91 protein-coding genes and 3 pseudogenes (2 of these 94 cut by a window edge) are annotated in these 114344 nt (G+C 64.5%); 45 read left to right on the forward strand and 49 right to left on the reverse strand.

Annotation, left to right across the window (positions count from 1 at the left end):
- The 9 genes from CCOS191_RS27920 to CCOS191_RS12450 form a co-directional block, all read left to right on the forward strand.
- Window positions 1-2863, forward strand: the end of a protein-coding gene (locus CCOS191_RS27920) for a two-partner secretion domain-containing protein (RefSeq protein WP_052752603.1). The gene continues 12098 nt to the left of window position 1, outside the view; the window shows 2863 of its 14961 coding nt (coding positions 12099-14961); the start codon falls outside the window, past its left edge; it ends in the stop codon at window positions 2861-2863.
- Window positions 2844-3113 (forward strand): hypothetical protein, encoded by a 270-nt coding sequence (locus tag CCOS191_RS27380; RefSeq protein ID WP_082120412.1) that lies wholly within the window; start codon window positions 2844-2846, stop codon window positions 3111-3113. Before CCOS191_RS27920 ends, CCOS191_RS27380 begins: the two co-directional genes overlap by 20 nt.
- 75 nt (window positions 3114-3188) lie before the next feature.
- Window positions 3189-3791 (forward strand): hypothetical protein, encoded by a 603-nt coding sequence (locus CCOS191_RS12430; RefSeq protein WP_046855465.1) that lies wholly within the window; start codon window positions 3189-3191, stop codon window positions 3789-3791.
- An 89-nt stretch (window positions 3792-3880) separates the two neighbouring features.
- Window positions 3881-4213: a hypothetical protein gene (locus CCOS191_RS27925; RefSeq protein ID WP_156177552.1), complete on the forward strand. Its 333-nt coding sequence runs from the start codon at window positions 3881-3883 to the stop codon at window positions 4211-4213.
- A complete protein-coding gene (locus tag CCOS191_RS12435) occupies window positions 4210-4806 on the forward strand; it encodes a hypothetical protein (RefSeq protein ID WP_046855466.1) in 597 nt (198 codons plus the stop codon). The genes CCOS191_RS27925 and CCOS191_RS12435 overlap by 4 nt, the downstream gene beginning before the upstream one ends.
- 245 nt (window positions 4807-5051) lie before the next feature.
- The gene (locus tag CCOS191_RS12440) at window positions 5052-5687 is read left to right on the forward strand and encodes a hypothetical protein (RefSeq protein WP_052752604.1); all 636 of its coding nucleotides are present in this window, start codon (window positions 5052-5054) and stop codon (window positions 5685-5687) included.
- Between the two features lie 144 nt (window positions 5688-5831).
- On the forward strand, window positions 5832-5987 hold the full coding sequence (locus CCOS191_RS27930) for a hypothetical protein (protein WP_156177554.1): 156 nt from the start codon (window positions 5832-5834) through the stop codon (window positions 5985-5987).
- 627 nt (window positions 5988-6614) lie between these two features.
- On the forward strand, window positions 6615-6917 hold the full coding sequence (locus CCOS191_RS27935; RefSeq protein ID WP_156177556.1) for a contact-dependent growth inhibition system immunity protein: 303 nt from the start codon (window positions 6615-6617) through the stop codon (window positions 6915-6917).
- A gap of 94 nt (window positions 6918-7011) precedes the next feature.
- Window positions 7012-7302: a hypothetical protein gene (locus tag CCOS191_RS12450; RefSeq protein WP_046855468.1), complete on the forward strand. Its 291-nt coding sequence runs from the start codon at window positions 7012-7014 to the stop codon at window positions 7300-7302.
- Window positions 7303-7354: 52 nt separating this feature from the next.
- Here the strand turns inward: CCOS191_RS12450 and CCOS191_RS12455 are convergent, their stop codons facing one another.
- From CCOS191_RS12455 to CCOS191_RS12465, 3 genes are all read right to left on the reverse strand, one after another.
- Entirely contained in the window at window positions 7355-7909 is a 555-nt protein-coding gene (locus CCOS191_RS12455; protein WP_046855469.1) for an RNA 2'-phosphotransferase, read from the reverse strand.
- Window positions 7910-8033: 124 nt separating this feature from the next.
- Window positions 8034-8924 (reverse strand): dihydrodipicolinate synthase family protein, encoded by an 891-nt coding sequence (locus CCOS191_RS12460; RefSeq protein WP_046855470.1) that lies wholly within the window; start codon window positions 8922-8924, stop codon window positions 8034-8036.
- Between the two features lie 33 nt (window positions 8925-8957).
- The gene (locus CCOS191_RS12465) at window positions 8958-9740 is read right to left on the reverse strand and encodes an aldolase (RefSeq protein WP_046855471.1); all 783 of its coding nucleotides are present in this window, start codon (window positions 9738-9740) and stop codon (window positions 8958-8960) included.
- A gap of 154 nt (window positions 9741-9894) precedes the next feature.
- On the opposite strand from CCOS191_RS12465, the gene CCOS191_RS12470 reads away from it, so the two are divergent.
- Both CCOS191_RS12470 and CCOS191_RS12475 read left to right on the forward strand, forming a co-directional pair.
- Complete coding sequence (locus CCOS191_RS12470) at window positions 9895-10437, forward strand: helix-turn-helix domain-containing protein (protein WP_038706211.1); 543 nt, start codon at window positions 9895-9897, stop codon at window positions 10435-10437.
- Window positions 10438-10447: 10 nt separating this feature from the next.
- A complete protein-coding gene (locus CCOS191_RS12475; RefSeq protein ID WP_046855472.1) occupies window positions 10448-11224 on the forward strand; it encodes a helix-turn-helix transcriptional regulator in 777 nt (258 codons plus the stop codon).
- 44 nt (window positions 11225-11268) lie between these two features.
- Here the strand turns inward: CCOS191_RS12475 and CCOS191_RS12480 are convergent, their stop codons facing one another.
- The 3 genes from CCOS191_RS12480 to CCOS191_RS12490 form a co-directional block, all read right to left on the reverse strand.
- Window positions 11269-11856, reverse strand: coding sequence for a LysE family translocator (locus CCOS191_RS12480; RefSeq protein ID WP_046855473.1), 588 nt, complete (start codon window positions 11854-11856; stop codon window positions 11269-11271).
- Window positions 11857-11942: 86 nt separating this feature from the next.
- Entirely contained in the window at window positions 11943-12155 is a 213-nt protein-coding gene (locus CCOS191_RS12485) for a hypothetical protein (RefSeq protein ID WP_046855474.1), read from the reverse strand.
- Window positions 12156-12253: 98 nt separating this feature from the next.
- Window positions 12254-12886: a hypothetical protein gene (locus tag CCOS191_RS12490; protein WP_046855475.1), complete on the reverse strand. Its 633-nt coding sequence runs from the start codon at window positions 12884-12886 to the stop codon at window positions 12254-12256.
- Between the two features lie 241 nt (window positions 12887-13127).
- On the opposite strand from CCOS191_RS12490, the gene ppk2 reads away from it, so the two are divergent.
- The gene (gene ppk2, locus CCOS191_RS12495; RefSeq protein WP_046855476.1) at window positions 13128-13937 is read left to right on the forward strand and encodes a polyphosphate kinase 2; all 810 of its coding nucleotides are present in this window, start codon (window positions 13128-13130) and stop codon (window positions 13935-13937) included.
- A 9-nt stretch (window positions 13938-13946) separates the two neighbouring features.
- Here ppk2 and CCOS191_RS12500 read toward each other — a convergent pair whose 3' ends face one another.
- The 3 genes from CCOS191_RS12500 to CCOS191_RS12510 all read right to left on the reverse strand — a co-directional run bounded on the left by CCOS191_RS12500 (window position 13947) and on the right by CCOS191_RS12510 (window position 17279).
- Window positions 13947-15080: an HlyD family secretion protein gene (locus CCOS191_RS12500; RefSeq protein ID WP_046855477.1), complete on the reverse strand. Its 1134-nt coding sequence runs from the start codon at window positions 15078-15080 to the stop codon at window positions 13947-13949.
- Entirely contained in the window at window positions 15077-16705 is a 1629-nt protein-coding gene (locus CCOS191_RS12505) for an MFS transporter (RefSeq protein ID WP_046855478.1), read from the reverse strand. The genes CCOS191_RS12500 and CCOS191_RS12505 overlap by 4 nt, the downstream gene beginning before the upstream one ends.
- A 64-nt stretch (window positions 16706-16769) precedes the next feature.
- On the reverse strand, window positions 16770-17279 hold the full coding sequence (locus tag CCOS191_RS12510; RefSeq protein WP_046855479.1) for a GNAT family N-acetyltransferase: 510 nt from the start codon (window positions 17277-17279) through the stop codon (window positions 16770-16772).
- A 135-nt stretch (window positions 17280-17414) separates the two neighbouring features.
- On the opposite strand from CCOS191_RS12510, the gene CCOS191_RS12515 reads away from it, so the two are divergent.
- The 3 genes from CCOS191_RS12515 to dksA all read left to right on the forward strand — a co-directional run bounded on the left by CCOS191_RS12515 (window position 17415) and on the right by dksA (window position 19812).
- On the forward strand, window positions 17415-17975 hold the full coding sequence (locus CCOS191_RS12515) for a gamma carbonic anhydrase family protein (RefSeq protein WP_046855480.1): 561 nt from the start codon (window positions 17415-17417) through the stop codon (window positions 17973-17975).
- 2 nt (window positions 17976-17977) lie between these two features.
- The gene (locus CCOS191_RS12520) at window positions 17978-19315 is read left to right on the forward strand and encodes a dihydroorotase (RefSeq protein ID WP_046855481.1); all 1338 of its coding nucleotides are present in this window, start codon (window positions 17978-17980) and stop codon (window positions 19313-19315) included.
- Between the two features lie 89 nt (window positions 19316-19404).
- Entirely contained in the window at window positions 19405-19812 is a 408-nt protein-coding gene (dksA, locus tag CCOS191_RS12525) for an RNA polymerase-binding protein DksA (RefSeq protein ID WP_046855482.1), read from the forward strand.
- Here the strand turns inward: dksA and CCOS191_RS12530 are convergent.
- Both CCOS191_RS12530 and CCOS191_RS12535 read right to left on the reverse strand, forming a co-directional pair.
- Window positions 19809-20528, reverse strand: coding sequence for an MgtC/SapB family protein (locus tag CCOS191_RS12530; RefSeq protein WP_046855483.1), 720 nt, complete (start codon window positions 20526-20528; stop codon window positions 19809-19811). The genes dksA and CCOS191_RS12530 overlap by 4 nt on opposite strands.
- A gap of 337 nt (window positions 20529-20865) precedes the next feature.
- Entirely contained in the window at window positions 20866-21636 is a 771-nt protein-coding gene (locus CCOS191_RS12535; RefSeq protein ID WP_046855484.1) for a class I SAM-dependent methyltransferase, read from the reverse strand.
- A 74-nt stretch (window positions 21637-21710) separates the two neighbouring features.
- Here CCOS191_RS12535 and CCOS191_RS12540 point away from each other — a divergent pair, with 74 nt between their 5' ends.
- Window positions 21711-22172, forward strand: a complete 462-nt coding sequence (locus tag CCOS191_RS12540; RefSeq protein WP_023631094.1) for a sterol desaturase family protein — start codon at window positions 21711-21713, stop codon at window positions 22170-22172.
- Window positions 22173-22217: 45 nt separating this feature from the next.
- Here the strand turns inward: CCOS191_RS12540 and CCOS191_RS12545 are convergent, their stop codons facing one another.
- The gene (locus tag CCOS191_RS12545; protein WP_231867490.1) at window positions 22218-22910 is read right to left on the reverse strand and encodes a hypothetical protein; all 693 of its coding nucleotides are present in this window, start codon (window positions 22908-22910) and stop codon (window positions 22218-22220) included.
- A 159-nt stretch (window positions 22911-23069) separates the two neighbouring features.
- A complete protein-coding gene (locus CCOS191_RS12550) occupies window positions 23070-23768 on the reverse strand; it encodes a pirin family protein (protein WP_023631092.1) in 699 nt (232 codons plus the stop codon).
- A 187-nt stretch (window positions 23769-23955) separates the two neighbouring features.
- On the opposite strand from CCOS191_RS12550, the gene CCOS191_RS12555 reads away from it, so the two are divergent.
- Window positions 23956-26460 carry a UvrD-helicase domain-containing protein gene (locus CCOS191_RS12555; protein ID WP_046855486.1) on the forward strand — a complete coding sequence of 835 codons (2505 nt, stop codon included), beginning with the start codon at window positions 23956-23958 and terminating at the stop codon, window positions 26458-26460.
- A 2-nt stretch (window positions 26461-26462) separates the two neighbouring features.
- On the opposite strand, the gene CCOS191_RS12560 is transcribed toward CCOS191_RS12555, so the two are convergent.
- Window positions 26463-31100: a dermonecrotic toxin domain-containing protein gene (locus tag CCOS191_RS12560; protein WP_046855487.1), complete on the reverse strand. Its 4638-nt coding sequence runs from the start codon at window positions 31098-31100 to the stop codon at window positions 26463-26465.
- Window positions 31101-31323: 223 nt separating this feature from the next.
- Between CCOS191_RS12560 and CCOS191_RS12565 the strand changes: the two genes are divergently transcribed.
- On the forward strand, window positions 31324-31740 hold the full coding sequence (locus tag CCOS191_RS12565) for a VOC family protein (protein WP_046855488.1): 417 nt from the start codon (window positions 31324-31326) through the stop codon (window positions 31738-31740).
- A gap of 3 nt (window positions 31741-31743) precedes the next feature.
- Here the strand turns inward: CCOS191_RS12565 and CCOS191_RS12570 are convergent, their stop codons facing one another.
- Both CCOS191_RS12570 and CCOS191_RS12575 read right to left on the reverse strand, forming a co-directional pair.
- Entirely contained in the window at window positions 31744-32118 is a 375-nt protein-coding gene (locus tag CCOS191_RS12570) for an MmcQ/YjbR family DNA-binding protein (protein ID WP_046855489.1), read from the reverse strand.
- Window positions 32111-33013 carry a LysR substrate-binding domain-containing protein gene (locus tag CCOS191_RS12575; protein ID WP_046855490.1) on the reverse strand — a complete coding sequence of 301 codons (903 nt, stop codon included), beginning with the start codon at window positions 33011-33013 and terminating at the stop codon, window positions 32111-32113. Before CCOS191_RS12575 ends, CCOS191_RS12570 begins: the two co-directional genes overlap by 8 nt.
- Before the next feature lie 133 nt (window positions 33014-33146).
- Between CCOS191_RS12575 and CCOS191_RS12580 the strand changes: the two genes are divergently transcribed.
- The gene (locus CCOS191_RS12580) at window positions 33147-33758 is read left to right on the forward strand and encodes an FMN-dependent NADH-azoreductase (RefSeq protein ID WP_046855491.1); all 612 of its coding nucleotides are present in this window, start codon (window positions 33147-33149) and stop codon (window positions 33756-33758) included.
- Between the two features lie 148 nt (window positions 33759-33906).
- Window positions 33907-34956, forward strand: coding sequence for an alpha/beta hydrolase family protein (locus CCOS191_RS12585; RefSeq protein WP_046855492.1), 1050 nt, complete (start codon window positions 33907-33909; stop codon window positions 34954-34956).
- Here the strand turns inward: CCOS191_RS12585 and CCOS191_RS12590 are convergent.
- The 3 genes and pseudogenes from CCOS191_RS12590 to CCOS191_RS28580 form a co-directional block, all read right to left on the reverse strand.
- Window positions 34915-36081 carry an MFS transporter gene (locus CCOS191_RS12590; protein ID WP_046855493.1) on the reverse strand — a complete coding sequence of 389 codons (1167 nt, stop codon included), beginning with the start codon at window positions 36079-36081 and terminating at the stop codon, window positions 34915-34917. The two genes, CCOS191_RS12585 and CCOS191_RS12590, sit on opposite strands and share 42 nt — an antisense overlap.
- A gap of 171 nt (window positions 36082-36252) precedes the next feature.
- Window positions 36253-37839, reverse strand: a complete 1587-nt coding sequence (locus CCOS191_RS12595; RefSeq protein WP_046855494.1) for an ABC-F family ATPase — start codon at window positions 37837-37839, stop codon at window positions 36253-36255.
- 71 nt (window positions 37840-37910) lie between these two features.
- A pseudogene (locus tag CCOS191_RS28580) lies at window positions 37911-38223 on the reverse strand (integrase).
- Window positions 38224-38335: 112 nt separating this feature from the next.
- Here CCOS191_RS28580 and CCOS191_RS12600 point away from each other — a divergent pair.
- Window positions 38336-38521 (forward strand): hypothetical protein, encoded by a 186-nt coding sequence (locus CCOS191_RS12600; RefSeq protein WP_046855495.1) that lies wholly within the window; start codon window positions 38336-38338, stop codon window positions 38519-38521.
- Window positions 38522-38700: 179 nt separating this feature from the next.
- Here CCOS191_RS12600 and CCOS191_RS12605 read toward each other — a convergent pair whose 3' ends face one another.
- On the reverse strand, window positions 38701-39012 hold the full coding sequence (locus CCOS191_RS12605; RefSeq protein WP_052752605.1) for a hypothetical protein: 312 nt from the start codon (window positions 39010-39012) through the stop codon (window positions 38701-38703).
- Between the two features lie 196 nt (window positions 39013-39208).
- On the opposite strand from CCOS191_RS12605, the pseudogene CCOS191_RS28415 reads away from it, so the two are divergent.
- Window positions 39209-39511 (forward strand): annotated as a pseudogene (locus CCOS191_RS28415) (putative metallopeptidase); the annotation flags it as partial.
- A gap of 223 nt (window positions 39512-39734) precedes the next feature.
- Here CCOS191_RS28415 and CCOS191_RS12610 read toward each other — a convergent pair.
- Together CCOS191_RS12610 and CCOS191_RS12615 are read right to left on the reverse strand one after the other, a co-directional pair.
- A complete protein-coding gene (locus tag CCOS191_RS12610) occupies window positions 39735-40160 on the reverse strand; it encodes a GNAT family N-acetyltransferase (protein WP_046855496.1) in 426 nt (141 codons plus the stop codon).
- Window positions 40161-40511: 351 nt separating this feature from the next.
- Complete coding sequence (locus CCOS191_RS12615; protein WP_046855497.1) at window positions 40512-41249, reverse strand: NUDIX hydrolase; 738 nt, start codon at window positions 41247-41249, stop codon at window positions 40512-40514.
- Between the two features lie 149 nt (window positions 41250-41398).
- On the opposite strand from CCOS191_RS12615, the gene CCOS191_RS12620 reads away from it, so the two are divergent.
- Window positions 41399-41755, forward strand: a complete 357-nt coding sequence (locus CCOS191_RS12620; protein ID WP_046855498.1) for a VOC family protein — start codon at window positions 41399-41401, stop codon at window positions 41753-41755.
- Window positions 41756-41973: 218 nt separating this feature from the next.
- Here CCOS191_RS12620 and CCOS191_RS12625 read toward each other — a convergent pair whose 3' ends face one another.
- Window positions 41974-42249 (reverse strand): hypothetical protein, encoded by a 276-nt coding sequence (locus CCOS191_RS12625; protein WP_052752606.1) that lies wholly within the window; start codon window positions 42247-42249, stop codon window positions 41974-41976.
- A gap of 433 nt (window positions 42250-42682) precedes the next feature.
- On the opposite strand from CCOS191_RS12625, the gene CCOS191_RS12630 reads away from it, so the two are divergent.
- Entirely contained in the window at window positions 42683-42889 is a 207-nt protein-coding gene (locus CCOS191_RS12630) for a hypothetical protein (protein WP_102684281.1), read from the forward strand.
- A gap of 95 nt (window positions 42890-42984) precedes the next feature.
- Here CCOS191_RS12630 and CCOS191_RS12635 read toward each other — a convergent pair whose 3' ends face one another.
- Together CCOS191_RS12635 and CCOS191_RS27940 are read right to left on the reverse strand one after the other, a co-directional pair.
- Entirely contained in the window at window positions 42985-43191 is a 207-nt protein-coding gene (locus tag CCOS191_RS12635) for a DUF6434 domain-containing protein (RefSeq protein ID WP_046857775.1), read from the reverse strand.
- A 552-nt stretch (window positions 43192-43743) separates the two neighbouring features.
- The gene (locus CCOS191_RS27940) at window positions 43744-44253 is read right to left on the reverse strand and encodes a hypothetical protein (protein WP_156177560.1); all 510 of its coding nucleotides are present in this window, start codon (window positions 44251-44253) and stop codon (window positions 43744-43746) included.
- A gap of 25 nt (window positions 44254-44278) precedes the next feature.
- On the opposite strand from CCOS191_RS27940, the gene CCOS191_RS12645 reads away from it, so the two are divergent.
- The 4 genes from CCOS191_RS12645 (at window position 44279) to fos (ending at window position 46304) form a co-directional block, all read left to right on the forward strand.
- Complete coding sequence (locus tag CCOS191_RS12645; RefSeq protein WP_046855500.1) at window positions 44279-44656, forward strand: hypothetical protein; 378 nt, start codon at window positions 44279-44281, stop codon at window positions 44654-44656.
- Window positions 44657-44798: 142 nt separating this feature from the next.
- On the forward strand, window positions 44799-45347 hold the full coding sequence (locus tag CCOS191_RS12650) for a GNAT family N-acetyltransferase (protein ID WP_046855501.1): 549 nt from the start codon (window positions 44799-44801) through the stop codon (window positions 45345-45347).
- A gap of 122 nt (window positions 45348-45469) precedes the next feature.
- Window positions 45470-45817 (forward strand): hypothetical protein, encoded by a 348-nt coding sequence (locus CCOS191_RS12655; protein ID WP_023629951.1) that lies wholly within the window; start codon window positions 45470-45472, stop codon window positions 45815-45817.
- 76 nt (window positions 45818-45893) lie between these two features.
- Complete coding sequence (gene fos / locus CCOS191_RS12660) at window positions 45894-46304, forward strand: fosfomycin resistance glutathione transferase (RefSeq protein ID WP_046855502.1); 411 nt, start codon at window positions 45894-45896, stop codon at window positions 46302-46304.
- Here the strand turns inward: fos and CCOS191_RS12665 are convergent.
- Entirely contained in the window at window positions 46295-46804 is a 510-nt protein-coding gene (locus tag CCOS191_RS12665; protein ID WP_046855503.1) for a GNAT family N-acetyltransferase, read from the reverse strand. The two genes, fos and CCOS191_RS12665, sit on opposite strands and share 10 nt — an antisense overlap.
- Window positions 46805-46954: 150 nt before the next feature.
- Between CCOS191_RS12665 and CCOS191_RS12670 the strand changes: the two genes are divergently transcribed.
- Window positions 46955-47455, forward strand: a complete 501-nt coding sequence (locus CCOS191_RS12670) for a methylated-DNA--[protein]-cysteine S-methyltransferase (RefSeq protein WP_046855504.1) — start codon at window positions 46955-46957, stop codon at window positions 47453-47455.
- A 3-nt stretch (window positions 47456-47458) separates the two neighbouring features.
- Here the strand turns inward: CCOS191_RS12670 and CCOS191_RS12675 are convergent, their stop codons facing one another.
- Complete coding sequence (locus CCOS191_RS12675) at window positions 47459-47701, reverse strand: hypothetical protein (RefSeq protein ID WP_046855505.1); 243 nt, start codon at window positions 47699-47701, stop codon at window positions 47459-47461.
- Window positions 47698-48438: a carbon-nitrogen hydrolase family protein gene (locus CCOS191_RS12680; protein WP_046855506.1), complete on the reverse strand. Its 741-nt coding sequence runs from the start codon at window positions 48436-48438 to the stop codon at window positions 47698-47700. The genes CCOS191_RS12675 and CCOS191_RS12680 overlap by 4 nt, the downstream gene beginning before the upstream one ends.
- An 82-nt stretch (window positions 48439-48520) precedes the next feature.
- Between CCOS191_RS12680 and CCOS191_RS12685 the strand changes: the two genes are divergently transcribed.
- Window positions 48521-49045: a DUF2867 domain-containing protein gene (locus CCOS191_RS12685; RefSeq protein ID WP_231867491.1), complete on the forward strand. Its 525-nt coding sequence runs from the start codon at window positions 48521-48523 to the stop codon at window positions 49043-49045.
- A 3-nt stretch (window positions 49046-49048) separates the two neighbouring features.
- On the opposite strand, the gene CCOS191_RS12690 is transcribed toward CCOS191_RS12685, so the two are convergent.
- Window positions 49049-49558, reverse strand: a complete 510-nt coding sequence (locus tag CCOS191_RS12690; protein ID WP_046855508.1) for a DUF3016 domain-containing protein — start codon at window positions 49556-49558, stop codon at window positions 49049-49051.
- Between the two features lie 74 nt (window positions 49559-49632).
- On the opposite strand from CCOS191_RS12690, the gene CCOS191_RS12695 reads away from it, so the two are divergent.
- The gene (locus CCOS191_RS12695; RefSeq protein ID WP_046855509.1) at window positions 49633-50328 is read left to right on the forward strand and encodes a metallophosphoesterase; all 696 of its coding nucleotides are present in this window, start codon (window positions 49633-49635) and stop codon (window positions 50326-50328) included.
- On the opposite strand, the gene CCOS191_RS12700 is transcribed toward CCOS191_RS12695, so the two are convergent.
- Entirely contained in the window at window positions 50306-50926 is a 621-nt protein-coding gene (locus CCOS191_RS12700; protein WP_046855510.1) for a LysE family translocator, read from the reverse strand. The genes CCOS191_RS12695 and CCOS191_RS12700 overlap by 23 nt on opposite strands.
- A 145-nt stretch (window positions 50927-51071) precedes the next feature.
- Here CCOS191_RS12700 and CCOS191_RS12705 point away from each other — a divergent pair, with 145 nt between their 5' ends.
- Window positions 51072-51488 carry an RDD family protein gene (locus CCOS191_RS12705; RefSeq protein ID WP_046855511.1) on the forward strand — a complete coding sequence of 139 codons (417 nt, stop codon included), beginning with the start codon at window positions 51072-51074 and terminating at the stop codon, window positions 51486-51488.
- On the opposite strand, the gene CCOS191_RS12710 is transcribed toward CCOS191_RS12705, so the two are convergent.
- Window positions 51478-52335, reverse strand: a complete 858-nt coding sequence (locus tag CCOS191_RS12710; protein WP_046855512.1) for a helix-turn-helix transcriptional regulator — start codon at window positions 52333-52335, stop codon at window positions 51478-51480. The genes CCOS191_RS12705 and CCOS191_RS12710 overlap by 11 nt on opposite strands.
- A gap of 132 nt (window positions 52336-52467) precedes the next feature.
- On the opposite strand from CCOS191_RS12710, the gene CCOS191_RS12715 reads away from it, so the two are divergent.
- A complete protein-coding gene (locus CCOS191_RS12715) occupies window positions 52468-53091 on the forward strand; it encodes a LysE family translocator (protein WP_046855513.1) in 624 nt (207 codons plus the stop codon).
- On the opposite strand, the gene CCOS191_RS12720 is transcribed toward CCOS191_RS12715, so the two are convergent.
- On the reverse strand, window positions 53088-55328 hold the full coding sequence (locus tag CCOS191_RS12720) for an autotransporter family protein (RefSeq protein WP_231867492.1): 2241 nt from the start codon (window positions 55326-55328) through the stop codon (window positions 53088-53090). The two genes, CCOS191_RS12715 and CCOS191_RS12720, sit on opposite strands and share 4 nt — an antisense overlap.
- Window positions 55329-56107: 779 nt before the next feature.
- On the opposite strand from CCOS191_RS12720, the pseudogene CCOS191_RS28730 reads away from it, so the two are divergent.
- A pseudogene (locus CCOS191_RS28730) lies at window positions 56108-56347 on the forward strand (methyl-accepting chemotaxis protein); the annotation flags it as partial.
- Between the two features lie 54 nt (window positions 56348-56401).
- Window positions 56402-56842, forward strand: coding sequence for a CZB domain-containing protein (locus CCOS191_RS28425; RefSeq protein ID WP_231867511.1), 441 nt, complete (start codon window positions 56402-56404; stop codon window positions 56840-56842).
- Here the strand turns inward: CCOS191_RS28425 and CCOS191_RS12730 are convergent.
- The 10 genes from CCOS191_RS12730 to CCOS191_RS12775 form a co-directional block, all read right to left on the reverse strand.
- Window positions 56830-57105 (reverse strand): peptidylprolyl isomerase, encoded by a 276-nt coding sequence (locus tag CCOS191_RS12730; RefSeq protein ID WP_013972552.1) that lies wholly within the window; start codon window positions 57103-57105, stop codon window positions 56830-56832. The two genes, CCOS191_RS28425 and CCOS191_RS12730, sit on opposite strands and share 13 nt — an antisense overlap.
- A 52-nt stretch (window positions 57106-57157) precedes the next feature.
- Window positions 57158-59107: an acetoacetate--CoA ligase gene (locus CCOS191_RS12735; protein WP_046855516.1), complete on the reverse strand. Its 1950-nt coding sequence runs from the start codon at window positions 59105-59107 to the stop codon at window positions 57158-57160.
- An 89-nt stretch (window positions 59108-59196) separates the two neighbouring features.
- Window positions 59197-59967 (reverse strand): 3-hydroxybutyrate dehydrogenase, encoded by a 771-nt coding sequence (hbdH, locus tag CCOS191_RS12740; protein WP_046855517.1) that lies wholly within the window; start codon window positions 59965-59967, stop codon window positions 59197-59199.
- Between the two features lie 11 nt (window positions 59968-59978).
- Window positions 59979-61370, reverse strand: a complete 1392-nt coding sequence (locus tag CCOS191_RS12745; RefSeq protein ID WP_046855518.1) for a GntP family permease — start codon at window positions 61368-61370, stop codon at window positions 59979-59981.
- Between the two features lie 468 nt (window positions 61371-61838).
- The gene (locus CCOS191_RS12750; RefSeq protein WP_046855519.1) at window positions 61839-63224 is read right to left on the reverse strand and encodes a sigma-54 interaction domain-containing protein; all 1386 of its coding nucleotides are present in this window, start codon (window positions 63222-63224) and stop codon (window positions 61839-61841) included.
- A 112-nt stretch (window positions 63225-63336) separates the two neighbouring features.
- Window positions 63337-64353, reverse strand: a complete 1017-nt coding sequence (locus tag CCOS191_RS12755) for an ABC transporter permease (RefSeq protein WP_046855520.1) — start codon at window positions 64351-64353, stop codon at window positions 63337-63339.
- Window positions 64353-65411, reverse strand: coding sequence for a microcin C ABC transporter permease YejB (locus CCOS191_RS12760; RefSeq protein ID WP_038706175.1), 1059 nt, complete (start codon window positions 65409-65411; stop codon window positions 64353-64355). The genes CCOS191_RS12755 and CCOS191_RS12760 overlap by 1 nt, the downstream gene beginning before the upstream one ends.
- Complete coding sequence (locus CCOS191_RS12765) at window positions 65408-67249, reverse strand: extracellular solute-binding protein (RefSeq protein WP_082120516.1); 1842 nt, start codon at window positions 67247-67249, stop codon at window positions 65408-65410. Before CCOS191_RS12765 ends, CCOS191_RS12760 begins: the two co-directional genes overlap by 4 nt.
- 81 nt (window positions 67250-67330) lie before the next feature.
- Window positions 67331-67612: a peptidylprolyl isomerase gene (locus tag CCOS191_RS12770; RefSeq protein ID WP_046855521.1), complete on the reverse strand. Its 282-nt coding sequence runs from the start codon at window positions 67610-67612 to the stop codon at window positions 67331-67333.
- 79 nt (window positions 67613-67691) lie between these two features.
- Window positions 67692-68753, reverse strand: a complete 1062-nt coding sequence (locus tag CCOS191_RS12775; RefSeq protein WP_046855522.1) for a 3-deoxy-7-phosphoheptulonate synthase — start codon at window positions 68751-68753, stop codon at window positions 67692-67694.
- Between the two features lie 698 nt (window positions 68754-69451).
- Between CCOS191_RS12775 and mnxG the strand changes: the two genes are divergently transcribed.
- From mnxG to CCOS191_RS12805, 6 genes are all read left to right on the forward strand, one after another.
- Entirely contained in the window at window positions 69452-75298 is a 5847-nt protein-coding gene (gene mnxG / locus CCOS191_RS12780; protein ID WP_046855523.1) for a manganese-oxidizing multicopper oxidase MnxG, read from the forward strand.
- Window positions 75299-75767: 469 nt separating this feature from the next.
- Window positions 75768-84743, forward strand: coding sequence for a non-ribosomal peptide synthetase (locus CCOS191_RS12785; RefSeq protein ID WP_046855524.1), 8976 nt, complete (start codon window positions 75768-75770; stop codon window positions 84741-84743).
- Window positions 84740-88855: a non-ribosomal peptide synthetase gene (locus tag CCOS191_RS12790; protein WP_046855525.1), complete on the forward strand. Its 4116-nt coding sequence runs from the start codon at window positions 84740-84742 to the stop codon at window positions 88853-88855. Before CCOS191_RS12785 ends, CCOS191_RS12790 begins: the two co-directional genes overlap by 4 nt.
- Window positions 88852-97878: a non-ribosomal peptide synthetase gene (locus tag CCOS191_RS12795; RefSeq protein ID WP_046855526.1), complete on the forward strand. Its 9027-nt coding sequence runs from the start codon at window positions 88852-88854 to the stop codon at window positions 97876-97878. Before CCOS191_RS12790 ends, CCOS191_RS12795 begins: the two co-directional genes overlap by 4 nt.
- Entirely contained in the window at window positions 97868-98551 is a 684-nt protein-coding gene (locus CCOS191_RS12800) for a hypothetical protein (protein WP_046855527.1), read from the forward strand. Before CCOS191_RS12795 ends, CCOS191_RS12800 begins: the two co-directional genes overlap by 11 nt.
- Window positions 98533-99402, forward strand: coding sequence for a TauD/TfdA dioxygenase family protein (locus CCOS191_RS12805; RefSeq protein ID WP_046855528.1), 870 nt, complete (start codon window positions 98533-98535; stop codon window positions 99400-99402). Before CCOS191_RS12800 ends, CCOS191_RS12805 begins: the two co-directional genes overlap by 19 nt.
- 287 nt (window positions 99403-99689) lie before the next feature.
- Here CCOS191_RS12805 and CCOS191_RS12810 read toward each other — a convergent pair whose 3' ends face one another.
- The 5 genes from CCOS191_RS12810 to CCOS191_RS12830 all read right to left on the reverse strand — a co-directional run bounded on the left by CCOS191_RS12810 (window position 99690) and on the right by CCOS191_RS12830 (window position 105439).
- Window positions 99690-100379 carry a hypothetical protein gene (locus CCOS191_RS12810; RefSeq protein ID WP_046855529.1) on the reverse strand — a complete coding sequence of 230 codons (690 nt, stop codon included), beginning with the start codon at window positions 100377-100379 and terminating at the stop codon, window positions 99690-99692.
- A complete protein-coding gene (locus CCOS191_RS12815) occupies window positions 100348-101382 on the reverse strand; it encodes a GSCFA domain-containing protein (protein ID WP_046855530.1) in 1035 nt (344 codons plus the stop codon). The genes CCOS191_RS12810 and CCOS191_RS12815 overlap by 32 nt, the downstream gene beginning before the upstream one ends.
- Window positions 101383-101385: 3 nt before the next feature.
- The gene (locus CCOS191_RS12820) at window positions 101386-101904 is read right to left on the reverse strand and encodes a GNAT family N-acetyltransferase (protein WP_046855531.1); all 519 of its coding nucleotides are present in this window, start codon (window positions 101902-101904) and stop codon (window positions 101386-101388) included.
- Between the two features lie 167 nt (window positions 101905-102071).
- Window positions 102072-104339: an nSTAND1 domain-containing NTPase gene (locus tag CCOS191_RS26830; protein WP_331711974.1), complete on the reverse strand. Its 2268-nt coding sequence runs from the start codon at window positions 104337-104339 to the stop codon at window positions 102072-102074.
- Window positions 104336-105439 (reverse strand): toll/interleukin-1 receptor domain-containing protein, encoded by a 1104-nt coding sequence (locus CCOS191_RS12830; protein ID WP_046855532.1) that lies wholly within the window; start codon window positions 105437-105439, stop codon window positions 104336-104338. Before CCOS191_RS12830 ends, CCOS191_RS26830 begins: the two co-directional genes overlap by 4 nt.
- 317 nt (window positions 105440-105756) lie before the next feature.
- Here CCOS191_RS12830 and CCOS191_RS12835 point away from each other — a divergent pair, with 317 nt between their 5' ends.
- From CCOS191_RS12835 to CCOS191_RS12850, 4 genes are all read left to right on the forward strand, one after another.
- Complete coding sequence (locus tag CCOS191_RS12835; protein ID WP_156177564.1) at window positions 105757-106347, forward strand: hypothetical protein; 591 nt, start codon at window positions 105757-105759, stop codon at window positions 106345-106347.
- On the forward strand, window positions 106344-107336 hold the full coding sequence (locus tag CCOS191_RS12840) for a PGAP1-like alpha/beta domain-containing protein (protein WP_046855534.1): 993 nt from the start codon (window positions 106344-106346) through the stop codon (window positions 107334-107336). Before CCOS191_RS12835 ends, CCOS191_RS12840 begins: the two co-directional genes overlap by 4 nt.
- Window positions 107333-108985 carry a serine protease gene (locus CCOS191_RS12845; RefSeq protein ID WP_046855535.1) on the forward strand — a complete coding sequence of 551 codons (1653 nt, stop codon included), beginning with the start codon at window positions 107333-107335 and terminating at the stop codon, window positions 108983-108985. The genes CCOS191_RS12840 and CCOS191_RS12845 overlap by 4 nt, the downstream gene beginning before the upstream one ends.
- 68 nt (window positions 108986-109053) lie before the next feature.
- Complete coding sequence (locus CCOS191_RS12850; RefSeq protein WP_082120414.1) at window positions 109054-111453, forward strand: toll/interleukin-1 receptor domain-containing protein; 2400 nt, start codon at window positions 109054-109056, stop codon at window positions 111451-111453.
- A gap of 163 nt (window positions 111454-111616) precedes the next feature.
- On the opposite strand, the gene CCOS191_RS12855 is transcribed toward CCOS191_RS12850, so the two are convergent.
- Both CCOS191_RS12855 and CCOS191_RS12860 read right to left on the reverse strand, forming a co-directional pair.
- A complete protein-coding gene (locus CCOS191_RS12855; protein ID WP_046855537.1) occupies window positions 111617-112672 on the reverse strand; it encodes a hypothetical protein in 1056 nt (351 codons plus the stop codon).
- Window positions 112673-112705: 33 nt separating this feature from the next.
- A protein-coding gene (locus CCOS191_RS12860; RefSeq protein WP_046855538.1) for a hypothetical protein crosses the window boundary here: on the reverse strand, window positions 112706-114344 show its 3' portion. It continues 173 nt past the right edge of the window; only the last 1639 of its 1812 coding nucleotides appear in the window; the start codon falls outside the window, past its right edge — the gene reads right to left on this strand; it ends in the stop codon at window positions 112706-112708.

Below are 114344 nucleotides of genomic sequence, written 5' to 3' on the forward strand. Positions count from 1 at the left end.
ACTGCTGGCCGAGACCGACAGCGACTACTCGCTGTACGACAAGAAGAGCAAGGGTAGTTGGGGCAAGAAGAAGACCCGCCGCGACGAGGTCACCGACGTGCGCAATGTCGGCAGCGAGATCACCACCGGTGGCGACCTTACCCTCGAGAGTGGCGGCGACCAGCGTTACCAGGTTGCCAAGCTTACCAGCGGCGATGACCTGACCCTGGACAGCGGGGGTGACATCACCTTCGAAGGGGTCAAGGACCTGCACGACGAGAGCCACGAGAAGAGCAAGTCCAACGCGGCCTGGTTCAGCACGAAGGGCAAGGGGCGTACCGACGAAACCTTGCGTCAGAGCGAACTGGTGGCCCAGGGCGAAGTGCTGATCAACGCCGTGGGCAAGATTCATGCGGATGTGCGGCAGGTCAACCAGCAGTCGGTACACGAGTCCATCGACGCGATGGTCAAGGCCGATCCGAAGCTGGCCTGGCTCAAGGATCTGGAGGCGCGAGGTGACATCGACTGGCGCCAGGTGCAGGAGATCCATACCAGCTTCAAGTACAACAACTCAGGGCTTGGCCCGGCCGCCCAGCTGGCCATCGCCATCCTGATGGCCGTGGCCATGGGCCCAGCCGGCCTGGGGCTGTCGGGCATGGAACTGGCTGGCGCCGCCAGCCTTGCCACTACCGGTGCCGTCAGCACTATCAACAACAAAGGCAACCTGGGCAAGGCGCTCAAGGAGACGTTCAGCAAGGACAGCCTGAAGAATGCCGCGATCTCCATGGCGGTCGCCGGGCTGGCGCAGAAGTTCATCACCCCGGCGTTGCGCGGCACTGATGCGGTGTTCAACAAAACCAATGGCTTCAACCTGAGCACCCTGGAAGGTATCGGCGGCTTCAGCCTGCATGCCGGCGCCATCGGCCTGACGTCCGGACTGGTCAAGACGGCGGTCAATGGCGGCAGCCTCAGCGACAACCTGCTCCAGGGGCTGGTCTCGCAAGCGGCCAACGTCGCGGCTGCCGTGGCCTTCAACAACATCGGGACCTATGCCGACAAGCAGGTCAGCCTGGCGGAGTCAGCCAAGGACAACAGTACGGCGGCGATCTGGAAAGAGGGTGGGATTGGCCGCACGGCGCTGCACGCACTGGCCGGTGGTGCGATCTCTTCGGCGACGGGAGGCGATTTCACCACGGGTGCCGTGGCGGCGGGGGCCAGCCAGGCCATGGCTGGTGTGCTCAAAGAGCGTTTCACATCCAAGCCTGAGTTACGCGAAGCGTTTGCCCAACTGATCGGCATGACCTCGGCTGGCTTGGCCGGGGGCGATATGGATAAGGGTTCGTGGGTCGCGCAGATGGCCGACCAGTACAACCGTCAGGCGCACCCGGACGAAATGCGCCTGATCAAGGGCCAGGCCGAGGCGTTGGCCAAGGCGCAGGGCATCAGCCCCGCAGAGGCCGAGCAACGCATGGCCCGGGCATTCGCCTACCTCACCGACAAACAATGGCAGCAGATGTTGACCAAGGAAGGCCTGGTCATCGAACCCGTCACCATGAGGTATCTGGCCCAGGCACTGACGCCACTGGCCAAGCGCTACGACGTGCCCGAGTCCATGGGTGACGTACCGGTAGTCGTGAGCCCGGACAAGCATTACACCATGGAGCAGACACTCGGCTTGCTCAATGCCTACGCGATCAACCACAGCGCCGACTTCAATGATGCCACGTTGTATGGCAAGTTCATGCTGAAGGGTAAGGGGGCCGACTATTACCAGAAGAACCTGAACTTCGAAAAAGTCGACTTGGGCGGGGACGCCGTAGGTGCAGGCAAAGGGATTGGCGATGCCCTGAGTGGCGTCGTCAAGGACCTTGCCGGGCTGGCCGAGGGACTGGTCAAGCAACCTGAGCGTACTACGACGGGAATACTGAATGAGCTGATGAACTCGGCCCGCGACCCGCAGGCAGTCGTCAAGTCGTTCCTGCAGGCCAAGCAGGATGCGCAAGTGCAATCACGGCTGCTGCGCCTGCAGGGCAAGCCCGAGGAAGCGGCAAGGGTCGAGATGGACTGGCAGATGCAGTTCTACATGAACTTCGTCGCGGTCAATCGGGTGGCCAAACTGGGGCAGGTTGCCAGAGCACTGGCCGCCAGCGAGGAGGCGGCGAGAGCGGGCACCGTGGCCGGTGCGGGCGCCGCAAGTCGAAAGGTAGCCGGGCTACCTGCTTGGTATTACGATGCCAGTGGGGTTGGTGCCAATGTGGCCAAGCTGGATGGATACCAGACCGTATTCAACAGCAAGACGGGCAGCTTTGAATACCTTGCTTCGGATGGAAAGCTGTACTTCTATACGGAGTCAGGGCTCAAGCCAAAAGTAGGTGGTAATCTTGCGGAACTGGTGACCGCTGAAAAAAATGTGGTCATTTCAAGGCCAGGGTCAAGCAGGGTTGAACTACCTATTCCAAAAGTTGATGTTACCGACGACTTTATGCTAAATGTTACTAAAGATGGAACTATGCTCAGATATGGAAATCCTGATGGCGTAGCAGGACTGGTTGTTAATGTGAACAAGGACGGACTGCTGGGGTTCGACATCCGTGCGGCAGTTGATCATCCCTTTTATGATGCATCGGGGACAGATATGTTTGCTAGCGCAATGCAGCGCCTAAGTAAAGAAGGCATTCAGGTGAATCAAATTCGCGGTACCTGGATGGAGGGTACCGGTAGTGTCAATACTGCTCAGTATTTACAGAATATCGCGAGTGGAATGACAAAAGAAAACGCTGCTTTGAATACGTGGACTGGTCGGATGTCTCAGAAGTACGGATATACCAAGGTCTTAAAGGTTGAAGATGTTAATGGGGTAATTCATGCCACTTTCGGAAAGTGACGATTTGCTATCGAAAATTCTTGGCGGAATGCTGCCAAGCTATGTGCTAAACAAAGTGCTGGAGGAGAATCCGGGTTTAGACAAATATGACTTGGCAAATATTTTTCTTGGGGAGTGTGAACTTCTGGATAGTAAAATTCTTCCGATTGTTTGGAATTGGAAGAGTGTTAGATCAATGAGGGGAGTATCTGATGAGGTGTTTGATGAAATGGTGCTTGCACACATGAGGCTTGCGGGCTATAGGCTATAAAAGAAGAGAAAAGGGGGCTAGAGAAAAGGGGACAGATTTATTTTCCTAGGTGCAGGCAAAGGGATAGGCGATGCCTTGAGTGGCGTCCTCAAGGACCTTGCCGGGCTGGCTGAGGGACTGGTCAAGCAGCCTGAGCGTACTACGACAGGAATACTGAATGAGCTGATGACCTCGGCCCGCGACCCGCAGGTGGTCGTCAAGTCGTTCCTGCAGGCCAAGCAGGATGCGCAAGTGCAATCACGGCTGCTGCGCCTGCAGGGCAAGCCCGAGGAAGCGGCAAGGTTCGAGATGCACTGGAAGATGCAGTTCTACATGAACTGCGTCGCGGTCAATCGGGTGGCCAAACTGGGGCAGGTTGCCAGGGCACTGGCGGCCAGCGAGGAGTCGGCGAAGGCGGGCACCATGGTCGGTGCGGGCGCTGCAGGTCGAGAGGTAGCCGGGCTACCTGCCTGGTATTACGATGCCAGTGGTGGTGGCGCCAATGTGGCCAAGCGGGATGGGTACCAGACCGTATTCAACAGCAGGACGGGCAGCTTTGAATACCTTGCTTTGGATGGGAAGCTGTACTTCGACACGGGGTCAGGGCTCAAGCCGAAGGTGGGGGGGATCTTGCTGAGCTGGCGGCGTCGGAAAGGGACATTATTATATCCAGGCCAAGCGTCGAAGGAACCGAAGTAGAGGCGCAGGAAAAGAGAAATACTTTAGAGTTTAGGGGGGCGGGCACAGCGACAAGCCAGTAGCGTACTACCGCAAACTCTGATGGAATCATGAGTATAAATCCAGGCTGTGCTGGCGAGCTTTGTGTCAGCGTCGGGAATGCAGATTATGCAACTTATTATTTGACAAATAAACGCCCTGATAGTTCTGTGGTGGTGTTTGATGTGGACGCTAAGCTTCATAAAGAAATAATAGAAAAGGCAGTTCCTCAAAGGCCGGTGCCAGGTATCCCACGGGACCCGTCAGCACCTAAGGTTGTGGACCCAAGTAAGCCGGGTACTGCGCTGGAACTACCGAGGATGTGGGAGGTGCTGCTTGAGAAGGGTTCAAGTAATGCCAGGGTCTACACACAGTCGGAGTTCTTGAAGGAGTTTAACAAATGATTTTTAGCCCGGAATTGTTAGAAGATCTCTGGAATGGTGAAAAAAGCATATGCTTATTCATTTTTGATGGGCGATTTTATTGGGTTCTGGATTATAAGTATAATTTTACTCTTGATGCCGAAAAAGATTATGCGGCTTATCTCAAGCGGGGTGATATAACTAAAGAGCAATATGTGCAGGCGTGTAGGGACTTTAGGGGAGGGGTGCTGAGGCTGACGTCAGATAATTTTTTGCAATATGTGAGTTGGCTTGAGACTGGCGTTTTGTTACGTGAGGATTTCGATGGAATTTTCGATATAGAGGGCTGTGATGTAAAAGTTTTGTTCGAAAAAATTGAGGATTACTATGTGTCAGGTGAAGGGCTGGAATCGGAGTCATACTATTATGCAGGGCAGGTAGTTGCAAGGCTGCCAATGTTTTATGTCAATTTTGACAGAAAGATCTACCTGCACATGGATGCGGGGAGATTTCATGAGGATCTTGTGTATCCTGGTTGGCATGCGAAGTGTTTGGATTTTAGCTTTTTGATACCGGACGCAGAGCGATACTGGATGAAGTTTGGCGATTTTTGGAAATTCAGGTTTTTGCAGTGAGGGTTAGAGAGAAAGAGGATGCAAGGGGCGATTTTTTATTCTGCTCTAATTTTTGGTGGCGTATGGCCAAGATGACGGCGAAGTCTAGTGCATAAGGCATTGGTGAGGGCGTCGAGCGCTGAAGGGGGCGTTGAAGTCAATTTTATTTGGCTCGGTGTTTAAATATTTAAAAGTTACCAAGTTGGTATTTTAGTGCAGTCCTCGAGTATGTTGAGTGCTACTAATAAGGTGGGCAAGGATTTTCCATGACGCGCGGAACTCTGTTTTCGTTGACCTGTTTACTCGCTGGCTGCTCCGGCTTCGATTCTGTCCCCTATCTTGAACCGACCCCGCCTGTCGACATGGCGTTGGTACGTGTAACCACTAACACTGATGTGCATGGCGACTCCGTCGCAGGTCAGTGCGTACCCAAGGCGAGGCACCTGATGGCCATGGCGGGGCGTGGGTTCGATGAGGTCAGCCCGGCTTATCCGGCATTTCCCAGACAGAGCACTTCGGTTGGCATGTCGCCCCCTGTGATGCCGTCGTTACCGGCTATCAGTGGTGTCCGGCAGGCGGCAGCCGGGCCTTACCAGCCCGTGATCACTGAGTATCGCGTCCCTGTATCGGTGCCGTTCATGTTCTCCACCAACCGGTCCGTTGCTGCTGACAGCAATATCAGCTCAGTGAGCTGCCCGGAACAGAGCAAGGTCTATCGACTGGAGGCAGGGCAGCAGTATGAGGTGACGGTGGGTATCGACACACCTTGGAACAGCAAGGGCACAGGGCAGTGGCGGTGTGTCTTCGAAGTACGCAAGCTGGTGCGCCTGGCAAACGTCGAACAGACCTTGCCGGTGCCTGTGCAAGGGAGCACTGCACCCGAGGAGAATTGTCGTGAATGACGTTCCCAGGCACCAGTGAGGACGTCGAGCATTGGAAGACGGTGTGTCGACACTAGAGTACGGAAAATAAATCTGTCCCCTTTTTCGACGAGTTGGTGCAAAAGGCGCAGCTGAGGTTGCTTCTATAGGCGGAAAAACCTGTGCATGCGCCAGAGCGAACTGGTGTCCCAGGGCGAAGTGCTGATCAACGCCATGGGCAAGATTCACGCGGATGACTGGATATCATGCTGGGCTGGCCTGCAGCGCAACAATGTAAGGTATGGTTTCGATGCCCGGCTAACGAAATTTCATGTGAGATGATAAGTGGCTAAATTTCTATGCAGGTGCACTCATGTAATTAGTCTGGTCAGATCTCCTGTTCCAGAGGAATTTACGCTGGTTCCAAATAAGCTTTTGTATGAGCTGGCGGAAAAGGCTGATAAAGGAAAGATTTCTTTTGAAGAGTTTTTCGAGCGTATAGATGCGGTGGCCAGAGGTGTTATTGTTTGCCCAGCTTGTGGGCGTGTTTGGATGACGAAGGATGGGGGAGGAGAGTATTGGCCCTATCTTGAGGAAAGGGAGTGACAGTGTTGCGCTGTTGGAGTGTCTGGCGACAAATGTAGGCTCAGAGTTATCGGGTTCTGGAGCTGCCAAGTTGCACGCGGCGCGACTTGAGAGGGTAGAGGATTTGAAAGTGGTATAAAAGGGAGGATCTATTTGTATTGTGTTGGTTTTGCTATCGTGCGTAAAGTTGTACGAAAAAAGGGATGGATTTAATTGTTTTGGTCTAAATCCTGATGTTGTATGGCCAAGACGGCGGCGAAGCCTAGTGCTTAGGCACCAGCGAGGACGGCAAACGTTGGAAACGGGACGCGTCAAAATTAGGGTGTGGAAAATAAATCTTTCCCATTTTGGGTCTGTCTTTCACCTCTTCGAGTTAAGGTATTTATGAAGCTGCCCGTGCTCTCTCACTTGCTGGGCTGTTACTTTCATCAGGACTGGCCAGAAGAATATTTCGACAGCGCTGAAGCGTTGCGCAACATGCTTGTGGATGAACCAAGGGAAATGCATGTAGCAGGCGTGCGAGAGATTGATGAGGTGCTGGGCTTCAATTTTTCTGAAAAGGCGCTTGAACATCTCTTGGTACAGGAGATAGGTTGCTTCTTTGCGCCAGATTCAGAAGGTCTAGATTATGCTGGTTGGCTGCGCAAGATACGGGAGGTGCTGGCTGATGGGCTCCCACAGTGCTGAGGACGGGAAGTTGGGGCGCAGCACGCCCGCTTTCACAGCGGTAATCCTGCCTTGCGAAACGGTTATGGATTAATTCTGTCGAACCCCTTTGTTTATGCTGGTGAAGATGGATAAGACAATATTGCCTTATATGATTCTGATCAAAGGGTGTTTGGATAGGGGATATTCGCTTGAGCACTTATCCGAATTATATTTTGAACGCTTCAAGCGCGAGCAGTCTCCTCTTTTAGAGGAGACCTATGGCGTGCTGGATAAGCTGTTCGGCGATCTTGATGCTTTTACGAAGAGTGAGCGTTTGCTTCAGAGCGATCCAGATTACTATCTTGGCGCAGAGCAAGTTCGCGATTGCATCTGGTGTGCATATGAAGCACTGAAGGGTTGTTGATGTTCATCTCGCCGGGGCCGCTTCGCAGCCCTTTCGCGGCACAAGGCCGCTCCTACAGGGCTTGGCGTGACAGGTGTGCCGGGGGCACCTGGTCTACCAGCCAGACACCGTTGTCCGCTTGATAGAACACTGCTCCCGCTGCGCACATGGCCTCGGTATCGACCGTGAGCAGCACCGGCTGACCATAGCGCTTGCCTACCGTCAACGCAGTCTGCGGATCCTCGCTCAGGTGCACATGATGACGGCTGCCCGGAATCAGGCCCTGTGCTTCGATGGAGGCCAGGAAGCGGCTGGCGGTGCCGTGATAGAGCAGGGCGGGTGGCGTCTTGGCGACATGGCGCACTTCGACCTGGTTGCTGCTGTGGCCCTGGGCGGCGCGGATGCGGCGGCCATCGTCGGAGAGGGTGAAACGGCGCTTGTCATTGGTCTCGACCACTTCACGCAGGGCGTGCAGGTCGAAGGCGTGACCTTGCCTGCCGGCGCCGTGGATCAGCGCATCGACATCGGCCCAGCCGTCGCGGTCGAGGGACAGGTCGATGGATTCGGGGGCGTGGCGCAGTACATAGCTGAGGAATTTGCTGAGGGCGTCGCGTTGTTTCTGGTTCACTGGAAAGGTCCTTTTCCATGGCTTCTGGTCGTTTGGGTCGGGGGCATTCTCCGGGTTTGGGGTGGGCTTCTCAAGTGTGTGCAATGACCTGTGGAAGCGAACTCCCACAGGTGCGTTTGTTACATCAACCCTGACGCAAAGCGTCGAGCAGCGTCTTCAGTTTGTCGCGGCCCTCGGCATCCAGCCCGAACACCGGCCGCCGTGGCTCGCCTACCGGCAACCCGGTCATCTCAAGGCCAGCCTTGATGGTCGCCGGCAAGCCGCCCTTGAGAATGAAGTCGAGCAACGGCAGCTGGCGGTAGAACAGCGCCTTGGCCTGTTCCAGCTCACCGCTCTGCACCGCCTGGTACAGCCGCAGGTTCAGTTCGGGAATCAGGTTGGCCGCCGCCGTGCACCAGCCCGTGGCACCGGCAACGAAGGCTTCCAGTGCCAGCGGGTTGCAGCCGTTGTAGAACGGCACTTGGCCCTCACCGAGCAGTTGCAGCTTGTGCATGCGCTGGATGTCGCCGGTGCTCTCCTTGACCATGGTCACGTTGTCGACTTCGCGCACGATTCGCAGGATCAGCTCCACCGGCATGTCGGTGCCGCTGGTGGCCGGGTTGTTGTAGAGCATGATCGGCAAATCGATGGCCGCGCCGATGGCGCGGTAGTGCTGGACGATCTCGGCTTCGCTGAGTTTCCAGTAGGCCGCCGGCAGCACCATCACCGCGTCGGCGCCGTGCTGCTGGGCGAAGCGGGCGCGGCGCACGGCGCCGGCGGTGGTCAGGTCGGAGACGCTGACGATGCTCGGCACGCGCTTGGCAATGCGCTCCAGGCTGTACTGGGCGACCTGCTGCCATTCGCTGTCGCTCAGATAAGCGCCTTCGCCAGTGCTGCCCAGCGGGGCGATGGCGTGGACGCCGCCTGCGATCAGGCGGTCGATGGACTGGCCCAGCGCGGGCAGGTCGAGCTGCTCGCCGTCGGCGCTGAACGGGGTGATGGTGTAGCCGATGATGCCGTGGAATTGATTAGTCATTGTGCAAGGCTCCGCAAGCAAGGCGTAAAGGGATCAGTTCAGGCAATCGGCGTGGCTGCGCAGGGCCTGCCGGGCGTAGTAGTTGAAGGCGGCGCCGTGGCGCTTGGGCCGGTCGATCCAGTCGTGGGCGTCGCGGCCCAGCTCCGGGGCGATTGGCTTGATTGTGCCGGCGGCCATCGCCAGCAGTTGCAGGCGCGCGGCGCGCTCGATCAGCTGGGCGTAGACGCAGGCCTGCTCGATGCTGGTGCCGGTGGACAGCTGGCCGTGGTGCGAGAGCAGGATGGCGCGCTTGTCGCCCAGGGCGGCGCTGATGATCTCGCCTTCTTCGTTACCCACTGGCACGCCCGGCCAGGCTTCGAGGAATGCGCAGTCTTCGTACAGCGGGCACAGGTCCATGTGCGAGACCTGCAGCGGCACTTCGAGCATCGACAGCGCGGCGACGTGGGTAGGGTGGGTGTGGATGATGCAGTTGACGTCGGGGCGGGCGCGGTACACCCAGCTGTGGAAGCGGTTGGCCGGGTTGGGCATGCCTTCGCCTTCCAGCACTTCGAGGTCTTCGTTGACCAGCAGCAGGTTGCTGGCGGTGATTTCGTCGAAGCCCAGGCCCAGTTGCTGGGTGTAGAAGGTGCCCGGTTGCGCGCCACGGGCGCTGATCTGCCCGGCCAGGCCCGAGTCGTGGCCGTTATCGAAGAGAATTCGGCAGGTCAGGGCCAGCTTTTCGCGCACAGTCCACGTATTATCGGCAAGCGAGCCTTGCATCTGTGTCAGTGCCTTTTGCACCAGCTGGTCTTTGCTGAGGGTAAGGGTATTGGCCATGGGGATCTTTCCTCTGTGGCGTGATGACGGATGTCAGGGCTGGCTCGCCCCCGAGCTTTGGACGGTGAGGGGGCGAACCATCAGATGACACAAATAATCCTATATGACACAAAGTGTCATGCGCAAGTGCGTTTGTTCGGGAAACCCGCTTCACATGTCTATCCGACTGAAACTGCTGAGAAAGAAACTGGGCATCACCCTTGAGCAGCTGGCCGAGAAATCCGGCATGACCAAGAGCTACCTGTCCAAGGTCGAGCGTGGCCTCAACACGCCGTCGATCGCTGCGGCGCTGAAGCTGGCGCGGGCGTTGAACGTCAATGTCGAGGAACTGTTCGATGGCGAGCATGATGGCCAGGCGCGCTACAGCCTGGTGCGCCGCGGCGAGCGCCAGGCGCTGGTGGGCGGTGGCGAGGGGCCGGGCTATGCGGTGCTGACCTCGCAAGTTGGCCAGCGCAGCCTGTTGCCGTTTCTGATCCAGCCGCCGACCGAGTTCAGCGACCCGACCTTCAAGGAACACGAGGGCGAGGAGTTCCTGTTCGTCCACGAAGGGCAGGTGGAGGTCGACTTCATGAGCGAGCGGGTGTTGCTGGAGGCCGGCGACGCCTTGCATTTCAATGCCCAGACCCCGCACCGCCTGCGTTCGGTCGGCGAGCGCCAGGCGCAGTTGCTGGTGGTGGTGCAGGGCGGCGAAGGGTAAGGGTGGGGCAATGATCGAGGTCTCGCGGTTCTGGCGTGATCCGGCATTGCCCTTCGTCGAGGCTCGTCTGGTCGGGGATGGCCGCCAGGTGTGCTACACCGCGCATTCCCACGCGAGCTTTTCCATCGGCGTGATCACCGGCGGGCGCAGCACTTACCTGACCGGTGATGCACGGCATGAGGTGGCCGTGGGGACCACGGTGCTCATGAATCCAGGGGTGGTGCACACCTGCAACCCCATCCAGGGCGAACCTTGGTCCTACCTGATGCTGTTCGTTGATTTGCCGTGGTTGCAGGCCCGAGGGTTCGAACTGCCGGCGGCGACATTGAGCACGTCGCCTGCGCTGTACGGGCGGTTGCTCGACCTGTTCGCCGGGCTGCTCGACAGCGAGGCGCTGGACAAGGCCGAGCGGCTGGCGACGTTCTTCGCAGAGCTGCCAGGTTATCTCGAGGGCGGCGCGGCGCGTCACCCACAGTCGCATCCACGCCTGGAAATGGCCGCCGCGTTCATTCGCGCCCACCGTCTGGATCCGCTGACACTTGAGGACATCTGCGCTGCGGCGGGCTTGTCACGGGCCTACCTGACCCGCGCATTCGGCAAGCGCTTCGGGCTATCGCCGCACGCCTACCTGCTCGACCAGCGGGTGCAGCATGCCCGGGCGCAGTTGCGCGCAGGCAGGGCCATCGCCGAGGTGGCGCTGGAAGCTGGCTTTGCCGACCAGGCGCATCTGCAGCGGGCTTTCAAGCGGCACCTGGCGACCACGCCGGGGCACTATCGCAATGCCTGAAAAGCACGTGGGAGCGGGCTTGCCCCGCGATAGGGCACGAACCGTCAACCTCCTACCATCAGGTACACCGCGCTCGCCACCAGCAACCCCGCCAGCACCCGATTGAGCAGACGCATCCGCCAAGGCTCGGCCAGGTACTGGCGGATCACGCTGCCGGCCCAGGCCCAACTGGCCACGGAGACGCAGCAGATCGGCCCGTAGATCCAGGTGAACAGCCACAACAGCTGCTGCTCGCCGCTGGTATAGGCGCCGATGCCGGCCACGGCCGCCAGCCAGGCCTTGGGGCTCAGCCACTGCATGGCCGCGCCGTGCCAGGCGCTTGGCGCCCGCTTGCCATCCTCGGCGCCCAGCGCGCCGTCGTCGCTGGCCAGCTTCCATGCCATGTACAGCAAAAACAGCACCCCGCCCCAATGCAACAGCTGCCCCAGCAACGACCAGCGCAGCAGCAGCTCATGCACGCCCAGCCCCACCAGCACCAGCAGCAGGCAGAAGCCCAGGGTGGCGCCGGCCGCATGCCCGATGCTGGCCCGCAGGCCATGGCGCGCGCCGCTGCCGAGGGCGACGATGTTGACCGGGCCGGGGGAGATGGAGGCGGCCAGGGCGAAGGCCGCCATGGACAGTGTCAGGCTCATCGGGCGTTTCCTTGTGGCGAGGATAGTGCGGCTATCCTGCCCGAGGCCGCGGCGCGGGTATTGAACAAAAATGCCCAAGGGGCCTATCAGCTGGAGGGTGTGCTGGCGTTGTCCTGGGTTTGCCGGGCTTGCTGCTGGGCGGGCGACTGGGCGTCACCCTTGGCGATCTGCTCGGCCTGCTGGCGTTGCAGCGCCCATTGGTCGCTGCGTTCCTTGAGGCGGTCGGCGCCGCCTTCGGCAAAGGCCGAGGTGGCCGAGATCGTTGCCAGCAGAGCGAGGGCACAGGTTAGGGTTTTCATCACTGGGGTCTCCATCGATTGACCTGAAAAACGGCCGCCAGGCGGCCGGGTTAAGGCAAGGATGGCCTGTGTGGATTTTCCCAGGATTAACACCCTGATCAGTTGGCCAGCAGTTGCTCGTGCACCCATCCGTGGTCCGTGAGCACCATGGCGCGGGTTTCCTCCAGCGGCTTGGCGGCACTGGCGGCCGCCTGGCCGAGACCGGCGATGCCGGCCTGGACCGCCGCGTCGCTGGCCCAGGTCGGCAGTTCGTTCACCTGGTAGCTGTAGCTCACCTGCGACTGCTTGCGCCCATCATGTTCGGTAGGCTTGCCGACGCTGTTGATGGCGGTGACCTGGGCCTTGCCGAAGCACAGCCCGCCGGTGCTGGCGCCGTTCGCTTTGCGCCCTGCATCGGCCTTGTAGTAGCGGCGGCCCTCGTCGGTGAGGTCGTAGGCGTAGTAGATGTCGGTGCGTGCCGGCTGCCACAGGCGCTCAGGGACTTCGGTACGGGCAACTTCCCGTTCGCTGACCACGCCGACCCGGGCCAGGGCGTGCAGGGCCTGGTTGGTTCCTTCGACATCGAAGTCACGGGTGCGGGTGGGGAAGGCGCTGATCACGAAACAGTGCGGGTACTGGCTGTCGAGGTAGGCTTGGGCAGCCTGGCGCAGGTCGGCTTCACGGGGCTGCTGGTTGTCCGAGCAGCCGACCAGGGTCGCCAGCAACGCCAGCGGTATGATCTTCCTGTCCATTGTAAGGCTTCCTTGTATTGCCAATTGCTGGGTGGAGCGCAGGCCAGGATTAGAACCCGCGGGCCAGAGCGGCCGCAATCGTGGCAAGTCGACATATCGCCCGTGCTGTGCGCTGTTTGGCAAAGCCTGCCTGTGGCACCGACTGGCGGCCAACCGGCAAACGGCGGGTGTTCAGCCATACTCTGCTGGTTCCGCCCCGGCGCCGTCGGGGCGACCTGAAGCGGGCAGAGGGGAGCAGGCGATGGCCAAGGGCAAGCGCAAGGGTGAGGTCGACGAGAAGCTTGGACGCAAGACCTACGAGGCGGAACTCAGGCGGCTGCATGTGGAGCTGGTCAAGCTCCAGCAGTGGGTGGTGGAGAAGGGCCTGAAGGTGTGCATCGTCTTCGAAGGCCGCGACGGCGCGGGCAAGGGTGGCACCATCAAGGCCATCACCGAGCGCGTCAGCCCGCGGGTGTTCCGCGTGGTGGCGCTGCCGGCGCCCACCGAGCGCGAGAAGACCCAGATGTACGCCCAGCGCTACCTGACCCACCTGCCGGCGGCCGGCGAGGTGGTGATCTTCGACCGCAGCTGGTACAACCGCGCCGGCGTGGAGCGGGTGATGGGCTTCTGCAGCGACGAGCAGGCCCACAAGTTCCTCACCGTGGTGCCGATGTTCGAGCGGATGATGGTCGAGTCGGGGATCATCCTCATCAAGTACTGGCTCGAGGTCAGTGCCGAGGAACAGACCCGCCGGCTGCAGGACCGCATCAGCGACGGGCGCAAGCTGTGGAAGCTGTCGCCGATGGACGTCAAGTCCTACAACCGCTGGGACGACTACACCCGCGCCCGCGACGACATGTTCGCCGCCTCCGATTCGTCCTGGGCGCCCTGGTACATGGCGCGCTCGGAGGACAAGCGCAAGGCACGGCTGAACATCATCAGCCACCTGCTGCAGCAGATCCCTTACAAGGACCTCAGCCGGGAGCACAAGGTGACACTGCCCAAGCGCGGCAAGATCGGCAAGTACAAGGCGCAGCCGTATCCGTTCAAGATGGTGGCGCAGCGCTTCTGAATTCGCCGTTTACTGTGCTTCCTGGGTATCGATGCTCACCACCACCGACATCCCCGGCCGCAGTTGCCTGGCCTCGGGCTGGTCGCCATCGACGGTGATCCGCACCGGGATGCGCTGGGCGATCTTGACGAAGTTGCCAGTGGCGTTGTCGGCCTGCAACAAGGCGAACTCGGAGCCAGTGGCCGGCGAGATCTGCTGCACGTGACCGCGCAGTTTCAGATGATCGAGCGCATCGACGGTGAAGGTCGCCGGCTGGCCGATGCGCACGTTGGCCATCTGCGTCTCCTTCAGGTTGGCGATGACCCACAGGGTGTCCGGCACCAATGCCATCAATTGCGCACCGGGGTTGACGTAGGCGCCCAGGCGGGTGCCGATCTGCCCCAGCTGGCCGTCGCGCGGCGCCTTGACCCGGGTGTTGTCCAGGTCGATGCGGGCCAGCTCCACGGCCGCCTTGGCGTTTTCCACCGAAGCTTCCAGCGCAGCGCGATTGACGACCACCGTTTCGCGGTCCTGGCGGGCGATTTCCAGTGCGGCCCTGGCCTGGGCCAGGCTGGCGACGGCGGCGGCCTGGCTGGCGCGGCTCAGGTCCAGTTCACGGCGTGATACCGAGCCGTCGCTTACCAGCGCCTGGTTGCGTTGCAGGTCGGCGCGGGCCTTGTCGGCCTGGGCGGCGGCGTCGGCGATCGCGGCCTGGCGCTGGGCAAGGGTGGCCTCGGCGCTGTTGCGCTGTTGCAGGTTGTTGGCCAGCGCCGCCTGTTGCTGCTTGAGCTGGGCAACGGCCTGGGCCAGGCGTTGGGTGTAGATGCGGTCGTCCAGGCGCACCAGCAGGTCGCCCTGTTTGACGAACTGGAAGTCGTGCACCGGCACCTCGACTATGTAGCCGCCCAACTGAGGGCCGATGATCGTCACCTGGCCGCGCACCAGCGCGTTCTCGGTGCTTTCGATGGCGCTGCTGAATGGCGGCAGGCGCCAGGCGTAGAGCACCAGCAGGATGCCGGCCAGGGCCACGGCGGCGAAGCTCAGCGATGACAGCAGGCGTACGCGCCGGGTACGCGCCGGGCTGGTCGGCTCGCTCGGGGGCGCGCTGCCTTCCGGGGTTTCGGCGATGGCGGTGGTGGTGGTCGTTGGCGTTTCCTGGGTCATCGGTTGGAGGCACCGCTGGTGGAGTGGGTATAGCGCAGGTACAGGCTGCGGATGAAGATCCAGATCATGGTCAGGATAGCGATGGCGCCGATCAGCATGAACACATCGTTGTAGGCCAGCACATTGGCCTCGCGGGTCGCGGCGTTGGCCAGCAGGCGCATGCCGGCCTCGTTGCGCAGCGCAGGGTCGGCCAGCACCCCGGCATAACCGGCGCCACCCCCCTGGACCCGGGCGCTGACCAGGGGTTCCAGAGCACTCAGGCGGTCCATCAGCTGGCTGGAGTGGAATTTCTCCCGCACCGTCTGGAAGGTGCCCAGCAGTGCCGAGCCGATCAGCCCGCCGAGGTTGTTGCAGATGCCGAACAGCACCGAGAAGCTCACCAGGTTGCGCGGGTTGGCGCGCACATGGCTGATGCCCAGCGCCATCGACGGGCCGACGAAGAAGGTGCTGCCGAAGGCCAGCAGGAACTGGCTGAGGTACATCTGTGCGGGGCGGGTCAGGTTGGTGGAGCCGCTGTCCATGAACGCGCCGGTGGCCATCGCGGCCAGGGAGATGAACAGCGGCAGTACCAGGTGCGTGGGGTTGATGGTCAACGCGCTGGTGGCAAGGCCGGTGATCGCGCCCAGCAGCATCACCGCGTACAGCGCGCGCATCTGCTCGTTGCCCATGTTCAGCGCCTGGAGGAAACCCACCGCGCCGGTGGACTGTTCGGAAATCACCATGCGGATCAGGATCACGCACAGTGCCAGGCGAATGATCGCGCCGCTGCCCAGCCAGCGGGTCATCAGCAACGGGTTGCTGCGGTTGTGCTCGATGGCCAGGCCCGAGAGGATCAGGGCAATGGCGCCGGCCAGGGCGACGCCGATCCACGGCGCGTCCAGCCACCAGTCGATACGCCCCAGCGACAGCGCCGCGCAGAGCAGGGCAGTGCCGCTGGCCATCAGGGTGAAGGTGAGAAAATCCAGCGGCTCGAAGGTCTTGAAGCGATCGCCCGGGGGCAGCTTGAGCAACAGCACGCAGCCCAGCGCGGCAAGAGCCAGGCCCAGCTCGAACAGGTACAGCCCGCGCCACTCGGCGATCTGCAGCAGGTCTTCGGAAAACACCCGGGCCAAGGGTACGGCCAACTGCGAGGCGCCCAGCCCGAGGACCATCGCCTTGAGCCGCCACTGCGCGGGGAAGGCCTGGATCATGTAGTAAAGCCCCAGCGAACTCAGCGCGGCACCGACCATGCCATGGGCGGCACGCACGGCGATGGCCGAGTTGAGGTCGTTGACGAACAGGTGGGCGAGGGTGACCAGCGCGTAGAGCACCAGGAACACTTCGGTGAAGGCGCGCAGGCCGAACTCCTGGCGAAACTTCACCAGCAACAGGTTCATCGACACGTTGGTCATCACGTAGGCCGCCGGCAGCCAGGCCATCTCCGCGCTGGTGGCACCAAGGGCGCCCTGCAGAAATGGCAGGTTGGCCACCACCAGGGCGTTGCCCAGGCCGCCGGTGATGGCCACCAGCAGACCGACCACGCCGAAGGCCAGGCGCTTGGCCGGGGCGTGCAGCGGTGTCGAGGGCGAACCGGGCAGGCTGGGCTTTTCGTGTGGCAGCCACTGGCGGGGGGCGTACTTGTCCATCGGGTTGTCCGTTACTGCGGGTGTTCAGACTCTACGTGAATGGCCGGGGGGATGAAAACAGGGCTCAGGCGTCGATCGGCAGGCGCATGGCGCACCGCTGGTCCAGGCCATGGGCCAGCTCGCTGGCGAGAATTGCGCGCAGGCGGGCGTCCAAGCGTGCCGCAGGGATGGGTTCGAAGCCGTAGCGCGCGTAGAACGGGGCATTCCAGGGGACATCGTCGAAGGTGGTCAGGGTCAGCCAGGCCAGGCCCTTGAGGCGAGCGGAATCCCGTGCCTGGTCCAGCAGGCGCCGGCCCAAGCCGCGGCCCTGGGCCTCTTGCCCCACGGACAGCTCATGGATATGCAAGGCGTCGTCGGCAATGCTGGCGCAGAGAAAACCCAGTACCTGACCCTGGTCATCCACGGCTACCCAGCTGCAACCTTCGCTCACGAATGCCAGGTGTTCGGCCTGGTCCATCACGTCGCTGTCGGCCAGCCAGGCGAGGTGCGGCAATTGCCGGAATGCCTGGGCGGCGGAGCGTTCCAAGGCAGGGAGCGCTGGAACATCATCGGTGAGAGTAGGGCGGACAGGCATGGGGGGCACAAGACCTTCAGGCACGGGCGTTGACGCGCAGTAACGTGCAGTTTGCCAGATCGACGCGGGAAGGTGTTGCAATGTAATTGTTATAACGTAACATTTACGTTCTTCCTCCCAGGCAGGACCCTCACCGTGATCCGCAGAAACCCCTCCGGCCACCTTCCGCAAATCGCCGAATCGGCCTATATCGACCACACCGCCATCATCTGCGGCAAGGTGATCATCCACGACAACGTGTTCGTCGGCCCTTATGCGGTAATCCGCGCCGACGAGGTGGACGCCAGCGGCGACATGCAGCCAATCGTCATCGGCGCCAATTCCAATATCCAGGATGGCGTGGTGATCCATTCCAAATCCGGCGCGGCGGTGCGCATCGGCCAGTACAGCTCGATCGCCCACCGCTCCATCGTCCACGGTCCGTGCGAAGTCGGTGACCGGGTGTTCATCGGCTTCAACAGCGTGCTGTTCAACTGCAAGGTCGGTGATGGCAGCGTGGTGCGGCACAACTCGGTGGTCGACGGCCGCGACTTGCCGCCGCGCTTCTACGTGCCGCCCACCGAGCACATCGGCCCGCATACCGACCTGGAGCGCTACCCGCCGGTCAGCGTGTCGGCCTCGGAGTTCTCCGAGGACGTGGCGCGCACCAATATCGACCTGGTCCAGGGCTACAAGGCCTTGCAGAACGAGTTCTGAGCATGGACACGCTATTGGTACGCAATGCCCGGCTGGTCAACGAGGGGCGTGAATTCGAAGCCGACCTGCTGGTGCGCCATGGGCGCATAGAACGGATCGCCGGCAGCCTCGACAACGCCAGGGCGGCACTGGAGATCGATGCCAAGGGCGCCTGGTTGCTGCCAGGGATGATCGATGACCAGGTGCATTTTCGCGAGCCGGGGGCGCCGCACAAGGGCAGTATCGCCAGCGAATCGCGGGCAGCGGTGGCCGGGGGTATCACCAGCTACATGGACATGCCCAACACCAACCCGCCGACGTTGACCCTGGAGGCGCTGGCCGACAAGAAGCGCCGGGCGGCGGCGGGCTCACGGGCCAACTATGGCTTTCACTTCGGCGTGAGCCGCGACAACCTCGATACCATTGCCGCCCTCGACCCCTGCGAAGTGGCCGGGATCAAGGTGTTCATGGGCGCGTCCACTGGCGACATGCTGGTGGACGATCCGCAGGTGCTGGAAAAACTCTTCGTCTATGCGCCGACCATCGTCCTGGCCCATTGCGAGCACACGCCGAGCATTCTGCAGAACGAGGGTTGGTGGCGGGCGCGCCACGGTGAGTTCATTCCTCCGGCCGCGCACCCGCTGATCCGCGATGCCGACGCCTGCTACCGCTCCTCGAGCCTGGCCGTGCAGCTGGCCCGGCGCTTCGGCACGCGCCTGCATGTGCTGCACCTGACCACGGTGCGCGAGCTGGCGTTGTTCACGCCCGGCCCGGTGAGCGGCAAGCGCATCACCGCTGAGGTGTGCCTGCACCACCTGCTGTTCGACGACAGCGACTACGCCAGCCTCGGCCATCTGATCAAGTGCAATCCGGCGATCAAGACCGGCACCGACCGCGACGCCTTGCGCAAGGCCCTGGCCCGCGACCGTATCGATGTGATTGGTACCGACCACGCGCCGCATACCCTGGAGGAAAAGCGCCGGGTCTATACCCGAGCGCCGTCTGGCCTGCCGCTGGTGCAGCATGCCCTTCCAGCGGCGCTGGAACTGGTCAGTGAAGGCGTGCTGAGCATGGCCCAGGTGGTGACCAAGACCAGCCATGCGGTGGCCGAGCTGTTCGCCATTCGCGAACGCGGTTTCCTGCGCGAGGGGTACTGGGCGGACTTCGCCATCGTCGAGCGCCTGGCCAGGCCACGGGCCGTGGCGGACGACCCGATCCTGGCGCGCTGCGGCTGGACGCCGTTCCAGCAGCGCGCTTTTCACCATGTGGTACGTAGCACGGTGGTATCGGGGCAACTGGCCTGGCACCAGGGCCAGGTGCGCGACCCGTGCCAGGGATTGCCCTTGATGTTCGACCGTTGATTGAGCCAGGGGCCGCTGCGCAGCCCCTGTGGGAGCTGGCTTGCCAGCGAAAGGGGCGCGACGCGCGCCCAGCATTTCGGAACCTAGCCATGACTGAAGAGCAATTGTTGCAACAACCTGCCGCCGCCTACATGAACGAGCCGCAGCGGCAATTCTTCCGTAACCTGCTGCTGGCCCAGCGCGGCGAGCTGCAGGTCCGTATCGAACAGGAGTTCCGCGCCCTGCGTGAGCAGGAGGTGCACAGCGACCTTGCCGACATCGGCAGCGCCGAAGAAGAGCGCCACTGGCAACTGCGCTCGCTGGAGCGGGAAAAGAAGCTGCTGGACAAGATCGACCAGGCGCTGGAGCGCCTGGTCCGGGGCGACTACGGCTGGTGCGAGGAAACCGGCGAGCCGATCGGCCTGCGCCGCTTGCTGCTGCGGCCCACCGCGACCTTGTGCGTCGAGGCCAAGGAGCGCCAGGAGCTGCGTGAGCGGCATGTGCGCGACAGCGTCTAGTCGATGTTCAGGCCCTGAGCCTGCAGCTGTAACTGCCAGCGCACCGAACTGACGCCTTTCTCCAGACTCACCCGGCCGACCAGGCGCTCCAGCTGGGTTGGCGCCTGGGGCGTGCCGAGCAGTTCGGCGCGTACTTCCAGGCGCGTCGGGTCGGCCAGGTCCTCGCTGTGCAGCGACTGCAGGCGCAGGCCCGGGTCGCTGAGGCTGTGCAGCATCAGGCTGCGCACCTGGATCTCGTCCTCGGCGCGGCAGACGATGCGTACCTCGTAGCGCTGCTCGACTTCGCTCGCCGGCAGCACGTCCTGGCGGTCGAGGCGCTGGGCGAGATCGCGCAGCAGGATATTGGCGCACAGCACCACCAGGCTGCCCAGCGATGCCTCAAGCAACAGCCCAAGGCTGCACAGCACGCCGACCGCGGCGGTGCACCAGAGGGTGGCGGCGGTGTTCAGGCCACGCACGTTGAAGCCGTCGCGCATGATCACGCCACCGCCGAGAAAGCCGATGCCCGATACCACATAGGCGGCGATGCGCGAGGCATCGGTGGGCGCCATGCCCGGTACGGCCTGGGTCATCAGCACGAACAGGCAGGCGCCGGTGCTGACCAGGGCGTTGGTGCGCAGGCCCGTCAGGCGCTGGCGCAGTTGACGCTCGGCGCCGATCAGGGCACCGAGCAGCAGGGCCACGCTGACGCGCAGCAGGAAGATTTTCCAATCCATAGCGAACTCCGTTCTGCGGGCGATGGCCCGCATGGGCGCCGGCTTGAGACGGCGCGATTGCAAACGAGGAATGCGCAGGACCACGCGCCATGCCGGGGGCAGCGCTGGGAAGCAAGGAGGAATGTTCAGCCAGGGAGGGCCGAAGGAAACCACCGTCTACCGAGTACGGCGAGACAGTGGCAGGAACGCTGCCGGACTAGCTCGCCGTGTGGGCCTGTCGCAATCGACTGGGGCTACTGTCCAATGCAGGGGACTCCTGTGTAAGGGATGCTTGAATGCGCGGCGGACCATACGCCTCGACCCGCGTGGGGTCAAGGCATGAATCATGACAATCCTGTTACGGCAGGCGCTGGCAGACGTAGGCCTGGGTGCGGTAAGGGAAGGCGATGCGCTCACGGCCCTTGAGGTCCGGATGGTTGTCGATCAGCGCTTGCAACCGGCCCATGACCTCGTCTTGTTCGGCCTGGGGCAGGGCGGCGATGAAGCTCACCGAGCGCAGGCGTTCGAGAATCACGGTCTGTGGATCACCCTCATGGGCATGGGGCAGGGTGGTCAGCTGCGGGGTGCTGAAGCGGCTGCCGGCGAGGGCTTCGCGCCAACGCCCGGTGTGAAAACGTGGCGTGTCACCCTCGTAGGGGGTGATGATTTCGGTGATCCGCGCCACCCAGTCCACTGTTTCGTCGCGCACGTTCCAGATCAGTCCCAGGCGGCCGCCGGGGGCCAGCACCCGGTGCATCTCCGCCAGGGCGGCGGCATCGGCGAACCAGTGGAAGGCCTGGGCGCAGACCAGCACCTGCTGGCTGGCCTCGGCCAGCGGGATGTGCTGTGCCGTGCCCTCGAGCACGGGGATGTCGGGCAGCCGTTCGTGGAAGCGTGCGCGCATGGCGGCCACCGGTTCCACTGCTGTCAGGCGCGGTGCCAGCGCGTTGAGCAGGCGGGTGAACTTGCCGGTGCCGGCGCCCAGATCGAGCACCGGGGTACCGGCGCCGATGCCCAGGGTGTCGCGTAACCAGTCCTGCAAGGCGACGGGGTAGTCAGGCCGACCTTGCTCGTAGTTGCCCGACTGGCGGGTGTAGCCGGTGCTGGCCGAGGCGTGTACATCCTTCATGGAAAATCCCTCTGAATGACCTGGCGGCAATGGTACGCTTGCGCCTTTCGTTGCCAAACCCCCCGGACCGATACATGTTGTTCAATCTCGCCGTGCTGTTCGGCACCCTGGTGGCCATGGAGGGCGTCGGCACGCTGGCCCACAAGTACGTCATGCACGGCTGGGGCTGGTGGCTGCACCGCTCGCACCACGAGCCGCAACTGGGCATGCTGGAAACCAACGACCTCTACCTGCTGGCGCTCGGGCTTATCGCCGCTGCCCTGGTGATGCTGGGCAAGGCCGGGCATGCGCCGCTGCAATGGGTGGGTGGCGGCGTGGCGGGCTATGGGCTGGCCTACGTGCTGGCGCATGACGGATTCTTCCACCGCCATTGGCCGAGGGCGCCGAAACCGGTCAACCGCTACCTCAAGCGTCTGTACCGGGCCCATCGCCTGCACCATGCGGTGAAGGGCCGCCAGGGCAGCGTGTCGTTCGGGTTCTTCTATGCGCCGCCGTTGCGGGTGTTGAAGCAGCAGCTGAAACGGCGACGGGGTTGATCGATCGGCGCCTCTGCGCACCGTTGGCGACATAGCGGACACGGCTCATTGCACTGGCAGGAAATTCATCAACAACAGGCTTTGCGCGTAGTTCAGGCCGATCCGTCGATAGCGCTCGTCAAGCATCTGCGCCAGCAGGTCGAGGCGGGCGACGACCTTGCCGAACTCCACCGCGAAGCTGAGGTTGCTGCCTTGCTCGGAGATTTCGTTGGAAAACAGCAGGAGCACGCCATTGGCATCCTGGCGCTGGCCGAGCATCCAGGTGGCCTTCTCGATGTTGCGCGCGGCATTGTGGATGAACAACGGGTCGAGGGTGTCGGTCATGTAGAACTCGGTGCGCCCGCCGTGGGCGGTGACCAGCATGCTGCCGATGGCGTAGATGAAGGCGCCTACCCGGTCGCCGCGAAACTCCGGGCTCAGGGCGTAGCTCAAGGCCGCCAGGTCGCGGCGCTCGCCCAACTGCGCCAGGGGCTGGCGCTGTTCGATGGCGATGCGGATCTGCCGTGCCGCGGTGGTGGCGTCGAGGTAGCCCGATTGCCGCCACTGGTTGGGGTTGCGTAGGTACAGCTTGTTCATCAGCAGGTACAGGCTTTGCAGGTTGTCGCGCATGGCCAGGGTGGCCATGCGGTCGACGCTGGTCTGGAACAGCTCGTCGGGTTTGCCGTTGCCGAACTGGGTGAGCATGTCGCGGCCCTGCTGTTGGGTGCAGGCGACCAGGCACGCCAGGCTGCTGGCCATCAGCAGTAGGCGAGGAAACGGAAAGCGTCTTCGTACGGCCATCGGCACCGGTTGCAAAAGGCGGTCCCACCGGGGATCGGTGGGACCTGGCCATGCATAGAGCGCACAAACGCGAAAAAGTGCGATATCGGCCTGCGTCGGCAAGCCGGCCAAGGACGATCAGGCCACATCGACCAGCACGATTTCGCTGTCTTCCAGCGCCGTCACCTTGAGCAGCGTCTCCTGCTCGATCGCCACCCCGTCACGGGCCTTGGCTTGCAAACCGTTCACTTCGATCCGTCCCTTGGCTGGTACCAGGTAGCCGCGGCGGCCCTCATCGAGGCGGTACTCGGCGCTTTCACCGGCGCGCAGGGTCGCGGCCACCAGGCGCGCGTCGGTGCGGATGCGCAGGCTGTCGTCATCGCCTTCGCGGCCGCTGGCCAGGGTCACGAAGCCTTCGCCACGTTCACCCTTGGGGAACGGGCGGCTACCCCAGGAGGGCGCGTCACCGACCTTTTCCGGGATGATCCAGATCTGGAAGATCCGCGTGTCGACCTTCTCCAGGTTGTACTCGCTGTGGACGATGCCGCTGCCAGCGCTCATGACCTGCACGTCGCCGGCCTCGGTACGGCCCTTGTTGCCCAGGCTGTCCTGATGGGTGATGGCGCCTTCGCGAACGTAGGTGATGATCTCCATGTCACGGTGCGGGTGCGGTGGGAAGCCTGCACCGGCGGCGATGAGGTCGTCGTTCCATACGCGCAGGTTGCCCCAGTGCATGCGTGCCGGGTCATGGTACTCGGCGAAGGAGAAGTGATGATGGGCGTCGAGCCAGCCGTGGTTGGCGTGGCCAAGGCTTTCGAAGGGTCGCAGTTGCAGCATGGTCGTGCTCCTCTGATTCGTTGGAATGGGGCCATGATGCGCGCCTTAAATATCGATAAAAAGCGTAAATATCGGCTTGTTACTATCTACAAATACGATATTTACTTGTGCGACTCCGCATGCGGTTCATCGCCTAATCCCATGATCCATAAGCATTCGCTGGCACTTTTATGCGGATGAGGCGAACATGCCGGCTGTTCTGATTTTCAATGGAGTGACCGTGCCGCACGAGCATCCCCGGGCCCCCGCCGACCTGACCCCTCCCGCCCAGTTGCCCTGGTTGCGCCGCCTGGCCGCCCGCCTGTTGGGGCGAGGCTTGTCGCGCCTGCAGGCGCAGCACCGCGACTCCTGGTTCCTCGGCCACGCCACGGGGCAGCGCAACGGCCATGCCGATGGCTTGCGTGAGGGCTACGAGCAGGGCCGGGCCGCTGGTTTCGAGGCCGGGCGCCAGGTCCTGGTGATCCGCGATACCCGCCCGGAGAATGCCGGTGTGCCGGGGCAGGACGACAACCTGTTCGACGACTGGCGCCTGCCGTTGACCGCTGAGCTGAAAAAGCGCTTCAAGGCTGATGTCGCCAGGCGTCTGCCTGCCGAGGCGCAACCGAGCGCGGCACAATGGAAGCTGATCTTCAGCGACACACCCTCGACCTGCGTCGTGGCCGGCGCCGGTGCCGGCAAGTCGACCTCGCTGGTGCTGCGCATCCTGCTGTTGCGTCATTACTTGGGCTTCGAGCTCGATGCCCTGACCGTGGTGACCTTCACCCGCGAGTCGCGCCGTGATTTCATCCAGCGCCTGCTGCAGGTGTTCGCCCTGTGGCAGCTTGAACTGTCGCCTGCCCAGGGGCGGGAGCTGGTGCGTACATTCCATTCGCGCATCCTGCCGCTGGTGCGCAGCCTGCCGGGCTTCGCCCAGGTGCGGGCGTTCGAGACCCTGGGCAACGAGATGCCCGCAGGCGGCGAGGCGAACGCTGACAGCAACCCGTTCGACCTGCGCCTGAACGATGCCCAGCGCCAGCAGCTCAACCAGTGCTACAGCGACCTGCTGGGCCAGAGCCCACGTTTCGCCCAGTTGGTCGGCGCGTTGCGCCAGGAGGCGCTGCTGCTCAAGCCGCTGGACCCGGACCACCCGGATGTGCAGAAGCGTGTGCAGGTAACCCAGCTGGCCGCCCAGCGCGACGAGGAACTGTGCGATGTGATCGAGGACCTGTGGTTCGCCGCTGGTGCCTGGCCGATCAAGGGTATCGAGCCGTGCCGGGACACGGTGCAGATCCGTGGCAGCCGCTTTCATGTCCATGGCCGCCTGGAAGGGCTGGACGCCTGGGTGGTGCTGGGCTTCGACCCGTCCGAAAGCGCCCAGTACCAGCGCCCGGGCGCCAAGCTGGCGGTGCGCGCGGAATGGGCGGTGAAGCGCACCCTGTTTCAAGCTTTCTGCGATAAACAATTGATATGGTTAGATAATTACGCGTCGGCAAAGCGGCTTGCCACGTCCTTGGCGGGTGATGCCGTGGCCGGTCCGGGCTTCGAGTACAAGGTCAAGGGCGAGCTGGCCCCGGCGCCCTTGCTCGACGCCTTCGTCAGCGCCGCGAGTTTCATCGAGAACCTCGGCCTGGACGTCAACAACGCCGTCGCCGCCATGAGCTTCCCGTCCGGCGACAGCGACGCGGCATTCTTCGAGGCCCTCGCGCTGTTCTGGAAGGCACTGGAAGCACACTTGCTGGCGCAGTCGCCGCCGGTGCTGACCTACAACCGCATGTTTGCCCTGTTCGGCGAGAACAACCCGGAGAATCTCGGTTTGCTGCCCGATCCCTTGCTGCGCCCATTGGCGCACCTGATGATCGACGAGTTCCAGGACGTCTCGCCGCAGATCGTCAGCTGGCTGCGTGCCTGCCTCGCCGAAATCCGCCGCCGTGGGCCGGCCATGCACAGCGGGCGGGTGGCGCAACATTCATCGCTGATGTGCGTGGGCGACGACTGGCAGTCGATCTACGGTTGGCGCGGCAGCTCGCCGAAATACTTCATGGAGTTCACCAAGGCCTTCCCGTCACCGGCCAACACGCGGGTGATGCTGGTGGAGAACTACCGCAGCCAGCAGCACATCATCGAGGCCGCCGAGCACCTGGTCAAAGGCACCCCGGCCATCTCCGGCAAGAAAGCCAGGGCCAGCGGATTGGCGGCCGAGCTGCCACTGTCGCCGGTGAAGGTCTTCGACCGGGACGAGGCGGCACTGGCCGAAACCGTGATCGAGCATTACCAACGGGGTGAAACGGTCATGATGCTGTTTCGAAAATCCAGCGATAAGTTATTGATTGATCAGTATTTATCGGCAATAGTTAAAGCGGATTCTAGCTTGCCGCCCGGCCAGCGCCGCCTGCGTCAGCTGACCTATCACAGCGCCAAGGGACTGCAGGCTGAAGCGGTGTTCATGCTCGGCGATTGCCAGTACCTGACCAGCTCGCCCTACAAGAACCAGGCGTACCGCCTGGCCGGGCTGGGCAAACCAGGGGACGCCCAGGCATTCGATACGGCGCAGAAGGAAGAGGTGCAGCGCCTGGCCTATGTGGCGGTGACGCGGGCGGTCCGGCATTGCTACTGGCACGTGGAAAGAGCCAGCGGCGAGGCTGCCGCGCAGCCCCGTGCGTCGAGCCAGGTGCAGGGGCGGCAGGCCTTCTTCGAAGACCTGCGCGGTCAGTAGCCTCAGTTGTTAGGGTCGCGGCGGCGGGTCAGGCGCAGGTAGAGGGCGTCCTCGTCCTGTTCCAGGCCCAGCGCCATGCGGTTCATGCCCGCGACGTAGTCGTCGCTGGCAATGGGCTCGCGCAGGGGCTGGCCATCTTCGACCAGCGGGCTGCGGCCCAGGGCCTGGGTCAGCGCTTCGATTACCGGCGGTTCCAGCGGGCCGTCGAGGTCGCTGCCGTCGAGGTAGTCCATGCCGGTGTCCCAGCGTGTTCTGAGCGTCGCGAAGCGGGCACTGTTCTCCCGGCGCAGCAGGCGCCGCCAGCCCGGTTGCCGGGCGATCCACTGGCGGCGCGCCTCGGCGTCCTGGTCCCGGGCATCGACCTCTTCGAGCACCGCTTCCTCGGTCCTCGGTGAGATTTCAGCCGTGTGCCGGTACAGCATGGCCTGCTGGGGTTCGGGGAAGTCCAGGCGGCTGGCCAGGCCGCTGCGCAGGGCCAGGCGGATCTCGATCAGGTCCAGGCCTTCACCGAGGCCATTGTGCAGCACGTCGTCCGGCAATGTGTCGAAGCGATGCAGGGCAGGCAGCACGGGCCTGGCGCCGCGCGCGGCCAGCGGCCGGGCGGCCCAGGCATCCAGTGCGCGCAGCGCATCGCGCCGGGCCACGCGGGCGTTGAACAGGTCCTGGGCCAGCGTATTCACCTGGTCACGCCGGAACAGGCGCCGAAAGAACTGGAACAGCGGCGGCGAGGCTACCTCCGCGCCTGCGGCCTCATCGTAGGCCATCACTTCTATCTGCAAGGTGCCGAAACCATCGGCGCCGGCATCGCCACAGCTCACCGGGAATTCGCCGGCCACCTCGTCCAGGCGGGCGCGCAAGCGGGCACTGGTGCTTGCACGCTCGAGCAGTGTCCATACCTGATGGGCAAATGCTCGGGGCTGGCGACGGGCACTGGCCGACATGCCGGCCTGTTCGACAACTTGGCGCAGGTTGACATTGCCGTCTGCATCGAACAGCGCTTCCCAGGTTGCCCGTTGTTGCCGGCTGGCGTTTTGCAACCAGTCGATTCGCAGTGGTGCAGTGGTGGCGTCGATGCCCTCGACACGTTGTTCGACCGACGCGCCGACAATCTGCAGGCTTTCGCGGGTGGCCTCGTCCAACGGGTTGTAGTTGAACCGCCAGCGGTACTGCGCACGCCTGGCCAACAGTGCATCCAGGTAGGGGGATGACAAGAGCGCGGGTAGCCCCGGTACTTGCTCAATGCTGTTCATGCTCAGGTCGACCATCCGCAACATGCAGGGATTGCGCTGCATCAGGCCGCTCAACCCAGTGGGCCACAGGCGCAGTTGGCTGTTGTCCAGGCGCAAGGTGGCGAGGTTGTCCAGACCTGTCAGGTTGGGGCTGATGGCGAGGGGGTTGTCGCTCAGGTGCAGGTGGCGCAGTGTTCGCATCGTACTGAACGTATTCGCCATGTTGGCGTCCAGCGCAATACGATTGGCTCGAAGGTCCAGGGTTTCCAGCGGCAGGCCGGTGAGCATTTGCAGGTCATGCAAGGTGAGCATCAGCTGGTGATGTGGCATTTCCAGGCTACGCAGGCCGTGCAAGGTGGGTAGCACCTCATGGGCCACGGCGGGCAGCTCGCCCAAGTGCGTGCCGCTCAAGCGCAGTTCCCGCACCTGCGGGGCGTTGCGCAATGCCTGCAGGATCGAGCTGGCGCTCAACTGGGGGCTGTTTCGTACATCCACCCGCCTGAGCGATGGGAAAGCCTGCAGGAGATCGGCGGGCATCTCGATCACGTTGAGATTGTCCAGCGACAGCGTGGTGATGTGGTCGAAGCGTGCCGTGAGTGTCGGCAGGGCGTCGAGGGCGACATTGGAGAGGCTCAGCATTTCGCCGTCCAGGCGTTGCCACGCCCGGACGAGCTGGACGGCGATCCTGATGTAATAGGCACCGACTTCCTCACCCCAGTCGTGGGCGCCTCTGGCGGCCCAGGCATGCAGCTGCTCGCGCAGCGAGGACAGCTGGGTGCGCAGTGCCTGGATCTGTTCGGCCACATTTCCCCGGACACGCAGGGTGGCCAGCAATTGGCGGACCTCGCGACCGTTCAGCCCTGGGTACAGGGCATGCAGTTCGCGCTCTGCCCGCGAGGCGAATACCCCGGGGCTCAGTGGATAGCCGTAACGCCCTTCGCTCAGGCGCAAGGGTGAGCGCCAGCCCGGTCGCACGGGTTTCTGGCCGAGCAGGCGTACTGTCGCCGGGCGGTTGGCCAGGGCGGCGTGATAGCGCTGTTCGGCCGTCCATTGTGGGTGTGCGGCCAACAGACTATCGCTGATGAGCCGGCTGTCGTCATTGGCCAGGCTCGAGCGGTACAGACCCAGGATCGCCCGATCCACCCGGCACCGGGCCTGCATCAGCCGCGCCTCTTCGGCCAGTCGCAGGGGGACTCTTCCGCTGCGCAGGGCCTGGCGTTCGGCGCCGTTGGCCGCGTCCACCAACTCATCCAGTGCTTGGCTGGGCAGGCCGGGGAACACGCGGCCGATCATCAGCGCCGGCGCAGAAGCCGGTGTGGATGGATTGTACGGGATGTTGATGCTGTCGGCCTTGATGCGACGCAGGGCGTCCTCGAGCAGCGCCGGAGGGCGCCTGCCATCGACGTGAGCCTGCTCGAGCACACCGCGTTCCAGGTCGGTACTGTCGAGTACCGCAATCAGTTCCTCATCGGTCAAGCCGCTGGCCAGCGGGCCGAACCGGCGCATCAGCTTGACCCGCCCCCAGTCCTGTGGTCGTTCGTGCGCCATGCGCCAGGCCCCGCGGCCATTGCCGTGCAGCCGTGGCTGATAGGCCCGTGGGTTGGCCGGGTGGACAACACGCCAGTGTCCCTCGGGGTCTTGGCGGATCTCGTGCAGTGTATTGTCCAGGTCGACGAAATGCCGGTCGTCATGGCGCAAGACACCTTGCTCGTCCGGCTGCAGATCAGCCGGCAACTCGACCGGGCTGCGGTACTGCTCTAGCTGGGGGTGCCATAGCCGCTCCTCGCCATCCAGCCAGAGGCTTTGCATCCAGTCGACGAAGCCGGTGGCTTCTGCCAGTTTGGCGGCACCGGCAATGGCGGCCACACTGCCCAGGTTGACCAGCAGCGACTCGACCTGGTTTACCGCTTCGGCGTTGTCACCTTCGGACCAGGCTTCGAAACCGTGGAAAATGCTGGCCATGACCTGGCCCGCGCCCACGGCCAGCATGACGACGTCCAGGCCGGGGACGAACATGGCCGCCACGCCGAGCAGGGTCAGGCCACGCTCGCGCCACAACGCCAGGCGCTCACGTCTGGCCCTGGCATCGATGTCCGCCGTTGGCACCGCGATGCGGCGGGCGTCCTCCTGCAGGCGCTGGACATGGTCATTGAACAGCTTGGGCCATACCGGGAAGGCGACCGCGACTTCATGGATCGCCAGTGCCGGGAAGAGGGTGGGACGCGGTAAATCCTGCTCCTGTCGCGAGGTGGTGGCCGGCAATCCTTGCCAGGGATGTGTGCCGGGCTCGGTTTCGGCGAAGGCGGGGGACGGTGTTTCCAATGGGCTCATACCGCCTGCGGTGGCTTCGAACAGTCTGGCACTGAGCTTGTTCGCCATTAGCGGGCGGTCTTTCAGGGCGACGTGCTCCAGGAAGCGTTCGCGGTAGGCAGGTTCCAGCAAGCGACGGCGCAGGTACCTGGCGAAGGCCAGGCGGTTGTGGAATTCCTGCACCGGTTGCGCGTCGTCGAAAGGCAGGTAGGCGATGCAGTTCGGCGTGGACTGGCTGCTGGATGTCAGCAGCAACAGATCGTGCAACTGGATATCAAGCATGCGCAAGACCGCTACCTTGGCCGGTGCTCCTCGGTAGCAGGGCGGCGAGTCCGTGCTACAGAGCTGTTGCAGGGCCTGGAGGCCGTCGTCTGTCAGGTGTCCGCGCATTCGCGCGATCAACGCCTGCACCGTGAGTTCATCGCGTCGGGCCTGGCTCCACACGCCGCGCAACAGCGCTTTACGCTGGCCGCCGTAGATTTCCTGCAGGTGCTCCTGATAGCGCTGCCCCAGGTCGAGTGCACGGCAATGGGTGGCAAACGCACTGGTGTTCAGGCCGGGTAGTGCGCTGCTGTCGTCGGCACTGACTTGCAGGGTGCTGAAAGGGCCGACCTCGGCCACGCCTTCGAAATTGTGCAGGGCCGCTTCGAGCAGGCTGGTGAGACTGGCGGTGCCGGCAGGTTCCTCGATCGAGGTCGGTGTGCGGGGGGCATGATGGGACGCGTCCGGGTCGGGGAATTCGCCGCCCAGGCTCGACGTGTACGGCTGATGCCTGAATTGGGCCTGTGTCAGCGCCACCTGAATGCCCAGCCGTGCCTGCAGAAGCGGCTCGCAGAACTCGGTGATACCGCGCAAACCCTGGAGTGCCTTGGCCAGTGCCTGGAGGCTCGTCGTGCGCTGCTTGATGGCCTGGCGCAACTCGGCCTGGCGGGCGGCCGGGGCCAGGGCGAACCAGGGGGCTGGCTGCCCGTCTTGCTGGATATGCTCGCGGTGGGCTCGGCGCAGCAGTCTGCTGACGTGGTGGGGGGGCAGGTGCCTGGTCCAGCCTGGCAGGCTGCGCAGGATCTGTTGCTGGTGGTAGGGCGGTTCGCTGTAGTGCATGGTCGCATTCCAATGGGTGGGAGCGGCCATTGAAGTGCAAGGGGTGGCGCCTGGGGCGTTACATGATTGCCGCCGCCACCAGGGCAATGGCTGACACGCCCACGGCCGTTTGCCCCACAGCGGCTGCGCTGTACCCACCGTCGATCATTGACGCCAACGGCCTAAGGTATCTTCGCAGGGCGGCTGCTATGGTCTAGGCAAAGCCTGATCGTGGAGCTTCGCCATGCCAGCTTTCGCCATACTTCGTATCGACCATGTCGTCCTGCGCGTCAGCGACCTGACCCGCAGCCTGGCTTTCTATCACGAACTGCTCGGCTGTCCGGTGCGCAAGCGTCGGGACACGCTGGGGATGATCCATCTCGGCGCCGGTGACGGCCTGATCGACCTGGTGGCGGTCGACGGCCCGTTGGGGCGCCAGGGCGGCGAGGCGCCCGGCCAGTGTGGGCACAATGTCGATCATGTCTGCCTGCGCATCGAACCGTTCGACGAGCAGGCGCTGAGCGTAATGCTGGGTGAGGCCGGCGTCAGGGTGGAGGCTGCCGAGAAGCGTTACGGCGCCGAAGGTGAGGGTATGTCGCTGTACTGCTTCGACCCGGACGGCAACCGGGTCGAGCTCAAGGGGCCGCCATTGCCGGGTTGAAGCCTAGGCGTCGCCCGTCCCCAGCAGCAACCCAACCTGCTGGCGCCTTGGCAAGCGTCGCACCACCAGTTGGTGCGAGCGGCGCAGCAGGTCGCTCAGCTCGTCGTGGCCCATGGGATAGGGCGGCAGCATGCTGATCCACTTTGCCCGTGCCAGGTAGGGGGCCGGGCGGATGCCGGGGCGGTCGCAATAGCCCAGGAACAGCTCGTCGGCCACCTTGAACGACAGGCCCGCGCCGCCCAGGTCCTGCACGGCGAACATCTTGTTGCCGGCCACCGAGAATACGCGGATGCCTCCCCATTTATAGTCTTCCTGCGCGCCCGGCAGGGCCAGGCACAGCGCCGCGACTTGCTCCTCGGACATCCTTTTCTCAGACATAACGCTCTCCACAGGCCTCGAACGAGGTCGCCAGGTGATCGATCCATGCGCGTACCGCCGGCAGCAGGCCGCGCCGGTGCGGGTAGACCGCCTGCAGGTAGCCTCCAGGCAGCGACCAGTCTGGCAGCAGGCGCACCAGTTCGCCACGGGCCAGCTCCTCCTCGCAGAACATCGACGGCAGGGCGGTGAAGCCCAGGCCGGCGCGTACCGCGGCATTGCGCACGACGAAGTCGTCGATGGCCAGGCGCGGCTCCAGGGCAACTTCCTCCTGCCGGCCGTTGGGGCCATGCAGGCGAAAATGCACCAGCCGGTCGGCCTCGGCAGCGCCCAGCACCGGCAGGGTCGCCAGTTGCGCGGGCTCGCGGACATGGTCGGCAAACCCTGGTGCGGCCACCAGTTGCATCTGCGCCTGGCGCAGGCGCCGGGTGACCAGGGCCGGGTCCTCATCGCCCAGATCGCGCACGCGCAGGGCCACGTCGATGCCTTCGGAGATCAGGTCGACCCGGCGGTTGAGCAGCACCATGTCCAGTTGCACCAAAGGGTACTGGGCGAGGAAGCGGCTGATGATATCCGGCAGGAATGCATGGGCCAGGGCGACGGGGCACGATACGCGCAGCCGGCCGCGGGGCTCGCTGGACATGCTGGCCACCACTTCGTCGGCCATCTCCGCCTCCAGCAGCATCGCCTGGCAATGGCTCAGGTAGCGCTCGCCCACGGCGGTGAGCTTGAGTTGCCGGGTGGTGCGCTGCAGCAGGCGCGTGCCCAGGCGCTCCTCCAGCTCGGCGATGCGCCGCGACAGGCGCGACTTGGGTATGCCCAGCTGGCGCCCGGCGGCAGCGAAGCCACCGGCTTCGACCACCCGGGCGAAGTAGAAGAGATCGTTGAGGTCTTGCATTTGACAGTCTCATTGTTCCATCAGTGGAACAAACTAACGCGTTTTTGCCGACTTATCAGCTATTCGATGTGCCGGTAGGATTCTCTCCATCGTGATCGCCCACCGCCGCGGTCTTCATTCACAGGAGAGTCCCATGAAACTGTTGCATATCGATTCGAGCATCCTGGGCGACAATTCCGCCTCCCGCCAGCTGAGCCGCGAAGTGGTCGAGGCCTGGAAGGCCGCCGATCCGAGCATCGAGGTGGTCTACCGCGACCTGGCCAGCGACGCCATCAGCCACTTCTCCGCCGCCACCCTGGTAGCCGCCGGTACCCCCGAGGAAATGCGCGATGCCGCCCAGGCTCATGAAGCCAGCCTCAGTGCCGAGACCCTGGCAGAATTCCTCGCCGCCGACGCGGTGGTGATCGGTGCGCCGATGTACAACTTCACCGTGCCGACCCAGCTCAAGGCCTGGATCGACCGCGTGGCGGTAGCTGGCCAGACCTTCCGCTACACCGAAGCCGGCCCGCAAGGCCTGTGCGGTGACAAGAAAGTGATCCTGGTGTCCACCGCCGGTGGCCTGCACCAGGGCCAGCCGACCGGTGTTGGCCATGAGGACTTCCTCAAGGTGTTCCTCGGCTTCATCGGCATCACCGACCTGGAAATCGTCCGCGCCCACGGCCTGGCCTATGGCCCGGAGCACCGCGCCAAGGCCATCGATGCCGCCCAGGCGCAGATCGCCGGTGAGCTGTTCGCCGCTGCCTGATCGTTGCCATCGATTCAAAGCCGGCTGTCGCCTCGTGCGCCAGCCGGCTTTTTTCATCCAGTTTTCATGTGGCGCCAGCGCACCGGGTTCTATGCTGGCATCCATACCCGTGTACCGCGCAGTGCCTTGAACCTGGGAGCGCCCTGCGATGAAGCGAAGCAGCCTGCTGATGGCGCTACTCCTGCTGGGCGGCCTGTTGGCCCGCGCCGATGCAGCGCCGTGGGTGGCCGGATTGCACCGGCTGACCTTGGTCGACCCGGTGGACGCCAAGCCCATGCAGGCCCTGGCGTTCTACCCCTCCAGCGGCGAGGCGCGCCCGGTGCGTATCGAGGGCTACCAGACCCGTGTCGCCGAAGAGGCGCCGGTAGCCATGGGCCAGTTCCCGCTGCTGGTGATCTCCCACGGTAACACCGGCAGCCCGATGGCCCTGCATGACCTGGCCAACGGCCTGGCCCGGCAGGGCTTCGTGGTGGTGGCGGTGGTCCATCCCGGCGACAACAACCGCGACCATAGCCGCCTGGGCACCCTCAGCAACCTCTATGGCCGGCCGCTGCAGATCAGCGCCGCGATTACCGCAGCGCGAAACGACAGGCTGCTCGCGCCATACCTGAATGATGGCAAGGTCGGGGTGATTGGCTATTCCGCCGGTGGCGAGACCGCGCTGATCCTTTCTGGCGCGCGGCCCGACCTCGAACGCCTGCGCCGCTACTGCGAGCAACGCCCCGGTGACGCCGACGCCTGCAAGACCCATGGCGTGCTGATCGCCGATCACAGTGAACTGGCACCCCGCGCCGATCCCCGTGTAGGCGCGGTGATGCTGATGGCGCCGTTGAGCCTGATGTTCGGTCGCCACGCCCTGGCCGGCGTGCAGGTGCCGGCGCTGATCTACAGCGGCGACAACGACCAATTACTGGCCCTGGAGCACAACGCCGATGCCCTGGCGCGCAAGCTGCCGGTAACACCTGACTACCGCCTGCTGGCCGGTGCCGGGCATTTCGTGTTCATGGCCCCCTGCGACGACGAGCAACACCTGCGCATGCCGGTACTGTGCAAGGACGCCGAGGGCGTCGACCGTCGGCATATCCATCACTCGCTGCGCAGCGAGACCACGGCCTTCTTCAGCCAGGCCCTGGGCGCACCGGAGCCCGCCGAACGTTCAGCCGCGGCGGGCCAGCAACAGGGTCAGGCCCACCCCTGACAAGGCGAGCAGGGCGGCGACGGCGAAGATCGAGGCATACCCCAGGTGTACTGCCACCGCGCCCATCACCGGGCCGGCGATGGCCAGTGCCAGGTCGAAGAACACCGCGTAGGCGCCCAGCCCAGCGCCACGGCTGCTGCTGGGTACCTGGCGGATCGCCTCGACCCCGAGGGCCGGGTACACCAGCGACAGGCCGAAGCCGGTCAGCCCGGCACCGAGCATCGCCCACAGCGGCGAGGGCGCCAGCCATAGCATGGTCAAGCCCAGGACCTCGGTGGCCATGCAGACAATGGCCACGTTGTAGCCGCCGAAGCGGTTGACCGCGTTGACGAACAGCAGCCGCGAGAGGATGAAGCACAGGCCGAAGGCACTCAGGCACCAGGCTGCGCCGACCCAGCCGCGCTCCAGGTAGTACAGGGTGACGAAGGTGGTCAGGGTGCCGTAGCCGATCGATGCCAGGGTCAGCCCCAGGCCGCAAGGTGCCACCCGCCCGAACGCCGACCAGAACGGCAACCGTTCGCCGCCGGCTACCACGACCTCGGGGCGCGTGCGCAGCACCAGCAGGGCCAATAGCGCCAGCACCAACAGTGCCGGCCCGAGCACGGCGAAGCTCAGGCTATCCACCAGCAGCACGCCAGCGGGCGCGCCGATGGCGATGGCGCCATAGGACGCGATGCCGTTCCAGGAAATGACCCGGGCGGTATGTTCCGGCCCCACCTGGCCAATCCCCCAGCTCAAGGTCGCGACACCGATCAGCCCCTGGGCGATCCCCAGCAGCAGTCGGCCGCCCAACAGTAGCGCCAGACTCAGCCAGGGCAGAGTAAGGGCCCAGGCCGACAGCAGGGTCAGCACGCCGCAGCCGGCGATGCCGTACAGGCCATAGCGGATGGCGCGCTTGCCGCCCAGAGTGTCCGCCACTCGCCCGGCAAAAGGCCGGCTGAGCAGGGTGGCCAGGTACTGCAGGCCGATGGTCAGGCCAGCGATCACCGCGCCGAAGCCCAGCTGATCGTGTACATGGCCAGGCAGCACCGCGATCGGCAGGCCGATGCAGAGGAAGGCGATGAAGGTGTAGAAGACGATCGAGAGGATCTGCAGGGTGGCACTGGAGGCGTGAGAGGCTGTCATGGGCTCGTTCGCGGGCGGGCGGTGGGGCTGTGCCCATCATGGCTGCGGCGCGAGGGAAAAGGAAGCAGGCTAACTAATTAAACGCAGCGCGGGGCAAGCCTGCTCCTGCGAATGCCGCGAAGGCATTGCAGGAGCGGGCTTGCCCCGCGATGAAGATGACTCAGCGCTGGATCAGACCACTACACCCTGGCTGCGCAGGTAGTCGTCATAGGTGCCGCTGAAGTCGACCACGCCCTCGGGCGTCAGCTCGATGATGCGGGTGGCCAGCGACGACACGAACTCACGGTCGTGGCTGACGAACAGCAGGGTGCCCGGGTAGTTTTCCAGCGCCAGGTTCAGCGCCTCGATCGATTCCATGTCCAGGTGGTTGGTCGGTTCGTCCATCACCAGTACGTTGGGCTTTTGCAGGATCAGCTTGCCGAACAGCATGCGACCCTGTTCACCACCGGAGATCACCTTCACCGACTTGAGGATCTCGTCGTTGGAGAACAGCATGCGCCCCAGGGTGCCGCGGATCACCTGCTCGCCGCTGGTCCACTGGCCCATCCAGTCGAACAGCGTCACGTCGTCCTCGAAATCGTGGGCGTGGTCCTGGGCGTAGTAGCCCACTTCGGCGCTGTCGGTCCACTTCACCGCGCCCGCGTCCGGCTTCATTTCGCCGACCAGGGTGCGCAGCAGGGTGGTCTTGCCGATACCGTTGGGGCCGATGATCGCCACGCGCTCGCCGGCTTCGATGGTGAAGCTGAAGTCCTTGAACAGCACCTTGTCGTCGAAGGCCTTGGCCATTTTCTCGACGATCACCGCCTGGCGGTGCAGCTTTTTCGTCTGCTCGAAGCGGATGAACGGGCTGACACGGCTCGATGGCTTGACCTCGGCCAGCTGGATCTTGTCGATCTGCTTGGCGCGCGAGGTGGCCTGCTTGGCCTTGGAGGCGTTGGCCGAGAAGCGGCTGACGAAGGTCTGCAGCTCGGCGATCTGGGCTTTCTTCTTGGCGTTGTCCGACAACAGTTGCTCGCGCGACTGGGTGGCCGCGGTCATGTACTCGTCGTAGTTGCCTGGGAACAGGCGCAGCTCACCGTAGTCCAGGTCGGCCATGTGGGTGCAGACGCTGTTGAGGAAGTGACGGTCGTGGGAAATGATGATCATGGTGCTGTTGCGCGCCGTGAGGATCGTTTCCAGCCAGCGGATGGTGTTGATGTCCAGGTGGTTGGTCGGTTCGTCGAGGAGAAGCACGTCCGGGTCGGAGAACAGCGCCTGGGCCAGCAGCACGCGCAGTTTCCAGCCTGGCGCCACTTCGCTCATCGGGCCGAAGTGCTGTTCCAGGGGAATGCCCAGGCCCAGCAGCAGCTCACCGGCGCGGGATTCGGCGGTGTAGCCGTCCATCTCGGCGAACTCGGTTTCCAGCTCGGCGACGGCCATGCCGTCTTCCTCGGTCATTTCCGGCAGCGAGTAGATGCGATCGCGCTCGGCCTTGACCTTCCACAGCTGCTCGTGGCCCATGATCACGGTGTCGATCACGGCGAACTCTTCATAGGCGAACTGGTCCTGGCGCAGCTTGCCCAGGCGGGTGTTGGGCTCGAGCATCACCTGGCCGCCGGACGGCTCAAGGTCGCCGCCGAGGATCTTCATGAAGGTCGACTTGCCGCAACCGTTGGCGCCGATCAGGCCATAGCGGTTGCCGTTGTTGAATTTGACCGAAACGTTTTCGAACAGGGGCTTGGAGCCGAACTGCATGGTGATATTGGCGGTAGAAATCAAGTGCTTGTCCTGCGGGGGTTCCAGAGGTGTATTTAGGCCCTTTCGTCAGTTTTGGGCCAATCTTGGGCCAATTAGACTCGGGGCAGCAGCTTCTCCAGCTCCCTCCAGTCCGAGGAGGAGCTGATCCATTTCGCGTAGGTAGAGAGCAACATCTCGACGCCAAGGCCGAGCTGGTTCGCGATGAACACTTCGGTTCATCCCGGCCATCAGGCACAGGGTTGCGTAGGTGTGGCGGGTGTCGTACTGCCGGCGTTCACGGATACCCAGCGCCATGAGCGCTGATTTGAATCGGCGGATTGTAACACTTGGCTCGTTGATCCACAGCCCACCTTTGCTCGGTTGGAATACAAATGGGCTTGAAGGGTAGGCCGACATAGAAGCCATCCGCCTCAAGGCGGCCAGGCGTGTGCTTGTGTTTCGTCATGGCAAAGCTCTCCATGCCCGCGCATGTCGGCGGGCTCGTATGGTTTAATCGGGGATTGATAGGAGGATCGATATGGCCAAGGAAACTAGAAAGCCGTGGGGATATGCAGCAGTCACCCTGATGCCAACTGGCATCGGGTTCGCTTTCAGCGGGCTGATGACAGACCAGCCTGCCTTCATCTACAGCGGCCTTGGCATGGCCATACCAGGTGTGTTGCTGGCCGCCACGCATTTCTGGGCGGCACGTCGGCGGGCTTGAGTTGTAGAGGGAGGGGTTAGGCTGAGATCAGCCGCAGCGGACTCGCGGTGAATGGAAGGTCTGCGGACGAGGTGGGCGGACGGCTTCGAAGTACAGCTTCCACATGTCGTCCCAGGCCTCTTTCATCGTCGAGCCCTGGCCGGTGCAACCCATTCGCCGGCACCACCAGGAGCTGTGTTTCACTGCACGTATTTGACGGTCGCGCTCACCAGCAACTGATCGTTGACTGTGACTTTGCAAAAGCGTTTCGTGATTGTTTTTTGATCAGTCGCAAGTGTGGGGGCGCATTGCAAGAACACCTTTTTACCCTCCCAGTCCTTAGCTACACCGGAAGTCGTTGCGCTCGCATACTCTTTCATGAATTTGCGATTCCAAGGCCCGAAAAAGACCTCCGGCTCGCCGCCTCCTAAGAAACCAGATTCATCGGTGGCGCAGATCGTACCTTCCACCCTTTCGCCGTCGATGATATTGGCATCGGTATAGCAATTCATCTGGCCGTTCCAGGCGTCTAGATCAACTGGACCCCTATTAACCCAAGTTGGCGCGGTAACGCATCCTGAGAGGGTTGCGACTGCGAGAGCGCTAAGGCAGATGCATTTCATGCGAGACATTGAATTTAGCTTCCTTACTTTTTAAAGCCGCCACCAATACCCGTAACACTCCACAATTTCAAGCTCAAGGTGATCCATGGGAAGGCCATACCCTCCATCGTCACTTCTCGACTTGTCCGACTTTGGTATGCGTCTGACCCCTGCACAAGAGGTGTGGGAATGGTTCTAATCCTAGATCCTCGCCGACACCGGCAGCATTCACAATCCCGAGCACGCCCACCTGATCGACGCCAACATCGGCGTTCTGTGGGCATCGAGCGGATTCGGCAAGCAGGGGCGGGTTGTGCTTGGCCAGGCAGAGCAGCTGATGTTCCGCGCTGGCGGATGGCAGAAGGCCCGACAAGAGCAGCAGATACGGGAGTGGTTCGGCGAGGAGCCGGGGAGACGTTATCGTTGAATAGGGGAAGGCGCTGGCGGGCAGCGCCGCGCAGTGAATCTTGCTGGTATGCTTCGCCGCTTACCAAACAGGGAGAGTGGTAATGGGGTTGCGGGAGAGGCATAAGGCTTTGCAGGAGTGGCTCACTCCATCCTGATTATCACGGCCTTGAAGATACCTGATCAGGTCATCATGGGTCGGTGGAACCGGTGGTCCTACGAAGCGGTCAGCGTAGCCGCTTCTGAAAGTAGAAGCGCTTATGCCCCGGCGGGAAATCATCGAGCTGGCCAAACTGGCTATAGCCAAGCTCCTTGTAGAATTCTGGCGCCTGGAAATCGAAGGTATCCAGCCAAATCCCAACACACCCCTTCTCGCGAGCCAAGTCCTCTGCCATGCGAATAAGGCGAGAGCCGATGCCTTGACCTCTAGCCTGCTCAGGGATCGCCAGCAGCTCAATGTACAGCCAGCGATAAAAGAACTCCCCATGAAGTCCACCGATAACGTCATTGGTATGTTCGTCTCGAACGAGCAGAGCCACTGTTTCGGCTTGCGGGTCTCCCCCTTTGGCGCGGTTATGAGCACGCAAGGGTTTCACGATTGCCGAGCGCTCATCTTGCCCGGGATTAGCTACCATCTCGATACAAATCGCCATCGCTCGTCCTTTTGGATGCTCAAATTTCACTGACGTAGTCTACGTTGATGAACAGTTCCATGAACCCTTCTTGTTGATGAGGGCAATCTACCACCATCAGCAGGAAGCGCCAAAACCCTGCGTGGGCTGGGTTCGGTAGCTGCTGGATGAAGCAAATCCGAAATGCTACTCAAGAAATCATTCCGCACGTAACTTTCAAATGCCTAGACCACGCTGAGCGAGAGGACAGCACGATCGCGAACTACGCCATCGATTCTTGTCGGCGTGGATAAACGGAGCGCTAATTCAGCACAGGTCAGGCTGCTTGTGCTGACTTGATCGGAGTTTCCCTGGAGGCGGCTTTTTGATTGATCAGCAAGGAGCCGTAAAAATCTCTTGTTTTTTGTGAAGCCCGATGTTGGCGGAATACTCCGTGCAGACGAGCCCTTGGCTGAACGCTACATCGCTGACCAGCTGCCGGTTGGACAGGCTGTTGCAGGGGTCTGCCAGGTAGGCTTGCAGCTCTACCCATGTGGCTTCTTCGATCTCGGCGGTGTCCAGTACGTTGATACACTGCGTCAAGGCCGTCATTCGACAGATAAAGTGAATGTTAGATTTGCCAAATTGGTAGGGGTATTTGGTGGTAAACGCCACGATGGATTCGCACTTCGATTCGACCCCGGTCTCCTCCAGCACCTCGCGCTCGATCGAATCCTGAATTCGCTCGGCGGCGTCTACATGCCCCCCTGGTAGCTTGAACCCGGTGGTACCTCGCTCCTTTATGACGAGGAGCTCCCCTGCGTCGTTAATGACGATGGCGCTCGCACCTACGGTGTGAGTGGGTATGAATGGGACGAATGCCTGTTCGAATGGGCGGCGCACTAGGGTCAGCTGATCGGTCAGACAGCTATGGAAGGAGAACCCGGCGGCGGTGAAGACCGGAATGCCTTGAGCGTTGCTGAGCGGCAGTGTGATCCAGGCCAGAGCCAGGCGCTCATGCTCGATGAGGGCGACTAACGCGTCGACGGCGTCACGCAACGCTTGCGGGGCGTCCGGTAGCGAAGCGGCATCGATAATGACGCCGTTGAATCTGTCCCGTTTGAATTCCACGGTTCACCTTTGGTTTGATCGATCTGCCGAGATTGTAGTGAGGTGGGCACTGCTTTGCGAATGATGGATGCCAGATGGACCTTATGGTATTACCAAGTTGGCTATCGCTTGGCTGTGGTAGAGTTCAACCTCTTTACAAGGAGGTGCCAATGAGCAGCAGAGGAACAGATCGTCAGATCGACAATATCGAGTTCAACGTCAGCGACATCAAGCGCAGCAAGGAGTTCTACGGCGCAGCATTTGGTTGGAACTTCGTCGATTACGGCCCCACATACACCGAGTTCAGCGACGGCCGGCTCACTGGCGGTTTCACCACCGGCGAGCCTGTCAGGCCCGGTGGCCCGCTGGTCATCTTGTATTCGGACGACCTTGTTGATGCCCAAGGCAGAGTGTTGGCTGCGGGCGGAAAGATCAGCCGAGAGGTGTTTTCGTTTCCGGGCGGGAAGCGATTCCACTTCACAGATCCTGATGGGTATGAATTGGCCGTCTGGACCGCAGCGAATTGAGCGAATGACGCCCTGAGACTTGCTGGGAAAACTTCCTCCCGGTAACGGCCGCTCAAGCACACCATGAGAAATCGACTGTGCACTCGGTGGCAAGTGGCGGCGATCACAGCTTGAATGCACTACCGGCTTGTCAGATATATATAATGAAATCGTTCATGCAGAATGACCAGCACTGTGCAGCATGCCAGTCATTCTACAGTTGACACCCGTTGCTGGTGTTACATGTTGTTCACTGCGTATAGCGGATTAAGCGTTTGGCCATGGTCTTTAACAATGTTGTCTTCAACAACAATTTTGCTGGTTTGAGAAATATAGTAGGTTTTTACCTGGGATTTCATTTTTACCGCCATCAAGTACCCTCTTGCGTCGCTGCGGTCCCAGGTATCAGATTCCCCTTGAGCTATTGAGTAGTAGCTGTCATTGCCGTCGTTACGCCATGTACTCACGGCAATGTCAACTGATGTGCTTGCGCCATTGGTGATCGTGAGCTTCATATTTTAAGTCCCTTTGGGTTGTAGATTCCATGAGTCGGCTCCCTATTTGGAGTTTGCAGACTTGCCACTGCTACTAGTGATTAGTAGTTAGGTTAGCTCATGGGCCTAAAAGAGAGCTCATGCCTTTTTTCAGTTTGGGTTGTTGTGCTACGCAGTTAAGACCATCAAATAATTAAAGCAAGTAGTACGATGGCTTTTTCCAGTTCCGAAATTTGACCGAGCTACTCGCACGGGCTGATGCTCAAGCGTAAACAAGGCTTACACATGGGCTTGCCTTTCTGGGAATCTACAGGGGAGTGCAGGGGGACGAGCCAGGCGGCGGCACGCAGGGGATGACAAGGGCTTCCAAAGCCGAACTGAAACCGCAGGCTTCCCTGGGTGATGGCATGTTGCTACATTGCGCACCGCCCATTTCCAAGGATTGATGCTCGATATGAAACACGTTATTTTCCTGGCACTTATCGCTGCCAGCGCCACGCTGAGCGGCTGCGTTGTCCAAAGCTCGTACAGCAAGACCATTTCCGTCACCAAAGATGCCCAGGGAAAAGTCGTACAGACCGTTGAAACCGAGACTGTGGTCCAGCCTGGCCAGGGCTACCCGATGCGTCTTCAGTTGATCAAAGGCATTCAGACAAACTGATCCCGCGTCTCAGGCAGAGAGCCCGCCGTCTGGCGGGCTTTTTCGTCTGAAAGACTTCCCAGGGTGATCGGTGGGCAGCATTAGCCGCCTGGCTGTCACCTGCGCGTACGCATCCATTCATCCGCGACATCCCCCATGGTGGAGGGTGCTCCGCTCTTGATCCAGGCCATGAAGGTTCGATCGAACTTGAACGCCGCGCCGCATTCACCAAGCAGGAACTGCCGGACCTTCTGCGTGTTGCGGTAGTTCTTGTCGAGCAGGGTCGTGCGGGTGATAGGTCCAGCGTGCCAGTCGAAGTTCATTTCCACTACCTTGGATGGCCAGGTTCGCTGGAGCCTAGCATCACTTGTTGTGGTCTGGCGCCCCTCCGGCAGCCATGCGGCCTTCGCCGTGCCGGGCCCATCGTCACGGCTCAACGCCTTCAATTCGCTGGGCGGCAGGTGCACATGCAGCTGCCGACGGCGCTGCTGGATGATTTTCTGGATGCGTCTCATCGGGGCACACCTCGATTGGCATCCTTGCGTAGAGCCGGAGTGAGTGATCAGTAAGCGCCTGTTTGCGCGATAGACTCACCACGTCTGACCAATGGACATGGTCCTGAAGCGGGCAGGCTGGAACGGGAGTTGCTTGAGTCAAGCAAACCCACCAGGCGGGAGTGTAGACATGTTCCAGGATGACCTCTATTTCATGAGCTTCGTGGTGGCCGCCGTGCTGGCCGTGGATGTGGTGGCGGTTTTCGTGTTCCTGCAGGCCAGTGCCTGATCCCCACGCCTGGGGACACGTCCCCAGAACCGGGGCCGGGTGCAAGGGTGTCGCGGTTCGCTGGCGGTGATAAACTTTGCCGTTTGCCAGCGTCATCCTGACGGGGGCTTGGTCGCCCGCTTCGCAAGACACGCGATGAGGAACATCGCCCAGGGGGTGATTGCGATTTCAAGGAGAACATCATCAAGACTTTGTCTATTTACTGGAGTGCGCTGATGGGGCGGGTAAAGGCTGCCACTGAGCGATTCACGGCCCGGCAACGCTGCGTTGTCGGCGGGGCCTTTCTGGTTGCCTGGGGCGTTGGAATTGTCGCGTTCCCCGGCGTCGATCTTGTCTTGCTGTATATCGCTTCCATGCTCATGTTCTTCAGCGCGGTGACCGTACGGATCAATACACGGCGCTGAGAGACCTTGCGGTGCATGGCAGCGGCTTTGCCGACACCCGGCCAAATCCGCTGTTGCAGATCCCTGCTCATAGCTGAAACAGTTCATATTGTCGGGTGAATGCCTGATTTTTCGTTCGGCACTCATTTGCGTGTTCCGCTTGTCCGCCAGCAGTGCCGACTTGCCGGGCGCTTGTAGACTCACCAGTGCTGTACGCAAATCCTACTCATAAGGAGCATGAGTCATGACACAGCAACGGGCTTTCAAAGAAGAACTGACCGCCGATGTCCAGGTACCTCCAGGCTATACCTACCTGAGCAGCGGTCGTTGCGATGTTAAGGGCAAGGAAGGTGAGCGGGCCGGCGCTAACTTCGTCGAAGCGCAGATCCAGCAGTACAAATCCTTCATCCTCAGGACCACTGCCGGCGCGGGCACCTTCATGGTTCGCCTGGACTATTCCGGTGGCAGCGACAAGAACCTGCAGTACGTCAGCATCAATGACAGCTACTCCACGCAGGAGACCTTCAACATTCGCAGCGTTTCGATGAACAACCTGCGCGGCTTGTTCGCCGCGGGCAAGAGCTCGGCCAACCTGAGCTTCTATGTGTTCGGCAAAGCTTGATCGCGATTGATTGACCTGTCCGGGCTCCGGTCGATTGAGGGCCGGAGTTCCGCGGTCATGCGCATGTGCTAGATTCCCATGCCCCGCAGGCATCGCATGGCGATGCCGGTCCTGCCTGGTAGAAGGGAGCTGCGCCTTACCCATGTTCATCGAGACTCCTCGTCTTGTCCTGCGCCCTTGGGCAGAGCGGGACATCGAAGCCTTTGCCCTCGTCAACGCCGACCCCGAAGTCAGGCGCTACTACTACCCGGCAATACTGACGCCCGATGAAACCCGCACGATGCTTGCCGAGTGTGATCGGCACCTGCAAACGCACGGTTTCGGCTTTGTCGCGGTCGAACGCAAGGCGGATGGCGCGTTGGTCGGCGGGCTTGGCTTGTCCTCGACCGGGGACGAGATACCGGGCGGCCCGCATGTCGAAATCGGCTGGATCCTCGGGCGTGAACACTGGCGCAAGGGCTACGCATTCGAGGCGGCCAGCGCGTGCCTGGCCCACGCGTGGTCGAGCCTTGGGTTGCTCCAGGTCATCGGCTACACCTCCAGCATCAACACAGCCTCCAGGGCATTGATGCAGAGGCTGGGGATGCGTTCGGATCCGAAGGAGGACTTCCTCGACGTGACGGTGCCTGAAGGCAATCCGTTGCGACCCCACGTGCTCTACCGGATCGACCGGCCCACCCAGGTGATATAGCGAACCGGCATACCGCGCCGGTCACCTCGGGGCTAGGCTTGTAGATCGTAAGCAGACTATTAAAAAGGGTGATAGCTGTGTGACTCTGTCCAGGGCATCCTGCTGGGGTGGTTGGAGTCTGTATGAATCGCTTGATGATGGCATTGGCCGCCAGCCTGCTGCTGGCCGGTTGCGCGCATGATCCCGATATCCGGGCCGGACGCGACAACACCTTCGGCGTGACCGCGAAAGCTCCGCCGGATTACCTGAACTGCGTCAAGGCCGAGCTTCCCGCAAACGCGACGACCTTTATCGTGCAGAACCAGGACGCCCTCGAGCTGTTTGTCGCCAGCCTTGATCCGAACAAGGCCGACGGTCTGGTGAAGGTCCAGGGCTCCCCAGGGCGGCAACAATACTCCGCCTATCAGCGCGATGCCTGGTATGACAAGGGGCGCTTGCTCGATGCCGCGCTGATGTGTTCGAGGGTATGATCGCAGCTTCGCGGGGCGCTGCCGTTTGCCTCGTCCCGCGAAACACACTTGTCCTACTTCACCTCGGACGATTCTCATGTTGAACGGATTCAACCATCTCACCCTGGCCGTCTCCAACCTCGCCGACAGCATCGTGTTCTACCAGCAGGTCCTGGGCTTCAGGCGCAGTGCACGGTGGGAGCGGGGAGCCTACCTGAGCCTGGGCGAGCTGTGGCTGTGCCTGTCGGTCGATCAGGTAGAGGCGGGCGACCTGCAGCGCACGTACACGCACTACGCGTTTTCCATTTACCAGAGCGACTTCGCGGCCTTCGCCCAGCGCTTGCGCGAGCACGACGTGCGCTTGTGGAAGCAGGACAGCAGCGAAGGAGACTCGCTGTACTTCCTCGACCCGGATGGCCACCAGCTCGAAGCCCATGTGGGCGATCTGCAATCGCGGCTGGCGGCCTGCCGGGCGAAACCTTATGCGGGCATGGTGTTCTACGACTGACGCAGCCGCGCCATGCACAGCGCGTCGACAAACACCCCATCGCGCACACCGTAGTCGCGCAACCGGCCTTCGACCTCGAAGCCGAACTTGCGATACAGCGCCAGTGCCGGTTCGTTGTCGGCGTAGACGGTGAGCTGGACCCGGCGCAGGTTCATCCAGTTGTCAGCAATGTCGAGGATGGCCGTCATCAGCCGTGAGCCGACGCCCTTGCCTTGCCAGGCCTGGGCAACGCCCATCAGCAGTTCGCCCAGGTGCGCCTGGCGGATGCGCGTGCTCTGGTCGAGGCCGATATTGCCGATCACCTGACCTTGGTGCACTGCCACCAGGCGGATTTGTCGGTCATGGTAGGCGGCCAGGCGCTCGCGCCACACTTCGACGCCCTGGTAGGGCATCTGCAGCACCTGGCGGCACACCGCGGACTCATTGTAGAGCGCGGTGATACCGTGCAGGTGCTGCTCGGCAAAGCGTTCGATGACGATGTCGGGCGAGGCGTCGTTCACTGTGTTTCCGTCCTTTGAAAAACGAGTGGCGCCTCAGTGTACGGGGCGGCGGCGTGGGCTGGCCAGTGGCGATGGCTGGGCAAGAAAGCGGATGCGTGGCCGCGCCGCGATGGGTACAGTGCAGCGAACGTCATCCTGCCGGAGCCTGCCATGTCCTGTGCTTTCACCCTCATGCAATCGCCTGTCGGCACCCTGACCCTGGTGGCGCGGGGCGAGCGGCTGGCCGCCGTGCTGTGGGAGCACGAGCGGGAGAACCGGGTGCGCCTGGGCGAGCTGCACCGCGACGACCAGCACGGCGTGCTGCGCGAGACCGCCCGCCAGCTGGGCGAGTATTTCGCCGGGCAACGCCAGCGCTTCGAGCTGGACCTGGACTTTGCCGGGACCGCGTTCCAGCGTGAGGTGTGGGCGGCGCTGTTGAGCATTCCCTTCGGCGAGACCCGCAGCTACGGCCAGATCGCCCGGCAGATCGGCAAGCCCGATGCGGTTCGGGCGGTGGGCGCGGCCAACGGCCGCAACCCGATTTCGATCATTGCGCCCTGTCACCGGGTAATCGGGGCCTCGGGCAGCCTCACCGGTTTCGCCGGTGGCTTGCCGGCCAAGCAGTACCTGCTCGCGCTGGAAGGGCGCCAGAGCCTGGCGCTGGATTTCTAGGCGTCAGCCGAGCCAGGCACAAAACACCGTCAACACCAGCGCCAGCAAGGTGCCGGCAAACAGGCTGTAGTGGCGGTGGGCGCGGCGGGCGTGGGCTTCGACTTCGCGCAGGTACTGCCCCGCAGGCGGGGCGTCCGGGCGATGGCGCAGGCCTTCGGCGATATCGGCCAGGCGCCCGCGAATCAGGGTGCCCACCAGGTACCAGACACTGGCATAGCTGGCCAGGATCACCAGCGCATACTTCATGCGCCCAGCTCCAGCGGCCATGCCTGGGCAGTGCCAGTCGCCGTGTCGAGCAGTAGCAGGCCTGGCGCTTTATCATCGAGGCAGGCCAGCAGGTTGCCTTCGGCATCCCAGGCCGCGGACTGCCCGGCCCCCACGTAAATGTCCGCAGGGCCGACGCAGTTGCTCATGATCACCGGCATGCGCAGCCGCCGGGCAACCTGCGGGTAGTGCGCAGCCCCTGCGCGGATGCCTTCCTCGGTCTTGACCACGCTGACCAGGTAAAGGTCGGCGCCCTGCGCCTGGGCATGCGCGGCGTGCTCGAGGAACATCGATTCATAGCAGATGGCCGGCGCCACCTGGTGGCTGCCGGCGGCGAACACCAGCGAGGTGCTGCCGGGCACGAAGTAGTCCAGTTCGTCGTCATGCAGGCGCTGCTTGGCATACACCAGCGGTGCCAGCTTCGGGCGCAGTATCAGCATGCCGATGCGCACGCCGGCCAGGGTCGGCATCGGCAGGCCGACCGCCGCCGTCACGCCGAAGCGGTCGCACGCGGCTTGCAGTGGTACCAGTTGCGGCGAGTCGGCGGGCATGGCCAGTTGCCGGGCCAGCGTTGGTTCGTAGCCGGTCAAGGACAGTTCGGGGAACACCAGCAGTTCGGCGCCCAAAGCCGCGGCCTGTTCGATGGCATGCAGATGGTGCGCGATGTTGGCGGCCACATCGCCTTTGCTCAAAGCCAGCTGTACTGCGCAGATCTTCATGGAGTATCCGTCCTTGGCATGTCGTCGGCTGTCGAGGATACAATCGACGGCCGTTCCCTCCCAGTACCGATGTGTCGATTTCATGGACGAAAACACAATGACCCACGCCGCCACCATACCCGCCGACTCGCTGATCGCCGCGCATGCCGCAAAGGCGGGTTTTCGCCATTGCCGTGCAATTGAACTTGCGGACGACGGGCGGCCCGCCATGGCGCACTTCCTGCGCCTGATGACAAGCATGCCCGGCTGGATCGACACGCTGATGGTGCTGCGCAACCGCCTGGTCGCGCTGCTCGGCCTCAAGGACCTGGGACGCCTGACCGCGATCGACCCGGCCCGCGCCCCGGGTAGCTACCAGCCCGGAGAGCGGGTGGGGATTTTCACCCTGGTGGCCAACACCGAGGATGAGGTGCTGCTGGTCGACCGCGACCAGCACCTGGACGTGCACATCGCCCTGCTGCGACGCCCGACGGCCGAGGGCCGTTGCGAGGTGCTGGTGAGCACCGTGGTGCGCACGCACAATCGGCTGGGCCGCCTGTACATGCTGCCGGTGGCGCCGTTCCATCGGCTGATCGCGCCCATCGCCCTGCGCCGTCTGGCGCGGTGACGCTCAAGAGGGCGGCTGGGCGAAGCGCTGGCGGAACCAGTCGCCGAGCATGGCCTTCTCCGCATACAGCCGGTCGTTGTTGCCCAGGCGGCCTGGGCGGCTGAGGTACATCTTGTCGCTCAGGTGCTCCTGGGCCTTGAGCGCGGGCTGGCCGGGCTGCTGCAGGGTGTAGTCGAGGTCGATGCTGGGCCAGGTGACTTCGCGCATGAAGCGCACATCGTAGGCCTGGCTGTGCCAGGGCTCGAACTGGCCGGCCAGGTCGATGTCGCGGATGTCGATGACCAGTTGCTGGCCGGGCCGCAAGTAGCGCTGGCCGAGTTTCTGCAGGTGCTGGGTGAGGGCTTTCATCACCTGCGGGTCGGCGCCACGGGTGTAGGCCCGGTTGTCGAGGCTGGCATCGCGGAATTTCTCGGGGTGGTCGAAACGCACCTCGACCTGCGCGGTCGAGGCGCCCTGTGCCATGCTGTCTAGTGCCAGCACCATCAGCACGGCACTGGCCAGGGTGGTTCGCATGATGCACCTCCGGGTTCGGGCGGTTTACCCGCTTATTTTACGCCGGTGCCGGAAAGAAGCAGAGGAATGATGCAATGACTGCGTTCAGGCGGATCGCCGCCAACAGCCGTGGCCGTGACCTGGCCGTGGGCGATATCCATGGGCATTTCGAGCGCCTGCGTGAATGCCTGGAGGCCGTCGGTTTCGATCCCCTGGTCGATCGGCTGTTCAGCGTCGGCGACCTGGTCGACCGTGGGCCGGGCAGCGCACAGGCGCTGCAATGGCTGGCCGAGCCCTGGTTCCATGCGGTGCAGGGCAACCACGAGTCGTTGGCGGTCAACCACCTGCGCGGTGGCCGGGTCGATCTGGATATGTACCGGGCGGCCGGTGGCGGATGGTTCCTCGATTTGCCAAAGGCCGAGCAGGTGCGTTTCGTCGAGGTGTTCGAACGCCTGCCGATCGCCTTGCAGGTCGAAACGGCGGGCGGGCCGGTCGGTCTGCTGCATGCCGACAGCCCGTTCGACGACTGGGCGCAGCTGTGCGCGAGCCTGCAGGCCGGGGATGACCTGCAGGTGCGCGAGGTGTGCCAGTGGTCGCGCCGGCGCCTCAAGGAGGGCGACAGCCGCCCGGTCAAGGGCCTGCGCGCCTTGCTGGTAGGCCATACACCGGTGCTGGAGATCAAGGTGCTGGGCAACGTCTGGCACCTGGACACCGGCGGCTGGAGCCGTGGTCACTTCAGCCTGCTGGAGCTCGCCAGCCTGACGCAGGTCAACCCCACGCCAGGCGAGTGAGCACGCCAGCGGCGAGCAGGATCAGCATCATCCCGGACGCCCGTTCCAGCCAGGGCAGGGCATGGGCGAAGCGGCGCAGCACCTGGCGGTTACCGATAGCCAGCGCTACCAGCAGGTCCCACAGCAGGACGACGGTGAACATCCAGCTGCCGTAGGCCATTTTCACCAGGGCCGTGCTGCTGGCGACCATGCTTGCGAGGCTTGCGTAGAACAACGCGTTCTTGGGGTTGAGAATGCCCGAGGCGAAACCCATGCCGAGGTTGCCCAGCCAGTTGCCGGCGGCTGTTGCCGCGTCATTGGCAGCCGGCACCAGGGCGTTGCGCCCGGCATGCCGCAGGAACAGTTGCCCGATGTACAGCAGGTAGGCGCAGCCGGCCAGTTGCAGGGCGATGAACAACGTGCTGCCCTCGCGCAGGAACGACACGCCGGCGAAGGCCGCGGCGATGAAGGCGCCGTTGGCCAGGGCGATGCCAAGGCAAGCGCCGCTGGCCACTTGCCAACCGGCATTGGCCGAAGTGCGGGCGACCAGGAAGAAGTCCGGGCCGGGGGAGAGCAGGGCGAGGAAATGGGCGATGGCGACGATGAAGAACTGCTGCATGGGACGCTTTCCGGACTGGGAGAAGCGCAGTCTGGCGCCGGTTGTCGTCGTGGTATTGAAGAAAATTGCAGAACGCAGCTCGCGGACTAAACATCTGCCTGGGCTCGCCGATAGAGTGGCTCATCAACTTCACTGGAATGGATTCATGAGCACTACCGAAACCCCGGCCACCTATCAGAAACCCAGCAACCTCGCAGGCTTGGGACGCCGCTGGGGCGGGCAGATGATCGATGTGCTGGTCACCTATGCCATCTTCTACGTGACCTTCAGTGTCGTCGAGTTCCTCCAGCTGTCCGAGCAGATCAGCGTCTGGATCAGCTTTGGCGCGCCGCTGGCCTACTACCTGTTTTCCGATGCCTTGCCCAATGGGCAGAGCGTGGGCAAGAAACTGCTGGGGATCTGCGTGGTCGATGAGCGCAGCTACCTGAATTGCAACATCGCCCAGTCTTTCGTGCGCAATATCACTACGCCCCTCAACATTCTCGACTGGATCTTCATCTTCTTCGGTTCACGCAAGCGTCTCGGTGACATGCTGGCGCACACCATCGTCATCAAGGCGTGAGGCATTTGCAGGTGTGCGCCGCATCGCCTCGGCGCGGCAATACCGAGCGATACAGGCCCGGTGTCACCCCGACATGGGCCTTGAACACCCGCTGGAAGTGCGCCTGATCCGCGAACCCCAGCGTATAGGCGATATCCGCCAGGGCCTGGCCCTGGCGCAACAGCTGCCGTGCCTGGTTGACCCGTGTATTGAGCAGGTACGCATGGGGCGTCATCCCGGTCGCGGCGGCGAAGGCGCGAATCAACTGGTAGCGTCCCATGCCCGCCTGGCGGGCGAGCAGCTCCAGGTTTACCCCGGCCAGATCATGTGCCTCGGCGTGCGTGATCAGCTCGCGCAACAGCGACGGGCGTAGCGCCGGCGCCGGCATCAGTTGCGGATGCGCGGAAAAATCATGATCGCCGATGAACGCCACCAGGGCCGCCTCTTTCTCGATCAGCCTTGCCCCAGAGAACAACAGCGCGTTCAAGGCGCAGAACTGCCGGTACATCGCCTTCGAGCGCACGATACGGGCCGGTGCCCCCGGTTCACCTGCGCCAACCCCCGACTCCAGGCGCAGGCTGCGTAGCCAGGTGGCGTCCAGGTGCAGCATCTGATAGCTCCAGGCCTGTCCCGTCACGGGGTTGCAGGCGTGTACCCGCTGTGCCGGCACCAGCACCAGGGTTCCGGGCATAAGTCGCACCCGGCCTTCAGCGGCCCCGGTGAAGTGGCTGGCCCCGGCATCCACTGCACCGATGGAAAAGGTCGGATGGCTGTGGGCCTTGTAGCAGGCGCGGCTATGGCAGGCGCGCCTGCTCTCGACATAGGGCAGGGCCGGGTCGTGCCAGATTTCGCTGCTGGAGGTGGGCATGGCAGGTGGCCTGGGTGTGCGCAAAGCGCCAGTCTAACTGCTGGCCACTGTTCCGGCCATTTGCCTGCTGGCTGTGCTTGACGCGAAGGGCAGGCGGGCGCGAGGCTGGCGGCTCCTGCAAGGAGAACAAGAATGGACCTGTCGAGCCTGCTGCTGTTCATCCCCGCCTGTTTTGCCCTGAACATGGCGCCGGGCCCCAACAATCTGCTGTCCCTGCACAATGCCAGCCGCTATGGCCTGCGCACCGCCTGCGTGGCCGGTGCCGGGCGCCTGCTCGCCTTCAGCGGCATGATCGCCCTGGCCGCGATGGGCCTGGCCGTGGTGCTGCACACCAGCGAGTACCTGTTCCTGGCGATCAAGGTGCTGGGCGCGGGGTATCTGTTCTATATCGCCTGGCAGCTGTGGCGGGCACCGGTCGGCGAGGCGGCGGTGGCCGGCGAGCAGCCTCGCGGCACCTGGAAACTGGCGCGCCAGGAGTTCTGGGTGGCGGCGGGCAATCCGAAGGCAATACTCATCTTCACCGCGTTCCTGCCGCAGTTCGTCACCGTGGGCAGCGCCACCCCGGTCAGCGAACAGTTCCTGCGCCTGGGCGTGCTGTTCCTGTTGCTGGAGTGGGCGGCCATCGCCATCTATGCCGGGCTTGGCGCGTACCTGCAACGCTGGTTCGAACGACCCGGGCCACGGCGCATGTTCAACCGGGTCAGTGCTTCGCTGCTCGGTTGCGCCGGGCTCGGGTTGCTGGCGGCGCGTCGCTAGTACTGCCAGCGCACGCCCAGGTTGACAGCGCTGGCCTCCTGCTGGCGGCTGTCCAGATTGCTGCTGTACTGCACGCCACCATGCAGGCTCAATGCCTGGTTGACCTGTGCGACCAGGCCGCCTTCGAGCTGCACCGAGGTGTAGCGGTAGTCGGTCTTGATCTTGTCCACATCATCAAAGGTCAGGGTGTCGCGGCCTCCGTCGCCATGCCACAGGTTGATTTGTGCGTACGGTTGCAGAAGTCGAGTGCCGCCACCACTGAAGGCGCCCTCCAGGCGCACACCCAAGCGTCCGGTCAGTTCCACCTGGGCATCGTGGCTGATGCGCGAGACGCTGTCGGCGGCGCTGTCGAGCGCGACTTTCTGTGCAATCAGCTGCGCTTGCGGCTCCAGTGTCCAGCGCTCGGACAGGGCGATGGGGTAGCCGGACTCCACCGAGGCGGTCCAGGCATGGCCGTCGAGGTCAAGTTTGTCGCCTCGGTCCGAACGGGCCCGGCCATCGAGGTCGGTGTATTGCAACACGGTGTCCAGGTACCAGCGCTGGGGGCCGACAAGTGTCCAGTAGACGCCGACGCTGTCGCCATCGAGCTTCAGGTCACCGACGCTGCGATCCTGCTTGGCCAGGGCGAAGCCCTTGACGTCTGCATCGAGGCGACTGTGGCTGACATACACGCCTGCTTGCTGGCGATAGCCGTTCTCGGCGACCTTGGCGTAGAGGTCCTGGCCCACCTTGAAGCCATACAGGTCGCCATCCAGGCTTGGGCTGACCGTACCGCTCCACTGCTGGCGCAACGCACCGCCGTAGGCCTGGCCCCAACTGGCCGGCAGGGCACCCTGGCCGGAGAGCAGACGCTGATCACCCTGGCGCTGGTGGAAGGTGCCCAGTGCTTGCCGTGCGATGATCGCGGCGCCTCTTGGCGCCGCGGCATAGACGGGCACTTCCGGGCGGTACAGGGGGAGGGACTCGCCGGCCACCGGGGTGGGAAGCTCGGGTTGACCGGGGGCCGGTGCCGCCACTGGCGGTGTGATGGGCGGCTCTCCCGGAGCCGGCGCAGGTGGTGCGACCAGTGAGGAACGCAGGTACCAGCTGTTTTCCGAGCCGGCGGTCACGCCGCCCTTGAACAGGCGATAGTCATAGGCCCCAGCCGACAATGTCTGCGTTTGCACGAAGGCAGCGTTGCTGCTCGTCGCACCTTGGCGGGCCTCGACCACCTGGATGCCGTCTTGCGTGGTGGCGGCACCGGCGCCACCGAGATTGTTGACTTCCAGTCGTGTGCTGCCGGTGAGGGTGCCTTGGCTGACCACCAGACGGTCGGAGGGGGCGTCGTCGCCGGCAAGCACGCTGTTGAGTCGCAACAGGCCGTTGTCGCCCTGGTAATTGCCGGTGATCGTCAGGCGGCCCTGGGCGTCGTTGCCAGTGCCGAGGTCAAGGGTACCGGCGTTGCGCAGCGAGGCATTCTGCCCGGCGGTGAATGCCGAGACGTTGCCCTGCCGGGAGGTCAGCGTGCTCGTCGCATCGACATCCAGCAAACCGCTGCCGCTGGCGGCGTCGCCGAGCGTGAGGGTATCGTCCAGCGCGAGGTGGCTGTCGCGGGTGAGTTCGATGGTTTCCCAGTTGACATAGCGCTCGCCATTGATGATCCGACTGCCGACGAAACGCAGCGCGTCGCGACCCTCGCCGCCATCGAGAGCGGCGGTGAGGGTCGCCGGGCCCAGGCTGTCGATGGTCGCCTGGTCATTGCCGATGCCCATGTCGACTCGCCCGCCTATGGTGCCGCCGGACCAGGTGAAGATGTCGTCTCCGGCGCTCGCCAGGACGCTGCCTACCAGGTTGCCGCCGCTGATGCTGATGTTGTCCACGCCGCCACTGGTGCTGATGTTACCGCCGATAGTGCCACCGCGCAGGATGATGGTGTCGTTGCCGAAACCGCTCACCAGGTTGCCATCGATGTTGGTTTGCACTGCGGAGTCCTGGGACATTTCGAAGTAGTTGTCGGCGAGCTTCAGGTCGACCCGGCCGATACGACCGCCACTGAAGATTGCCCTGTCGCCGTCTTCGAAGGCACCGACGATGTGCCCATCGGACATGGTGAATTCATCGTATCCCTGACCTTGGTTCAGCGATTGAAGCGTGCCGCCGGTCATGGTGAACGTATCGATATCCTGGGTTTGCACGACAGCGCCCAGCGTGTCGCCCGGGGCCACCGTCAGTGAGGCGCAGAATGCGTGCGAAGGCATGATAAACATCAGCAAGGAGGCAGGAGTGAGCAGGTAGGTGGGGCGCATCGACAGATCTCCATTTCCGATCGGGAAGGCCGGCCACCCTGGGCTGGCGCGGTCTTGTGCGACTTGTAGGGAAATGCGCTGCACAGGACAACTGACAAAACTATCAGGTGGCCACGGGCCAGCCATATTTCTCCCGTGGAAACAATCGGTTAGTCGACGGGGCGGGTACCCCATGCCAGGGGAAATGGTGCGCCGGCCAAGCGGCTGATCCGCCATTTCCCTGCGCAACTGAGCCTTGTGCGGGCCTCGACTTGCTGAGAACGTTCGCTGTTTCTGCCCGGATGTCTTCGGCCGGGTGACAAACGGTGGGTGTATCCCGGGAGCGTGGTGTGAAGTGGTGGAGCAAGGCAGGTCGGCAAGACCCGCAGATCAAGGAGCTGAACGTCGCCCTGGAGTATTCCCGTTCACAGTTGGCGGCATCTGAGCAGCGCGCCCGTGAGGCGGAATCGAGGGCTGAGGAACTGGCGCGAGAGAACCAGGTGCTCGGGCACCTGGCCGGCAACCTCTCGGCGTTCTCGCATTCCCTGGAAATGACCCAGACCTCGTTCGCCAGCCTCGCCCACAGCATGGAGCAGGAGAGGCAGTACGCCATCCGCATCCAGGGTATCGCCAGCAGCAACCAGGCCAGCATCGACGCGATCGCGACCAATCTCGAACAGCTGGCCGATGCCTCCGGCGAGGCGTCGGAGAAGGTCGGCAGGCTCGATCATCAGGCCCAGCAGGTCGGCGGTGTGCTGGAGATCATCCGCGAGGTGGCGGACCAGACCAACCTGCTCGCGCTGAACGCGGCCATCGAGGCGGCGCGGGCGGGCGATGCCGGGCGCGGCTTTGCCGTGGTGGCCGATGAGGTCAGGACCCTGGCCAGTCGCACGGCCGACGCCACTGCCGAGATCGGCACACTGGTCTCGGCCATTCGTGCCGACAGCGCGCAAAGCCGAGGACATATCGCCAGCCTGGCCGAGCATTCGTCGTCATACAGCGGTGTCGGCCAGTCCGCGGCCAGTACCATGCGCCAGTTGCTCGACATGTCGACGGTGGCCGAAGGATCGGCATCGGTGTCGGCGCTGCGCAGCTTCTGCGAGCTGGCCAAGCTCGACCACCTGATCTACAAGTTTCGCGTCTACAAGGTGTTGTTCGGCGTTTCGCAGGAGCGCGGCTCGGACTTTACCGACCATACCCACTGCCGCCTGGGCAAGTGGTATCGCGAGGGGGACGGGGCCCTGCACTATGCGCATCTTGCCGGGTACAAGGATATCGACGCGCCCCATGCCGCCGTGCACCGCTGTGCATTCGACGCCATCGATGCCCATGCCAGCGGCGATACCGCAACGATGCTCAAGGCGGTGGCCGACATGGAGAGTGCCAGCCTTGCCGTGCAGGAAGGCTTGGAGCGTGTGGTCGCCAGTGGCGAGCAATCGCCTTCGTTGTTGCAGAGGCGGCGCGAGAGCGAGGCTCAGTCGCGATAGAAAGTCTGCACCAGGTGATAACCGAACTTGCTCTTGATCGGACCGTGCACCACCCGCAGAGGCTTCTTGAAGATCACCTGGTCGATGGCGCCGACCATCTGGCCCGGACGTATTTCACCCAGGTCGCCGCCGCGTTTGCCGGACGGGCAGGTGGAAAATTTCTTCGCCAGCACGTCGAAAGCCTCGCCGTTGGCGATGCGCTGCTTGAGCTTTTCGGCTTCGTCAGCGGTCTTGACCAGGATGTGGCGGGCTTGGGCTTTCATCGGTTTACCTGTGCTTCGGGGCAAAAGGGCGACATTATGCCTGATGTCGCCATCAGCGTAACTCCGGGCGGTCGCGGAACTGCTGCAGCGCCTCGGGGTTGGCCAGGGCGTCGGTGTTCTTCACCGGCCGGCCATGCACCACGTCGCGGATCGCCAGTTCCACCAGCTTGCCGCTGAGGGTGCGCGGGATGTCGCTGACCTGGACGATCACCGCCGGCACATGGCGCGGCGTGGTGAACTGACGAATCACCTGGCGGATGCGCAGGCTGAGCGCCTCGTCGAGCTGCAGACCGTCGCGCAGGCGCACGAACAGCACCACGCGCACATCGTCATGCCAGTCCTGGCCGATGGCCACGCTTTCCAGCACCTCCTCGACCTTTTCCACCTGGCGGTAGATCTCGGCGGTGCCGATACGCACGCCGCCGGGATTGAGCACGGCGTCGGAGCGGCCATGGATGATCAGCCCACCGCCAGGTACTTGCTCGGCGTAGTCACCCTGGCACCAGACACCTTCGAACTGGCTGAAGTAGGCGTCACGGTAGCGCTGGCCGTCAGCGTCGCCCCAAAAGCCGAGTGGCATCGAGGGGAAGGGGTGCACGCAGACCAGCTCGCCTTTCGCGCCGCTGACCGGCTGGCGTTGTTCATCCCAGACTTCCACCGCCATGCCCAGGCCCTTGCCGGCGATCTCGCCACGGCGCACCGGCAGCAGCGGGTTGCCTGCCACGAAGCAGGCGACGATATCGGTGCCTCCGGACATCGAGGCCAGGCACACGTCGGCCTTTACCTTGGCGTAGACATAGTCGTAGCTGTGGGGCGACAACGGCGAGCCGGTGCAAAGGATCAGGCGCAGGCTGCCCAGGCCATGGGATTTCGCCGGCTCCACAGCGGCCTGCTCCAGGGCGGCGAGGTACTTGGGGCTGGTGCCGAAGGCGCGGATGCCTTCGGCGTCGATCAGGTCGAGCAAACGCTCGGGCCCCGGGTGAAACGGCGAGCCGTCATACAGCACCAGGGTGGCGCCGACCGCCAGCCCGCTGGCCAGCCAGTTCCACATCATCCAGCCACAGGTGGTGTAGTAGAACAGCACATCGTCGGCCTTGAGGTCGTTGTGCAGGCCGTGTTCCTTGAGGTGCTGCAGCAGCACGCCGCCAGCGCGGTGGACGATGCACTTGGGCACGCCGGTGGTGCCGCTGGAATACAGGATATACAGCGGATGGTCGAAGGGCAGCGTGGCGAAGGTGGGCGTCCCGCCGGACGTGAAAAAGTCGGCCCACAGGGTCGTCGGCTTGCCGGTGAACTCATCGGCGCGGGTCTGCGGCCGGGTATGCGGCACCACCAGCAACTGCTCGACGCTCGGTAGCTGGGCCACGACCTGGTTGATCTTCTCGACCTGGTCGATGACCTTCCCGGCATATTGATAACCGGCGCAAACCACCAGCAGCCGGGGGGCGATCTGGCCGAAGCGGTCGATGATGCCGTGGCTGCCGAAGTCCGGCGAGCAGCTGGACCAGACCGCGCCGAGGCTGGTGGCTGCGAGCATGGCCACCAGGGTTTCCCAGGTGTTGGGCATCACCGCGGCGATACGATCGCCCGGCGCGATCCCGGCCTGGCGAAAAGCCTGCTGCAAGCCGGCGACCTGCGCAGCCAGTTGATTGTGGGTGAGGCTGTGGCGGCTGCCGTCCTCGCGCACCGCCACCACGGCCGGGCGGTCGTCGCGGCGCTGCAGCAGATGTTCGGCGAAATTCAGGGTGGCGCCGCGGAACCAGCGCGCGTCGGCCATGTGTTCGCCTTCCTCGAGGATGCTCGAAGGCGGGGTGTGCCACTGCGCATGGAAGTACTCGGCGAGGGTCTGCCAGAACTGCGGGCGCTGCTCGATGCTCCAGCGGTGCAGGGCGGCGTAGTCGTCGAGCTGAAGGTTGAAGCGCCGGTTGACGCGACGACGGAAGGCGTCCATCCGGCTGGCTTCGATCTGGGTAGTGGTGGGGCGCCAGAGTACGTCGTTCATGCCGGGAGTCTCGGTCAGGGCTGAGAGTCTTGTCGCGGTGCGAGCCCGCTCCGCTACAGGAGCGGGCTTGTCTTGTTCCACTCTAGCCTTTACTGGGCGAGCCAACCGCCATCGACGTTCCAGGCGGCGCCACGGACCTGGCTACCGGCCTCGCTGCACAGGAACAGCACCAGTTCGCCGAGGTGGCGAGGGGTGACGAAGGCCAGGGAGGGCTGCTTCTCGGCCAGCAGGTCGTGTTGCGCCTGCTGTGCATCGCCACCGCTGGCGGCGCGGTCATCGATCTGTTTCTGCACCAGCGGCGTCAGTACCCACCCCGGGCAGATGGCGTTGCAGGTGACATTGCTGGTGGCGGTTTCCAGGCCGATCACCTTGGTCAGGCCGACCACGCCATGCTTGGCGGCCACGTAGGCGGCCTTGCCGATGGAGCCGACCAGGCCGTGCACCGAGGCGATATTGACGATCCGCCCCCAGCCGCGCGCGCGCATGCCCGGCAACACCAGGCGGCTGCCATGGAACACCGCCGAGAGGTTCAGGGCGATGATCTTGTCCCAGGCCTCCACCGGAAACTGCTCGACCGGCGCCACATGCTGGATGCCGGCATTGTTGACGAGGATGTCGACCGCGCCGAACTCGCGCTCGGCCAGGGCGAACATCTGCTCGATCTGTGCGACGTCGGACAGGTCGGCGGGATGATGGGCGACCTTGACCCCGAACCGCCTGATCTCGGCGATGGCCGCGGCCGGGTCGCCGAAACCGTTGAGCAGGATGTCGGCGCCGGCCTCGGCCAGCACCTGGGCTATTCCCAAGCCGATGCCGCTGGTGGAACCGGTGACCAGTGCGGTCTTGCCTTTGAGCGTCATGCCTTTCTCCTTCATACGATGCCGGTGGCGTAGAACGTGGCGATGACCACGAACACGGCCAGGGTCTTGATCAGGGTAATACCGAAAATGTCCTTGTAGGCTTCGCGGTGGGTCAGTCCGGTGACCGCCAGCAAGGTGATCACCGCGCCGTTGTGCGGCAGGGTGTCCATGCCGCCGCTGGCCATGGCGGCGACCCGGTGCAGCACCTCCAGCGGGATGTTGGCGGCGTTGGCTGCGGCGATGAAACTGTCGCTCATGGCTGCCAGGGCGATGCTCATGCCGCCGGAGGCAGAGCCGGTGATGCCGGCCAGCAGGGTGACGGTGATGGCTTCGTTGACCAGCGGGTTGGGGATGCCGCGCAGGGCGTCGGCCAGTACCAGGAAACCAGGCAGCGAGGCGATCACGGCGCCGAAGCCGTATTCAGAGGCCGTATTCATTGCCGCCAGCAGGGCGCCGCTCACCGCGCTCTTGGTGCCTTCGGCCAGGCGCTGGCGAATGGTGCCGAAGGCGCACACCAGCACCATCAGGATGCCCACCAGCAACGCCGCCTGCACCGCCCAGATCGCCGTCAGCTTGGCCACGTCGCTCTGCACCGGCGCGGCCATGCCCGGCAGTTGCAGGGTGTGGCTGGTGCCGTACCACTGCGGGATCCAGTGGGTGAACAGCAGGTTCATCACGCCTACCAGAAGCAGCGGCGCCAGGGCCAGCCAGGGATTGGGCAGGGCGATGTCGTCGGCGGTCTCCGGTTCGTTGCGCAGGTTGCTGCCATAGCCTTCGCCCTTGCGCTGGGCCTTGTTGCGCTGGCGTTGCAGGTAGAGCATGCCGGCGCTGAACACGAACAATGTGCCGATCAGGCCCAGCCAGGGCGCGGCCCAGGCGGTGGTGTTGAAGAATGTGCTGGGGATGATGTTCTGGATCTGCGGAGTGCCGGGCAGGGCGTCCATGGTGAAGGAGAACGCGCCCAGGGCGATGGTCGCCGGGATCAGTCGCTTGGGGATGTCGCTCTGGCGGAACATCTCGGCGGCGAACGGGTACACCGCGAACACCACCACGAACAGCGACACGCCGCCGTAGGTGAGCAGGGCGCAGACCAGCACGATCACCAGCATCGCCTGGCGGGTGCCGAGCAGGCGGATGGCGGCGGCGACGATCGAGCGCGAGAAGCCCGACAGCTCGATCAGCTTGCCGAACACCGCGCCGAGCAGGAACACCGGGAAGTAGAGCTTGATGAAGCCGACCATTTTCTCCATGAACACCCCGGTGAAGGCCGGGGCCACGGCGGCGGGGTCGGTGAGCAGCACCGCGCCGAGGGCGGCGATGGGGGCGAAGAGGATCACGCTGTAGCCGCGGTAGGCAGCGAGCATCAGCAGGGCCAGGGCGGCCAGGGCGATGAGCACGGTCATCCTAAGGGGATCTCCAACTGTTGTTTTTATGGTTGGAATGCAGATAGCGGAAATCGTGCCAAGTTATTAAGTTATTGATTTAATTAGTAATTAATGCTTTTAGGAATTTTTATGTCTCTAAATTGAGACTCTGTATTGACGCAAGCCTTGCTGCGTCCTCAAGACCGAGCGCCGCCCGCGCGGCGCATCGCGGATGAATCCGCTCCTACATTTGTTGCAACGTGCCGAACCTGTGAGGCCATGTTTGCCGGCCTTGGCGCACGTCTTGGAGACAGATGAGAGGCCGGCAGCGCCCACCGCGATAGCGCGTCATGCCAACAAGGCTGACAACTGTGGCCTATCAGGCATGGCCACGTTGCAACAAATGTAGGAGCGGATTCATCCGCGATGCGCCGCGCGGGCGGCGCTCGATCTCATAGGCGCTGCACCTCTTTTGTCAGACCTCTCAAAAACGAGACAACAATCTCTTTATTGAGACAAAATCCCCAGCGCCGCCATCTTCTTGTACAGCGTCGACCGTCCCAGACCCAATGCCTGCGCCGCCTCCGGCACATTTCCGGCGCTGCGCGCCAAGGCATCGACAATCAATCCGCGCTCGAACTGGGCGCAGGCCTGGCGGTAATCCAGCGCTGGTGCGGCCAATGCCACCGGGCTCAACGGCCCCAGCGCGTTCGCCAGGTCATGCACGCCCAGTCGCGGCTGGTCCGCCAGCAGGGTCGCCCGCTCCAGCACGTTGCGCAGCTCACGGATATTCCCCGGCCAGGCATGGCGCCCCAACAACGCCTGGGCCTCGGCCTCCAGCTCGTACTGGCTGCCCAGTTCGGCGAGGATCGCCTCGCACAGCGCCGGCAGGTCCTCCAGGCGTTCGCGCAGCGGCGGCACCTGCACCGGCAGCACGTTCAGCCGGTAGTACAGGTCGGCGCGAAACGCACCCCGGGCCATGGCCGCCTGCAGGTCGATGGAGGTGGCGGCGATGATCCGCACGTCGCTGCGCAGCATCTGGTTGCTGCCCACCGGCTCGTATTCCTTTTCCTGCAACACGCGCAGCAGCTTGCTTTGCAGGGTCAGCGGCATGTCGCCGATCTCGTCGAGGAACAGCGTGCCGCCCTCGGCCAGTTGCAGCTTGCCGCTGCGCCCCTTGCGGTCGGCGCCGGTGAAGGCGCCCGGGGCGGTGCCGAAGAACTCGGCTTCGAGCAATGCCTCGGGGATCGCCGCGCTGTTGATGCTGACAAAGGCCTTGTGCGCGCGGGCCGAGGCGGCATGGATGGCGTGGGCCAGCAGTTCCTTGCCGGTGCCGGTCTCGCCCAGTAGCAGCACCGGTGAGTCGCTGCCGGCTCCACGCCGGGCGCGGCGCTTGGCCTCGAGGCAGGCGGGGCTGCTGCCGACGAACTGGGCGAAGCTGTAGCGGGCCTGGCGCGCGCGCAGCTGCGAGCGGGTCGAAGCCAGCTCCTGCTGCATGCTGGCGTAGCGCTTGAGCAGCGGCGACAGGCTGCGCAGTTCGTCGAACAGGGCGAAGCCGATGGCGCCGATCAGCGTGCCCTGGTCGTCGTGGATCGGCAGGCGCATCACCACCAGCGGTTCGTTTGGCGTGTCGAGCATATCCAGCAGGATCGGCTTGCCGTTGCTCACCACCTCACGCATCAGGCTGCCGGGGATCACCGTCTCGCACGGTTTGCCGATGGCGCTGGCGGCGTCCTCCAGGCCGAAGCGGCGGGCATAGCGCTCGTTCATCCAGACGATGCGCGCCTGGCGGTCGACGATCACCGTGCCTTCGCTGGACTGCTCGATGATCTCGAACAGCGAGCGGATGGCCAGTTGGCGGACCTGGGGGTAGTCCTTGAGGTTGTCGTGCATGCATTGGCCTTGGGTTGGACGTGAAGGCCTCATCGCCGGCAAGCCGGCTCCCACAGAGATAGCGCGAACCCTGTGGGAGCCGGCTTGCCGGCGATGAGGCCGGTACAAGCGATCACCGGCGCGGGTCGAATGCCTCGCGCAGCGCATCGCCGATGAATACCAGCAACGACAGGATCAGCGCCAGGGCAAAGAATGCGGTGAAGCCCAGCCACGGCGCCTCGAGGTGCTGCTTGCCCTGGGTCACCAGCTCGCCCAGCGAGGCGCTGCCGGCGGGCATGCCGAAGCCGAGGAAGTCCAGCGCGGTCAGGGTGGTGATCGCCCCGGTGAGCATGAACGGCACGTAGGTCAGGGTCGCGTTGAGGGCGTTGGGCAGGATATGCCGCAGCATCACCTGGGTGTCGGTAAGCCCCAGTGCGCGGGCGGCCTTGACGTATTCCAGGTTGCGCCCACGAAGGAACTCGGCGCGCACCACATCCACCAGGGTCAGCCAGGAGAACAGCGCCATGATCCCCAGCAACCACCAGAAATCCGGCTCGACGAACCCCGACAGGATGATCAGCAGGTACAGCACCGGCAACCCCGACCACACCTCCAGCAGACGCTGGCCGAGCAGGTCGACCCAGCCGCCGTGGTAGCCCTGCAGGGCGCCGGCCGTGACGCCGATCAGCACGCTGAGCAGGGTCAGGGCGAAGGCGAACAGCAGCGAGACCCGCGTGCCGTACAGCACCCGCGCCAGCACGTCGCGGCCCTGGTCGTCGGTACCCAGCCAGTTGCTCGTGCTGGGCGGGCTGGGGGTGGGCACCTGCAGGTCGTAGTTGGGCGTGTCGGCGCTGAACGGGATCGGCGCGAAGAGCATCCAGCCGCCCTGGCCCTCGATCAGCTGACGCACATACTGGCTGCGGTAGTCGGGCTGGAACGGCAGTTGCCCACCGAACTGCTGCTCGGTGTAACGCTTGAGCGCCGGGGTATACAGCTCGCCCTGGTAGCCGAGCAGCAAGGGCTTGTCATTGGCCACCAGTTCCGCCCCCAGGCTCAGCAGCAACAGCCCGGCGAACAGCCACAGCGAGATCCAGCCGCGGCGGTTGTCGCGAAAGCGGCGCAGCCGGCGTCGGGCGATGGGCGAGAACATCAGCGGCCCCTCGCGTCGAAGTCGATGCGCGGGTCGAGCACCGTGTAGCACAGGTCGCCCAGCAGGCGGATCAACAGCCCGGCCAGGGTAAAGATGAACAGGGTGCCAAACACCACCGGGTAGTCCCGCGACACCGCCGCCTCGTAGCTCATGCGCCCGAGGCCATCGAGGGAGAAGATCACCTCGATCAGCAGGGAACCGGCGAAAAACACCGTGATCAGCGCCTGGGGCAGTCCGGCGACCACCAGCAACATGGCGTTGCGCAGCACATGGCCGTATAACACGCGCCGTTCGCTCAGGCCCTTGGCGCGGGCAGTGACCACGTACTGGCGGGCGATCTCGTCGAGGAAGGCGTTCTTGGTCAGCAGGGTCAGGGTGGCGAAGCCGCCGATCACCAGGGCGCCGACCGGCAGCACCAGGTGCCAGAAGTAGTCGGCGACCTTGCCCAGCAGGCTGAGCTGGTCGAAATCGTCGGAGACCAGGCCGCGCACCGGGAACCAGTTGAGCGAGGTGCCGCCAGCGAACAGTACGATCAGCAGCAGGGCGAACAGGAACGAGGGCAGGGCGTAGCCGATCACGATCAGCGCGCTGCTCCAGGCATCGAAGCGGCTGCCATGACGCACCGCCTTGCGGATGCCCAGCGGAATCGACACCAGATAGGTGATCAGCGTGGCCCAGAAGCCAAGCGACAGGGTCACCGGCAGTTTCTGCACGATCAAATCGGTGACCTTGGCACCGCGGAAGAAGCTCTGGCCGAAGTCCAGCCGCGCATATTGGCCGAGCATCAGCCATAGCCGTTCGGGCGCGGACTTGTCGAAGCCGTACTGGCGCTTGATTTCCTCGATCAGCTTGGGGTCCAGGCCACGGGTGGCGCGGGACCCGCCTTGCACCGCCTCGACCCGTGCACCAGGCGCGCCGCCGCCGATACCCTGCAGGCGCGCCACGGCCTGTTCCACCGGCCCGCCGGGCGCGGCCTGGACGATGGCGAAGTTCACCAGCAGGATCGCCAGCAGGGTGGGGATGATCAGCAGCAGGCGGCGCAGGATGTAGGTGGTCATGGCCCTTTCCCCAGGCGCTCGGCCATCTGTTGGGTGGTCAGTGCCCGTGGGCTGACTTCCCACCAGGTGTCCAGGCCTTCGTCATAGGCCGCCTGCACCTTGGGCAGGCCGAAGCGGTTCCACCACACCGTCGAGCTGCCAGGCGGGTAGTAGTTGGGGATCCAGTAGTAGTTCCATTGCAGCACCCGGTCCAGGGCGCGGGCGTGGCGCAGCATGTCGGCCTGGCTGTTGGCGCGCACCAGGCCGTCGAGCAGGCGGTCCACCGCCGGGTCCTTGAGCACCATCAGGTTGTTCGAACCGGGGTCGTTGGCTGCGGCAGAGCCGAAGTAGTTGTACTGCTCGCTGCCCGGCGACAGGGTCACCGGGTAGCCGGTGACGATCATGTCGTAGTCGCGGGCCATCACACGGTTGACGTACTGGGCGGCGTCGACGTTGCGGATGTTCAGCTCCACGCCGATCTGCGCCAGGTTGCGCTTCCACGGCAGCAGCAGGCGCTCCAGGCCCGACTGGCCATTGAGGAAGGTGAAGCTCAGCGGCTGGCCCTGGGCGTTGACCAGGCGATCGCCCTGGGGATGCCAGCCGGCGTCCTGCAGCAAGGCCAGCGCCTGCAGCTGCTGCTGGCGGATGATGCCGGAGCCGTCGGTGACCGGTGCACTGAACACCTGGCTGAACACTTCATCCGGCACCTGGCCGCGCAGCGGCTCGAGCAGCTTGAGCTCTTCGGCGTCGGGCAGGGCGCGGGCAGCCAGTGGCGTGTTGGCGTACAGGCTCTGTTGGCGGATGTACATGTTGCGCATCATCTGCCGGTTGCTCCACTCGAAGTCCCAGAGCATGGCCAGGGCCTGGCGCACGCGGCGGTCCTTGAACTGCGGCTGGTCCAGGTTGAACACGAAGCCCTGGGCGATCTGCGGCTTGGCCGGGCCCAGGTGGGCGCGGCGCAGGCGCCCGTCATCCAGCGCCGCGCCGTTGTAGCCGAGGGTGTAGGCGGTGGCGGAGTACTCGCGGTTGTAGTCGTAGCCACCGCCCTTGAGTACCTGGCGGGCCACTTCGGTGTCGCCGAAGAATTCGACGCCAATGCGGGCGAAGTTGTACAGCCCGCGGGCGACCGGCAGGTCCCGCGCCCACCAGTTCGTATCGCGCTCGAAGGTGATGCTGCGGCCGTTGTCGATCCTGCCGATGCGATAAGGGCCGCTGCCCACGGGCTTGTCGAAGCCGGCGCCGTTGGCGAAGTCGCGCTTGTGCCAGTCATGCTCGGGCAGCACCGGCAGGCCGGCCAGCTCCAGCGGCAGGGTGCGGCCATGGGGCTGCTTGAAGTCGAAGCGCACCTGGCGTGGGCCTTCGACGGTGACCTCGGCGACATCGGCAAACTGGGTGCGGAACTTGAGGCTGCCCTGGCTCATCAGCAGGCCGTAGCTGAAGCGTACGTCCTCGGCGCGCACTGGCTTGCCGTCGGCGAAGGTGGCGCGCGGGTCGAGGTAGAAGCGCAACCAGGCGTCGTCGGGGCCACGCTCCAGGCGCTGGGCGATCAGGCCGTAGACGGTGTAGGGCTCGTCGAGCGAACGCATGGCCAGCGGCGCGTACAGCCAGCCGTCTACCTGGCTGACGCCGATGCCTTTGTCGATATAGGGCAGGATATGGTCGAACTGGCCGATCTCGATGGCCGAGCGGCGCAGGCTGCCGCCCTTGGGGGCGCCAGGGTTGACGTAGTCGAAGTGGTGGAAGTTCGCGGGATAGCGGGGGGCTTCACCGTAGACGGTGAGGGCGTGGGTGGGGGCGGCCTGTAGTGAAAACGGCAGGATCAGGCACACGCAACTTGCAACCACACAGCGCATGATCATGTCGAAACGGCTTTTGTGGGAGCGGGGCAAGCCCGCCCCCACAACGTTCGCTCCTACAGGAACGAGCACGGCAATGCCGGATCAGTCCTGGCGGCTGGTCACTTCCAGCAGGTGGTAGCCGAATTGGGTCTTCACCGGACCCTGGACGACGTTCAGCGGCGCGCTGAAGACCACGGTATCGAACTCGCGAACCATCTGGCCCGGGCCGAACGAGCCCAGGTCGCCGCCCTGGCGGCTGGATGGGCAGGTGGAGTTGGCCTTGGCGACTTCGGCGAAGTCGGCGCCGCCTTCGATCTGCGCTTTGAGTTCGTTGCACTTGTCTTCGCTGGCAACCAGGATGTGGCGGGCGGTGGCTTTGGCCATGGGTACTGCTCCTTGGGTTCGAAAAGGCAAGCCTAGCGCACTTGTTCGTGACCTGTCTCGCCAGGCTTGCCGCAGAGACTCACAGGCGTGCGGCGGCGTCGCATAGCAGCGCCTCGGTGGCGTCCCAGCCCAGGCAGCCGTCGGTAATCGACACGCCGTACTTCAGCGCGCCCTTGCCCAGGGCCTGGCAGCCGTCGAACAGGTGGCCCTCGAGCATCACCCCGACCAGCGAGCGGTCACCGCCCAGGCGCTGGGCCAGCACGTCCTCGAACACCGCCGGCTGGCGCGCCGGGTCCTTGCCGCTGTTGGCGTGGCTGCAGTCGACCATGATGCGTGGCGCCAGACCTGCCTTGGCCAGGCCCTGGCGCGCCAGGGCGACGCTCTGGGCGTCGTAGTTCGGGCCCTTGTGCCCGCCGCGCAGCACCAGGTGGGTGTCGGGGTTGCCCAGGGTCTCGATGATCGCCGGATGCCCCTGCGTGTCCATGCCGAAGTGACGGTGCGGGTGGGCGGCGCTGCGCATGGCGTCGCAGGCGATGCCGATACCGCCGTCGGTACCGTTCTTGAAACCGACCGGCAGCTCCAGTCCACTGACCATCTCGCGGTGAATCTGCGACTCGGTGGTGCGCGCGCCGATGGCGGCCCAGCCCAGCAGGTCGTCGAAGTAGCCGGCGGCCATCGGCTGCAGCAGCTCGGTGGCGATCGGCAGGCCGCGTTCGAGCATGCCCAGCATCAGGCCACGGGACAGGGCGATACCGGCGTGCATGTCATCGCTGCCGTCGAGGTGCGGATCGTAGGCCAGGCCTTTCCAGCCCACGGTGGTGCGCGGTTTTTCCACGTAGGCGCGCATCACCAGCAGCAGCTTGTCGTCGACCTCGCGGCTGAGCGCGGCCAGGCGGTCGGCGTACTCGAGGGCAGAGCGCGGGTCATGGATCGAGCAGGGGCCGACCACCACCAGCAGGCGTTCGTCGCGGCCTTCGAGAATGGCGCGGATCGCCTGGCGCTGGGCATGGACTTGCTGGGTGAGTTCGCTGGACAGCGGCATCTGCTGTTTGAGCAGGTGCGGGCTGGGCAGGCGCTGGCTGACGGTGGTGTTGGCAGCGTGCGGCTGGGTCAGGGGCAGGGCGAGATTCGAGGCTTGCATGGCGTTTTTTCCCTGGGCGGACGGCGGGTTCTGGCCCGCGCGGTCGGCCCTATCGAGGTGTTCGACTGATCGTCAAATGGGGTGTCTGTGCGGCATTGCCACCGGAAATCGACCGAACGGAGGCGGCAGGCTGGCCCGAACGGAACTGGCTAAATCGCCATGCATAGGTGCGGTAGTAGGTGGTGTGGTTCATGACGCTGTCCTCAAGGTAATCGGTATGTTTCGTGGGCCCGGAAAAGCAAAACCCCCGGTCGGGGAGCCGACCGGGGGTTTGAGTATTCTCATGTTCGGCGGCCCCTCGAAGGTGGGCGCCGGATGGGTAATCGGCGCCTAGTGGCTAAACCAATACCCAAAATAAAAGCTGGCAACGGCGTTACGACCGGCAACGGCCAGCACGCGGTGCGCGGAGCGACCGGTGTGGTTGGCGTGGTTGCGGGTTTGTTTCGACATGTTGCTCTCCAGTGATTGGGACCGAGCTTACTGCACCTTTGCATTGGCGTTCAATCACTAAATGCTATCGAGGCGATTGACCCGGCTTCAGCCCTTCAGTCTGTGCTCCCATACGGCCCCCCAATTAAGGGGGAAAACGCCCAGTTCATCCTTCTCCATCTTGCAAGCATCTGATTAACAACGACTAAATTCATGGCATAAGCCTTGCTCACCTCCCCGCAGTATCCCTGTGTCCCCGGAGGTGCCCCATGTCGACCCCTCGCAAAGGCCCGGTCCTTTCCACCTTCCTGCTGGCCCTGCTGGGCTGGCAGGTCTCCAGCGAGGCCGCCGTGCAGTGCCAGCGCACGCTGGTGGCCAACGTGGTGGCGCTGGATCAGCCACTGATGTTCAACCGCCTCGGCGCGCAGAACGCCAACGGCATGATGTTCGCCCTGCGCCAGGACGTGGTGGACGAGCACCGTGTGCCCCTGAGCAAGGGCGGTGCGGCGGTGCCGGGCAAGGTCACCCTGCGCCCGGACAAGCGTCCGCGGCCGATCGTGCTGCGGGTGGCGGCGGGGGACTGCCTGACAGTCAACCTGAGCAACCTGCTGGCCTACCAGGCCAACCCCAACAAGCACGGCATCGATCACGACGAGAACGAAGTCGAAGGCGAGGAAGAAGAGGGCGCCGAGGTTGAGAACGAGGGCAACGAGCACTTCGTCGCCGACGAGCAGGTCACCGATCGCCATGTGGGTTTCCAGGTCAATGGCCTGCAGGCGGTCAACAGCATCGGCGACATCGCCGCCAACACCGGGCGCAACGGCAACTTCCTGGTCGCCCCGGGCGGCACCCGCAGCTACACCCTGTACGCCGAGCGCGAAGGCGCCTTCGCCGTTACCAGCCTGGGTGCGACCTTCGGCGGGCAGGGCGGCGGCGGTAACGTCGCCAACGGCCTGTTCGGCCAGGTGGTGGTGGTGCCCAAGGCCGGGCGCACCTACCGCAACACCCTGACCGAGGAAGAGATGCGCCTGGCCACCACCGGCCGCACGGCCACCGGTCAGCCGGTCATCGACTACCAGGCACGCTACCCCAACGTCGAGCCGTGGATCGCCGAGGGCAAGGCCGGCAAGCCGATCATTGCCATGGTCGACGGCCACGAGATCCAGAGCAGCGAGACCGACGCCATCGTCATGGGGCCCAACCCCGACGGCAGCTTCCCTGCCAGCACCTATCCGCTGGAAAGCGTCGGCAAGCGCAACCCGGCGCTGCCCAATCGCCTGGAAGCCTTCCGCGACTTCGCCTCGCAGTTCGCCGACGAGGTCGCCGCCACCCAGGCCTTCCCCGGTTACTGGGCCGACCCGGTCATGGGCCACGTGCTGGAGCCGACCCGCGACTCGTTCATGATCAACTACGGCTCCGGCGGCATGGGCGCCGAGGTGGTGGCCAACCGTCTCGGCGTGGGGCCGATGCACGACTGCCTGTCGTGCGCCTACGAGGAATTCTTCCTCAGTGCCCACACTGTCGGTGATATCGGCACCCTGGTGGATATCCCGGCCAACGTCGGGCTGGAGAACATCCGCCCGGGCGAAACGCCGCCGGCCAGCGCCACCGGGGTCAAGGCGACCATGGCCCTGTACCCGGCGGAACCGGCCAACGTGCACCATAGCTACATCGGTGACTTCACCAAGTTCCGCAACACCCACAATGGCCACGAGCAGCACATCTTCCACCTGCACGGGCACCAGTGGCTGTTCAACCCCAACGATGACAACTCCGACTATATCGACGCCCAAGGCATCGGCCCGGGCGTGGGCTACACATACGAAATCGCCAACGGCGGCTCCGGCAACCGCAACCGGGTCGCCGGCGACGCCATCTACCATTGCCATTTCTATCCGCACTTCGCCCAGGGCATGTGGGCCATGTGGCGGGTACATGATGTGTTCGAGCCGGGCACGCGCCTGGCGGTCAGCGGCGAGGGCGAGAACGGCTTCCACACCACGCCGTTCGCCCTGCGCAATGGCAAACCCGCCCCGGGTGCCCGGGCGCTGCCCGACGGCGAGATCATCGCCGGCACGCCGATCCCGGCCATCGTGCCGTTGCCGGGCAAGGCCATGGCGCCGATGCCGGGCAAGGTCACGGTGGTGCCCAAGCTGGCCGAGACCCTGGTCGCCGAACATGGCGATGACGAAGAAGAGGAGGGCGACGATCACCCCGACGAGCCCGCCACGCCGCGTGCGGTTGGCTCCCTCGCGTTGGTCGATCGCAGCGAGACCAACCGCAACGCTGACGGCAGCCTGAAAAACCCCGGCTACCCGTTCTGGATCGGCGGCATGGAAAGCAGCGTCGGCCAGCGTCCGCCGACCCCGCCGCTGGACATGCTCGACCCGGCCCTGGCCCGGCAGCTCAAGGACAGCGGCAAGGCGCTGTGGGCCAACCTCGACCCCAACCAGGTCGACGGTTGGGACGGCGGCCTTGGCCGGCACACCCTCGACGGCGTGTCTGCCGGTGGCGACGCCGTGACCACCACCACCAAGCTGGACTTCTCCAAGGTGGTGCACAAGGCCAAGCCGATTTACCTGCCCGAAGAGGGCACCGAGGTCGAACAGGCGGCCATGCAGTTCCACGCCAAGGCCGAGCACCAAAGCTTCGCCCTGATCCCCGGCGGCGCGCCGGTGGCCAAGGCCTTCCGCACCAACGGCGCCTTGCCGACGGCGGGCGCGCCGTACTATGAGCCGTGCATGGACGACCGTGGCAAGCGCCTGACCCAGTCTTCGGGCGTCGGCGAGTTCTTCAGCGGCGAAAACCTCACCGGCATGAGTTTCCGCGGTTCGTCCACCTTCACCGCCGACCGGCCGCGTATGTACAAGGCGGCGAACATCCAGTTCGACGCGGTGTACAACAAGGTCGGCTACCACTTCCCGCAGGCGCGCATCCTCGCCCTGTGGGAAGACGCCTGGCCGGTGATCACCAAGCAGCGCCCACCAGAGCCCTTGGTGATGCGCATGAACACCTTCGACTGCACCCAGTACGTGCACACCAACCTGATCCCGTCGTTCTACGAGATGGACGACTACCAGGTACGCACCCCGACCGACGTGATCGGCCAGCATATCCACCTGCCCAAATGGGACCTGACCGCCGCCGATGGCTCGGCCAACGGCTGGAACTACGAGGACGGCATCCTCTCGCCCGGCAGCGTGGTCGAGCGCGTGCATGCCATTCGCAGCTTCAACAACTGCACCGAAGGCGATACCCGCGACGGCACCGCCGCCTGCCCGAAAGCCAAGCAGCATCCGTACTTCGGACGCTTCGGCCGGGCCGACTGGCTCGGCGCGCGCAGCGCCATGCAACGCTGGTTTGCCGACCCGCTGGTGAACGTGCACAACGTCGACCGTGGCCTGGGCACCATCTTCACCCATGACCACCTCGGCCCATCGACCCACCAGCAGCTCGGGCTGTACGCCACTGTGCTGGCCGAGCCCGCAGGCTCTACCTGGTACCACGCCGAGACTGGCGAACAGCTGTACAACCCGGCGACCCGCCAGGATGGCGGCCCGACCTCGTGGCAGGCGGTGATCCAGACCGGCGACCACGACGGCGATGGCAAGAACGACAGCTACCGCGAGTTCTTCCTCGAGTACAGCGACTTCCAGCATGCCTATGAAGCCGGCGTGTATGTCGGCGCCGGCCCCAACGGCGTGCCGGACGGCCAGGCCTATCCGGCCACCGCCGACAGCTTCCGCTACGCCATCAACCCGCCCGTGCGGCAAAAAGCCTCGACGCTGCTCGAGTCGGTGGTCGAATCCCGTGGCGGGCTGAGCCCGGGCTGCCCGACCCGGCCATGCCCGCAGGCGATCTCGGTGGATGACCCCGGTATGTTCGTCGTCAACTACCGCAACGAACCGCTGGCCCTGCGCGTATTCGACCCGAACAAGGTCGGCCCGGACGGCAAGCGTGGCATGCAGGCCGACGGCCTCGGCGGCGACCTGGCCTACGCCATGCAGAGCCGCACCGACCGCGCCATCCCGGCGATGAACCTGGCGCCTTCGGCGATCACCCAGGCCACCGGCCCCACCGGCGGCACCACGCTGTTCCCGCCGCACGTCAACAAGGGCAGCGAGCCGGGTGACCCGTTCACACCGCTGCTGCGCACCTATTCCGGTGACAACGTGCGCCTGCGCATGCATGCCGGTGGTCATGAGGAGGAACACAACGTCACCCTGCACGGCGTGAAATGGCTGCAGAACGGCTCAGGCTTCGGCAACAGCTCCAACTCGGGGTGGAAGTCGTCGCAGATGGTGGGCATCTCCGAGCAGCTCGGCTTCATGGCGCCGGTGTCGATGATTTCCAGCTCCGCCGCCACCAACGGCGACTACCTGTACTCGCTGGACGCGGCGCTGGAAGGCTACTGGAACGGCATCTGGGGCATCATGCGCAACTACACCGCGCAACGCGCCGACCTGTTCGCCCTGCCGAACAATCCGCAGCCGGTGGCCATGCGCAATACCGTCAATTTCGACGGCATCTGTCCGAAGACCACGGCCAACGCCAATGGCATCGGCACGCGGCCGACGGTCAAGCGCAGCTACGAGATCGTCGCGGCCCTGGCCAACGACATTCTCGAGAACCGCTACGGGGTCAGCATCAATGACCCGGCCGGCATCGGCCAGCACGTCGGTGGCGCGCTCAAGGCCAATGGCGGCACCCTGGTGTTCAACAGCCGCAAGGTCGATATCCCCATGGCCACGGTCACCGACGAGGAGGATGGCGCGACCTTCACCGTGGGCGGGCACAGTTCGCCGCTGCATGACCCGACCGCGGTGCTCTACGTGCGCAAGGCCGACCTCGACGCGAGCACCGGCAAGCTCAAGGCCGGCGTGCCGGTCGAGCCGCTGGTGCTGCGCGCCAACGCCGGCGACTGCATCAGCATCACCCTGGAGAACCGCCTGCCGCTGATGATGCCCGACCTGCCCAGCAGCGCGGTGATGCAGAACGTGGTCAAGCGCGACCGCGCCGGCGGCGAGGGTTCCACGGCGTTCAACAACAACCTGATGCGCCCGTCCAGCCACGTCGGCCTGCATGCGCAGCTGCTGGCATACGACATCACCAAGTCGGACGGCGTCAACGTTGGCCTCAACCCGGTGCAGACCGTGCCGCCGCGCACCGGCAGCAGCGGCGCCTACCCGAACCGGGTGTACCAGTACTACGCCGGGCACCTGGAGCGTGAAGGCAAGCCGGTGCTGCAACTGGGCCGTACCGTGGACAACATCAACACCACGGCCATCGAGTTCGGCGGCCTCAACCTGACCCCGGCGGATGTCATCAAGCAGCCGCAGAAAGGCCTGGTGGGCGCCATGAGCGTGCTGCCGCAGAGCGCGACCTGGACAGAGGACACCGCCAGCCGCGCCCAGGCCACGGTGAAGGTCAGCGGCCAGCCCGACTACCGCGACTTCGTCACCGTGTGGCAGCGCTCGCTGAACATGCGCTGGGCCGATGGCCGGCCGGTGGAGGGCATCGCCACCGAGGGCAACGGCGTGCCCGGCGATCCGAAGGACAACGGCAACATGGCGATGAACTACAAGACCGAACCGCTGTGGCTACGCTTCGGCCTGGCGCCGGACGCGCCGTTCGGCCATGCCGATGGCTTTGGCTTCGCCGATGTGCCCAATGCCCACATGGCCTACAGCAATGCCCTGGTCGGCGGCGATCCGCAGACCCCGGTGCTCTGGGCCAAGCCCGGCCAGCCGGCGCGCAGCCACGTACTGATGCCCAGCGGTGGTAGCCGCGGCATCACCTACCAGCTCGATGGGCACCTGTGGCCGCTGCACAACTACCAGCCCGAGAAGAACGACGTGAACGGCTACCCCATGGGCCTGCCGGGCATCGGCTCGGTGCGCTACGGCTACAACCCGATGGCGATGTATGTGGGCGCGCAGGAAAGCGTGCTGCCGGCGGCGCACTTCAGCTTCATGCTGCCCAGTGCCGGGGGCGCCAACGCCGTGCCGGGGGACTACCTGTTCCGCGACTATGCGGCGTACGGCAATGCCTCGGGGCTGTGGGGGATCCTGCGGGTGACCAACGAGCCACCGCCGACGGTGGCGCCTGCGCAGTGAAGGGGGCCTGGCGGCCTGACCGGGAAGTAGGAAGGCCGCCAGGTAAACACACAAGCATTAAACTTTCTGTTTTTGTTGCCTAGCTGTGGACCCTCATGGTTATCATCTGCCAGCGCCCGGGGCCAGGAGCCCGGCGCAACTGGAAAGCCGACGGCCCACAGGTCATCGGTACCGCAGCCGAAGGGACCACCCAGGCTCAACGCTCGTGGCCCTTGCATGCCCCCATAAGGATGGTGAGGTTTCAATTGGTCACGCAGTCTGGAATCGTCGATATGACGGGCCATGCGCCCGTGTTCGCCACATGTCCCTCCACGTGCGCCATCCCCCGGTCGCACGCTGTGCGCCTCACTGCTGCGCGCGCCCGCGCCGCGCCTGGCCCCTGATTTCCCCCTAATGACCGACCCGACCGGCAGGACGCCCGTCGTCCTGCGCGCAGCGAATAAAAACAATACTCACGGATGGCAGCCCGATGTTCGACACCCCCTCCACGCGCGGCATGGCCGGCGCGCAAGCCGCTGTTTTACCCGATAACTGGCACCACGACGCACCGTTCGACAGCGACCAGTGCGTGCATGGCCTGTTCGAAGCGCAGGTACGGCGGGCGCCGCAAGCCATCGCCGCGCGCTATGGCGAGGATGCGCTGAGCTATGGCGAGCTCAATGCCAGGGCCAACCGTCTGGCCCATCACCTGCGTGCCCAGGGTGTCGGCCCGGACGTGCGGGTCGGCCTGTGCGTCGAGCGATCGCTGGACATGCTGGTGGCCGTGCTCGCGGTGCTCAAGGCCGGGGGCGCCTACGTGCCGCTGGACCCCGCCTACCCGCAGGCGCGCCTGGCGCACATGCTGGCCGACAGCGCGCCGGCGGTGCTGCTTGGCCACGGCCGGGCACTGGCGTTGCTCGCTGGCCTGGAGCAGGCGGCGGTGGTGCTCAACCTGGACGAGGAGCACGCCTGGGCCGACCAGCCGGCCTTTGATCCCGACCCGCAGGCGATCGGCCTGACGCCCCGTCACCTGGCGTATGTGATCTATACCTCCGGCTCCACCGGCACCCCCAAGGGGGTGATGGTCGAGCATCGTGGCCTGGTTGCGTTGAGCGCCGCCTGGGGCCGCTTCTATGCCCTGCAGGCGCCGCTTAATCACCTGCAGATGGCCGGTTTTTCGTTCGACGTGTTCAGCGCCGACCTGATCCGCGCGCTGGGCTTTGGCGGCACCCTGGTGCTGTGTCCGCGTGACACGCTGATGGACCCGCCCGCGCTGTACCGCCTGCTGAGCGAAGCGCAGGTAGGCTTCGGCGACTTCGTGCCGGCGGTGCTCAACCCGCTGATGGACTGGGCCGAGGCGAACGGTCGCGACCTGTCGTTCCTGCGCACCGTGGTGTGCGGCTCGGACGTCTGGACCGCCCACAGTGCCCGCCAGCTGCGCCGCCTGTGCGGCGATCGGGTGCGGATCGTGCAGGCCTACGGCGTGACCGAGGCCAGTATCGACAGTACCTGCCACGAAGTACCGGCGCTCGATAGCGCCGAGGCCGTGCTGCCTATCGGTCGACCGTTGGCCAACTGCCGCGTCTACCTGCTCGACGCGCAGGGGCAGGCGAGCGAGGAGGGGGAGTTGTACCTCGGCGGCGTCGGTGTCGCGCGCGGCTATCTGAATCTGCCGCAGTTGAGCGCCGAACGCTTCATCGACAACCCCTATGTGGCAGGTGAGCGCCTGTACCGCACCGGCGACCTGGCGCGCCTGAACGCCGATGGCCAGCTCGAGTTTCTTGGCCGCGGCGACCAGCAGGCCAAGCTGCGCGGCCTGCGCCTGGAGCTGGGCGAAATCGAGGCACGCCTGGCGCAAGTGCCCGGCGTGCGGCAAAGCCTGGTACTGCTGCGCCAGGACCCACCGGGCGAGCCACGGCTGGTGGCCTACTACGCCGAGCAGCCGGGCGCCGGCTTGACCCCGGCGGTCCTGCGCGAACAGCTGGGTGCGCATCTGCCGGACTACATGCTGCCGAGCGCCTACGTGGCCATGCCGGCCTTGCCCCTGACCGCCAATGGCAAGTTCGACCGCAGCGGCCTGCCCGCACCGCAGGCCGGTGACTTCGAGCAAGCCCACTACCAGGCGCCGCAGGGCACGCTGGAAACCACCTTGGCGGCCATCTGGGCCGAGGTACTGGGCCTGGCGCGGGTTGGGCGCGACGACCACTTTTTCGCCCTTGGCGGCCATTCGCTGCTGGTCATGCGCGTCCTGGCCAGGGTGCGCCAGGACCTGGCCCGCGAAGTGGCGCCGGCGCTGCTGTTCGAAAACCCGCGGCTCAAGGACTTCGCCGAGCATCTCCAGGCCAGCCGGGACGAGGCACGCATGCCGATCATCGCGATCGAACGATCCGGCGCGCAAACGTTGTCGTCGGCCCAGCAGCGCTTGTGGTTTCTGGCCCAGCTGGAGGGCGGCAATGCCGCCTACCACATGCCGCTGAACCTGTGCATCAAGGGCCCGTTGCAGGTGACGGCACTGGTCGCGAGCCTGGACCGCCTGGTGGCCCGCCACGAAGCACTGCGCACCACCTTCGCCAGCATCGAGGGCGAGGGTCGCCAGCTCATCGGTACCGCGGACCAGGGCATGGCTTTCAGCCAGGTCGACCTGTACGGCCTGCCTGATGCGCAGTCGCGCCTGGAGGCGTTGATCGAAGAGGAGGGCGCAAGGCCCTTCGACCTGACCCAAGGGCCACTGATGCGTGCCTGCCTGGTACGCCTGGCGGTGGACGAGCATGTGCTGCTGCTGACCCAGCATCACATCATCTCCGATGGTTGGTCGGTAGGCGTGCTGACCCGTGACCTGGAGGCGCTATATGGCGCCGCCGTGCAAGGCCGCGAGGCCCTGTTGCCTGCGCTGGCGGTGCAATACGTGGACTATGCCGCCTGGCACCGGCAGTGGCTCGCCGGCGAGCGCCTGGACTGCCAACGCCGCTACTGGCGACAGGCGCTGGAAGGCGCGCCGGCGCTGTTGACGCTGCCGACCGACCACCCGCGCCCGGCCGTGCAGGACTATCGCGGCGGCTACGTGCCGCTGGTGCTGGACCGCGCCCTGACCGCACGCCTGAAGGCACTGTGCGCCGCCCAGGGCACCACGCTGTTCATGGCCCTGCTGGGCGCCTGGTCGCTGCTGCTGATGCGCCTGTCCGGCCAGGACGACGTGGTCATCGGCGTACCCTCGGCCAACCGCCCGGACCCGGCGCTGGACGGGCTGATCGGCTTCTTCGTCAACACCCTGGCCTTGCGCGTTACCCGCAGCGGCGCCCCTTCACTGACGCAATGGCTGCGCCAGGTCCGCCAGCTGACGTTGCAGGCCCAGGCCCACCAGGACCTGCCCTTCGAACAGGTGGTGGAACTGCTCAACCCGTCGCGCAGCCTGGCCTACAGCCCGTTGTTCCAGGTGCTGTTCGCCTGGGAGCAGGACCAGGGCCAGACCCTGGCCTTGCCGGGCCTTGAAGTCAGCACCGTGCCGGCGCGCCAGCGGGTGGCCAAGTTCGACCTGCAACTGGCGTTGAGCGAGCGCGATGGGGAGATCGTCGGCGGCCTGGAGTACGCCAGCGGGTTGTTCGAGCCCGCTACCGTGGCGCGCTTCGGCGAATACCTGCGCCGCCTGTTGCAGGCCATGGTCGATGAACCCGCGCAGTCGATCGCCACGCTCGAGCTGGTGGACGGCGCTGAGCGCGGGCAGGTCCTGGAGGCCTTCAACCGCACGGCCCGCGACACCGTCAGCCAGCCGGGCTGCATGGCGCGCCTGGAGGCAATGGCCCGGCGCGAGCCGGGTGCCGTGGCGCTGGTCGCTGACGGGCAGTCCCTGAGCTACGCCGAATTGAACCGCGCGGCCAACCGCCTGGCCCACCACCTGATCGCCCAGGGCGTCGGCCCCGAGCAGCGGGTCGGCCTGTGCCTGGAGCGCTCGGCGCAGATGGTGGTCGGCCTGCTGGCGATCCTCAAGGCGGGCGCGGCCTATGTGCCGTTCGATCCGGCCTATCCGGCCGAGCGTCTGGCCTTCATGCTCGCCGACGCCGCGCCAAGCCTGCTGTTGACCCAGGCCTCACTGTGCCCAGGCCTGCCGCAGGCGGTCGAGCTGCTGTGCCTGGACCGCGACGCGGCCCGCTGGGCCGGCTGCCCGGCCAGCGATCCGCAGGTGGTGGTCAGCCCGGCGAACCTCGGTTATGTGCTGTACACCTCCGGTTCGACCGGGCGGCCCAAGGGCGTGGCCCATAGCCGCCGCGCCCTGGACAACCTGATCGCCTGGCAACTGGACGACGACCCGGCGCCGCGCCGGGTGCTGCAGTTCGCCTCGCTGAACTTCGACGTGTCGTTCCAGGAGATCTGCAGCACCCTGTGCCAGGGCGGCACCCTGCTGCTGATGAGCGAAGCCGGGCGCAAGGACCTGGCCGCCCTGCGCCCGACCCTGATGGCCCAGGAGGCGGGGCGTGCCTTCCTGCCGTTCGCTGTGCTGCAACAGCTGGCCGCGCTGACCGAGGCCGGCGCTCCCGTGCCGGCTGGTGGGTGCGAGATCGTCACCGCTGGCGAGGCGCTGCAGGTCAACGATGCGCTGCGCCGGTTGGTCTGCGGGCTGGGTGGCGCGCGCCTGCGCAACCAGTACGGACCCACCGAGACCCATGTGGTCAGCCAGTTCAGCCTCGCCTGCGACGAGGCTGAACACTGGCCGGAACTGCCGCCGATCGGCAAGCCGATCGCCAATGCGCGGCTCTATGTGCTGGACGGCGACCTCAATCCGCTGCCGGTGGGGGTGTCCGGCGAGCTGTACATTGCCGGCGCCTGCCTGGCCCGCGGCTACCTCAACCGCAGCGCGGCGAGTGCCGAGCGCTTCCTGCCCGACCCGTTCGGCGCCGAGCCCGGCGCACGCATGTATCGCAGTGGCGACCTGGCGCGCTGGCAGGCCGACGGCAACCTCGAATACCTGGGCAGGGCGGACCAGCAGGTCAAGCTGCGCGGTTTCCGTATCGAACTGGGCGAGATCGACAGCCTGCTGCGCCAGCAACCGGGCGTGCGCGACGCTGCCGTGCTGTTGCGCGAGGACGTCGCCGGCGACCCACGCCTGGTGGCCTATGTGGTCGGCGAGCAAACGCCGCAGAGCCTGCGCGCCGCGTTGCAGCGCCAGTTGCCCGAGCACATGCTGCCCAGCGCCTGGGTCAGCCTGGAGCAACTGCCGCTGACCCGCAACGGCAAGCTCGACCGCCAGGCGTTGCCGGCACCCGAGCGCGGCGGCGCGGCGCATTTCGAAGCGCCACGCGATGACACCGAGCGCCGCATGGCGCAGGTCTGGGCCGAGGTGCTCAAGTGCGAGCGGGTCGGCATCCATGACAACTTCTTCGACCTGGGCGGGCATTCGCTGCTGGCCACGCGCCTGGTCTACGCGATCAACCAGCGCCTGGGCACGCAGCTGTCGCTGAGCAGCCTGTTCCAGGCGCCCGTGCTGATGGACCTGGCCGCCCAGGCCAAAGCCACGGCGCACGGGCAGGCCGCGTCCGAGGTTCAGGCACTGCGGCCCGATCCTGCGAGCCGTCACGCGCCATTCCCGCTCACCGATATCCAGCAGGCCTACTGGTTCGGCCGCGAAGCCAGCGTCAGCCTCGGCGGCGTCAGCGCCCACGGCTACGAGGAGCTGCGCATACCGGCGTTCGATGTGCCGCGTTTCGAGGCTGCGCTCAACCGCATGATCCAGCGCCACGACATGCTGCGGGTGGTGTTCCTCGGCGATGGCACCCAGCAGGTGCTGGAGCAGGTGCCGCGCTACAGCATGGCCGTGGACGATCTGCGTGGCCTGGGTGCAGAAGCGGCCAAGCAGGCCTTGCTGGCCACCCGCGAGCGTCAGTCGCACCAGGTGCTCGACGCCAGCCGCTGGCCGCTGTTCGACTTCAGCGTGTCGCTGCTCGACCATGGCATCAGCCACCTGCATATCAGCCTCGACGCGTTGGTGGTCGATGCCGCCAGCACGCAGATCCTCGCCCGCGAGCTGATGGGGTTCTATCACGACCCCGAGCTGGCGCTGCCCGAGCCGGGCGTGACCTTCCGCGACTATGTGCTGGCCGAGCGCCGGCTGCGCGCCGACCAGCGCTACGCGCAGGCCCTGGACTACTGGCGCGGGCGCATCGAGCACCTGGCCCCGGCCCCGGACCTGCCACGGGTATGCCAGCCGGAAAGCATCGCCAACCCGCACTTCACCCGGCGTGATCGCGACATGCCCGCGCCGCAGTGGGCCCAGCTCAAGGCCATGGCCCGGCGCTTCGGCGTCACCCCGTCGGTGATGCTGCTGACCGCGTTCAGCGAGGTGCTGGCGCTGTGGAGCCGGCAACCGCGCTTCACCCTCAGCCTGCCGTTGTTCAACCGCCTGCCGTTGCACCCGCAGGTGGACGCGATCATCGGCGATTTCACCTCCCTGGTGCTGCTGGAGGTGGCCATCGACGGCACCGCCAGCTTCACCGACAAGGCCCGCGCCGTGCAGGCACGCCTGTGGCAGGACATCGACCACTCGGTGGTCAGCGGCGTGCGCGTGCTGCGCGAATTGTCCCAGGCCCGCGGCGTGCAGCAGACGGCGATGCCGATCGTGTTCAACAGCACCCTGTCGGAAGCCGCACCGGAGCTGGCCGAGTTCAACCTGGCCGACGCCCTGGGCGCGACGCTGGAACACAGCATCACCCAGACCCCGCACGTGTGGCTCGACCACACCCTGCTCGAGCTCGAAGGCCGCCTGCTGTTCAACTGGGACAGCATCGACGCACTGTTCCCCGAAGGCATGGTCGGGCAGATGTTCGCCGCCTACAACGCGCTGCTCGATCGCCTGCTCGCCCCTGAAGCCTGGGCCGCCAGCACGCCGCAGTTGCTGCCCCAGGCGCGCCTGCCGCAAGCGCCAGCGGCGCCACGAGACCTGCCGTTGATGCACGCACTGTTCGAGCGCCAGGCCCTGGCCACGCCAGAAGCCGTCGCGGTGCTGGGTGCCCGTGAGCTCAGCTACGGCCAGCTGCGTCAGGAGGCCCGCCAACTGGCCGCGCAACTGCAAGCGCGCGGCGTGCAGCGCAATCGCCTGGTCGCGGTGGTGATGCAGCGTGGTTGGGAGCAGGTGGTGGCGACGCTGGCGATCCTGTATGCCGGCGGCGCCTACCTGCCGCTCGACCCGAACCTGCCCAAGGCGCGCTTGCAGCACATTCTCGAACGCGCCGAGGCCACCCTGGCGCTTACCCAACCCAGCCTGCTGGAGCAGGTGGCGTGGCCGGCGCAGATCACCGCGCTGACGGTCAGCGAGCAGGCGCACAGCCCGGCCGAAGCGCTGCGCGAAGTGGACGTGCGCCCTGATGACCTCGCCTACGTGATCTACACCTCTGGCTCCACCGGTACGCCCAAGGGCGTGGTGATCGACCACCAGGGCGCGGTCAACACCTTGCTCGATATCAACCGGCGCTTCGCCGTGGGCCCGCAGGACCGCGTGCTGGCCATTTCGTCGCTGAGCTTCGACCTGTCGGTATACGACTTCTTCGGCACCCTGGCGGCGGGCGCGGCGGTGGTGATGCTCGAGCCGCAGTTGAGCCTGGATCCTGCGCACTGGGCCGCCCTGGTCGAGGGTCATCGGGTGAGTGTGTGGAATTCGGTGCCGGCGCTGCTGGGCATGCTGGTCGAGTACCTGGAGAGCGAGGGCAGGGCGCTGCCGGCGAGCCTGCGCCTGGCCATGCTGTCCGGCGACTGGATCCCGCTGGCGTTGCCCGAACGCGCGCGGGCACTGCGCCCGGGGTTGCAGATGATGAGCCTGGGCGGGGCCACCGAGGCGTCGATCTGGTCGATCGGCTACCCAATCACCCAGGTCGATCCGGCGTGGCGCAGCATTCCCTACGGCAAGGCCCTGGATCACCAGCGTTTCCACGTGCTGGACGAGGCGTTGCAGGTGCGTCCGACCTGGGCCACCGGCCACCTGTACATCGGCGGCATTGGCCTGGCCAAGGGCTACTGGCGCGACGAGGCGCTGAGCGCCAGGAGCTTCTTCGACCACCCGCTGACCGGCGAGCGCCTGTACCGCACCGGCGATCTCGGGCGCCTGCTGCCCGACGGCAACATCGAGTTCCTCGGCCGCGACGACAACCAGGTCAAGGTCCAGGGCTATCGCATCGAGCTGGGCGAGATCGAGGCCGTGCTCAATCGCCACCCGGGCGTGCACAGCACGGTGGTGCGCATCCTCGGCGAGGCCCAGGCGCAAAAACGCCTGGCCGGCTACGTGCTCAAGGCCGATCCGGCGCTGCAGGCCGGCGACTTCGCCGGCTACCTGGCCGACAAGCTGCCGGCGTACATGCTGCCGTCATCGTTCACCTTCGTGGAGGCGTGGCCGCTGTCGGCCAACGGCAAGGTCGACAAGAGCCGCCTGCCCGAACCCGAGCAGGCGCCGGCCAGCGGCCCGCAGCTGCTGCTCGACGGCCCGCAGGAACAGCGACTGGTGGCAATCGTCGAGCAGGTACTGGGCCGGCCGGCCATCGCCGCCGATGCCAACCTGCTGAGCCTCGGCGCCACCTCCATCGACATCGTGCGTATCAGCAACGCGCTGTCCGGCGAGCTGGGCTTCCGTCCCCATGTGGCGCACCTGCTGGCGCAGCCGACCCTGCTCAACCTGCTGGCGCTGTACCGCCAGTGTCCCCAGCGTCACGAGGCGCCGAGGGCGCAGGTCGACGAGGTGCTGGACGATCCCCAGCAACGCGCACGCTTCAAGGCCGAGCAACGCGCACGGCGGCGTTTCGCCGACGATGCGCGGCAGGTGCCCCTGGGCGTACCGGACGATCCGGCCTTTATCCAGCGTTATCGCGACTACCGCTCGGTGCGTCATTACCTGGAGCAGCCGATCATCGCGCAGGCCTTTGCCGGGCTGCTGGCGATGCTGGCCCAGGGGCAGCTCGACGGCGAGGCGAAGTACCTGTTCCCCTCGGCCGGCGGCGCCTATCCGCTGCAGACCTACCTGTACATCAAGCCCGGGCGGGTGCTCGGGGTGCCCGGCGGCGCCTACTACCACGACCCGGTCGCTCATCGCCTGGTGGCCATGGGCGACGGTGCGCTGGATGCCGACACCTACGACTACTTCGTCAACCGGCCGGTCTACGAGGGCGCGGCGTTCGCGCTGTTCTTCGTTGCCGACCTGGCGGCGATCCGCCCGCTGTACGGTGACGGCAGCCGCGAATTCTGCCTGATCGAGGCCGGCGCCATGGCGCAGTTGCTGACCATGGCCGCGCCCGACCTGGGGCTGGGCCTGTGCGGCGTCGGTTCGGTGGAGGTGCGCCAGTTGGCCGGGTTGTTCGACCTTGGTGCCGACCATGTGCTGGTCTATTCGATGGTGGGCGGCCTGCGCGCAGCCCATGCAACGCCACCCACGCAGCCTGAGGTACTCGCCGTGACGGCGCAGGACGACAACGACATGGAGGAATTCGAAGTATGAACGCCCATCAACTGCTGGCGTTGTTCGACCGCCATGGCGTGGCCCTCGAAGTGGACGGCGACAAGCTGCGCTGCAAGGCGCCCAAGGGGTTTCTCGATGACGCCCTGATGGCCGCGCTGAAGACCCACAAGCAGGCGTTGATCGCCTTGCTCGCAGCGCCAGACGACAGCGCGCCGATCCCGCGTCGTCCGCACGGGCAGGTCGATTGCCCGCTGTCCTTCTCGCAGCGGCAGTTGTGGTTCCTCGACCAACTGGCGCCGGGCAACCCGTTCTACAACGTGCCCTCGGCGCTGCGGCTCAAGGGCCGGCTGGAGGCCGCCGTGCTGGAGCGAGCGCTGAACGTGCTGATCGAACGCCATGCCATGTTGCGCACCACCTTCGCCAGCGTCGATGGCGAGCCGCGCCAGGTAGTGCACGCGAGCCTGCCGCTGACCCTGGCCGTGCAGGACCTGAGCTACTTGCCCGAGGCGCTGCGCCAGGAGCGCCTGGCCGCCGCCGTCGAAGCCGAGGCCCGCGCGCCGTTCGACCTGGCCCAGGGCCCGCTGCTGCGCTCGACGCTGCTGCGCCTGGGCGAGGATGATCACGTGTGGCTGTACAGCGTGCACCATATCGTCGCCGACGGCTGGTCGATGGGGGTGATCCTGCACGAGGTCGCCAAGGCTTACGCCGAGCTGCTGCGCGGCGTGCCTGCGCGCCTTGCACCGCTGCCGATACAGTACGCCGACTACGCCTGCTGGCAGCGCCAACGCCTGGACGGCGCGGCGCTGCAGGGCCAGCTGGACTTCTGGCGGCGCACCCTGGCCGGTGCGCCGACCCTGCTGGAGATCCCCGGCGACCGCCCGCGCCCAGCCGTGCAGCGGTTCGTCGGCGCAACCTTCAGCTCGACACTGGGCGCCGACACCCTGGCCGAGCTCGACGCCTTGGCCCGGCATACCCAGGGCACGCGCTTCAATGTGCTGCTCGCCGCCCTGGACGTGCTGTTGTGGCGCTACAGCGGGCAGCGCGACCTGTGCGTGGGCACGCCATTCGCCAACCGCGGCAGGGCCGAGCTCGAACCCCTGGTCGGGCACTTCGTCAACACCCTGGTGATCCGCCAGCAACTCGACCCGGCGCAGACCTTCGCCGAACTGCTGCGCGAAGTGCGCGGCAACATGCTGCAAATCCACGCGCACCACGACGTGCCGTTCGACCTGGTGGTCGAGGCGCTCAACCCACCCCGTGACCCCGGCCATTCCCCGCTGTTCCAGGTGATGATGGTGGTGCAGAACACCCCGGGCGCCGCCGTCGCGTTGCCGGGCCTGGAACTGTCGCCTCACGGTACCGGCAGCGCCACCGCCAAGTTCGACCTGGCATTCGAGTGGAGCGAGCGCGACGGTGCCCTGCACCTGTTGGTCGAGTACAACACCGACCTGTTCGACCAGTGCACCATCGAGCGCCTCAGTGGCCACTATCGCCATCTGCTCGCCCAGGTGGCCGCCGATCCCAAGCGGCCCTTGCGCGAGCTGTCGTTGCTGGATACGGCCGAGCGCGAGCAGGTGCTGCACGGCTGGAACCGGCCGGCCCCGCTGCCGGCGCCGGTCGACTGCGTGCACCGCCTGGTCGAGGCGCAGGTGGCGCGCAACCCGCAGGCCTGCGCGGTGGTGTTCGAGGGCGAGGCGCTGAGCTATGCCGAACTCAATGCCCAGGCCAACCGCCTGGCGCGCCACCTGCGCACCCTGGGCGTCGGCCCGGATGTGCGCGTGGCGGTCTGCGTCGAGCGCTGCGCGGCATTGCCGGTGGCGCTGCTGGCGGTGCTCAAGGCCGGTGGCGCCTATGTGCCGCTGGACCCGGACTACCCGGTCGGGCGCCTGGGCCACATGCTGGGCGACAGCACCCCGGCGGTACTGCTGACCCTGGGCGCGGCCCGCGCCACCCTGGGCCAGGCCATGCAGGCCTCGGGCTGGGAGGCGCCGGTCCTCGACCTGCTGGCCGATGCCCCGTGCTGGGCGCACCTGGCCGCCGACAACCTGGCTGCCCATGAAGTGGGCGTGACCCCCGAGCATTTGGCCTACGTGATCTACACCTCGGGCACCACCGGCCTGCCCAAGGGCGTGATGGTCGCGCATCGCGGGCTGGGCAACCTGCTGCTGTGGTGCCTGGGCGTATGCGGCGAGGCCGGGGCGATGCTGCACAAGATCCCGTTCGGCTTCGACGCCTCGGCGTGGGAAACCTTCTGGCCACTGGCCACCGGCGGGCGCCTGGTGATCGCCCGGCCCGGCGGGCATCTGGAGCCCGGCTACCTGGCCCGGCTGGTCCGCGAGCAGGGCGTCACCGCGATGGTGTTCGTGCCGGCCATGCTGCAGCTGTTCCTGGAGGTGGAGGAGGCCAGCCTGTGCCACGGCCTGAGCGATGTGTTCTGCGGCGGCGGCGAGCTGTCGCCGGCCCTGGCGCGGCTGTTGCGCGCACGCCTGCCCAAGGCGCGGCTGCACAACGTCTACGGGCCGACCGAGACCACGGTCATCAACAGCATCTGGACCCTGGCGCCGGGTGACGCGGTGCCGGCCCTGCGCTTGCCGATCGGCCGGCCCATCGCCAACAACCGCTTCCATGTGCTCGACGACTTCGATGCGCCGGTGCCGCCCGGTGTCACCGGCCACCTGCACATTGGCGGCGTGGGCGTGGCCCGTGGCTACCTCGGGTTGCCCGCGCTGACCGCCGAACGCTTCATCGACAGCCCGTTCGTGCCCGGTGATCGCCTCTACCGCAGCGGCGACCTGGCCCGCTACCGCGCCGATGGGCAACTGGAGTTCCTGGGGCGCGACGACTTCCAGGTCAAGCTGCGCGGCGTGCGCCTGGAACTGAGCGAGGTCGAGGCGCGGCTGCAGGCTTTCCCCGGGATCACGGCCAGCGTGGTCCTGATGCTCGGCGAGCAGGCCGAGCACCAGCGCCTGGTGGCTTGCTGCGTGGCGCCCGCCAGGCCGGACGAACAGGCCGTGCGCGCGCACCTGGCCGACACCTTGCCCAGCGCCGTGCTGCCCAGCAGCTATCTGTGGCTCGACGCCATGCCGCTGACCGCCAACGGCAAGGTCGATCGCCTGGCGCTGGCCGAGCGCGCCGAACACGACCTGGCCGCGCGCCAGGTCAACCTCGGCAGCCCCCGCGACCATATCGAACTGACCCTCTACCAGATCTGGAAAGGCCTGCTGCTGGCCCCGCAGATCGGCATTCGCGACAACTTCTTCGCCGTCGGCGGCACCTCCATCGCCGCGGTGAAGATGGCCTACCAGATCGGCCAGGCCTTCGAGGTCGAGGTCCCGGCGCGGGTGGTACTCGGCCACCCGACCATCGAGGCCCTGGGCGGCTGGTTGCGAAACGGGGCCGCCACCCAAGGGGACAACGGCAACCTGATCACCTTCCGCCAGGGCGAGGGGCGGCACAACGTGGTGTGTATCCACCCGGCTGGCGGCACCGCGTTCTGCTACCTGTCGCTGGCCAAGGAGCTGCCCGAGGCGGTTGGTGTATACGGTGTGCAATCGCCGGGGCTCAACCCCGGCGAAGCCACCGAGCCCACGGTCGAGGCAATGGCCGATGCCTACCTGCGCCTGATCGAGCCCTTGACGCACGGCCCGCTGCTGCTCACCGGTCTGTCATTCGGCGGCCTGGTGGCCTACGAGATGGGCCGCCGTCTGCGCCTGGCCGGACACGGGCAGGTCAGCGTGGTCCTGCTCGACACCCAGGGTTCGGACGATCCGGCCTTCCGGGCGCAGATCGGTACCGTCGACATGGCCGAGTTCCGCGACAAGCTGGTGCGCTTCAACGGCATGTACCCCGGTATCGAGGACGCCCAGGTCGAGCGCTACTTCCACGTCTACAACCATAACCGCCTGGCCATGGCCGCCTACGCCTGCCCACCCCAGGCCGGGCGGGTGGTGCTGGTGCAGGCGCGGGAAGACATGGCTCGCGGGCAGTTGCGCGGGCTGCGGGCGTTCTGGCGGCGCCGCGCCGCTGATGGCTACCTGGCCACACTGGTGCAGGGCGGCCACTGGGACATGCTTGAAAGCGCCGAGATCCATCGGGTGTCACGCACCCTCCAGCGTGAACTGCAACGTTTCGACGCCCAGGAGGGCAAATGATGAGCATGCTCCAGGACACCGTGCTTGCGCGATTCGCCGCCCAGGTACAGCGCACCCCGCAAGCCCTGGCGGTGATCGATCAACAGGTGCGGCTGAGCTATGCACAGCTGGCCGGCGCCAGTGAACGCATCGCCCAGGGCTTGCAGGCGCGCGGCGTGCTGCCGGGCCAGGCGCTTGCGCTCTACCTGCCGCGTGGCTGGCAGGGGGTGGCGGCGCTGCTCGGCGCGCTCAAGGCCGGCGCCGTGGTGATGCCGCTGGACCGCGCCAGCCCCGGCGAGCGCCGGGCATTGATGCTGGCCGATGCCGACTGTGTCGGTGTGCTGAGCCTGGCGGATGCGCCCCAAGGGCTGCCGGGGCCGTGGGAGGCCAGTGTCGAGGCGCTGCTGGACTACCCCGAGCAACCGGCGCAGCCGTTGCCGCAGGCCTTCGCCGAGGTGATGTGCCTGTTCTATACCTCCGGCACCACCGGCCTGCCCAAGGGCGTGGAGGTGGGGGAGCGCGGCCTGCTGCGCCTGGCGCAGGCCGGCAGCTATATCGATATCCGCCCCGGCGACCGTTTTGCCTGCCTGTCCAACCCGGCCTTCGATGCCTGCAGCTTCGAGCTGTGGGCACCGCTGCTCAACGGGGGCTGCTGCGTGATGATCGCCGACCACGACCTGCTCGACGCCCGGCGCCTGGCCGAGGTGCTCGAGGCGCAGCGGGTCGACACCCTGTTCATCACGGTTTCGCTGTTCAATACCCTGAGCGCGGAGTACCCGGCCTGCTTCGCCAGCCTGCGCCAGGTGCTGACCGGCGGCGAGCAGGTCGGCGCCGTGGCGCTGCGCGCCTGGTACCAGGCCAATCCGCATAGCGCCTGCCGCTTGTTCAATGTGTACGGCCCCACCGAATGCACCACCTTCGCCCTGTGCCATGCAATCCCACGGGAGTTTGCCGGCGACAGCGTGCCCATCGGCCTGCCGTTGCCGGACACCGGCATCCAGGTGCTCGACGCAGAGCAGCAGCCGGTGGCACCGGGCGCGGTCGGCGAGCTGTACCTCAGCGGCAGCGGCGTGGCCCGTGGCTACCGCAACCGCCCCGAGGAGACCGCGCGCGGATTCGTGCTGCTGCCCACGGCGGATGGCGACTTGCAGAAGCACTACCGCACCGGCGACCTGGTGCGCATCAACGCGCAAGGGCTGGTCGAGTGCCTGGGGCGGGTGGACCGGCAGGTCAAAGTCCGCGGCTTCCGTATCGAGCCGGGCGAGGTGGAGCAGCGCCTGCGCGAACATCCCCAGGTGGCGCAGGCCTATGTCTGCAGCCGTCGGCAGGCCGCCGAGGACCACCAGTTGCTGGCCTTCCTCGTGCCACGCGGGACGCTGGACTACCGCGAGTTCGAGTCTTACCTGCGCAAGCATCTGGCGCCCTGGATGCGCCCGCAACAACTGTTCCAGGTGCCGCGCCTGCCGCTGACCGCCAACGGCAAGATCGACCAGGTCGAGTTGCTGGCCCAGGCCACCCGGCCTTGGCGCGCGCCAGCCGAGGCGGGCATGCAGTCGCCGCAACTGCACTGGCTGCTGGAGCAGGCCCGTGGACTGCTTGGCCAGGCCGCCTTGGGCGCCGGGGACGACTGGCTCGGCAGTGGCGGCGATTCGCTCAAGGCCATGCGCCTGCGTTCGGCGATCCGCAGCCACTGGCACCAGGAAATCGCCATCGGGACATTGCTCGAGGAGCCGTTCGCCGCATTGGCCATGCGCCTGGAGCACGGGCAGGGCGGGGCCACGGCCTATCCGCCCGCGCCAGCCCCCCATGGCAGCCAGGCCGGCCCGGCCAGCAGCGAACAGCGCCGCCTGTGGCTCGAACAGCAACGCTTGCCCGAATCGACCGCCTACAACGTGCCCATGGTGCTGCACCTGGCGCCGGGTGCGGACCCCGAGGCCCTCGCTGAAGCGCTGCGCCGCCTGGTGGCGCGCCATCCGGCGCTGCGTACCACGTTCGTGGCAGGCGCCGATGGCCCGCAGCAGGCGATCACCGAGTCGGCGGCTGTCTGTCGGCTCCTGGCTCCCGGCCAATTGTCCGAGGACACCTGGCCAGCCTTCGCCAGCCTGGTGTTCGACACCCCCTTCGACCTGGCCAGCCCGAGCTTGCTGCGCGCCTGGGTGGCGCCGCATGCCGACGGCAGTTGCCGCCTGCTGCTGAATCTGCACCACAGCATCACCGATGGCTGGTCGATGAACCTGCTGTTCGACGATCTGGCCAGCCTGTACCAGGACACCCTGCAGGGGCGCGACAGCCAGGCGCCGGCGCCGGCCCTGGACACCCTGGACTTTGCCCTGTGGCAGCGGCAATGGAGCGTCAGCCCGGCCTACCGTGAACAGCGGCGTGCCTTGGTGGCGTTGCACGCACGCCACGGCGAGGCGACCTCGCCGCGCCCGGCCAGGTATCCCGGCGATGCCCGGGGGCGCCTGTATCGCCAGCCACTGGGCGAACGGCGCAGCGCCGCCCTCGAACGCTTTTGCGCCGAGCAGCGCCTGACCCGCTTCGACGTCCTGTTCAGTGTCTTCGCCTGGAGCCTGCACGCGGTGGTCGGTTGCGAGCGCCCGCGGATCGCCAGCCCGGTGGCCAATCGGCCGCTGGCCGAGTTCGAGGCCAGTGTGGGCATGTTCGCCAACACCGTGCTGATCCCCACCGACCTGCGTGCCACGCAACCCCTCGGCGAGCAACTGCGCCGACAGACCGCCACCGTGCGTGAAGTGCTGGCCTTGCAGGACGTGGCCTTGGCCGATCTGGTCGAGGACCTGCGGCTGTCCTCGGGCCATAGCCTGTTCGATTACCTGTTCGTGCTGGAAAACACCGACTACGCCAAGCTCGCCGCCGCCCCGTTGCGGGCCAGCCTGGAGCCGTACGTGACGCCGCAGGCCAAGTGCCCGCTGAGCTTGCTGGTGGTGGGCGGAGACGGGCCGCTGGAATGCTGGTGGGAATACCAGTGCAGCCATTTCGAGGCCGAGGAGGTAGCCGCGCTGGACACGTTGCTGCACCAGGGCCTGGACCTGTTGCTGGCAGACCCCCGGGCGACCCTCGACACCCTGGTGGCGCCTTATCGGCAACGCCTGCCAGCGGCCAGCGAAGGCGCCGACGTTGGCCTGCCGTTCGTCACGCTGGCCGACTGGTTCGAGCATCAGGTGCAGGCAACCCCCAAGGCCACGGCGTTGGTGGCCGGACCGCGACAGCTGGACTACGCCGAACTGGATGCGCTGGCCGACACCCTGGCGGCGACCCTGGCCAGCCGCTACGCAGGCGCAGGCCCGTTGACCATGGTGCTGCTGCTGGCCCCGTCGGTGGAGCACGTGGTCGCCTTGCTCGCCCTGGCCAAGCTCAACATCACCGCCGTGCCGCTGGACCCGAGCTATCCGCTGACGGTACAGCGCCAGGTGCTGGCCCAGGCGCAAGCGTGCTGCGTGCTGTTCAGCACGGCCACGCAGGAGGCGTTGCAGGCGCTGGATGTCGACGCCAGCCGCTGCCAGCGGGTAAACCTCGACGCCGCGCCGGCAAGCCTGACGCGGCCCCGGCACCGTGGCGAGCGCCCGTTGTACACCCTGTTCACGTCGGGCTCGACCGGTACGCCCAAAGGCGTGCAGGTGACTGATCGCACCCTGTGCAACCTGTTGCACTGGCAGCGCAATGCCGGGCAGTTGCCGGCCCGTTCGGTGACCTTGCAGTTCTCCATGCTGTCGTTCGACGTGGCATTCCAGGAGTTGTTCGGCACCTTGTGCGGCGGGGGTTGCTACCATCTGATCGAGCCGCGCTGGCGCCAGGACGCCGAGGCGCTGCTGGGGTATCTGCAACAGGCGCGCATCGAACGGCTGTTCCTGCCCTGCGTGGCCTTGCAGCACCTGGCGCAGACCGCCGTGGCCCAGGGCATCTATCCTGCGTTCCTGCGCGAGGTGGTGACGGCCGGCGAACAGTTGTTGTGCAGCGAGGCATTGCGCACCTGGTTCGAAGGTCTGCCCAAGGCCAGCCTGTTCAACCACTATGGCCCCACCGAAACCCATGTGGTCAGCGCCTACCGGCTGCCGCCGGACGTGCGCGCCTGGCCGCTGCGCGCGCCGATCGGCCAGGCGGTCGACAATGCCCGGCTGTTGCTGGTCGACGCCCTGGACCGCCCGGTGCCCAGCGGCAGCCAGGGCTACCTGCTGGTGGCCGGGCCGATGGTTGCCCGCTGCTATCTGGGCGATGCCGCGCTCAACGCCGAACGTTTCGTCGAACTGCCCCAGGCCGAGGGTGGCCGCTGCCTGTACTACCGCACCGGCGACCTGGCCTGGGCCGACGCCGAGGGCTGCCTGCACTACGTGGGCCGTGACGACCAGCAGGTCAAGCTCAGCGGCCATCGCCTGGAACTCGGCCAGGTCGAGGCGGCATTGATGGCGGTGAGCGGCGTGGCCAACGCCGTGGTGACGGTACAGGGCGAGAATGCAAGCCTGGTCGCCTGGCTGCAGCTTGGTGGCACGCCGCCGACGGTACAGGCCCTCGACCAGCAGGTGGCGCGGCAGCTGCCGGCCCATGTGCGCATCGACCAGTACCGGCGCATCGACGACTGGCCGCGCACCCCCAGCGGCAAGATCGAGCGCAAGGCCCTGGTCGGGCAGGGTGAGCCCCTGGAACGCCGCCGCGTGGTGACGGGTGCGTCGAGCCCACTGGAGCTTGAACTGGCGACGCTGTTCCGCGAGGTGATCGGCCATGCCATCGAGCCGCAGCAGACTTTCTTCGAGGCCGGCGCCACCAGCCTCGGCTTGATGCGCCTGCAGGCGCGCTACAGCCAGGCGCTGAGTCGTGCCCCGAGCATGGCCGAGCTGTTCGAGCACGTGACGATCCGCCGCCTGGCCGCGCACCTGGCGCGTGACGCAGCCACCCCGGCGCAGCGTGCGCGTGCCAGCGATACCCGCGAGCAGCCGATGGCGATCATCGGCATGGCGGTCAACGTCGCCGGTGCCCGCGACCTTGGCGAGTTCTGGGCGATGGTCCAGGACAATGCGCTGGGTATCGAGCACTTCGCCGCTGCCGATGGCCTGGTCGGCGCCCGCAGCCAATTGCACGGCATGCTCGACTTCGATCCCGAGTACTTCGGCATCAGCCGCCAGGAGGCACGGCTGATGGACCCGCAGCAACGCCACCTGCTGATGGCCTGCGTGCAGGCCCTGCAGCACGCCGGCATCGTGCCGTCGAGCGAGGGCCCGCGCATCGGCCTGGTGGCCAGCTGTGGCGAGACCACCTACTTCCAGCAGATGCTGCGCGAGCAGGGCGCCGGCGAGTTGCCGGACGGCTTCCAGCTGGCCCTGCACCACGACAAGGACTTCCTCGCCACCAAGGCTGCCTACCACCTGGACTTCACCGGGCCGGCGCTGAGCGTGCAGGCCGCCTGCGGCAGCTCGCTGATCGGCGTGCACCTGGCCTGCAACCTGTTGCGCCAGGGCGACAGCGACCTGATGCTGGCGGCCGGGGTGCTGATCGACCCGACCCTGGCCGACGGTTACCGCCACCGTTCGCAGCACATCTTCTCCCGCGACGGGCTGTGCAGGCCCTTCAGCGAAGACGCCAGCGGCACCCTCGGCGCCAGCGGCTACGGGGTGGTGGTGCTCAAGCCACTGGCCCGCGCCCGCGCCGATGGCGACCGTATCTACGCGCTGGTGGAAGGCTCGGCGCTGAACAACGATGGCCGCGCCAAGATGAGCTACACCGCGCCGTCGGTGGCCGGGCAGGGCGCGGTGATCGCCCAGGCCCTGGACAAGGCCGGGGTGAGCGGCGGCGCCATCGGCTACGTCGAGGCCCATGGCACCGGCACCTTGCTCGGTGATCCGGTCGAGGTCGCCGCGCTGACCCAGGCATTCGGCGAGGCGCCGACGGGCAGTTGCGCGCTGGCCTCGGTGAAGAGCCAGGTCGGCCACCTGGGCGCGGCGGCAGGCGTGGTCGGGCTGATCCGCGCCACGCTGGCGGTGTACCACGGGGTGATCCCGCCCAACCTGGGCTTCTCCGCCATCAACCCACAGATCGACCTGGCGCGCTCGCCGTTCCATATCCCGACCACGGCGCAACCCTGGCCGCAGGGGCAGCGGCGCATGGCCGGGGTGAGCAGCTTCGGCATCGGCGGCACCAACGCTCATGTGATCGTCGGCGCGTTGCAGGCCGAGCCGCAGGTGCACGAAGCGGTGGCGCCACTGTTGCTGCTGTCGGCCCACAGCCGCACTGCCCTGGAGCGCGATATCAGCGTTGTCGGCGACTGGCTGCGGGCCAACCCCGGTGACGTGCCGGCGCTGTTGCGCCACCTGCAGGGCGGCCGTCGCCAGGGTCGCTGGCGTTTCGGGATGGTCTACCACGCAGGCAATGCCCTATCGCTGACGGCGGTGCGCGAGGTCAGTCCCTCGTCGGTCCGGCTGCTGGCCAGCGAGCATGCGCCCCAGGCCGTGCTGGCAGCCTGGTATGAGGGGGCGCAGATCCAGTGGCCGAGCCGTTCGGCGGCGCCGCCCTGGAACCTGCCGCCGTCCGCCTTCGACCTGGAAACCTACCGTTTCCAGGTGCACACCACGCCTGAGCGCAAGCCTCTGGCCGACTGGTTCCACCAGCGGCAATGGCAGCGTGTGCGGCGCCTGGCTACGGCAGCCGTGCACAAGGGCCAGCGGACGCTCGTGGTGTGTGCGCATGACGCCGCCGACGAAGGTGTGCTCGCGACCTTGGGCCAAGCCTGCCAGCGGGTCGTGCACGTGCGGGCGGGCAAGGGTTTCCGTCAGCTTGCCGCCGACCGTTTCGAACTGGACGTGTGCGACGCCCAGGCACTGGGCCGCCTGTTCGACGCATTGCCAGGGGCGTTGGACTGGCTGCACGCCTTGCCGCTGTCGGTGAGCGGCGCGGTCGACGAGCGCAGCCTGGCGACGGCGCAATGGGCCTGCCTGGATACACCCGGCAGCCTGCTGCAGGCCTGGGGCCAGGCGCCGCGTGACGCCAGCCTGCGCCTGTGGCTGCTGTCCTGGCAGGCGTGCCCGGTGCAGGGCGCGGTGGCACGGCCGGAGTTGGCGGCCCTGGCGGGGGTGACCGAAGTCGCGCCCCAGGAATACCCGCTGCGCTGCCATTGGCTGGACCTCCCGAGCCCAGCGCTGGGCGCGCACGCCAGCGCCCTGGCCACCTTGCTGGGCGAGCCCGAGGCGTTGCCCCGGCGCCTGGCCCTGCGCGACGGCTACCTGTGGCAACCGCGGCTGGTGCCCAGCCCGCTGCCGGCGGCCACGGCGCCAAGCCTTGCGCACACTGGCACGTTCCTGATCCTCGGTGCCGGCGGCATCGGCCGTACCCTGTGCCAGCACCTGCTGCGCGCCGAGGGGCGGCGCGTGGTGCTGCTGTCGCGTTCGCCGACGGTGGACATGGATCACCCACAGGTCGACTGGGTGCAGGCCGACCTCGCCGACCTGACGCGTTGGCCCCAGGTACTCGAGGACCTGGCCTGCCGCTACAGGCACTTCGACGGGGTGATCCACGCCGCAGGGGTCGGTGCCGGTAGCCTGATCCGGCATCGCGACGCCCGGGAGATGGCCACCGCCATGGCCGCCAAGACCCGTGGCCTGCTCGCCGTGGAGGCGCTGATCGCACGGATGACGCCCGGCTTCGTGCTGTACTGCTCGTCCATGTCGGCACTGTTCGGTGGCGTGGGGCACCTGGACTACGCCGCGGCGAGCGGCGTGCTCGACGGTTTTGCCCATTACCGCGCAACGGCCGACGAAGGCTGCCTGCGCCTGGGCATCAACTGGGATATCTGGCGCGACACCGGCATGGCCACCCGCACCCATGGCAGCGACGCCGCGCACCAGCAGCACCTCAAGGTCGGGGTGTCGGCGGCGGAAGGCTGCGAGGTGTTCGAGCGAGCCATGGCTGCGCAGTTGCCCCAGCTGCTGGTCTCGACCACGTCACTGGGAACCGCCCGGCGCTTCTATCCTGTGCGTCATGGCGTGGCGGCGGCGCAACCCCAAGGCGTGGTGCAGGCGAGCGGGAGCGACCTGGCCGCGCGCCTGCGTGGCTGTCTGTGCCAGTGGTTGGGCGTGGACGCGCTGGTGGACGATGCATCGCTGTACGACCTGGGCGCTGACTCGCTGACCTTGCTCGACCTGATCGATGAATTGCAGGGCGCCACCGGCCAGGTCGTGCAGTTGTCGCAGTTCAGCCCGCAGGTCAGCCTGGGCGAGGTGCTGGCCCTGGTTGCCGACGAGCCGGGGCAGACCAAGGATGATGGCGACCCATGGCGCCAGGCGCTGCGCATCGACCCCTGGCAGCAGGGGGGCGGCCGTCAATGGTTGTACCTGATCCACCCGGTCGGCGGTGACGTCCAGGCCTACCGCGAGCTGGCCACGGCGCTGCACCCGGACCTTTGCGTGCGGGTGATCGCCGACCCGGTACTGAGCCAGCCGGCGCTGCCCAACCTCTCGCTGCAGGCTCGTGCGCAGCTGTACCTGGAAGCGATTCAGGCCGAACTGCCAGCCGGTGCACGCTGGAGCCTGCTGGGCTGGTCCTTCGGCGCCTGGGTGGCCCAGGCCCTGTGCGCCCTGGCCGTTGAAGCCGGGCGCGAGGCGCCGACGCTGTACCTGGTCGATCCACCCGCGCCGGATGCCGGCACCGAGTTGCAGCAGATCGACGAGGCGCAGATCCAGCAGGTGTTCGAACGGGAGTTCGCCCAGCGCAATGGCGAGGCGGACGGCGCGCGCTATCTGGAGCGCCTGGTGGCCTGCTGTCGCAACAACCTGGCGAGCATGCTGGGGCACGTGCCGCCGATGCTGGCGGACACGCCCGGGCGGCTGTTCATCGCCACGCGGCCCAACCCCTACGGCATCGGCAGCGGCTGGCAGGCGCAGGACCTGCGCCAGGCCTGGCAGGCATTGCTGCCGGGCCTGAGCGACTGGGCGGCGCTGGATACCGATCACTATGGCATCGTCGCCGGCCCCTGGGCCCGGCAGATCGCCGAGGCGATCAATGCCGACCTGCAAGCGCAGGGGGAGGCTACCCATGCTGGCTGAACAGATCACGCCACCTGTGTGGCTCAGCCCATTGCTCCGGGTGTTGCAGACCGGGCCATTGCCACTGCCGCTGGAGCGGCAGGCGTGCTGGCGCCTGCTGCACCGGTGGCAGGCCGAGGTGGTGTTGCCGCTGCTCGCCGAGGCACTGCCCGAGCACGTCCAGGCGCTGCTCACGCTGCAACGCCTGCACCAACGCGCCGGCCTGGGGCTGCGCGGGCGTGTCGGTGAGTGGCGCGCCGCGCTCAGGCCGGTACTGTTGCCCGCGTTTCGCCGGGCCTATGACGCCGAAGCGGCCTACGCCCAGGCCTATGAGAGCGCCCTGGACTACGGCCAGGCGCCGAGCAACCAGGCGATGATCGCCGGCCAGTTCGGTGACGCCGAGGCTTTCGCCCGGTACTACGCGCAATTGAGCACCGAGGCCAATGCCCAGGCCTTCGCCACGGCCAATGCAGCGGCCAGCAGCGAGGTCGCCGCCCGCGCCTATGCCAACGCTGACGAACAGGCGTGCGCCAGTGTCGTCGGCGCCTTGGCGCGGGTCTGCAGCTGGGCCTGCGCGACCTCGACCGAGCAGCGCATGGCGCCGGCCACGCACCTGGCGGCGGGGCTGCAGCGCCTGGCGAGCCAAACCCATCAACACGCATCAGGGAGGGAAGCATGGATCAACACGGATTGAACGCCATCGAACGGATTGCCGGCGCCCAGCGCACGCCGTACCGCAGCATCAGCGTGGAACGGCTGACGCCGATCATCGGTGCCGAGATCGCAGGGGTCGATTTGTCGCGCGACTTGCCGCCGGCGCAGTTGCTGGAGATCCGCCGGGCGTTCCTGGAAAACCACGTGCTGGTGTTTCGCGACCAGCAGCTCAGCATCGAGCAGCACAAGGCCTTCGGCCGCCTGTTCGGCGAGCTGCGCGCCTTGCCGCTGGAAGACATCGACGGCGACGACCCGGAGCTGGTGGTGATTCGCGCCAATGCGCAGTCGCGCTTCGTCGCGGGCGAGACCTGGCATACCGACGGCACCGCCGACCTGGAGCCGTCCATGGGCTCGATGCTGTACGTGAAGGAAACCCCGGCCATCGCCACGGGCGGCGACACCCTGTTCGCCAACATGCACCTGGCATTGGAGATGCTGTCGCCGGCCATGCAGGCATTTCTCGGCACCCTGACCGCCATCCATGACGGCGAGATCCCGTGGAAGGGCTACACGCCGCCGCCCGGCCTGCCCAAGACCGAGCACCCGGTGGTGGTGCGCCACCCCGAGACCGGGCGGCCTTCGCTGTTCGTCAACTCGGGCTTCACCTCGCATATCGTGCAGCTGGCGGCCGGCGAGAGCCAGGTGCTGTTGAACATGCTGTTCGACCTGGTGGCCCGGGAGCCGGTGCTCAGTTGCCGGGTACGCTGGGCGCCGGGGACCCTGGTGTTCTGGGACAACCGCTGCACCCAGCACCATGCGGTGTGGGATTACTTCCCGCATTCACGCTATGGCGAGCGGGTGACGATTCTTGGCGGGCGGCCGCGGGGGTAGGAGGTGTCCGTCGTTGCCCTTGCAGCGGCTATGAGATCGAGCACCGCCCGCGCGGCGCATCGCGGATGAATCCGCTCCTACATTCGTTGCAACGTACCGAACCTGTCAGGCCATGGTTGCCAGCCTTGCCCGCCGAAAAATCGCGTCGAGCGCACAAGGCAAACAACCATGGCCTATCAGGCATGGTCACGTTGCAACAGATGTAGGAGCGGATTCATCCGCGATGCGCCGCGCGGGCGGCGCTCGATCTCACAGGCGCTTCATTCCTCTCGGCGAACCCCCAGTGTCTAGGCCATCTGCCGCAACAACTGATCGAGCACCAGCTCGCCAAAGGCCAGGTTGCCATGCAGCGGATCATCGATTTCACAGAACTCGACCCGCTGCAGCCCCCGGTCGTTATTGGCGGCTGCGCGCACATCGACCAGCTCCACGCCCAGCCCGCGCAGGCGCTCCATCAGCAGCGCCTGCGCGGCCATGAACACCCGGCGGTCGGCCATCGGCGGCACCCGTTGCGGTGGCAGCACGGCGTACACCTTGACGCCCAGGGCCAGCGCCTGCTCGTAGAACGCCAGGGCGGGGCGCGACAGGGTGTCGATAATCGTGGCGAACAGCGGCCCGTCGAGGAAACCGGGGTCGAACTCACCATCCAGGCCCTGGTAGCACAGCCAGTTCTGGGTGGTGGACAGGTAGTGCAGGCTCAGGCCTATGCTGCACACCAGCGGGCCGGGGATCCGCCCAAGGCTAGGGGCGTCGAGCTGGGCGAGGGCCTGGCGATACAGTTGCTCCAGCTCGGCGTCGCGCATTGCCACGTCGTCAGCCACGAGGCTGAAGAAATCCACGCCGAAATCGCGCCCGGCACCTAGCGGCCCACCACCGAACGCCAGCCCCCGCGCCCTGGCGGCCAGGCCGACCACCGCGACATGGGAGTCGCCCAGCAGCAGGAAACTAGGCGTAGAAGTCGAGCCTGGCGTCTTCACAGACAAGGTCCTCACAGGTTACGGACGGGGTGGCGACGCTTGCCGCGGGCGCGGCCTCGGCGGCGAGGCCAGCGAAGAACTGGCGCATCACGAAGGCCACGCCCTCGGGCGTCACCTCGCGCTGGTTGGGTTGGTAGAAGGCGCCCTTGAACGGGGTGCCGGTGATGATCTCGTAGGACGGGAAGTAGTCCACCTCGGGCAGGTCCTGGCACAACTGGCCGGCCACGGCGCGCAGCACCGACTTGGAATAGGTGGTGGCGCTGAGCACGTGCTCGCCGGTGGCGCTGGCGGTCAGCGGCACCGGCGAGACGGTGAGCAACAGGCGCAGGCTTGGGTTCACCGCGCGCATCAGCGCGATGGCGTCGGTCATGGCCTGGCAGGTGTCGGTGAAGCCGAAGTTGCGGAACTGGTGGGCCCGCGGGTCGAACTCGCCGCGCACGGTGCCGGGGCACAGCGGATACACCACGCCGGTGTCGCGGTGGACCCAGGCCTCGGTCAGGCCCAGGGTGAAGACGAATACCTTGGCGCGGCGCACCGCCAGGCGGATCGCCTCCAGGGTTGCCTGGCGCGAGGCTAACAACGCCTGCTCGCTGGCGAAACCGGCGGGCTCAACGGAGGGGCGGAACGGGTCGAAAAAGCGTCCGTCATGCTCCCAGGTCTCGCCAGGCTGGGGCTGATCGTCCAGCGCCCACTGTAGCCACTGGCGCAGCATGGCCGGGGTATAGAGGTTGCCTGTGCGGAATGAGAACACCCCGTACTGACGCGCCTTGCGCTGCTCCTCGGGCAAGTCGGCCGGGGCTGGCTCGGCATCGAGCCAGTTCATTTCCCGGGCCACCAGGGCACGGCCGATGTGTTGGGCAAAACAGGAACCGGCGGTGACGATGGCATCCTTGGCGTCGATCTCGAAGGCCGGCGACCACAACTCGCCGACCTGTTCGGCGGGCCGCTCGGCGATCGCCGTGCGCCAGAAGGCGCGGGGCGGTAGGCATTGATAGGGGTTCATGGGCTATCCGCGCAGGTCGAGGGTGTAGATGAGGTCGTCGTGCAACGTATTGCGCAGCAGGTAGGCCTGGGGCACACGGCGGGCGAGGGTGAAACCGCACTTTTCCAGGAGCCGGCAGGAACCGTCGTTGCCGTCGGTGACAGTGGCCTCCAGCGAACCCAGGCCCTTGTCGGCAGCGAATGCCAGGATGGCCCGCAACGACTCGCTGCCGAGGCCCTTGCCGTGCCATTGCGGCAGTAGCAGGTAGCCGACCTCGGCGTGGCCGGGGCGCAGCACGCGCAGGCCGGTGACGCCGACGTCGCAGCCACTGGCCTTGTCGACCATCACCAGGCACAGCCAATGCTCCGCTTCGGGCGACCACTGCGGCAGGCGGTGTTCGAAACCACGGCGCACTTCGCTTTCCGGCAGTTCGTCGAACACATGGCGCATGGTGTCAGGCTCACGGTGGAGCCTGAGGAACAGTGGCCAATCGGCTTCGTTCAGGGGGCGCAGGTAGAGGCGGTCGGTGTGCAGCTCCAGCATCCGGTGCTCCTTGCGGGATTGGGGAGACAGGAAGCTGTTTTACGCGCCGAGCGCAGGATGTACAACTACAGGCATTCAAAATACCCCACTCACCGAAGCGGGGCTTCCAATCCATAAGCCAGGCGCGTGTGACGACGGCTGCTCAGTAAATTGGCTTGATTGGACGCCTATTGCTGAGGTCTCAATATGATGGGTTCCGGGGAGAACCACAGCTCGTAGTGTCCTTGACGGATTTGGTTTGGTAGGCCGTAACGGTCGGTCAGATCGATCAATGTTATTTTCGGTGCTAGCACAATGCTGTTGATTTTTTCCACAAGCTTCAGGCCCTCTTTGCAATCCTCCGTTTGAAAGCAGCGGAGCGAGGATTGAGGGGGTGGCTGTGGAATTAATTGGACACCGGCTACGATAACCGGGAATGTTGTACTACCGAGCGTAGCCATTTGTGAAACCAATTGCTTCACGACAAAATCCGGGTAAAAAGGGCCGATCTGAATATAAAGCCGAGCGCCTGGGGACGCAGACTCTCTTGCCAGCGATGATGGCGGTGCGAGCTGGACTCTCTTCACTGGCTCGCCTAGCATCTTTACTTCATTTGTCAGCTGCGCATTCACATCATTCAACGTTTGGGCAAGCTTAGGGTCCGCATTGCTTTCAGACGCCGCACGTTCAAGTTTCTCCCCCACTTTGCGCAACACATCCGCTGACTGCTGGTTACTTTGCGTCAAGGCTTCATTCTGTTCGCGTGTCGCATTGGCCACCGAAAATTGCTGACTGGCTTCAACAAAAGCGCGGTTGGCGCGGTTTGACTCTATCCAAGCATAGACTCCAAGTGACACTGTTGCCACCAGCAGAGCGAGCAAGGTGCGAACCCATCGTTTCATCATTCGCAACTGAAATTCACGGCGATCAAGATCTTGCTTGCGTTGATCTTCTATCGTTTGCTGTATACGTTCTCGATCGCGCGCCTGTGCACTTGCAGTTAATAGTCGTTGTACTCTTTCCCAGCCGCCACCATAGCGCTCCGCCCAGGCCGGATTCCGACGCTGCAACCAGCGTTCGCGCTCTGAAACGGCAACGGCGCTCAACACACTGCTCTGGTCTCGTTCAAAACTATCTGCCTGGACAAGCAGCGCTCTCCAAATTAAACCCGTGCGGAACTCACGATTGAGCCAGCCCTCAGTAGCGTCCGCTACTTTTCTCCAACATCGGATCAACGCTTCGTGACTCACATCGATCAAGTCGTCCAACTCGATAGGCTGCTTTCCATACGGTCGCAAGAAGGAGACGCCCTCGGCACGGTAGTGATCAATGACACTTCGCAAGCTGGATTCATTGCTTCCAGTCACTTCAATAAGGCGGCTCAATTTGCATGGGCGGCGGATTGCCTGTCCATCTGCGTTGATATCCGTCAAGGCGCGAAAAAGGTCCTCTATTGTTCGGCTACCTCGTTGCAGGTACTCCCGTTCTACTTGCGTCTGCACCAAGTCTGCGTGAGCCGAAAGCAGGTCGGAGACTTTACCTTTGCTCTCGTATTGCTGAAGGTCTAATTTCCAGAGTGCCTCGCCGTCGATCTTTTGCCTCGTACAATCGAAAGGGTAGGCGACATATTCCCGATACAGCAGCATTAATCCATGCTGGATGAGGGGCAGTTGGTCCTGGCTGGCGCTGGAGTCTGCAATCAAGCGATTGGCCAGCGCCAGACTTATTTGACCGTCGAATAGCTTGGCGGGTTCGCAAATGGCGCGGATCAGGTCCTCATGTCCCATCCTTGGCAAGAGGTACTGCGTTGTGTTTACCGTTTCTGCCAGACCTTCGAAACGTGCGCAGGCGCCGAGGAATTCCGAACGCATGGTCAGCACCATGTAAAAACCGTTGGGCGGATCCTGTAGCAGTGAGACCAGAAACTCGGTGAGCAGTTGGGCTTCCTCCTGCCCATGAGAGCTGGCATGGGTGAACAGCTCCTCAAACTGGTCTACAAGTATGCAGAGGTTGTTCTCGGAGGTGATATTCAAGAGGTTCGCCAGCTCTTCGGGTCCTCGTCTTCCCGAGTTGAAGGTGCGTCGGTAATCAAAAACACTTTGACTCGCCGACTCATCGTGGTTGAGCTCGGCCAACGCTTCGGCAAGGTTCCATAACGGATCTTCCTGGGGAAGCGAAACACACGTGCGCCACCGCACCCCACCTCGCGCGCTCTCCTGCTCAAGTCGCGGCAGAACGCCAGCACGGATCAACGAGCTCTTGCCACATCCGGAATCACCATGAACAACTAAAAGATGCTTATCCAATAGTCTTGAAACAACTGCATCGGCCATTCGTTCACGACCGAAGAATATCGGCCACTCCTCCTTCTCGAACGGCCTTAATCCTGGATATGGTCGAGCAGGCGGGGAGACTCTGAATAATGCATCGAATGCTGCACTGTTAGCGGTGCTCATAATTGCTGACCAAGCAAAGCGCTTTTCTGATCCAACCAGCGCTTCACGTCCTGAGGCCAGGTTATTTGTGTTCCATCAAGCCAATCTGCCTGGAGAACCCGTGCACTTGCCTTGCGTACAGGCGTCGCAATCGTTGCGCCAACAGTATCGATCAGGCCGCAGGGAAGAAGACGGTTACAGCGAGCTCGCGCTGACTGCCGATCATGCTTGCCGAGTACGACTAAATCGGAATCGAGCGCTCGGCCATCTTCCGACCCCAAAATCAGCAACGCATCACAGACGGTCAATGTTTCGACACGTTGTTCACGAACGCTCTGCAGTTTCTGCGGATCATGTTCCAACGCGTCAGGTTCCCCGGGAAGCACCATGAAGCCGCTATCAGTAAGGGCGATGGCTGCCTTTTCCCATGCACTGGAATTACTTGCCCGGCCATGTAAATAGATCGTCTGGCCACTTTCCTGGGCAAGTCGTCCAGCCTCGGTCTCGAGCCTTTGCCGCTCTTCAAGCCGTTGCTTCAACGCGTCCAGTTTGGGGTAGACACGGGTGACGATATCAAGCAGCGCTTTCCTGAAGTCTCTTTGAAACGGTCCAGGCATATCGACCCAACCCAATGGGTACTCTTTGCCGGAAAGTGGCGCGTGGAAGCGAAATCCAACCAGCGGTTGATCCTGGGAGTCGGTCAATAGCTTGGGCCACGCAGTGTCAGTTGGCCAAATCCGCACTACAGCGATTCGTTCGTCACACGGCAGGCCGAAACTGGCTTGTTGGGTAGACCACCACTCACGCTCGTCGGCACACCAAGTGGAGGCAAGGTAGTCAGGGGACATCAGGATCACCAGCAAAGCAGAGTTGCCGATTTCCTGACGTAATTGTTCAGTGAGCGGGGACATTGGGTCGATCCCTTGCCCAGGACGATGGTCACCGTCTAAGAAAATGGCGAGATCGTGACGAAATCTGCGATCTGCGCGGAGCTCGCGCTCGAGCTCGGTGGTAAAGGCTGTTGACCAAGCTTGCAGAAAACCGATGCCGCTTTTTTCGTCATAGCCATGGCTGTAACTGATGAACAAGTCATGGGCAAATGGCGTCCCCACATAAGCCATAAAAACCTCCCAGGCTCACGCCGTTGTTTTTACGAATGTGTTGAGACCGCGTAGCCGCACCATGACGATCATAGCAAACAGCCAGGAATCGAGAGGGTGGGAGATACATAAAAACAGCCAACTATTTTGCAATAAAAAGCGCGCTGCTGATTTCGTCAAAGCTTCAGAGCCTATTTACCTTGTTTTACGAAGCTGCCAGTTGCGCAATCTTGAGATCAGTGCTTTCTTCATCAATGTGTATACAGGCGGCTAGCCTAGGTATCCCCTTGGCCACCCTCGTGCACAACAAGAGTGGCGTATTCACGACGAGAGCGATCATGGATGCACAATTGGCCGTCGAGCGTATCCGCGCCCTGGCTACCCAGCGGGTAGTCACGTTCCTGGGCTTTTCCGACGCTGGGTATGAGCGAGAAGCTCAGTTACAAAAGTTGCTCTTGAGCGAGCTCAGCCAATTCAATCCTGCCCAGGCCATAGTGTGCGCAGGTGCTACGGCTTCAGGTATCGGTATGGTCTATTCGCTGGCGCAACAGATGGGTTTTCGCACCGTGGGAATCGTTTCGTCACTGGCGCTCGCTCAAGGAACAGCGCGCTCGCCGAATTGCCAGCATGTGTTTGTGATTGACGATGAAACCTGGGGCGGGAGGCAAACCAATGGGCAACTATCCTCCACTTCCCAAGCGATGATCGATGCAAGCGACGTAATGATTGGTATCGGTGGCGGCGCGATCACTCGCGACGAACTCGAAGAAGGGCGCAGCAGAGGCAAGATCGTCCGTTTTCACCCTGCGGACATGAATCATGCTCGCGCGATGGAGAATGCCGCCCAGCAAGGCAAGCCTCCGCCTCTAACGTTCGGTGGTGATGCCCAGACACTTTTCCAGGATCAGCAAGGGGAGGAGCGAGCATGAGGGATTATGCCGTGGTGTTCGTGCATGGGCTGGCGAAGAAGCCGTCACCCGACAAGTTGAAAGAGATCTGGCTGTGGGGGCTTGAGCGCACTGACACGCCGCCGCCGTTCGACGGTAACAATCCCGGCATCGACCTTGTCACCCAGGGTGTGCCTCCATTCTTCAATTACTATGCAGATGTCTTCTATGGCACTGACTACGAAACGGACTTCGGTGCTTACTACGAGGCGCTGCAGGATACTGTGGTTGAAGCGGAGCATTTCGAAGAGGTGGCCGGTGTAATGGTACCGCCGAAGCCCAGTAGTGAAGAGGAGGTCGTATTCCTGAGGGAGATCCAGCGTAAGATGAATCAAGTACCCTCTCCGCCGGGGCCCTCCGGCACCCAAGTACTTTCCGGGGCCCGGGAACCCGGGCAACTGGAAATTGCTTCTTGGCTTCCTGGCCCTGTGAAAGAAGCCGTAATCAAAAGAGCGGCGATGGAAGCCTATTACTTTCTGTTCAGAAAGGATTACGTGCGGCCCAGCGATGGTTTGAAAGTCAATGTGCGTGATGAATTGTGCAATGGCCTTATCAAGGATCTTATCAAAGCGCAAAAAGAAGCAAAAAAAATCGTTCTGGTAACCCACAGCATGGGCACAATGATTGCGTACGACGTACTGCGCAACTTTACCCATCGGCCACCGGTCGAGGTCCTCTTCACCCTGGGTTCGCCACTTGGTATCACGGAGGTACAAGAGCAACTGCGGCCCGATGACCAAGAACATGTTGACTTCCCTCCGCAGCTCGGCCGATGGATCAATATCTACGATCCGCTTGACCCTGTTTGCGGCGCGGATCCCAAGCTAGATGATTTCCTCGAAGTGGATGGGCGCAAAGTGGAAAATTTGCGCGAGAGCAACTGGGGCAGTTGGCGTCACACTATCACTCACTACTTTGCAGGCAGGCTGCTGCGCCAGCAGTTGGCACAAGCCGTTGGTCTACGCAGATGACACCCGCAAAGCAGGCGTGTGAACTCGCCAATGCGCTACAGCGGGGTGAGTACCCGAACCCCACCTTGCAATTGCTTGGGGAGGCAGTGGAACTGCTCAGCGAAGCGCTCCTTGCCACCCCCGGCGCAATTGCCAAAAGCACCCGTAGCGCCATGGACCTTTTACGCAAGCATCGGCATTTTGAACATGTCCACGAGATTGGCATGGCTTGGAACAAGGCGCAGAGATTCGACGCCGTCATACAGCGTCTTCTCGCCCAGGCCAAGGTTGAGCTCGGGGCCTTGGACGGTGCCGATGAATTGCTCGATGAGGCTGATCGGGTGGCAACCATTAATCCCGCCGACTTGGAGTTGAAAGCCCAGGCAAAAGACTACAACGCCTTGCGAGGGCGCATTCGCAAGCAGCGCTTCGTCCTCACGGATGACGTCAACTTCCTCGCCGAATCGATTACCTATTATCAAAAGCGACCGCCCGCATCTGCCAACTTCTTTCTCGACGTTAACGTCCTGGCATTGCGTGTGCGCTTACATGAGCAGATCCCTGATTCTACCCGGGGGTTGATCAAACTTGCTCGCAACGTCCTGAAGCAAGCAACGGCTGCGGTACGCAGCAGTCCGGACGACCCTTGGGCACTGGCTACCGCTTCCGAGGCATGCCTTGCGCTCAACCGTTTGTTACCAGAACAGAACTGGTGTGATTGGGCTGAGCTGTGGTTGTACCGTTTCCTCGCTCACCCGCACTGTGGGCCGTTTGAAATGGAAAGCTACTGTCGCCAGTTGAGGGAGATATGGCGTGGTTCCCCGCTTGACGAGGCTACCTGCGCAGGGTGCCTGGCGAGGATTTTCGAACGCCACATGCTGCGTACTCAGCGTCGCTGGTCTGTGGACATCCGTCAGATGCAGCGGCTTCAGCAGAATCCCGAGGAACTGGAGAAGAACTTCAGTGGTGAAAAATCGTTTACCGTCGCGGACATCCAGAAGATGCTCGCGCTTGCCCCGAACATAGGCTGTGTGACCAATGACAAGGGAGTGCGCCTGGGAACCGGATTCCTGGTGGCAGGCAAGGAGTTTGGAGAGAGCGGCCTGTTGTTCGTGACCAATGCCCATGTGATCAGCGATCTCCCGACAAAGGCGATCACCAGCCGCGAGGCAAGGGTTACGTTCGAGGTGGAGTCCGACAGTGGTCTGACTCCCTGCCTGGTTCAAGAGGTCCTGTTCTGTTCGGAGCCTGGCCAACTAGGCATGGTGGGGGAGGCGCCGGGCATGCTGGATGTGACTATTTGCCGATTGAGTCGTACACCAAGGGGCGCCAACGGTCTACCCGTTTCAGTGACCGTTCCGTGGCCCTCTCCGCGCACCAAAGCCTTTGTCGTCGGCCATCCTCGCGCAGGAGAGCTGCAGTTCTCACTGCAAGACAGCGTGCTCCTTGATGTCTGCAGCCGTCTGCGATTGATGCACTACAGAACACCCACCGACCCCGGCAGTTCCGGTAGCCCGGTGTTCAATAGGGACTGGCAAGTCATCGCGCTGCACCATGCCGGGTCGCAGACGTGTCCACGGTTATCAGGCGAAGGCTGTTACGAAGCGAACGAAGGCATCACGCTCCGCTCGATTCATGAGTATTGGAAAGGTGGGGCGGCGGTTATCTGAGTTCGTACAAATCGTTCAGAAACGAGGGGCAGGGAATCCAGCCTGCACATCGGCTGGAGTGAATCAATATGGACGCGACCGTGGAACTTGCGAAAGGCCGAAGGTTTTCTGCACGTCTTTTTGGCTATGACGTGTTTGTATCTTTTGCCTTGGGTGAGCCACCTAGAGGTAATTTTTCTTATGCCTCCGACCTAGCACGGCGTCTACAAGATGCTGGGTTGGTTGTGTTTTTTTGTGAGGAAGAGCTGGGGTATGGCGATAAACTTACTCCAGAATTGGAACGCGCGTTGGCAAAAAGCAAGATACTGGTTGTCGTCATTAATTCCGAGGTTCTGAAAGAGCCGCGCTGGATCAAAACTGAAGTACAACAGTTCAGGAAATACCACCCTGACCGTCCCGTCATTCCCGTCTCGCTTGATGGTTGCCTGCCGACCATCGTCGGGCAGAATGCCGCAACGGAAGACTGGCACGGATTCGACGCGCAAAAATATATTGTTGAACCTTGGGAAGAGGGAGTTCCTAACAGCGCAAGTGCGCTAACAGTGGAGAGCATTGTCATCAGTGTTGGGCGTTTGCGCGCAAATCGGAAGTGGCGTGCGCTGGTAGCTTTGATTATGTTGCTGTTAATTACGCTAACGTTTGTTTCCTGGCGTATGAAGCTTTCAGCGGACCTTGCGCGTGATGAAGCGCTGCACAAGCAACAAGCAGCGGACATGTTTCTCATCGCCGCCGATCAGTCAAATGGAGAGTTTATGGAAGCTTCACAAAGGGCGATCAAGAACCCTGCGCTTCCTGGGTATTTTCTGAACAATATTCGGCAGGCTCTGTATCAGCGCGCCGTGCTTCTCGACACCCAAGGCGAGTCAAGCATCCGCAGCATGAAGCTTGTAGGGGACGGTGTTCAGAGCAGTTTAGTGTTAGGTAGTCGATACGATACCCTAAGCATACTGCCCATCAGCGATAAGCGAGAAGTTCATGAGTGCGACAGTAATCGCTATCTGTCAAACGTAGTGGTGTCGCCCGATCGGTCATTCTGGGTTGGTTACGAGATCGGCGCTCAGGAAGGCATTGCTGTCATGATGAGACGCTGGCCTGATTGCAAGCCTTTGGATACCGAAATGTCTCGCTGGGAGGATATGCTGATGGAGGGCCGGCCCGATACGGCCTTGCAAGTGCTGGTGCCGTTGCCCGACAAGCGTCTGCTGGCAGGATGGTTGGATGGCGTGCTGCAGATATACACTACCGGTGCGCAGGCCAGCGTCCCTGTACCGATACAGCCGTTTCCTTTGGCGGCAATATGGGCAGACCGGGAAGGAAGGCGTATTATAATTCTTGATAAATATCATCACCTACGCTTGTTCAATCTGGACGGTGAGTCACTGGCACCCGCATTGGATCTAAAACTTGGTACGCCAATGCGAGTGACGTCGAAACCGTGGGTCGAATTTTTCATTGGCTTGAGTGAAAACAAGCCAACGCTGCTGGAACCCGCCATACCTGCACCTGCCATAGACAATAATGCGCCAATCACTGAGCCAACGTTGATCGTTGCACCTGACCCGACCGGTGTTGTATTGATGTTGCAACGTTTCGCAAGCCGGAGCGAGACGCTACTGGATATCGTCGCGCACCGGGACAACCTCAAGGGCTGTGACTATGTGTATTACTTGACCGAAACAAAATTCGGTAGATTGACTGTGCAGGATCGTTGTATAGCGCAAGGCGCAGAGCGCAAAGTAGAGGTGGACTATCCTCGTTCCGCAGCACACTACTCCGCTGGTGCAATATGTCCGGATAATGGGATCGTCGTTGGGGATTGGGATGGGAATGTCTACTGGATGCGTCGTGTTGTAAATGTTTTTGATGATGTCAGTGTCGAGCCTGAACATGTAGAGCACTCTTGGCCTGACGCCGTTTCTGGCGTGGCTTGCGCCGCGTCCGATGCCGTCTATGTGTCCTACCGAAGCCATGGCGTAAAGCTGTTCATGTCTGCATGGCAACTCGAGGAGCACGAGATTAGCAGAGCACCGTTGGACACGACTTCAAGTGACTTGCCAGAAGAGGACATCGCGTGGAACGTCGATACATTTCATGGCGCTGGCGTTTTACATCTGCGCGCTGCCCAAGGTGATCTGGAATTGACCTCCGGGACGCAGTTGGTCTGGAGGAAAAATTTCGCTCGCCCCAGGGCTTATGAAACAGGAAGCTACACTGATGCGATTCAGGCGGTGACCGTGGATGTCAAACGTAACCGCGCCTGGGTTCTGACTTCATTCGGGCGGCTCTCGCTTGTTGAATTGAACACAGGCAGCGTTCTGGCGCGTTTAGGTACCAACTTCCTCTCGGCTGCACCGACAATGCCTACCGGGTTCGACAAGCTCACTGTATCTGAGCAGGGGGGAGTTTCCTTCAGCTACGAGTGGGATGATAAAGTCTTTGAAGTGATTGCCAAGCCAAGAAACGAATAGTTGCCAGCTCTTCAAAAATACCAATTGGCACGCCAATGGCGATGCGGTATTCACAGCTTGGTGCGTGGTGGGTTCGCTCCACACCCGGTCGAGGCGTGGAGGTCTGGAAACGCGTCACAGACACTGCGAAATCAACGTCCATCACCACGAAAACCACGCTTGCTCATAGCCATACCCGCCGTAGCCTTCCACCCAACGGCACCACCTCGCCCTCTGGCGTGGGCAGTGCCCGCCCCAGCAGCCCCATGCCTTCGCTGACCAACACACCATCGCGCACCAGGCACAGGTTGGACGGCGTATCCAGGCCTTGGGCAAGTACCGTCACCTGCTCGGTCTGCAGGTTGCAGTGCAGGAGCCTGCCTGAGAAACGGGTGAAGCCGCCATGCCGCGGTTCGCCTTGCCAGTCAGGCGTCAAAGGTTGCTGCACGCTGTCGCAGAGCTCCAGCACCAGCAGGTTGCCGTTGCGATCCAGGGCCAGGCCGGTGGGCAGTTGCAACCCCTGGACAACTACCTCGATGCGTCCATCGGCTGGCCAGACCCGGATGACCCGTCCGGCCCTGTCGGCAAAGTCGATGCCCTTGCGCAGCGGGTCACCGTGCAGCTCGCCGGAGAACAGACTGATCAGCACTGCGTCCGTGTCGGGTTCGTACACCAGTGTGACGGGCACGGCTTCCTGGCCTTGCTCCAGTTCGGGCAACGACGCCAGCACGCGCTCCTGCTGGCCTTCGACGAACTCGACCAACTGGTTGCTATCGGGCTTGACCGCCAGCCAGCTGCGTCGGGTTGGGTGAAAGCACAGTGCGTTGAGGTTGCCGCGGCTGTGAAACACCGGCTCGGGCGGGTTGAACTGCAGGTCGAGCAACCTCGAGCCCTCGACATAGTCGGTCTGGCTGGCCAGGCAGCGTCCGTCACCGCAGGCGATGTCCGACAACCCCATGATTTCGTCGCGCAACATGCGCGCTTGCATGTTCATGGCGCGAAAACCCTGTGCCAGGGTTTCCCGGGGCAGGTAGGCGCCGGGTGAGGTCGGATCCGCTCGCAGTCGACTGATCCGGCCGCTGAAGGGCTGCTCGGGCAGGCCGGAGCCGGCCTCGGCCAGCAGCAGGCTGCCATCGGCCTGCAGGCAGATGCCGCGTGGATTGAGCAGGCCCTCGGCGATGAGGGTACTGGGGCGCAGCGTTGCGCGTGGATGTGTGGGTACATGAACAGGTGCAGGCATCGGCTTCTCTCCGTGAGCGAACAGGGTTAGCGGCTACTGCGGTGGCTGCCACGGCTCGCCGGTGAGGTAGGCGCGCAGCAGGGCCCGTTGACTCGGCGACATCGAGCGCACCACCGGCATGAACAGCGTGGTGCCTTTGTAGGCATCGGCGGTGCGGGCAAGGATCGGCCCCTTCGCCGCCATGATCGCGTCGGGCTGGTTCAGCGGCACGTACCGGGACATGGCGGGGAAGGCCAGGTAGTGAAAGCGCAGCACATTCGGGTACACCTGCTGCCAGGTGATGGTGCTGCCCGTGGCGATGCCGAAGTCGGTGCTGGCGAATTTGCGGAAGTTGGTGAAAAAACTGCCGGCGGCCAGGCCGTTGACGGAGTAGCTCAGGGCGACGAACCCGGCCTGTGCGTCGGTACCGGGCTTGACCTTGACCGGCAGGCTGACCGCAAGCTGGCCGGCCTCGACTACCAGGACCTCGGGCACGTCGAGGAAGTCCCAGTTTTCCGGTGCTCCGTAGTTCGGGCCGGAAGGGCCGGTGTCGAGCGCTATCTTGCTCAGGGTGGTTACCGGGCCACCCAGGTAGCGGACCTGCAGGGTGATCGACAGGCCGTCGGGGTAGTCCTCGGTGTAGACATTGCGCTGGTCGGCGTAGACCCGATAGACCGACTCGCACGCATGCAACAGGGTGCCGGCGACGGCGCCGGGGGCGTTGACGTGCAGCACCGAGGTTTTCGTCGCCTGCTGCTGGCTGGCGTCGAGCGGCAGGTCGACCAGGCCGCCATACACGTAGTAGTTGAGCAGCAGGTCGCTGTTCGGATCGAGCGTGGCCAGGGGTACGGTACCGGCGGTGAAGGTGACCGGCCCGTAGTTGGCATTGGGCCCGATGGGGCTGGTGATGTCGTCGCGCACGGCCCTGAAGGTCTGCTTGGGAATCAGGTTGACCATGTCGACGCTCAGCAGGCCGCTGCCGGCAAGCTCGGCGTAGGCGGTGCCGCCGGTGCTCTGGTTGACCAGCTGGCGTCCGGGCTGGCAGTTGGCGGGCTCGTTGGCAAAAGCCGGGGCCAGGGTGCCGATGACCCGGCCGATGCTCGGGTTCGGGGTGTATCGACCCGCGGCGTAGTCGGCGTCCAGTTGCGCGGTGGTCATCGCCGGGCACATCTCGAACATCACGAAGCGCAACACGATCCCGGTTGCTCCGGGCGCCTGGATGATCGCGCGCAGCCCGGGGCTGTCGCGGTTCCAGCTGACGATGCTGGCGAGCGGGAAGGTCAGCTGGAAGGTGCCGCTCAGGCGGAACGAGCCTGGCGCGTCCATCGACGCGGGCAGCAGCACGCGCTTCTTCACATCGAGGCTGCTGCAGACGGTGTCACAGCGGATCAGCAGCTGGGTATCGCTGTTGCCACCGATCTGCAGGCCGCCGACGAAGATCTGCGTGGTGGTCGTCGAGGTCGGGTCCAGGTCCACCATCATCGGGCCGGAGTTGGTTGGCTGGCCGGTCGCCGGGTCCAGCGAGCCGAGCAGGTACACCGGTTGCCCCACCAGGTCACCACTGGTGCTGACGCTGCCGGGGCTGCCCTGCGAGCTGATCATGGCGTTCTGCAGGTCGACCAGGTGCTGCCCGTAGTGGTTCCAGCCGCCTGCGGTGTAGTAGTTGCCGTTCGGCGCATTGAGCATGCTGTTC

This window comes from Pseudomonas sp. CCOS 191, assembly GCF_001007005.1.
GTDB lineage: Bacteria > Pseudomonadota > Gammaproteobacteria > Pseudomonadales > Pseudomonadaceae > Aquipseudomonas > Aquipseudomonas soli.

What these genes read in the sequence shown, in the direction of transcription:
- CCOS191_RS27380 (WP_082120412.1), top strand. Translation starts at nt 2,844, where the DNA reads ATGCCACTTTCGGAAAGTGACGATTTGCTATCGAAAATTCTTGGCGGA.
- CCOS191_RS27925 (WP_156177552.1), top strand. Translation starts at nt 3,881, where the DNA reads ATGAGTATAAATCCAGGCTGTGCTGGCGAGCTTTGTGTCAGCGTCGGG.
- CCOS191_RS12435 (WP_046855466.1), top strand. Translation starts at nt 4,210, where the DNA reads ATGATTTTTAGCCCGGAATTGTTAGAAGATCTCTGGAATGGTGAAAAA.
- CCOS191_RS12440 (WP_052752604.1), top strand. Translation starts at nt 5,052, where the DNA reads ATGACGCGCGGAACTCTGTTTTCGTTGACCTGTTTACTCGCTGGCTGC.
- CCOS191_RS27930 (WP_156177554.1), top strand. Translation starts at nt 5,832, where the DNA reads ATGCGCCAGAGCGAACTGGTGTCCCAGGGCGAAGTGCTGATCAACGCC.
- CCOS191_RS27935 (WP_156177556.1), top strand. Translation starts at nt 6,615, where the DNA reads ATGAAGCTGCCCGTGCTCTCTCACTTGCTGGGCTGTTACTTTCATCAG.
- CCOS191_RS12450 (WP_046855468.1), top strand. Translation starts at nt 7,012, where the DNA reads ATGCTGGTGAAGATGGATAAGACAATATTGCCTTATATGATTCTGATC.
- CCOS191_RS12460 (WP_046855470.1), bottom strand. Translation starts at nt 8,924, where the DNA reads ATGACTAATCAATTCCACGGCATCATCGGCTACACCATCACCCCGTTC.
- CCOS191_RS12465 (WP_046855471.1), bottom strand. Translation starts at nt 9,740, where the DNA reads ATGGCCAATACCCTTACCCTCAGCAAAGACCAGCTGGTGCAAAAGGCA.
- CCOS191_RS12470 (WP_038706211.1), top strand. Translation starts at nt 9,895, where the DNA reads ATGTCTATCCGACTGAAACTGCTGAGAAAGAAACTGGGCATCACCCTT.
- CCOS191_RS12475 (WP_046855472.1), top strand. Translation starts at nt 10,448, where the DNA reads ATGATCGAGGTCTCGCGGTTCTGGCGTGATCCGGCATTGCCCTTCGTC.
- CCOS191_RS12480 (WP_046855473.1), bottom strand. Translation starts at nt 11,856, where the DNA reads ATGAGCCTGACACTGTCCATGGCGGCCTTCGCCCTGGCCGCCTCCATC.
- CCOS191_RS12485 (WP_046855474.1), bottom strand. Translation starts at nt 12,155, where the DNA reads ATGAAAACCCTAACCTGTGCCCTCGCTCTGCTGGCAACGATCTCGGCC.
- CCOS191_RS12490 (WP_046855475.1), bottom strand. Translation starts at nt 12,886, where the DNA reads ATGGACAGGAAGATCATACCGCTGGCGTTGCTGGCGACCCTGGTCGGC.
- ppk2 (WP_046855476.1), top strand. Translation starts at nt 13,128, where the DNA reads ATGGCCAAGGGCAAGCGCAAGGGTGAGGTCGACGAGAAGCTTGGACGC.
- CCOS191_RS12500 (WP_046855477.1), bottom strand. Translation starts at nt 15,080, where the DNA reads ATGACCCAGGAAACGCCAACGACCACCACCACCGCCATCGCCGAAACC.
- CCOS191_RS12505 (WP_046855478.1), bottom strand. Translation starts at nt 16,705, where the DNA reads ATGGACAAGTACGCCCCCCGCCAGTGGCTGCCACACGAAAAGCCCAGC.
- CCOS191_RS12510 (WP_046855479.1), bottom strand. Translation starts at nt 17,279, where the DNA reads ATGCCTGTCCGCCCTACTCTCACCGATGATGTTCCAGCGCTCCCTGCC.
- CCOS191_RS12520 (WP_046855481.1), top strand. Translation starts at nt 17,978, where the DNA reads ATGGACACGCTATTGGTACGCAATGCCCGGCTGGTCAACGAGGGGCGT.
- dksA (WP_046855482.1), top strand. Translation starts at nt 19,405, where the DNA reads ATGACTGAAGAGCAATTGTTGCAACAACCTGCCGCCGCCTACATGAAC.
- CCOS191_RS12530 (WP_046855483.1), bottom strand. Translation starts at nt 20,528, where the DNA reads ATGGATTGGAAAATCTTCCTGCTGCGCGTCAGCGTGGCCCTGCTGCTC.
- CCOS191_RS12535 (WP_046855484.1), bottom strand. Translation starts at nt 21,636, where the DNA reads ATGAAGGATGTACACGCCTCGGCCAGCACCGGCTACACCCGCCAGTCG.
- CCOS191_RS12540 (WP_023631094.1), top strand. Translation starts at nt 21,711, where the DNA reads ATGTTGTTCAATCTCGCCGTGCTGTTCGGCACCCTGGTGGCCATGGAG.
- CCOS191_RS12545 (WP_231867490.1), bottom strand. Translation starts at nt 22,910, where the DNA reads ATGGCCAGCAGCCTGGCGTGCCTGGTCGCCTGCACCCAACAGCAGGGC.
- CCOS191_RS12550 (WP_023631092.1), bottom strand. Translation starts at nt 23,768, where the DNA reads ATGCTGCAACTGCGACCCTTCGAAAGCCTTGGCCACGCCAACCACGGC.
- CCOS191_RS12555 (WP_046855486.1), top strand. Translation starts at nt 23,956, where the DNA reads ATGCCGGCTGTTCTGATTTTCAATGGAGTGACCGTGCCGCACGAGCAT.
- CCOS191_RS12560 (WP_046855487.1), bottom strand. Translation starts at nt 31,100, where the DNA reads ATGCACTACAGCGAACCGCCCTACCACCAGCAACAGATCCTGCGCAGC.
- CCOS191_RS12565 (WP_046855488.1), top strand. Translation starts at nt 31,324, where the DNA reads ATGCCAGCTTTCGCCATACTTCGTATCGACCATGTCGTCCTGCGCGTC.
- CCOS191_RS12570 (WP_046855489.1), bottom strand. Translation starts at nt 32,118, where the DNA reads ATGTCTGAGAAAAGGATGTCCGAGGAGCAAGTCGCGGCGCTGTGCCTG.
- CCOS191_RS12575 (WP_046855490.1), bottom strand. Translation starts at nt 33,013, where the DNA reads ATGCAAGACCTCAACGATCTCTTCTACTTCGCCCGGGTGGTCGAAGCC.
- CCOS191_RS12580 (WP_046855491.1), top strand. Translation starts at nt 33,147, where the DNA reads ATGAAACTGTTGCATATCGATTCGAGCATCCTGGGCGACAATTCCGCC.
- CCOS191_RS12585 (WP_046855492.1), top strand. Translation starts at nt 33,907, where the DNA reads ATGAAGCGAAGCAGCCTGCTGATGGCGCTACTCCTGCTGGGCGGCCTG.
- CCOS191_RS12590 (WP_046855493.1), bottom strand. Translation starts at nt 36,081, where the DNA reads ATGACAGCCTCTCACGCCTCCAGTGCCACCCTGCAGATCCTCTCGATC.
- CCOS191_RS12600 (WP_046855495.1), top strand. Translation starts at nt 38,336, where the DNA reads ATGGCCAAGGAAACTAGAAAGCCGTGGGGATATGCAGCAGTCACCCTG.
- CCOS191_RS12605 (WP_052752605.1), bottom strand. Translation starts at nt 39,012, where the DNA reads ATGAATTGCTATACCGATGCCAATATCATCGACGGCGAAAGGGTGGAA.
- CCOS191_RS12610 (WP_046855496.1), bottom strand. Translation starts at nt 40,160, where the DNA reads ATGGCGATTTGTATCGAGATGGTAGCTAATCCCGGGCAAGATGAGCGC.
- CCOS191_RS12620 (WP_046855498.1), top strand. Translation starts at nt 41,399, where the DNA reads ATGAGCAGCAGAGGAACAGATCGTCAGATCGACAATATCGAGTTCAAC.
- CCOS191_RS12625 (WP_052752606.1), bottom strand. Translation starts at nt 42,249, where the DNA reads ATGAAGCTCACGATCACCAATGGCGCAAGCACATCAGTTGACATTGCC.
- CCOS191_RS12630 (WP_102684281.1), top strand. Translation starts at nt 42,683, where the DNA reads ATGAAACACGTTATTTTCCTGGCACTTATCGCTGCCAGCGCCACGCTG.
- CCOS191_RS12635 (WP_046857775.1), bottom strand. Translation starts at nt 43,191, where the DNA reads ATGAACTTCGACTGGCACGCTGGACCTATCACCCGCACGACCCTGCTC.
- CCOS191_RS12645 (WP_046855500.1), top strand. Translation starts at nt 44,279, where the DNA reads ATGACACAGCAACGGGCTTTCAAAGAAGAACTGACCGCCGATGTCCAG.
- CCOS191_RS12650 (WP_046855501.1), top strand. Translation starts at nt 44,799, where the DNA reads ATGTTCATCGAGACTCCTCGTCTTGTCCTGCGCCCTTGGGCAGAGCGG.
- CCOS191_RS12655 (WP_023629951.1), top strand. Translation starts at nt 45,470, where the DNA reads ATGAATCGCTTGATGATGGCATTGGCCGCCAGCCTGCTGCTGGCCGGT.
- fos (WP_046855502.1), top strand. Translation starts at nt 45,894, where the DNA reads ATGTTGAACGGATTCAACCATCTCACCCTGGCCGTCTCCAACCTCGCC.
- CCOS191_RS12670 (WP_046855504.1), top strand. Translation starts at nt 46,955, where the DNA reads ATGTCCTGTGCTTTCACCCTCATGCAATCGCCTGTCGGCACCCTGACC.
- CCOS191_RS12675 (WP_046855505.1), bottom strand. Translation starts at nt 47,701, where the DNA reads ATGAAGTATGCGCTGGTGATCCTGGCCAGCTATGCCAGTGTCTGGTAC.
- CCOS191_RS12680 (WP_046855506.1), bottom strand. Translation starts at nt 48,438, where the DNA reads ATGAAGATCTGCGCAGTACAGCTGGCTTTGAGCAAAGGCGATGTGGCC.
- CCOS191_RS12685 (WP_231867491.1), top strand. Translation starts at nt 48,521, where the DNA reads ATGGACGAAAACACAATGACCCACGCCGCCACCATACCCGCCGACTCG.
- CCOS191_RS12690 (WP_046855508.1), bottom strand. Translation starts at nt 49,558, where the DNA reads ATGCGAACCACCCTGGCCAGTGCCGTGCTGATGGTGCTGGCACTAGAC.
- CCOS191_RS12695 (WP_046855509.1), top strand. Translation starts at nt 49,633, where the DNA reads ATGACTGCGTTCAGGCGGATCGCCGCCAACAGCCGTGGCCGTGACCTG.
- CCOS191_RS12700 (WP_046855510.1), bottom strand. Translation starts at nt 50,926, where the DNA reads ATGCAGCAGTTCTTCATCGTCGCCATCGCCCATTTCCTCGCCCTGCTC.
- CCOS191_RS12705 (WP_046855511.1), top strand. Translation starts at nt 51,072, where the DNA reads ATGAGCACTACCGAAACCCCGGCCACCTATCAGAAACCCAGCAACCTC.
- CCOS191_RS12710 (WP_046855512.1), bottom strand. Translation starts at nt 52,335, where the DNA reads ATGCCCACCTCCAGCAGCGAAATCTGGCACGACCCGGCCCTGCCCTAT.
- CCOS191_RS12715 (WP_046855513.1), top strand. Translation starts at nt 52,468, where the DNA reads ATGGACCTGTCGAGCCTGCTGCTGTTCATCCCCGCCTGTTTTGCCCTG.
- CCOS191_RS12720 (WP_231867492.1), bottom strand. Translation starts at nt 55,328, where the DNA reads ATGCCTTCGCACGCATTCTGCGCCTCACTGACGGTGGCCCCGGGCGAC.
- CCOS191_RS28425 (WP_231867511.1), top strand. Translation starts at nt 56,402, where the DNA reads ATGTCGACGGTGGCCGAAGGATCGGCATCGGTGTCGGCGCTGCGCAGC.
- CCOS191_RS12730 (WP_013972552.1), bottom strand. Translation starts at nt 57,105, where the DNA reads ATGAAAGCCCAAGCCCGCCACATCCTGGTCAAGACCGCTGACGAAGCC.
- CCOS191_RS12735 (WP_046855516.1), bottom strand. Translation starts at nt 59,107, where the DNA reads ATGAACGACGTACTCTGGCGCCCCACCACTACCCAGATCGAAGCCAGC.
- hbdH (WP_046855517.1), bottom strand. Translation starts at nt 59,967, where the DNA reads ATGACGCTCAAAGGCAAGACCGCACTGGTCACCGGTTCCACCAGCGGC.
- CCOS191_RS12745 (WP_046855518.1), bottom strand. Translation starts at nt 61,370, where the DNA reads ATGACCGTGCTCATCGCCCTGGCCGCCCTGGCCCTGCTGATGCTCGCT.
- CCOS191_RS12750 (WP_046855519.1), bottom strand. Translation starts at nt 63,224, where the DNA reads ATGCACGACAACCTCAAGGACTACCCCCAGGTCCGCCAACTGGCCATC.
- CCOS191_RS12755 (WP_046855520.1), bottom strand. Translation starts at nt 64,353, where the DNA reads ATGTTCTCGCCCATCGCCCGACGCCGGCTGCGCCGCTTTCGCGACAAC.
- CCOS191_RS12760 (WP_038706175.1), bottom strand. Translation starts at nt 65,411, where the DNA reads ATGACCACCTACATCCTGCGCCGCCTGCTGCTGATCATCCCCACCCTG.
- CCOS191_RS12765 (WP_082120516.1), bottom strand. Translation starts at nt 67,249, where the DNA reads ATGATCATGCGCTGTGTGGTTGCAAGTTGCGTGTGCCTGATCCTGCCG.
- CCOS191_RS12770 (WP_046855521.1), bottom strand. Translation starts at nt 67,612, where the DNA reads ATGGCCAAAGCCACCGCCCGCCACATCCTGGTTGCCAGCGAAGACAAG.
- CCOS191_RS12775 (WP_046855522.1), bottom strand. Translation starts at nt 68,753, where the DNA reads ATGCAAGCCTCGAATCTCGCCCTGCCCCTGACCCAGCCGCACGCTGCC.
- mnxG (WP_046855523.1), top strand. Translation starts at nt 69,452, where the DNA reads ATGTCGACCCCTCGCAAAGGCCCGGTCCTTTCCACCTTCCTGCTGGCC.
- CCOS191_RS12785 (WP_046855524.1), top strand. Translation starts at nt 75,768, where the DNA reads ATGTTCGACACCCCCTCCACGCGCGGCATGGCCGGCGCGCAAGCCGCT.
- CCOS191_RS12790 (WP_046855525.1), top strand. Translation starts at nt 84,740, where the DNA reads ATGAACGCCCATCAACTGCTGGCGTTGTTCGACCGCCATGGCGTGGCC.
- CCOS191_RS12795 (WP_046855526.1), top strand. Translation starts at nt 88,852, where the DNA reads ATGATGAGCATGCTCCAGGACACCGTGCTTGCGCGATTCGCCGCCCAG.
- CCOS191_RS12800 (WP_046855527.1), top strand. Translation starts at nt 97,868, where the DNA reads ATGCTGGCTGAACAGATCACGCCACCTGTGTGGCTCAGCCCATTGCTC.
- CCOS191_RS12805 (WP_046855528.1), top strand. Translation starts at nt 98,533, where the DNA reads ATGGATCAACACGGATTGAACGCCATCGAACGGATTGCCGGCGCCCAG.
- CCOS191_RS12815 (WP_046855530.1), bottom strand. Translation starts at nt 101,382, where the DNA reads ATGAACCCCTATCAATGCCTACCGCCCCGCGCCTTCTGGCGCACGGCG.
- CCOS191_RS12820 (WP_046855531.1), bottom strand. Translation starts at nt 101,904, where the DNA reads ATGCTGGAGCTGCACACCGACCGCCTCTACCTGCGCCCCCTGAACGAA.
- CCOS191_RS26830 (WP_331711974.1), bottom strand. Translation starts at nt 104,339, where the DNA reads ATGAGCACCGCTAACAGTGCAGCATTCGATGCATTATTCAGAGTCTCC.
- CCOS191_RS12830 (WP_046855532.1), bottom strand. Translation starts at nt 105,439, where the DNA reads ATGGCTTATGTGGGGACGCCATTTGCCCATGACTTGTTCATCAGTTAC.
- CCOS191_RS12835 (WP_156177564.1), top strand. Translation starts at nt 105,757, where the DNA reads ATGGATGCACAATTGGCCGTCGAGCGTATCCGCGCCCTGGCTACCCAG.
- CCOS191_RS12840 (WP_046855534.1), top strand. Translation starts at nt 106,344, where the DNA reads ATGAGGGATTATGCCGTGGTGTTCGTGCATGGGCTGGCGAAGAAGCCG.
- CCOS191_RS12845 (WP_046855535.1), top strand. Translation starts at nt 107,333, where the DNA reads ATGACACCCGCAAAGCAGGCGTGTGAACTCGCCAATGCGCTACAGCGG.
- CCOS191_RS12850 (WP_082120414.1), top strand. Translation starts at nt 109,054, where the DNA reads ATGGACGCGACCGTGGAACTTGCGAAAGGCCGAAGGTTTTCTGCACGT.
- CCOS191_RS12855 (WP_046855537.1), bottom strand. Translation starts at nt 112,672, where the DNA reads ATGCCTGCACCTGTTCATGTACCCACACATCCACGCGCAACGCTGCGC.